Source organism: Skermanella rosea (assembly GCF_016806835.2).
In the GTDB taxonomy this organism is placed as follows: Bacteria; Pseudomonadota; Alphaproteobacteria; order Azospirillales; family Azospirillaceae; genus Skermanella; species Skermanella rosea.
Window position 1 is genome coordinate 3,333,580 of sequence record NZ_CP086111.1, and the last position, 112,638, is coordinate 3,446,217.

Annotated in this window: 108 protein-coding genes and 2 pseudogenes (2 of these 110 cut by a window edge); 44 read left to right on the forward strand and 66 right to left on the reverse strand. The window is 67.7% G+C overall.

Annotation, left to right across the window (positions count from 1 at the left end; genetic code table 11):
- The 3 genes from lysA to JL101_RS15470 form a co-directional block, all read left to right on the forward strand.
- Positions 1–108 carry the 3' portion of a diaminopimelate decarboxylase gene (lysA, locus tag JL101_RS15460; protein WP_203100535.1) on the forward strand. The gene continues 1,161 nt to the left of window position 1, outside the view, so the window shows 108 of its 1,269 coding nt (coding positions 1,162–1,269); the start codon falls outside the window, past its left edge; the stop codon is at positions 106–108.
- A gap of 41 nt (positions 109–149) precedes the next feature.
- On the forward strand, positions 150–2,789 hold the full coding sequence (locus tag JL101_RS15465) for a TIGR02302 family protein (protein WP_203100537.1): 2,640 nt from the start codon (positions 150–152) through the stop codon (positions 2,787–2,789).
- A 63-nt stretch (positions 2,790–2,852) separates the two neighbouring features.
- Entirely contained in the window at positions 2,853–3,104 is a 252-nt protein-coding gene (locus JL101_RS15470) for a hypothetical protein (protein ID WP_203100538.1), read from the forward strand.
- A 6-nt stretch (positions 3,105–3,110) separates the two neighbouring features.
- On the opposite strand, the gene JL101_RS15475 is transcribed toward JL101_RS15470, so the two are convergent.
- Both JL101_RS15475 and JL101_RS15480 read right to left on the reverse strand, forming a co-directional pair.
- Positions 3,111–3,512, reverse strand: coding sequence for a response regulator (locus JL101_RS15475; RefSeq protein ID WP_203100540.1), 402 nt, complete (start codon positions 3,510–3,512; stop codon positions 3,111–3,113).
- Positions 3,513–3,621: 109 nt separating this feature from the next.
- A complete protein-coding gene (locus JL101_RS15480) occupies positions 3,622–4,296 on the reverse strand; it encodes an MJ0042-type zinc finger domain-containing protein (protein ID WP_203100542.1) in 675 nt (224 codons plus the stop codon).
- A gap of 189 nt (positions 4,297–4,485) precedes the next feature.
- On the opposite strand from JL101_RS15480, the gene ftsE reads away from it, so the two are divergent.
- From ftsE to JL101_RS15510, 6 genes are all read left to right on the forward strand, one after another.
- Positions 4,486–5,148: a cell division ATP-binding protein FtsE gene (gene ftsE, locus JL101_RS15485; RefSeq protein ID WP_246148206.1), complete on the forward strand. Its 663-nt coding sequence runs from the start codon at positions 4,486–4,488 to the stop codon at positions 5,146–5,148.
- Positions 5,148–6,029: a cell division protein FtsX gene (locus tag JL101_RS15490; RefSeq protein ID WP_203100544.1), complete on the forward strand. Its 882-nt coding sequence runs from the start codon at positions 5,148–5,150 to the stop codon at positions 6,027–6,029. The genes ftsE and JL101_RS15490 overlap by 1 nt, the downstream gene beginning before the upstream one ends.
- Positions 6,026–6,628, forward strand: a complete 603-nt coding sequence (locus tag JL101_RS15495) for a YdcF family protein (RefSeq protein WP_228434856.1) — start codon at positions 6,026–6,028, stop codon at positions 6,626–6,628. The genes JL101_RS15490 and JL101_RS15495 overlap by 4 nt, the downstream gene beginning before the upstream one ends.
- Before the next feature lie 30 nt (positions 6,629–6,658).
- Positions 6,659–7,564 (forward strand): TrmH family RNA methyltransferase, encoded by a 906-nt coding sequence (locus tag JL101_RS15500; protein ID WP_203100546.1) that lies wholly within the window; start codon positions 6,659–6,661, stop codon positions 7,562–7,564.
- Between the two features lie 36 nt (positions 7,565–7,600).
- Positions 7,601–8,419, forward strand: a complete 819-nt coding sequence (locus JL101_RS15505; RefSeq protein ID WP_323374664.1) for a lysophospholipid acyltransferase family protein — start codon at positions 7,601–7,603, stop codon at positions 8,417–8,419.
- A 253-nt stretch (positions 8,420–8,672) separates the two neighbouring features.
- A complete protein-coding gene (locus JL101_RS15510; protein WP_203100548.1) occupies positions 8,673–10,976 on the forward strand; it encodes an adenosylcobalamin-dependent ribonucleoside-diphosphate reductase in 2,304 nt (767 codons plus the stop codon).
- Between the two features lie 360 nt (positions 10,977–11,336).
- Here the strand turns inward: JL101_RS15510 and JL101_RS15515 are convergent, their stop codons facing one another.
- From JL101_RS15515 to JL101_RS15535, 5 genes are all read right to left on the reverse strand, one after another.
- Positions 11,337–12,215, reverse strand: a complete 879-nt coding sequence (locus JL101_RS15515; RefSeq protein ID WP_203100550.1) for a glycine betaine ABC transporter substrate-binding protein — start codon at positions 12,213–12,215, stop codon at positions 11,337–11,339.
- A gap of 228 nt (positions 12,216–12,443) precedes the next feature.
- Positions 12,444–13,265: a hypothetical protein gene (locus tag JL101_RS15520; protein WP_203100552.1), complete on the reverse strand. Its 822-nt coding sequence runs from the start codon at positions 13,263–13,265 to the stop codon at positions 12,444–12,446.
- Between the two features lie 11 nt (positions 13,266–13,276).
- On the reverse strand, positions 13,277–13,843 hold the full coding sequence (locus tag JL101_RS15525) for a putative glycolipid-binding domain-containing protein (protein WP_203100554.1): 567 nt from the start codon (positions 13,841–13,843) through the stop codon (positions 13,277–13,279).
- Positions 13,840–15,978, reverse strand: a complete 2,139-nt coding sequence (locus tag JL101_RS15530; protein ID WP_203100556.1) for a mechanosensitive ion channel family protein — start codon at positions 15,976–15,978, stop codon at positions 13,840–13,842. The genes JL101_RS15525 and JL101_RS15530 overlap by 4 nt, the downstream gene beginning before the upstream one ends.
- A gap of 4 nt (positions 15,979–15,982) precedes the next feature.
- Positions 15,983–16,324 (reverse strand): RT0821/Lpp0805 family surface protein, encoded by a 342-nt coding sequence (locus tag JL101_RS15535; RefSeq protein WP_203100558.1) that lies wholly within the window; start codon positions 16,322–16,324, stop codon positions 15,983–15,985.
- Positions 16,325–16,579: 255 nt separating this feature from the next.
- Here JL101_RS15535 and JL101_RS15540 point away from each other — a divergent pair, with 255 nt between their 5' ends.
- Positions 16,580–17,527, forward strand: a complete 948-nt coding sequence (locus JL101_RS15540) for a hypothetical protein (protein ID WP_203100560.1) — start codon at positions 16,580–16,582, stop codon at positions 17,525–17,527.
- A 190-nt stretch (positions 17,528–17,717) separates the two neighbouring features.
- Positions 17,718–18,455, forward strand: coding sequence for an aquaporin Z (aqpZ, locus tag JL101_RS15545; RefSeq protein ID WP_203100562.1), 738 nt, complete (start codon positions 17,718–17,720; stop codon positions 18,453–18,455).
- Between the two features lie 58 nt (positions 18,456–18,513).
- On the opposite strand, the gene sugE is transcribed toward aqpZ, so the two are convergent.
- Entirely contained in the window at positions 18,514–18,834 is a 321-nt protein-coding gene (sugE, locus tag JL101_RS15550) for a quaternary ammonium compound efflux SMR transporter SugE (protein WP_203100565.1), read from the reverse strand.
- A gap of 122 nt (positions 18,835–18,956) precedes the next feature.
- Positions 18,957–19,655, reverse strand: a complete 699-nt coding sequence (locus JL101_RS15555) for a gamma-glutamylcyclotransferase (RefSeq protein WP_228434858.1) — start codon at positions 19,653–19,655, stop codon at positions 18,957–18,959.
- 120 nt (positions 19,656–19,775) lie between these two features.
- On the opposite strand from JL101_RS15555, the gene JL101_RS15560 reads away from it, so the two are divergent.
- Positions 19,776–20,807: a DUF2125 domain-containing protein gene (locus tag JL101_RS15560; protein WP_203100567.1), complete on the forward strand. Its 1,032-nt coding sequence runs from the start codon at positions 19,776–19,778 to the stop codon at positions 20,805–20,807.
- Between the two features lie 3 nt (positions 20,808–20,810).
- On the opposite strand, the gene JL101_RS15565 is transcribed toward JL101_RS15560, so the two are convergent.
- The 3 genes from JL101_RS15565 to JL101_RS15575 form a co-directional block, all read right to left on the reverse strand.
- Positions 20,811–21,731: a prephenate/arogenate dehydrogenase family protein gene (locus JL101_RS15565; RefSeq protein WP_203100569.1), complete on the reverse strand. Its 921-nt coding sequence runs from the start codon at positions 21,729–21,731 to the stop codon at positions 20,811–20,813.
- Positions 21,728–22,834, reverse strand: coding sequence for a histidinol-phosphate transaminase (gene hisC, locus JL101_RS15570; RefSeq protein ID WP_203100571.1), 1,107 nt, complete (start codon positions 22,832–22,834; stop codon positions 21,728–21,730). The genes JL101_RS15565 and hisC overlap by 4 nt, the downstream gene beginning before the upstream one ends.
- A 68-nt stretch (positions 22,835–22,902) precedes the next feature.
- On the reverse strand, positions 22,903–23,700 hold the full coding sequence (locus JL101_RS15575; RefSeq protein ID WP_407697323.1) for a chorismate mutase: 798 nt from the start codon (positions 23,698–23,700) through the stop codon (positions 22,903–22,905).
- Between the two features lie 258 nt (positions 23,701–23,958).
- Here JL101_RS15575 and metX point away from each other — a divergent pair, with 258 nt between their 5' ends.
- Together metX and metW are read left to right on the forward strand one after the other, a co-directional pair.
- A complete protein-coding gene (gene metX, locus JL101_RS15580) occupies positions 23,959–25,179 on the forward strand; it encodes a homoserine O-acetyltransferase MetX (protein WP_203100575.1) in 1,221 nt (406 codons plus the stop codon).
- Positions 25,176–25,835, forward strand: a complete 660-nt coding sequence (gene metW, locus JL101_RS15585; protein WP_203100577.1) for a methionine biosynthesis protein MetW — start codon at positions 25,176–25,178, stop codon at positions 25,833–25,835. The genes metX and metW overlap by 4 nt, the downstream gene beginning before the upstream one ends.
- 18 nt (positions 25,836–25,853) lie before the next feature.
- On the opposite strand, the gene JL101_RS15590 is transcribed toward metW, so the two are convergent.
- Entirely contained in the window at positions 25,854–26,267 is a 414-nt protein-coding gene (locus JL101_RS15590) for a DUF3574 domain-containing protein (protein WP_203100579.1), read from the reverse strand.
- Positions 26,268–26,353: 86 nt separating this feature from the next.
- Between JL101_RS15590 and JL101_RS15595 the strand changes: the two genes are divergently transcribed.
- Complete coding sequence (locus JL101_RS15595; RefSeq protein ID WP_203100581.1) at positions 26,354–26,716, forward strand: hypothetical protein; 363 nt, start codon at positions 26,354–26,356, stop codon at positions 26,714–26,716.
- A 6-nt stretch (positions 26,717–26,722) separates the two neighbouring features.
- On the opposite strand, the gene JL101_RS15600 is transcribed toward JL101_RS15595, so the two are convergent.
- Complete coding sequence (locus JL101_RS15600; RefSeq protein WP_203100583.1) at positions 26,723–27,229, reverse strand: DUF1499 domain-containing protein; 507 nt, start codon at positions 27,227–27,229, stop codon at positions 26,723–26,725.
- A gap of 160 nt (positions 27,230–27,389) precedes the next feature.
- Between JL101_RS15600 and trmFO the strand changes: the two genes are divergently transcribed.
- Positions 27,390–28,769, forward strand: a complete 1,380-nt coding sequence (trmFO, locus tag JL101_RS15605) for a methylenetetrahydrofolate--tRNA-(uracil(54)-C(5))-methyltransferase (FADH(2)-oxidizing) TrmFO (RefSeq protein WP_203100585.1) — start codon at positions 27,390–27,392, stop codon at positions 28,767–28,769.
- A 46-nt stretch (positions 28,770–28,815) separates the two neighbouring features.
- On the opposite strand, the gene JL101_RS15610 is transcribed toward trmFO, so the two are convergent.
- A complete protein-coding gene (locus tag JL101_RS15610) occupies positions 28,816–29,667 on the reverse strand; it encodes a phytoene/squalene synthase family protein (RefSeq protein WP_203100587.1) in 852 nt (283 codons plus the stop codon).
- A gap of 141 nt (positions 29,668–29,808) precedes the next feature.
- On the opposite strand from JL101_RS15610, the gene hpnC reads away from it, so the two are divergent.
- From hpnC to JL101_RS15630, 4 genes are all read left to right on the forward strand, one after another.
- Positions 29,809–30,681 (forward strand): squalene synthase HpnC, encoded by an 873-nt coding sequence (hpnC, locus tag JL101_RS15615; protein WP_203100590.1) that lies wholly within the window; start codon positions 29,809–29,811, stop codon positions 30,679–30,681.
- Positions 30,678–31,541 carry a presqualene diphosphate synthase HpnD gene (gene hpnD, locus JL101_RS15620; RefSeq protein WP_203100592.1) on the forward strand — a complete coding sequence of 288 codons (864 nt, stop codon included), beginning with the start codon at positions 30,678–30,680 and terminating at the stop codon, positions 31,539–31,541. Before hpnC ends, hpnD begins: the two co-directional genes overlap by 4 nt.
- A 7-nt stretch (positions 31,542–31,548) precedes the next feature.
- Positions 31,549–32,889 carry a hydroxysqualene dehydroxylase HpnE gene (gene hpnE, locus JL101_RS15625; RefSeq protein ID WP_203100595.1) on the forward strand — a complete coding sequence of 447 codons (1,341 nt, stop codon included), beginning with the start codon at positions 31,549–31,551 and terminating at the stop codon, positions 32,887–32,889.
- Positions 32,890–32,958: 69 nt separating this feature from the next.
- Positions 32,959–33,558 carry a superoxide dismutase gene (locus JL101_RS15630; protein ID WP_203100597.1) on the forward strand — a complete coding sequence of 200 codons (600 nt, stop codon included), beginning with the start codon at positions 32,959–32,961 and terminating at the stop codon, positions 33,556–33,558.
- 54 nt (positions 33,559–33,612) lie between these two features.
- On the opposite strand, the gene JL101_RS15635 is transcribed toward JL101_RS15630, so the two are convergent.
- Genes JL101_RS15635 through yajC form a run of 4 tightly spaced genes read right to left on the reverse strand, consistent with a single transcriptional unit; the run spans position 33,613 to position 37,032 of the window.
- Complete coding sequence (locus tag JL101_RS15635; protein WP_203100599.1) at positions 33,613–33,987, reverse strand: Mth938-like domain-containing protein; 375 nt, start codon at positions 33,985–33,987, stop codon at positions 33,613–33,615.
- 31 nt (positions 33,988–34,018) lie between these two features.
- A complete protein-coding gene (secF, locus tag JL101_RS15640; RefSeq protein ID WP_203100601.1) occupies positions 34,019–34,963 on the reverse strand; it encodes a protein translocase subunit SecF in 945 nt (314 codons plus the stop codon).
- Positions 34,964–34,975: 12 nt separating this feature from the next.
- Positions 34,976–36,550 carry a protein translocase subunit SecD gene (secD, locus tag JL101_RS15645; RefSeq protein WP_203100603.1) on the reverse strand — a complete coding sequence of 525 codons (1,575 nt, stop codon included), beginning with the start codon at positions 36,548–36,550 and terminating at the stop codon, positions 34,976–34,978.
- 29 nt (positions 36,551–36,579) lie between these two features.
- Positions 36,580–37,032 carry a preprotein translocase subunit YajC gene (yajC, locus tag JL101_RS15650; RefSeq protein WP_203100605.1) on the reverse strand — a complete coding sequence of 151 codons (453 nt, stop codon included), beginning with the start codon at positions 37,030–37,032 and terminating at the stop codon, positions 36,580–36,582.
- Positions 37,033–37,259: 227 nt separating this feature from the next.
- On the opposite strand from yajC, the gene JL101_RS15655 reads away from it, so the two are divergent.
- Complete coding sequence (locus JL101_RS15655; RefSeq protein WP_203100607.1) at positions 37,260–38,135, forward strand: ATP-binding protein; 876 nt, start codon at positions 37,260–37,262, stop codon at positions 38,133–38,135.
- Here JL101_RS15655 and JL101_RS15660 read toward each other — a convergent pair.
- The 8 genes from JL101_RS15660 to JL101_RS15695 form a co-directional block, all read right to left on the reverse strand.
- Positions 38,092–39,435, reverse strand: coding sequence for a peptidoglycan DD-metalloendopeptidase family protein (locus JL101_RS15660; RefSeq protein WP_203100609.1), 1,344 nt, complete (start codon positions 39,433–39,435; stop codon positions 38,092–38,094). The genes JL101_RS15655 and JL101_RS15660 overlap by 44 nt on opposite strands.
- Before the next feature lie 5 nt (positions 39,436–39,440).
- Positions 39,441–40,106 carry a protein-L-isoaspartate(D-aspartate) O-methyltransferase gene (locus JL101_RS15665; RefSeq protein ID WP_203100612.1) on the reverse strand — a complete coding sequence of 222 codons (666 nt, stop codon included), beginning with the start codon at positions 40,104–40,106 and terminating at the stop codon, positions 39,441–39,443.
- Positions 40,103–40,885 carry a 5'/3'-nucleotidase SurE gene (surE, locus tag JL101_RS15670; RefSeq protein ID WP_203100614.1) on the reverse strand — a complete coding sequence of 261 codons (783 nt, stop codon included), beginning with the start codon at positions 40,883–40,885 and terminating at the stop codon, positions 40,103–40,105. The genes JL101_RS15665 and surE overlap by 4 nt, the downstream gene beginning before the upstream one ends.
- Entirely contained in the window at positions 40,878–42,152 is a 1,275-nt protein-coding gene (gene serS, locus JL101_RS15675) for a serine--tRNA ligase (protein ID WP_203100615.1), read from the reverse strand. The genes surE and serS overlap by 8 nt, the downstream gene beginning before the upstream one ends.
- 134 nt (positions 42,153–42,286) lie before the next feature.
- On the reverse strand, positions 42,287–43,087 hold the full coding sequence (tatC, locus tag JL101_RS15680) for a twin-arginine translocase subunit TatC (protein WP_203100616.1): 801 nt from the start codon (positions 43,085–43,087) through the stop codon (positions 42,287–42,289).
- Complete coding sequence (gene tatB, locus JL101_RS15685) at positions 43,084–43,611, reverse strand: Sec-independent protein translocase protein TatB (RefSeq protein WP_203100617.1); 528 nt, start codon at positions 43,609–43,611, stop codon at positions 43,084–43,086. Before tatB ends, tatC begins: the two co-directional genes overlap by 4 nt.
- Before the next feature lie 101 nt (positions 43,612–43,712).
- Complete coding sequence (gene tatA, locus JL101_RS15690) at positions 43,713–44,024, reverse strand: twin-arginine translocase TatA/TatE family subunit (RefSeq protein WP_203100618.1); 312 nt, start codon at positions 44,022–44,024, stop codon at positions 43,713–43,715.
- A gap of 113 nt (positions 44,025–44,137) precedes the next feature.
- On the reverse strand, positions 44,138–45,421 hold the full coding sequence (locus JL101_RS15695; protein ID WP_203100619.1) for an ABC transporter ATP-binding protein: 1,284 nt from the start codon (positions 45,419–45,421) through the stop codon (positions 44,138–44,140).
- 160 nt (positions 45,422–45,581) lie between these two features.
- On the opposite strand from JL101_RS15695, the pseudogene JL101_RS15700 reads away from it, so the two are divergent.
- Positions 45,582–45,875: pseudogene (locus JL101_RS15700) on the forward strand (transposase); the annotation flags it as partial.
- 59 nt (positions 45,876–45,934) lie between these two features.
- On the opposite strand, the gene JL101_RS15705 reads toward JL101_RS15700, so the two are convergent.
- From JL101_RS15705 to JL101_RS15730, 6 genes and pseudogenes are all read right to left on the reverse strand, one after another.
- A complete protein-coding gene (locus tag JL101_RS15705; protein ID WP_203100622.1) occupies positions 45,935–46,288 on the reverse strand; it encodes a response regulator transcription factor in 354 nt (117 codons plus the stop codon).
- 4 nt (positions 46,289–46,292) lie between these two features.
- Positions 46,293–47,684: an ATPase domain-containing protein gene (locus tag JL101_RS15710; RefSeq protein WP_228435494.1), complete on the reverse strand. Its 1,392-nt coding sequence runs from the start codon at positions 47,682–47,684 to the stop codon at positions 46,293–46,295.
- Between the two features lie 16 nt (positions 47,685–47,700).
- Positions 47,701–48,814, reverse strand: a pseudogene (locus JL101_RS36900) (ISAs1 family transposase).
- 524 nt (positions 48,815–49,338) lie between these two features.
- Positions 49,339–49,707 (reverse strand): hypothetical protein, encoded by a 369-nt coding sequence (locus tag JL101_RS15720; protein WP_203097264.1) that lies wholly within the window; start codon positions 49,705–49,707, stop codon positions 49,339–49,341.
- 440 nt (positions 49,708–50,147) lie between these two features.
- A complete protein-coding gene (locus JL101_RS15725) occupies positions 50,148–51,419 on the reverse strand; it encodes a glycosyltransferase family protein (RefSeq protein WP_203097265.1) in 1,272 nt (423 codons plus the stop codon).
- Between the two features lie 47 nt (positions 51,420–51,466).
- Positions 51,467–52,192, reverse strand: coding sequence for a DUF1194 domain-containing protein (locus JL101_RS15730; protein ID WP_203097266.1), 726 nt, complete (start codon positions 52,190–52,192; stop codon positions 51,467–51,469).
- A 93-nt stretch (positions 52,193–52,285) separates the two neighbouring features.
- Between JL101_RS15730 and ptsP the strand changes: the two genes are divergently transcribed.
- Genes ptsP through JL101_RS15750 form a run of 4 tightly spaced genes read left to right on the forward strand, consistent with a single transcriptional unit; the run spans position 52,286 to position 58,475 of the window.
- Positions 52,286–54,805, forward strand: a complete 2,520-nt coding sequence (ptsP, locus tag JL101_RS15735) for a phosphoenolpyruvate--protein phosphotransferase (protein ID WP_203097267.1) — start codon at positions 52,286–52,288, stop codon at positions 54,803–54,805.
- A gap of 3 nt (positions 54,806–54,808) precedes the next feature.
- Entirely contained in the window at positions 54,809–55,825 is a 1,017-nt protein-coding gene (gene pfkB, locus JL101_RS15740; protein ID WP_203097268.1) for a 1-phosphofructokinase, read from the forward strand.
- Between the two features lie 33 nt (positions 55,826–55,858).
- A complete protein-coding gene (locus tag JL101_RS15745; RefSeq protein WP_203097269.1) occupies positions 55,859–57,754 on the forward strand; it encodes a PTS fructose-like transporter subunit IIB in 1,896 nt (631 codons plus the stop codon).
- Between the two features lie 4 nt (positions 57,755–57,758).
- Positions 57,759–58,475: a YoaK family protein gene (locus JL101_RS15750; RefSeq protein WP_203097270.1), complete on the forward strand. Its 717-nt coding sequence runs from the start codon at positions 57,759–57,761 to the stop codon at positions 58,473–58,475.
- Between the two features lie 48 nt (positions 58,476–58,523).
- Here the strand turns inward: JL101_RS15750 and JL101_RS15755 are convergent, their stop codons facing one another.
- Positions 58,524–58,754 (reverse strand): hypothetical protein, encoded by a 231-nt coding sequence (locus JL101_RS15755; protein ID WP_203097271.1) that lies wholly within the window; start codon positions 58,752–58,754, stop codon positions 58,524–58,526.
- Between the two features lie 176 nt (positions 58,755–58,930).
- Here JL101_RS15755 and JL101_RS15760 point away from each other — a divergent pair, with 176 nt between their 5' ends.
- Positions 58,931–59,938 carry a glycosyl transferase family protein gene (locus JL101_RS15760; protein WP_203097272.1) on the forward strand — a complete coding sequence of 336 codons (1,008 nt, stop codon included), beginning with the start codon at positions 58,931–58,933 and terminating at the stop codon, positions 59,936–59,938.
- 57 nt (positions 59,939–59,995) lie between these two features.
- Here JL101_RS15760 and JL101_RS15765 read toward each other — a convergent pair whose 3' ends face one another.
- Both JL101_RS15765 and JL101_RS15770 read right to left on the reverse strand, forming a co-directional pair.
- Entirely contained in the window at positions 59,996–61,849 is a 1,854-nt protein-coding gene (locus tag JL101_RS15765; protein ID WP_407697324.1) for an NYN domain-containing protein, read from the reverse strand.
- Between the two features lie 395 nt (positions 61,850–62,244).
- Entirely contained in the window at positions 62,245–62,667 is a 423-nt protein-coding gene (locus JL101_RS15770; protein WP_203097274.1) for a PAS domain-containing protein, read from the reverse strand.
- A gap of 436 nt (positions 62,668–63,103) precedes the next feature.
- Between JL101_RS15770 and JL101_RS15775 the strand changes: the two genes are divergently transcribed.
- Positions 63,104–63,295, forward strand: a complete 192-nt coding sequence (locus tag JL101_RS15775; RefSeq protein ID WP_203097275.1) for a hypothetical protein — start codon at positions 63,104–63,106, stop codon at positions 63,293–63,295.
- 20 nt (positions 63,296–63,315) lie between these two features.
- Here JL101_RS15775 and JL101_RS15780 read toward each other — a convergent pair whose 3' ends face one another.
- The 3 genes from JL101_RS15780 to JL101_RS15790 form a co-directional block, all read right to left on the reverse strand.
- The gene (locus JL101_RS15780) at positions 63,316–64,017 is read right to left on the reverse strand and encodes a hypothetical protein (RefSeq protein WP_203097276.1); all 702 of its coding nucleotides are present in this window, start codon (positions 64,015–64,017) and stop codon (positions 63,316–63,318) included.
- Between the two features lie 201 nt (positions 64,018–64,218).
- Positions 64,219–65,172, reverse strand: a complete 954-nt coding sequence (locus JL101_RS15785; RefSeq protein ID WP_203097277.1) for an aldo/keto reductase — start codon at positions 65,170–65,172, stop codon at positions 64,219–64,221.
- A gap of 115 nt (positions 65,173–65,287) precedes the next feature.
- Complete coding sequence (locus JL101_RS15790) at positions 65,288–66,742, reverse strand: acetamidase/formamidase family protein (RefSeq protein WP_203097278.1); 1,455 nt, start codon at positions 66,740–66,742, stop codon at positions 65,288–65,290.
- A gap of 231 nt (positions 66,743–66,973) precedes the next feature.
- On the opposite strand from JL101_RS15790, the gene JL101_RS15795 reads away from it, so the two are divergent.
- From JL101_RS15795 to JL101_RS15805, 3 genes are all read left to right on the forward strand, one after another.
- The gene (locus tag JL101_RS15795; protein WP_203097279.1) at positions 66,974–68,011 is read left to right on the forward strand and encodes a serine hydrolase domain-containing protein; all 1,038 of its coding nucleotides are present in this window, start codon (positions 66,974–66,976) and stop codon (positions 68,009–68,011) included.
- Between the two features lie 258 nt (positions 68,012–68,269).
- The gene (locus JL101_RS15800) at positions 68,270–69,079 is read left to right on the forward strand and encodes a DUF2189 domain-containing protein (protein WP_203097280.1); all 810 of its coding nucleotides are present in this window, start codon (positions 68,270–68,272) and stop codon (positions 69,077–69,079) included.
- A gap of 95 nt (positions 69,080–69,174) precedes the next feature.
- Positions 69,175–70,515, forward strand: coding sequence for a PQQ-dependent sugar dehydrogenase (locus tag JL101_RS15805; RefSeq protein WP_203097281.1), 1,341 nt, complete (start codon positions 69,175–69,177; stop codon positions 70,513–70,515).
- A gap of 6 nt (positions 70,516–70,521) precedes the next feature.
- Here JL101_RS15805 and JL101_RS15810 read toward each other — a convergent pair whose 3' ends face one another.
- From JL101_RS15810 to JL101_RS15855, 10 genes are all read right to left on the reverse strand, one after another.
- A complete protein-coding gene (locus JL101_RS15810) occupies positions 70,522–70,941 on the reverse strand; it encodes a hypothetical protein (protein WP_203097282.1) in 420 nt (139 codons plus the stop codon).
- A 54-nt stretch (positions 70,942–70,995) separates the two neighbouring features.
- Positions 70,996–71,712 carry an ABC transporter ATP-binding protein gene (locus JL101_RS15815; RefSeq protein WP_203097283.1) on the reverse strand — a complete coding sequence of 239 codons (717 nt, stop codon included), beginning with the start codon at positions 71,710–71,712 and terminating at the stop codon, positions 70,996–70,998.
- Positions 71,709–72,503: an ABC transporter ATP-binding protein gene (locus JL101_RS15820; protein ID WP_203097284.1), complete on the reverse strand. Its 795-nt coding sequence runs from the start codon at positions 72,501–72,503 to the stop codon at positions 71,709–71,711. The genes JL101_RS15815 and JL101_RS15820 overlap by 4 nt, the downstream gene beginning before the upstream one ends.
- Positions 72,500–73,342: a branched-chain amino acid ABC transporter permease gene (locus tag JL101_RS15825; RefSeq protein ID WP_203097285.1), complete on the reverse strand. Its 843-nt coding sequence runs from the start codon at positions 73,340–73,342 to the stop codon at positions 72,500–72,502. The genes JL101_RS15820 and JL101_RS15825 overlap by 4 nt, the downstream gene beginning before the upstream one ends.
- Positions 73,343–73,347: 5 nt before the next feature.
- Entirely contained in the window at positions 73,348–74,229 is an 882-nt protein-coding gene (locus tag JL101_RS15830) for a branched-chain amino acid ABC transporter permease (RefSeq protein ID WP_201079586.1), read from the reverse strand.
- Positions 74,230–74,324: 95 nt separating this feature from the next.
- Entirely contained in the window at positions 74,325–75,452 is a 1,128-nt protein-coding gene (locus JL101_RS15835; protein WP_203097286.1) for an ABC transporter substrate-binding protein, read from the reverse strand.
- A 101-nt stretch (positions 75,453–75,553) separates the two neighbouring features.
- Positions 75,554–77,560, reverse strand: a complete 2,007-nt coding sequence (locus tag JL101_RS15840; RefSeq protein ID WP_203097287.1) for an acetyl/propionyl/methylcrotonyl-CoA carboxylase subunit alpha — start codon at positions 77,558–77,560, stop codon at positions 75,554–75,556.
- A 5-nt stretch (positions 77,561–77,565) separates the two neighbouring features.
- On the reverse strand, positions 77,566–78,357 hold the full coding sequence (locus tag JL101_RS15845; protein WP_203097288.1) for an enoyl-CoA hydratase/isomerase family protein: 792 nt from the start codon (positions 78,355–78,357) through the stop codon (positions 77,566–77,568).
- A gap of 38 nt (positions 78,358–78,395) precedes the next feature.
- Positions 78,396–80,003, reverse strand: coding sequence for a carboxyl transferase domain-containing protein (locus JL101_RS15850; RefSeq protein ID WP_203097289.1), 1,608 nt, complete (start codon positions 80,001–80,003; stop codon positions 78,396–78,398).
- 8 nt (positions 80,004–80,011) lie between these two features.
- On the reverse strand, positions 80,012–81,184 hold the full coding sequence (locus JL101_RS15855; RefSeq protein ID WP_203097290.1) for an isovaleryl-CoA dehydrogenase: 1,173 nt from the start codon (positions 81,182–81,184) through the stop codon (positions 80,012–80,014).
- Positions 81,185–81,369: 185 nt separating this feature from the next.
- Here JL101_RS15855 and JL101_RS15860 point away from each other — a divergent pair, with 185 nt between their 5' ends.
- Positions 81,370–82,026, forward strand: a complete 657-nt coding sequence (locus JL101_RS15860; protein WP_203097291.1) for a TetR/AcrR family transcriptional regulator — start codon at positions 81,370–81,372, stop codon at positions 82,024–82,026.
- On the opposite strand, the gene JL101_RS15865 is transcribed toward JL101_RS15860, so the two are convergent.
- The 4 genes from JL101_RS15865 to JL101_RS15880 form a co-directional block, all read right to left on the reverse strand.
- The gene (locus tag JL101_RS15865) at positions 81,971–83,599 is read right to left on the reverse strand and encodes an acyl-CoA synthetase (protein WP_203097292.1); all 1,629 of its coding nucleotides are present in this window, start codon (positions 83,597–83,599) and stop codon (positions 81,971–81,973) included. The genes JL101_RS15860 and JL101_RS15865 overlap by 56 nt on opposite strands.
- A gap of 10 nt (positions 83,600–83,609) precedes the next feature.
- Positions 83,610–84,458 (reverse strand): 3-deoxy-8-phosphooctulonate synthase, encoded by an 849-nt coding sequence (kdsA, locus tag JL101_RS15870; RefSeq protein ID WP_158046042.1) that lies wholly within the window; start codon positions 84,456–84,458, stop codon positions 83,610–83,612.
- 82 nt (positions 84,459–84,540) lie between these two features.
- Positions 84,541–85,695, reverse strand: coding sequence for a hypothetical protein (locus JL101_RS15875; RefSeq protein WP_203097293.1), 1,155 nt, complete (start codon positions 85,693–85,695; stop codon positions 84,541–84,543).
- A gap of 4 nt (positions 85,696–85,699) precedes the next feature.
- Positions 85,700–87,109 carry a hypothetical protein gene (locus JL101_RS15880; protein WP_203097294.1) on the reverse strand — a complete coding sequence of 470 codons (1,410 nt, stop codon included), beginning with the start codon at positions 87,107–87,109 and terminating at the stop codon, positions 85,700–85,702.
- Between the two features lie 267 nt (positions 87,110–87,376).
- Here JL101_RS15880 and JL101_RS15885 point away from each other — a divergent pair, with 267 nt between their 5' ends.
- Both JL101_RS15885 and JL101_RS15890 read left to right on the forward strand, forming a co-directional pair.
- Entirely contained in the window at positions 87,377–88,501 is a 1,125-nt protein-coding gene (locus JL101_RS15885) for a hypothetical protein (RefSeq protein WP_203097295.1), read from the forward strand.
- Positions 88,502–88,524: 23 nt separating this feature from the next.
- Positions 88,525–88,902: a hypothetical protein gene (locus JL101_RS15890; protein WP_203097296.1), complete on the forward strand. Its 378-nt coding sequence runs from the start codon at positions 88,525–88,527 to the stop codon at positions 88,900–88,902.
- Here JL101_RS15890 and JL101_RS15895 read toward each other — a convergent pair.
- From JL101_RS15895 to JL101_RS15930, 8 genes are all read right to left on the reverse strand, one after another.
- Complete coding sequence (locus JL101_RS15895; protein WP_203097297.1) at positions 88,899–89,264, reverse strand: hypothetical protein; 366 nt, start codon at positions 89,262–89,264, stop codon at positions 88,899–88,901. The genes JL101_RS15890 and JL101_RS15895 overlap by 4 nt on opposite strands.
- 216 nt (positions 89,265–89,480) lie before the next feature.
- The gene (locus tag JL101_RS15900; RefSeq protein WP_228434862.1) at positions 89,481–90,470 is read right to left on the reverse strand and encodes an HD domain-containing phosphohydrolase; all 990 of its coding nucleotides are present in this window, start codon (positions 90,468–90,470) and stop codon (positions 89,481–89,483) included.
- 26 nt (positions 90,471–90,496) lie between these two features.
- Positions 90,497–92,716, reverse strand: coding sequence for an ATP-binding protein (locus JL101_RS15905; protein WP_203097298.1), 2,220 nt, complete (start codon positions 92,714–92,716; stop codon positions 90,497–90,499).
- Between the two features lie 73 nt (positions 92,717–92,789).
- A complete protein-coding gene (locus JL101_RS15910; protein ID WP_203097299.1) occupies positions 92,790–93,314 on the reverse strand; it encodes a molybdopterin-dependent oxidoreductase in 525 nt (174 codons plus the stop codon).
- 547 nt (positions 93,315–93,861) lie between these two features.
- Positions 93,862–94,911, reverse strand: coding sequence for a formate dehydrogenase subunit gamma (locus JL101_RS15915; protein WP_203097300.1), 1,050 nt, complete (start codon positions 94,909–94,911; stop codon positions 93,862–93,864).
- A gap of 19 nt (positions 94,912–94,930) precedes the next feature.
- On the reverse strand, positions 94,931–95,530 hold the full coding sequence (gene fdh3B, locus JL101_RS15920; protein ID WP_203097301.1) for a formate dehydrogenase FDH3 subunit beta: 600 nt from the start codon (positions 95,528–95,530) through the stop codon (positions 94,931–94,933).
- 25 nt (positions 95,531–95,555) lie between these two features.
- The gene (locus JL101_RS15925; RefSeq protein ID WP_203097302.1) at positions 95,556–98,447 is read right to left on the reverse strand and encodes a molybdopterin-dependent oxidoreductase; all 2,892 of its coding nucleotides are present in this window, start codon (positions 98,445–98,447) and stop codon (positions 95,556–95,558) included.
- A 25-nt stretch (positions 98,448–98,472) separates the two neighbouring features.
- Positions 98,473–98,628 carry a hypothetical protein gene (locus JL101_RS15930; RefSeq protein ID WP_407697325.1) on the reverse strand — a complete coding sequence of 52 codons (156 nt, stop codon included), beginning with the start codon at positions 98,626–98,628 and terminating at the stop codon, positions 98,473–98,475.
- Between the two features lie 291 nt (positions 98,629–98,919).
- Here JL101_RS15930 and JL101_RS15935 point away from each other — a divergent pair, with 291 nt between their 5' ends.
- Positions 98,920–99,276 carry a hypothetical protein gene (locus tag JL101_RS15935; protein ID WP_203097304.1) on the forward strand — a complete coding sequence of 119 codons (357 nt, stop codon included), beginning with the start codon at positions 98,920–98,922 and terminating at the stop codon, positions 99,274–99,276.
- A gap of 119 nt (positions 99,277–99,395) precedes the next feature.
- Here JL101_RS15935 and JL101_RS15940 read toward each other — a convergent pair whose 3' ends face one another.
- Positions 99,396–99,800 carry a tellurite resistance TerB family protein gene (locus tag JL101_RS15940; RefSeq protein ID WP_203097305.1) on the reverse strand — a complete coding sequence of 135 codons (405 nt, stop codon included), beginning with the start codon at positions 99,798–99,800 and terminating at the stop codon, positions 99,396–99,398.
- A 135-nt stretch (positions 99,801–99,935) separates the two neighbouring features.
- On the opposite strand from JL101_RS15940, the gene JL101_RS15945 reads away from it, so the two are divergent.
- Positions 99,936–100,406, forward strand: a complete 471-nt coding sequence (locus JL101_RS15945) for a response regulator (RefSeq protein ID WP_203097306.1) — start codon at positions 99,936–99,938, stop codon at positions 100,404–100,406.
- Positions 100,339–102,009 (forward strand): sensor histidine kinase, encoded by a 1,671-nt coding sequence (locus JL101_RS15950; RefSeq protein WP_203097307.1) that lies wholly within the window; start codon positions 100,339–100,341, stop codon positions 102,007–102,009. The genes JL101_RS15945 and JL101_RS15950 overlap by 68 nt, the downstream gene beginning before the upstream one ends.
- On the opposite strand, the gene JL101_RS15955 is transcribed toward JL101_RS15950, so the two are convergent.
- Positions 101,986–104,790 (reverse strand): ATP-dependent DNA helicase, encoded by a 2,805-nt coding sequence (locus JL101_RS15955; RefSeq protein ID WP_203097308.1) that lies wholly within the window; start codon positions 104,788–104,790, stop codon positions 101,986–101,988. The two genes, JL101_RS15950 and JL101_RS15955, sit on opposite strands and share 24 nt — an antisense overlap.
- A gap of 111 nt (positions 104,791–104,901) precedes the next feature.
- Between JL101_RS15955 and mtgA the strand changes: the two genes are divergently transcribed.
- The 3 genes from mtgA (at position 104,902) to JL101_RS15970 (ending at position 106,344) form a co-directional block, all read left to right on the forward strand.
- Positions 104,902–105,612, forward strand: coding sequence for a monofunctional biosynthetic peptidoglycan transglycosylase (gene mtgA / locus JL101_RS15960; RefSeq protein WP_203097309.1), 711 nt, complete (start codon positions 104,902–104,904; stop codon positions 105,610–105,612).
- 74 nt (positions 105,613–105,686) lie between these two features.
- On the forward strand, positions 105,687–105,956 hold the full coding sequence (locus tag JL101_RS15965; protein ID WP_201079525.1) for an ATP-grasp domain-containing protein: 270 nt from the start codon (positions 105,687–105,689) through the stop codon (positions 105,954–105,956).
- A 112-nt stretch (positions 105,957–106,068) separates the two neighbouring features.
- On the forward strand, positions 106,069–106,344 hold the full coding sequence (locus JL101_RS15970) for a hypothetical protein (RefSeq protein ID WP_203097310.1): 276 nt from the start codon (positions 106,069–106,071) through the stop codon (positions 106,342–106,344).
- A 13-nt stretch (positions 106,345–106,357) separates the two neighbouring features.
- Here JL101_RS15970 and JL101_RS15975 read toward each other — a convergent pair whose 3' ends face one another.
- The 3 genes from JL101_RS15975 to JL101_RS15985 form a co-directional block, all read right to left on the reverse strand.
- Positions 106,358–107,785 carry a cytochrome P450 gene (locus JL101_RS15975; protein ID WP_203097311.1) on the reverse strand — a complete coding sequence of 476 codons (1,428 nt, stop codon included), beginning with the start codon at positions 107,783–107,785 and terminating at the stop codon, positions 106,358–106,360.
- A gap of 119 nt (positions 107,786–107,904) precedes the next feature.
- On the reverse strand, positions 107,905–108,339 hold the full coding sequence (locus tag JL101_RS15980; RefSeq protein WP_203097312.1) for a hypothetical protein: 435 nt from the start codon (positions 108,337–108,339) through the stop codon (positions 107,905–107,907).
- 72 nt (positions 108,340–108,411) lie between these two features.
- A complete protein-coding gene (locus tag JL101_RS15985) occupies positions 108,412–109,032 on the reverse strand; it encodes a TetR/AcrR family transcriptional regulator (protein ID WP_203097313.1) in 621 nt (206 codons plus the stop codon).
- 85 nt (positions 109,033–109,117) lie between these two features.
- Between JL101_RS15985 and JL101_RS15990 the strand changes: the two genes are divergently transcribed.
- The 4 genes from JL101_RS15990 to JL101_RS16005 form a co-directional block, all read left to right on the forward strand.
- A complete protein-coding gene (locus tag JL101_RS15990) occupies positions 109,118–110,410 on the forward strand; it encodes an MFS transporter (protein WP_203097314.1) in 1,293 nt (430 codons plus the stop codon).
- A gap of 54 nt (positions 110,411–110,464) precedes the next feature.
- Positions 110,465–110,938: a MaoC family dehydratase gene (locus JL101_RS15995; protein WP_203097315.1), complete on the forward strand. Its 474-nt coding sequence runs from the start codon at positions 110,465–110,467 to the stop codon at positions 110,936–110,938.
- A 55-nt stretch (positions 110,939–110,993) separates the two neighbouring features.
- Positions 110,994–111,866, forward strand: coding sequence for an SMP-30/gluconolactonase/LRE family protein (locus JL101_RS16000; RefSeq protein ID WP_203097316.1), 873 nt, complete (start codon positions 110,994–110,996; stop codon positions 111,864–111,866).
- A 310-nt stretch (positions 111,867–112,176) separates the two neighbouring features.
- Positions 112,177–112,638, forward strand: partial view of a fatty acid desaturase gene (locus tag JL101_RS16005; protein WP_203097317.1) — the 5' end (the start) only. 615 nt of this gene lie beyond the right edge of the window; 462 of the gene's 1,077 nt are visible here — the first part of the coding sequence; the start codon lies at positions 112,177–112,179; its stop codon lies beyond the right edge, outside the window.

The window sequence follows — 112,638 nt, forward strand, 5'->3', positions numbered from 1 at the left end:
ATCCCCGAGGTGCTGGTCTCGGGGGCCGACCATGCGGTGGTCCGCCGGCGGCCGACCGTCGAGGAGATGCTGGCAGCGGAACGGGTGCCGGCATGGCTTGACCCCTGACGGGGTGCCGGCGGACAGGGTTTCTTTGGGGGGGAAGCGGTATGAACGGGACCGACGATCGCACGCAGAGCCCCACCCGGCGCAAGGGCGCCGCCGGCGAACCGACGATCCGGCTGGCCCTGGCGCGCGGAGCGCTGGCCTGGGAGCAGCTCTGGCCGGCCCTGTGGCCGGCGGCGGGGGTCGCGGGACTGTTCATCGCCGTCGCCCTGTTCAACGTGCTGCCAGGGCTGGGCGGCTGGCTGCACGCGCTGGTGCTGCTGCTGTTCACCGCGGCCTTCGCCGCCGCCCTCTATGTCGGGGCGAGGCGGATCAGGCTGCCGGACGACACCGCCGCACTGCGGCGGCTGGAGCGGGACAGCGGGCTGACGCACCGGCCGCTGGCCGCCGTCCGGGACAACCTCGCCAGCGGCTCGGACCCGGCGAGTGCCGAGCTGTGGCGGCTCTACCAGGAGCGTGCCCGCCAGCGCATGAAGTCGTTGCGGGTAAAACTGCCCCACCCCAACCTCGCCGCCCGCGATCCTTGGGCGTTCCGGGCCGCCGTCGGCCTGATCCTGTTCGTCGCGGCGTTCGGGACCTGGGGCGACTGGCGGCCGCGCCTCGCCGCGGCGCTGGCGCCGCATCTTGATGGCTCGGCGGGTGACGCCCGGGCGATGCTGGACGTCTGGGTGACCCCACCCGACTATACCGGCCTGCCGCCGATTTTCCTGCGGTCCGCCCAGCCCGCCCCGGCGGCGCAGCAGGCTTCCGGCGATGCCGCCGAGCCAGCCGGGCCGGTACCGGTGCCGACCGGCAGCGTCGTCCTGGCCCGGGTGACCGGCGGATCCGGCGTCCCGGCGCTCAACGCCAACGGGACCAGCACGGCCTTCGAGCAGATCGACCAGTCCAGCTATCAGGCCAGCCAGCCGATCACCGCCGGCGGCACGATCGAGGTCCAGCAGGACGGCGGGTCGCTGGGATCGTGGCCAATCACCGTCGTTCCCGACACCGCCCCGATCGTGGCGCTGCCCGCGCCGCCGGCCGCAGGCGAGCGCGGCGCGATGCGAGTGGAATACGAGGCGCGCGACGACTACGGCATCGCCGCCGTCCAGGGCACCATCCGGCTGAGCGGCGACGGCGCCGAGCCGGGGCTGGACCGGACGCCGATCGAGTTGCAGCTTCCGCTGCCCGGCGTGCGGCCCAAGGTGGCCCGCAGCGCCAGCTTCCATGACCTGACGCCGCACCCCTGGGCCGGCCTGCCGGTGACCCTGCGCGTTTCCGCCACCGACGGGGCCGGCCAGACCGGCATGACCGAGGATGTGGCCCTGGTGCTGCCGGAGCGGGAGTTCCTCAACCCCGTCGCCCGGGCGATCATCGAGGAGCGCAAGAAGCTGACCCTGCGGCCGGAATCCAGCCGCGAGGAGGTGGCGCGCGGTCTCGGCATCATTTCGGCACGTCCGTTCCAGTTCCGCGACGACGTGGTCGTATTCCTGTCGCTCCGGTCGGCCGTGGCGCGCCTGTACCTGGACGAGTCCGCCGACGCGATCCCCGCCATCCAGAAGCTGCTGTGGGACACCGCCCTGCGAGTCGAGGACGGCACGCTGTCGATCGCCGAGCGCAACCTGCGCGACGCCGAGCAGCGCCTGATGGACGCCTTGGACCGGGATGCCCCCGACGCGGAGTTGCAGAGGCTGATGGACGAGCTTCAGCAGGCGCTGAACGAGTTCCTGGACGCCATGGAGGAGCAGATGCGCCAGGCGATGGAGCGCGGCGAGCAGCTGCCCCAGATTCCGCCGGAAATGCAGGGCCAGACCATGGACCGCCAGGATCTCCAGCAGATGCTGGACCAGATGCGCCAGATGGCCGAGACCGGCTCCCGCGAGGCGGCGCGCGAGATGCTGTCCCAGCTCCAGCAGATGCTCGAGAACCTGCGCAACGGCAACATGGCCCAGATGCAGCAGAACCAGCAGAACCAGGCCGGGCAGATGATGCAGCAGCTTCAGGATCTGGCCCAGCGCCAGCGCGAGCTGCTGGACCAAAGCTTCCGCGAATCCCAGCAGGGGCAGGAGGGCCAGGAAGGACAACAGGGACAGCAAGGCCAACAGGGGCAGCAGGGCCAGATGCCGAGCCGGCAGCAGCGCCCCGGCCAGCGCGGCCAGCAGGGGCAACAGGGCCAGCAGGGACAACAAGGGCAGCAGGGTCAGCAGGGCCAGGGCTCCGCGAGCGCCGCCGAGCAGGAGGCGCTGCGGCGCGAGCTGGGCGAGTTGATGCGGCAGCTGGGCGAGATGGGGGGCGAGATCCCGCGCCCCCTGGGACGCGCGGAGCGGGCGATGCGGGAGGCTGGCCAGGCGCTGGAGCAGGGCATGCCCGGGGCCGCCGTCCCGCCGCAGACCCAGGCGCTGGACGAGCTTCAGCAGGGCTTGCAGTCCATGGCCGAACAGATGGCCCAGCAGATGATGATGGGCCAGCAGCCGGGCCAGATGCCCGGCCAGCAGCAGATGCAGCAGTCGAACCGCGGCCGGGACCCGCTCGGTCGCCCCCTGCCCGGCTTCGGCCGCGCGGACACCAACGACGTGCGGATCCCCGAGCAGTCGGATTTGCAGCGCGCCCGGGAGATCCTGGACGAACTCCGCCGCCGCGCCGGCGAATTCAACCGCCCGCAGCTGGAGCTGGACTATATCGACCGCCTGCTTCGCCGATTCTGAGGGGACGAGACGGCATCGGGACTGTTGGACTCCTATCATCCCGCTACCAGGAGACCCCATGCCATGGCCGAGCAGCAGTCCGACAAGGAGCTGGAAAACTATATCCGCGAGAAGCAGGAGGAAGGCCGGCGGATCAACGAAGGCAGGGCCCATCCGGTGGAGAACCCCGATCCGCCGTCGTTCCAGGGCCAGCAGGCGGCACGGGCCGGCCTGCGGCGCGGCGATCGGGACGTCCCTTCGGATGCCGAGGGGCAGGACCGCGCCGGCCGGATCGAGCAGACCATCACCTCCGACGGTTACACCCAGACCCAATAGGGTCCGCTATGGGCCGTCCTGCCCCGCGATCCCCAGCGCCGCCCGGGCGGCGGCGCAGATTTCCTGAAGGCTGAAGGGTTTGGGGATCACGGCGTGGATCAGGGCCTCCAGGTTGCGGGCGCGGGTGTGCTCCGCCGGGTAGCCCGTGATCAGCAGGATCCTGGTCCCCGGACGGTGCTTGGCGGCGCTGAGCGCGAGCGCGATACCGTCCACGACCGGCATGACGATGTCGGCGACCAGCAGGTCGTAAGGCTCGGTGTAGAGCGCCTGGAGGGCCTGTTGGCCGTCCTCCACGTCAGTCACCGCGAAGCCGGCATGCCTGAGCGCGCGGGCGACGAAGCTGCGTACCCCGGGGTCGTCCTCGGCGAGGAGAACCCGGTGCGCGGGAATTCCCGGAACTTCACTCATCGGCTGCTGAACCCGCGGCTGTCCTGATCGATACCGCTGCCAGTTAGCCATCGGAACGGGCGTCGGTCCAGGACGCCGGCGAAGGACCTGGGTCCGCGCCCGGAGTAGTTCAGCCGCCGGTTCCCTGCTGGAAGGTGATGGCGATTTCGGCGATCACGCCGGGGGGTTCGCGCATCTCGCTCTGGAACGTCGCGATCTCGCCGGGGAGAAGCGTCTCGTGCGAGGCGGTGAAGCTCCAGTCGCCCACGGGGGTCTTGTCCGGCCCCAGGGTCACCGCGCGAAGCGGCGGCACCGCACGTTCCCGGTCCGAGACGTTGGTGATCTGCCCTTCGATCACGAGGATCGTGATGCCGTCCTCGACCCGCTTCTCGGACCGGACGTTCTGGAGCTGCAACCCGGCGCCCAGCGCCTCGACCGGCAGGCCGATGGTCTCGAACAGCCGAGCCGAGGGAGGCCAGATCTCGGCGATCTCCTGCCGCATGAACACTCCGCCGGCCAGCAGAAGCACGACCGCCGCCACGGCGGAGACGACCAGCGGGGCTTTCGACTTGGGCTTCGGCGGCACAGGCTTGCGGATCGCCGGCAGGTTGGATCCGGGCGGGATCGGCTTGACCTCGATCTCCTCCGGCGGGGGCGCCAGATCGACGGGCTTGGGCATGTCCACCGGCGGGCGCTGCATCCAGCTGTGGCCGCACTTGGCGCAACGCACCATGCGCCCGTCCCTGCCCAGCGTGGCGGGGTCGACCAGATAGCGGGTAGAACAGGCCGGGCAGGTGAGAATCATAAAAGCTATGAAGAAATCGTGGAATCGCAGGATGTCTTATAGAAACTAAGGAGGTATTAAGCAAGTCGGGGGCTTGCTTCATATGCCGAAGCGCCGCTGGTATAGACGCCTTCGGGCGCGCCGTGCGATGCTGCCCGCCGTCCAGGGTTGCGAAGGTGAAAGGATTTGATTCGTTTTGAGAATGTCGGCATGCGCTACGGCAATGGGCCGGAAGTGCTGCGGGACGTCAGTTTCACGTTGGAACCCGGGACGTTCCATTTCCTGACCGGCGCCAGCGGCGCCGGCAAGTCCTCGCTGCTGCGCCTGATGTACCTGGCGCACCGGCCGTCGCGCGGCCTGATCACCATGTTCGGCCACGACATCGCGTCGCTGAAGCGGGGAGAGCTGCCGCCGCTGCGCCGCCGCATCGGCGTGGTCTTCCAGAACTTCCGCCTGCTCGACCATCTCTCGGCGCTGGACAACGTGGCATTGCCGCTGCGGGTCGCCGGGGCGCGTGAGTCGCAGGTGCGGGAGCATGTGGCGGAGCTTCTGAGCTGGGTCGGCCTGGGCGACCATCTGAACGACAAGCCGGCCACGCTGTCGGGCGGCCAGCAGCAGCGAGTCGCCATCGCGCGGGCGGTCATCACGCGGCCCAGCCTCCTGCTCGCGGACGAGCCGACCGGCAACGTGGACGACAGGATCGGCATGCGCCTGCTCCACCTGTTCGAGGAACTGAACAAGCTCGGCACGACCATCGTGATCGCGACCCATAACGAAATGATGATAGAACGGTTCGGCTACGCCCGCATGGTGCTCGACAAGGGCATGCTCCAGCATCTGCCGCGGGGCGGCGGCGCAACCCGGATCGCCTGATGTTCCGCACCCACTACGATCTGCCGCTTCAACGCGACGTGACGGGACGGTTCCTGCCCTGGATCATCGCCCTGATGGTCTACTTGGCGATCCTCGCGATGGCCGGGTCCATGGTGCTGTCCGACATGGCGCAGCGCTGGGACCGCGGCCTTGCCGGAACCCTGACCGTTCAGGTGCCGCCGCTGCCCGAGGGAACGCCGACGCTGGACCAGCGCGTCCAATCCGCGCTGGGCGTGCTTCGCGCCACGCCGGGGATCGCCAGGGCCGATGCCCTGCCCCGCCAGGATCTCCAGGGACTGCTGGAGCCGTGGCTGGGCACCGGCGCGCTGAACGCCGACCTGCCCGTGCCGGCCATGATCGACGTGGCCCTGGCCGGCGGCAGGATCGACATGAACGGCCTTGCCCAGCGGCTCCGGGCGGCGGTGCCGGGATCCCAGCTGGACGACCACGCGGCGTGGCTGAAGGACCTGCTCGCGATCGCCCGGGCGGTCGAGGCGGTGGCCCTGGGGATACTCGCGCTGGTCGGCGGCGCCGCGGTCGCGACGGTGATCTTCGTCTCCCGCGCCGGCCTCGCGATCCACGGGCAGGTGGTCGAGCTGCTGCATGTCATGGGAGCGCCCGACCGCTATGTCGCCCGGCAGTTCCAGAGCCATGTGCTGGGGCTCGCGATCCGCGGCGGGGTCATCGGGACGGTGCTGGCGGCGGCGACCCTGATCGCCCTGAAGCGGGCCGGAGGGGAGTATGCGGCCGGCCTGATGCCCGACATGGCGCTGAACCAGCTTCAGTTGGTGTCCCTGGCCGCCGTCCCGGCGATCGCGGCCGTCCTGGCCGCGGTGACCGCCCGGATCACCGTCATGCGCGCCCTGGCGCGGATGCCGTGATCCTGGCGCAGCGCGTCGCGCGCGTGCTGCTGCCGCCGGCCGTGTTGCTGGGTCTGGCCCTTGTCTGCTGGCTCGGCGGGCTGGTCTGGTTCGCCCAGACCATCCCGCGGGAGGACGGCTGGGCGGACCGCGCGACCGACGCCATCGTCGTCCTGACCGGCGGCAGCGAGCGGATCAGCACAGGGGTCCAACTCCTCTCCCGCGGCCTGGGGCGGACCCTGTTCGTGTCCGGCGTCCACCAGGGCGTCGACCTGCGGGACATGCTGAAGGCATCCAAGCTGGAGCCGAGCACCCTGGAATGCTGCATCGTGCTGGGCTACGAAGCCGGCGATACCGTCGGCAACGCCGCGGAGACGGCGGCCTGGATGCGGAGCCGGCATTACGAATCGCTGCGCCTCGTGACGTCGAACTACCATATGCGGCGCAGCCTGCTGGAGTTCGGCATGGCGATGCCCCGGGTGGACGTGGTACCGCATCCCGTCGCTCCCGACGCGGTCAAGCTGGCGGACTGGTGGCGCTGGCCGGGAACGCTGGCGCTGATCGTCAACGAATACAACAAGTACCTGTTCGCCCTGGCGCGCTACACGCTGTCGTCCTGATGCCGAGTCCCGGCAGGAATGATCGGAACCATGCCCAAACCACCCCGCCCCCGTCCCCAGCCCGGCAAGGGCGTCCCCCGGTTCAAGGCGGCGGGCCGCCGCCCTCCCGGCAGGCCCGCTCCCGAGCTGACGGACCGCCCGGAACGGCCCGAACCGCCGCAGGAGAAGCTGCTTCGGATCACCGGCCTTCCGGCGGTTTCCGCGCTGTTCCAGCGCAACGGCCGGCTGGTCGAGCGCCTGTTCTTCGACGAGCGGAACGCCGGGGCGGTCGCCGCCTTCTGCCGCGACCTCGCGAAGGCGCGCAAACCCTACCGGCAAGTCGATACCGACGAGCTGGCGCGGGTCGCGGGAACCGTCCTGCACGGCGGCGTCGTGGCGGTGACCCGGCCCCGGCCCGTGCCTGCGTTCGATCCGGCCGAAGCCTCCCGCTGGGCCGCGGAGGGCAAGCCGCTGCTGCTGCTGGACGGCATCGGCAACCCGCACAACCTGGGCGCCATCGTGCGGACGGCGGCCTTCTTCGGGCTGGAACGGATCGTCATATCCGACCATCCCGCGCAGGCCGGCCCATCGGAAGCGAGCTATCGGGTCGCCGAGGGCGGCATGGAGCATGTCAGGCTCTACCGCGCGACCGGATTCGCGCGGGTGCTGAGGCAGCTGGCGTCCAGCTACCGGGTGCTGGGAACCGCGCTGGGACGCGGGGAGCCGCTGGACCAGCCCGCCGACCGCCGGCCCACGGCCATCGTGCTCGGCAACGAGGAGGACGGACTGGGGCGAGAAACCCTGGACGCCTGCGAGGGAGTCGTGACCCTGGCGGGATCGGGCCGGGTCCAGTCGCTCAACGTCGCGGCCACCGCGGCGATCCTGATCCACGAACTGACCAGGGCGCGACCCTCCGGCCGCCAAGCCGGACTGGCGTCCGGCGCCCGGGCGCGCTAGAAGGGACGCCACGCCGGGCGACCGGCGCATCCGACCGTGCGAGATACCTCCATCCAGAAGGCCTTGTCCAAGACGCCCATGACCGTCACCCGTTCGCTCCTGTTCAATATCGCGTTCTTCACCTGGACGACGGTGTGCTGCTTCGGCCTGCTGTGGATGCTGCTGCTTCCGCGCCGGCAGATGGTGCATGTGGTGGAGTGGTATCTGCGTACCGTCTATTTCCTGGAACGCGCGATCCTGGGGCTCGATTACGAGGTGCGCGGTCTGGAGAACGTCCCGCGGAACGGTTCCTACATTCTGGCGGCCAAGCACCAGTCCGCCTGGGAGACGATGAAGCTCCACCTGCTGATCGACGACCCGGCGATCATCCTGAAGCGCGAGCTGCTGTTCCTTCCGATCTGGGGCTGGTACGCCGCAAAGGCTCGGATGATCGCGGTCGACCGGAGTGCGCGCGGCAGGGCCATCGGGTCGATGATCGAGGGCGCTGCCCGGGTTAAGTCCGAAGGGCGGCCGATCGTCATTTTTCCCCAGGGAACCCGGACGGCCGTCGGACGTTACCTGCCCTACCGGGTCGGAGTCGCGGTGCTCTACAAGGAACTGGACCTGCCCATCGTGCCCATGGCGTTGAATTCCGGCGTCTATTGGGGCCGACGCAGTTTCCGGAAGCGGAGCGGCCGGGTCCTGGTGGAGTTCCTTCCGCCGATCGAGCCGGGACTGGGACGGGACGCGGCGCTGGCGGAACTGGAAACCAGGCTGGAGGCGGCGACCGATCGGCTGGTGGTGGAAGCGGGCGGCCCGCCTACGGAGAAGCCGGCCAAGCAGGTGCCCCAAGGAGCGCCGGCAGCAGTGCCCTGACTTTTTTCACCCTGTGGAAAACTCTGTGGATGTGCGCGTTGGCGTTGCACCGCGAAGAGGCTCGCTTGCAATACCGGCCGATTGTCCGGATTACGGCGAATATAAGAACATAACAGGAACAAGGCCGGCTTGACCAGGGCGGGCAAAGACACCAATTCTCCGGATAAGCCTCAAGAGATCCACGAAAATCCTTGTTGAACAATAAGTTTGACGTTTTCATCGCGGCCAGGAGCGGTGGCGGACGGAGACCAGCATGACATCGGTGGCAGCCATATCCCAGCAAATCTGGGATATGAAATACCGGCTGAAACTGCTTGACGGGCAGCCTGTGGACAAAACGGTCAGCGACACTTGGACGCGCGTGGCCAAAGCCCTGGCCGAGCCTGAAAAAGACCCCGCCGCGTGGGTCACCCGATTCGCCGAGGCGCTGGCCGACTACCAGTTCCTCCCCGCCGGTAGGATCCTCGCGGGTGCCGGCACCGGACGCAACGTCACCCTGTTCAACTGCTTCGTCATGGGCCGGATCCCGGACGACATGGGCGGCATCTTCGCCCACCTGCGGGAAGCGGCCCTGACCATGCAACAGGGCGGCGGCATCGGATACGACTTCTCCACGCTCCGCCCCAAGGGTGCCGCGGTGCTGGGCGTGGGGGCCGACGCCTCCGGCCCGCTGTCCTTCATGGACGTGTGGGACGCCATGTGCCGCACGATCATGAGCGCCGGACACCGGCGCGGCGCCATGATGGCGACCCTGCGATGCGACCACCCGGATATCGAAGCCTTCGTCGAGGCGAAGCGCGAAGCCGGGCGCCTGCGGATGTTCAACCTGTCGGTCCTGGTGACCGACGCCTTCATGACGGCGGTCCGTCAGGACGACGCGTGGCCGCTCACCTTCAACGGTACCGTCTTCAAGACCCTGCAGGCTCGCGACCTGTGGGACCGCATCATGCGGGCGACCTACGCCTATGCCGAACCGGGCGTCATCTTCATCGACCGGATCAACCAGCACAATAATCTGTGGTACGTTGAGGATATCTCTGCAACCAACCCATGCGGGGAGCAGCCATTGCCCCCCTACGGCGCCTGCCTGCTGGGGTCGATAAACCTCGCGGCGCTGGTGCGGAAGCCGTTCACCGAACAGGCGCATCTGGATATGGACCGTCTGGCGGAATTGGTGCCCTTGGCCGTCCGCATGATGGACAATGTGGTCGATGTCTCCCGCTTCCCGCTGCCCGAGCAGCTGGCGGAGGCGAAGGCGAAGCGGCGGATCGGGCTGGGCGTCACGGGATTGGCCGATGCCCTGATCCTGTGCCGGGCGCGCTACGGCAGCGAGCAGGCGGTCGCCCTGACGGAGCAGTGGCTGGCGGCCCTGCGCCGGCACGCCTATCTGGCCTCGACCCGGCTTGCCGCCGAGAAGGGCAGCTTTCCGCTGTTCGACGCGGAGAAGTTCCTGGCGGGCGCCAACGCGCTGACGCTCGACGCGGACGTACGCGACGCCATCGCGGCGTACGGCCTGCGCAACGCGCTGCTGACCTCGATCGCGCCGACCGGCACGATCTCGCTGTTCGCCGACAACATCTCGTCCGGGATCGAGCCCGTATTCGCCTACAGCTACGACCGGAACGTGCTGATGCCCGACGGCTCGCGCCGTCAGGAGGAAGTCTCCGACCATGCCTACCGGCTGTTCCGCCAGACTTTCGGGGAGCAGGTTCCCCTGCCCGACTACTTCGTCGACGTGGAAGCGCTCAGCCCGGCCGACCATGTGGTGATGCAGGCGGTCGCCCAGAAATACATCGACAGCAGCATTTCCAAGACGATCAACTGCCCCGAGGACCTGTCGTTCGAGTCGTTCAAGGACGTCTATGTCCACGCCTTCGAACTTGGCTGCAAGGGCTGCACGACATACCGCCCCAACGAGGTGACCGGTTCGGTGCTGTCGGTGAAGAAGGCGGAGGAGAAAGCCAAGGCTCCGCCTGCTCCGCCCCCCACCCCGGCTCCGGTGCAGGATGCGGGCGCCGTGGTCTACATGACCCAGCCGCTCGACCGGCCGGACGTGCTTCCCGGGCAGACCTACAAGGTCCGCTGGCCGGAGAGCGACCATGCCCTCTACATCACCCTGAACGACATCATCCAGGATGGGCGCCGGAGGCCGTTCGAGGTCTTCATAAACTCCAAGAACATGGAGCACTATGCCTGGACCGTGGCGCTGACGCGCATGATCAGCGCGGTGTTCCGGCGCGGCGGCGACATCGCCTTCGTGGTGGAGGAGCTGAAAGCGGTGTTCGACCCGCGGGGCGGCCAATGGATGAACGGCCGCTACGTTCCCTCGCTGCTGGCTGCCATCGGCGAAGTGATCGAGCGGCACATGATCGGGATCGGCTTCCTGCCCGAACACGGCGAGACCGATGGAGACGCCGGATCGGCGGAACCGGCGCGCCGGGCGGTCGGGGCGCCGGGCGGACGCCTGCGCCAGTGCCCGCAATGCGGCCAGCCCGGACTGATCCGCCAGGAAGGCTGCGACCAATGCCCGAACTGCGGCTACTCGAAATGCTCTTGAGGGAGCCCTGATCGAGCTGCCCTCCCACCAGTTCCTCGACCCGGAAGCCCTGCGCGGATCCTTTCCGCCGGCGGGATCGGACGCATCGCCGCATCGACCGCGGGTTCAGGGAAGAAAGGCGCGGAGAAGCGCTTGCGGCCGTCGCCCAGCATGCGATGGCCAGCACGCGATGGTCGGTCGCGACGAAGCGCCCGCCGGTCCAGTGCCGGGGAGCCCCGCCGAAGTTCAGCACGAACGAGTTCGCCAGCGGGCGTCTCCGTTCCTCCGGCAGGCCGAAGAAGCGGAACAGTCGGGCGAGGCGTCGATCACCGGGATTTCACCGAATGCATGCAGCACCTCCGCCTCCCCGATCCAGGGGGGTTATTCCCGCGCCGACTCCTGCGGCTCCAGCCAGCCGTCCACCAGGGCCCGGTTCTCGGCGATCCACGCCCTGGCTCCCTCTTCGGGCGAGTTGGCCTCGTTGACTTCCGCCATCAGGGAGCCCAGGCTGTCGTCGTCCATGCTCCAGGCGTTCAGCCAGCCGAGGACCTCCGGGTAGTCCTCGGCGAATCCCTTCCGCGACATGAAATGGATGTCGTCGGTCGCGCCGTAGGCGTTCCGGGGGTCCTGAAGGTACTTGAGGTCGTATTTGGCGAAGACCCAGTGGGGGCTCCACAGCGTCACGACCACCGGATTCTCCTGGCGGTATGCCCGGTCCAGCGCGCTGATCATGGCCACCTCGGACGAGGTCACCAGGTTGTAGTCCAGCCCATAGGTCTTGATCGCCTGCTCCGTCATGGCCATCAGGGAGGAGCCGGCCTCGATGCCGACGATCCCGTCGGAAGAGCGGCCGTTGCCGAAGGTGGCGGCCCGGTCCTTGAGATCCTCTATGCTGCCGATTTCCATGTAGGCCGGCACGGCAAGGCCCAAGCGCGCGCCGTGATACCAGGACTCGTGCAGATCGATCCTGTCCTTGAACCGGTCGTAATAGGCGGCGTCGGTCGTCGGCATCCAGATCTCGAGCGCCACGTCGATCGCGTCGGTGGAAAGCCCGGTGTAGAGGATCGCCTTCTCCACCGTCTTCAGCTCGACCTCGTAGCCCTTCTCCCCCAGCACCTGCTGCCACATGTGGCTGACGGCAATCGCCTCCGCCCAATTGTTGAGACCGATCCGGATGGGTTCCTTCGCGAATGCGCCCGCCGCACCCAAAAAGGTGACGAGAAAGGCTCCCAGGATCGGGAAAAGTTGGAGGCGCTTCATAATGCTGTTCCTTTCGCGTGATGACTCCCGTGCCGCCCCTGTGTATTTCGGAATCTCTCCCGTTGTTCCCGCCCTGTCTTTATCGAAATCGATTTTCCTTTAGTTTCCCACGCCCGGCGGTCGATACAAGGCTATCGGCCCGTCAAGCCGGCGCCGCGGGCCGGCACGAGAACGGACCGGTCCATACGCCGGAACCGCAATGGATCATGCCGGCCGGACCCGGCGGGATCAGCGCTCGAAGGATCGCCAGGCCTGTTCCGCGATCGCTTCGGCGACCCTCGCCTGGTCATCGAGCAGCGGCATCTCTCCCGGTGAACTGTCGAAGCCTTCGGCCCAGACATAGCGTGCCGTCCGCGTCTCCATCATGCGGGCGTTGACGCGGACTCGGCCGTCCACGACGCGGACGCTGCCCTCCAGGATGAAGTCGGGCGACGGCGCGGCAGGGACATGCCGGGCGTCCACCACCAGCAGATGGGGGTTTCCCGTCAGGGTCCGCTTCAGTTCGTCCTGCAGGCCCGACGCCATGTCGGCCCCCAACTCGTCCAGCGGAACGAAGGCGTTGACCTGGACGGTCCGCACGGGGCTGCCGTCACCCCCGGTGTCGCCGCCGAGCAGGGCCAGCAGGCTCATGGCGAGGATCGTGCCGCCAAGCGCCACCCGCCGCCTGCCGGAAGCTTGCGGCGGCCCCCGCTCCGCCGCGGGCGGGGCGGCGCGGACGAAGACGGGGACGTAGGATCCTTTCGGCAGCTCGATCCTGACGGCGCAGGCGCTGCCGTCGGTGAGGTAATAGTGCTCCAGCCGCCGGCGCAGTTGCCCGGCTTCGATGCGGACGACGGGATCGGCCTGGGGATCGAAACTCTCGTCCCGCCCCAGCACGGACACGGCGATCGCATAGGCCTTGATGCGGTCGGTGCGGCCGGCCAGCGTTTCCTCCACCACGTAGCGCAGGAAGTTCCTGCACCGGGTCGCCCGCCGGAATGCCTCGGTGGCGCAGATGGCGTCGAGGTGGTCGAGGATCTCCCTGTCGGTGGGCTTCCCCGTCGACGCCACGGCCCCCTCCGTTATGCGATGCGCCGGAACAGATCCGGGTAGTCGACGACGAGGCCGTCGCGGTCCACCTCGATATCGCGCGCGAAGTCGCCGTCCAGGGATTCGTAGCGGTACAGCCGGCCAGGCTCCAGGCAGGTGTAGCGCTGGCGGCTGGCGGTCACGGACATGTCGGGAGGCGACACATAGGCGGCCAGGATGTCGGCGCTTTCGCCGGCGCGCAGCCCGAGCCGGCGGATCGGCAGCGTGTTGGTGAAGGGCGTGACGGCGAGATCCACATCGATCGCCCCCTGGAGAAGGCCGAGCGGCGTGCCGGTGGCCATCGTCCAGGTCCCTGCCCCGTCACCCGCTATGTGCAGCGACCGGGCGGAGCCGATCAACCGCACCTCCAGCGTCCTGACTCGCCACGCGGCATCGCAGGAGATGCGGTAGGTGAGCGCGAACCGTTCCCCAAGGTCCGAAGCGGCGATGACCGACGCCTCCGCGACGATGCCTTGCGGCGCTTCCTGGACCACCAGATGCTCCAGCCCGGTCCCTGCCCAATCCCGCCAACGCGCGACGACGGTCCGCCCGTTGCTCATGCCTGCTCCTTCATGTGCTTCGCGCCCTCGAACGAGTCCCGGACCGCCTCGACCGCGGCGAACCCGACGGCGCGGCTGGCGGCGTTCGGATCGTCGACGCGGACGACAACGCCCCGGCCGACAAGGTCGATGCCGTTCTCGTTGAAGGCCTTGATGATCCTCTGATAGGCCTCGCGTCGGATGGTGAACTGCTCTCCGGGCTTGGCGATGTATTTGACGCCGATGATCACGGCGTCATCCTCGACCCGGCGGACGCCCTGGGATTTCAGCGGCTCGATGAAGCTGGGCCCCATCTCCGGGTCTTCGGACAGTTCGGCGCCGATCCGCTTGACCAGCTTCTTGACCAGACCCAGGTCGGTTTCGGGCGGCACGCGGAACTCCAGCCGCATCAGCGCCCAGTCCCGGGTGTAGTTGGTCAGGGCCTTGATCTGGCCGAACGGCAGCGTGTGGACCGCGCCCCGATGATGGCGCAGCTTGAGGGAGCGGAGGGAGATGTTCTCCACGGTGCCCCGGAGCTGGCCGACCTCGACATAGTCGCCGATATGAAAGGCGTCCTCCAGCAGGAAGAAGATGCCGGACAGGATGTCGGCGATGGTCGACTGCGCGCCCAACCCGATCGCGATGCCGACCACCCCGGCGCCCGCCAGCAGCGGCCCGATGGCGATCCCCAGGGAGGACAGCACGATCATCACGACGACGGCCACCAGCGCGACCTGGAGGAACTTGCGGACCAGCGGCAGCAGGGTCGCCATCCGCTGGGCGGTCCGGCGGTCGCGTTCGTTCTGGGACGCGATAAGGCGGTCGAAGCTTCGGATCAGCAACGCCCAGCCGACATAGCCGAGCAGCAGCACCACGCCGGCGTCGAAAAGCAGCCGCAACGCTATACCCAGCGGGCCGGTCTGCCGTTCCGCGTCGAACCCCCAGATGAAGGCCGTCGCGACCACCGACAGCACCAGCAGGGCAGCCCAGACGGCGCGCATCAGCCGCACCGTGATCGCGGACGCGTGGCCGTCGCCGGCTTCCTCCGCGGCGTGGAAACGGGCGATCGGGCGGTGGAGCAGAAGGGCGACCACCGGAACCGCGACCGCCAGGGCGAAGCTGGCGAGCAGGCGGAAGCCCGTCCCGGGCTCCAGCCGCAGCGCCGCCGCCGCGAGCGTCAGCCAGAGGCCGGCAAGATAGACGGTCGCCAGCACCAGACCGGTGCCGATGCCGCGGCTGGCCGAAAGGTCGAGATCCAGGAAACCGCCGATCATCGCGGCGATGTCCCGACGCCGGCTCCAGAGCTGGACCGCCAGGTACAGGAACGGCAGGGTGCTGACCGGCAGCACAAGGGCGATCAGCGGGTCATAGGCCATGCCCAGGGCGTTCAGCAGGTCGAACAGGCCGAGCAGCGCGGCACTGAGGACGGCGACCCACACGCCGGACCGGTAGATCGCCGTCGCGGCCCTCTCCCCCACCGGCAGGAGCCTCCGGTCCGCCTGTCCGGGCGCGCAGAGGGCCCGGAAGATCAGGTCGGCGACCAGCACCGTCAGGGCAGCCTGGAGCGCCGCGAGGAAAATCGCGGGTGCCGCGGGATGCGTCGGGCGCAGGATCGCATAGGCCAGCAGAAGGCCGGTGACGAACCCTGCGATCCGCAGCAGGTCGCGAGCCGCGCTCCGCACCACGCTGTCCGGAGCCGCGGGAAGCAGCCGGGCCAGCGCGGCCCAGACGACGGTGCCGGCCGCGAACAGGAACGCCAGCGACGCCGCCAGGCGCCACGGCCGGATTGCGGCGTCGCGCCCGTTCGGCCGTTCGAAGGCATCGACCAGGGCCGCCGGTATCCGGGGGTAGGACCTGACCACGGCGTCCAGGCGCTCCGCATGGAACGCCAGGGGATTGGCGGGCCGGGCGGCCGCACTGCGGCTTCGGGTCTCGCTCAGCAGCCTGTCGCGCAGGGCGGCCCGGACCTGTTCGCCATCCATGACGGCAAGCAGGGCGTCCGCCTGCTCCGGCGTCAGCCCGTCGGGAAAAGCCTGCATCACCGCGTCGATGCCGGCACCGGATGCCGGCGCGGCCGGCTGGGCGGATGCGACGCCGGGACCGGACCCGGCACCCAGCAGGAGCACCAGGAGGATCAGCCGGACGAACACCGTCATGATGTCAACGCGGGGCGAATTTCCAGGTCCCGTCCGCGATGCGGCAGACCGGCAGCACGTACACCACGCTCCGCTTGCCGAGGTCGCTGTTGAGCCGGGCGTCGCGGCAGGGCATCCCGCCCCGCTCGTAGCTCCGGATCATGGTGATGGTCCCGCCATGCCCGGTCTGCGGGTTGGACCAGGGCCTGGACTCGCCATCGGGGGCGTTGCGCAGCATGTCGGCCCCGACGCTCATGATGATCTTGGTATCGTCGCCCTGGTAATGCGCCTCGCCCAGGCGGCTGCCGAACAGCAGTTGGGCTTCCACCGCCTGGAACGGAAGAAGCATCGCCGCAGCCAGCGCCATCAAACCCGCTCTTCTCAAGGCCGTTCCTCCCTGAAAACGCCATTCTGGCCGAAGACGGAAAGCAATGCGCCGCAGGGGCCCAATGACAGATCCATATCCAGCCTATGCCTATAAGGATCCGCGTAGGTCGTTCATTTCAAGCCCAAGTTACCGCCCAAAAGCATTACAACCCTTGTGAACAGCGGACCGAAAGGAACGGAAGACTAAGGTTTGTCGAACCAAGGCAAAAGCCGTCCAGCAGGTGGGGAGACGATCATGGGCTCTCGCCAGAACCGGCACCTCCAGTTACCGGAAGAAGTTGCCGTACTTTCTCCTCCCCTGTGCCCTTCGCAGGTCCGACAGCAGCTGGAACGCATCTGCGCCTCGGAAGAGTTTCAGCGCTCCCTGAGGAGCCGGCGCTTCCTGACCTACATCGTCGAGGAGACGATTGCCGGCCGCGGGTCACGCATCAAGGCGTATTGCGTGGCGACCTCGGCCCTCGACCGGGACGAGACCTTCGATCCCCAGGCCGATCCGCTGGTACGGATCGAGGCGGGCCAACTCCGCCGCCGGCTGGAACGATACTATCTCACCCAGGGAGCCGAAGACCCGGTGCTGATAGATCTGCCCAAAGGCGGCTACATTCCGGTATTCAACCCCAGGCCGGCACTCAACCCCAGCTCCGTGTTCAACCCCGGGACTCCCAGGGTGCCGGGTGCTTCCCGAGCCACGGAGCACCTCCCGGCCGGCGTTTCGGGAACCCTTGCGCTGGCGGCGCTCTCCGCCGTCGGACTTCTCGGCGCGGCATACGTCGTCCATGATCCGGGCATGGTCGCTTCCGCCATGGGCGTCCCGGCGATCCGGGGAATCCAGGTTCTGCCCTTCACGCCGGCCGAGGATCCCCGAAGCGCCGAGGTAGCCGCCGGAATGGCTGACGAGATCACCCAGGAGCTCACCCGTCGCCGCGATCTTGCCGTGCTCGGTCCCCGGGGACCCGGCACGGGCAAGCCGTCCCGTCCCGATGCGATCCTGACCGGCACGGTGCGGACCGGCTCGGGCGTGGTGCGCGTGACCGCCAGCCTGGTGAGCGCCAGGAACGGCACATACATCTGGACGAAGGCGTACGACAGGCCTTCGGCAGGGCCCGTACTGGCCTTACAGAGCGCTGTCGCCGCGGAAATCGGCGCCGGGCTCGATGTGCGGGCGCAAGGGCAGCGAGATTGATCGCCTGCGGAATCCTTCAATCGGGCCAAAGGATTGAACGGGTAAACTACGGTAAGTTACGTTCCCGCGGTGCTCTCCGCCTCTAGTGTCGCGCGACAAGAACAAGCGCTGGTCAGCCGCGCTCAACGAACGGCCCGGCGGACGACCCGCTGGACGACCAGCCCGCCCCGGCCCGGTTCAGGAGGGATCAATGTCGCAGTTTCGGCGGACTTCCGCAGAGTTTCTCGGTACATTCTGGTTGGTTTTCGGCGGATGCGGGAGCGCCGTGCTGGCCGCCGCGTTTCCCGAGGTGGGCATCGGTCTGCTCGGCGTCTCGCTGGCGTTCGGCCTGACCGTCCTGACGATGGCCTACTCGATCGGCCATATCAGCGGGTGCCATCTCAACCCCGCGGTGACCGTCGGCCTGTGGGCCGCCAGACGGTTCCCGGCCAAGGACATCCTGCCCTACATCGTCGCCCAGATCGCCGGCGCGATCGTCGCGGCGATCGCCCTGTACGTGATAGCCAGCGGCAAGGCCGACTTCAATCTGGCGGTGAACGGCCTGGCCGCGAACGGCTTCGGCGCGGCTTCCCCAGGCGGCTATACCCTGGCATCGGGAATGCTGATCGAGATCATCCTGACCTTCGGCTTCCTGGTCGTGATCCTCGGTTCCACCGACACCCGGGCTCCGGCCGGCTTCGCGCCGCTCGCGATCGGATTGGCACTGACCCTGATACACCTGATCAGCATCCCGGTCACCAACACCAGCGTCAACCCGGCGCGGAGCACCGGCCCGGCACTGATCATGGGAGGCGTGGCCCTGCAGCAGCTCTGGCTCTTCTGGGTGGCACCGCTGATCGGCGGCGTCCTGGGCGGCATCGCCTACCGCATGCTGTCGGCCGAGGAGACGGCCGCGAAGCCTGCCATCACCGGCGAGCCGGCGCGCTGAGGCACGGGCGGCAAGCCCGAAGGGGGCGGAGACGTTCCGCCCCCTTCCAGCAGCGCGGTCAAGGACTGGAAACCAGCTTCAGGCCGACGATGCCGGTGACGATCAGGGTGACGCAGCCCAGCCGCAAGGCGCTAGCCGGTTCTCCATGGATCACGATGCCGGCGATCACGGTTCCCACGGTACCGATGCCGGTCCAGATCGCGTAGGCCGTCCCGAGGGGAAGGGTACGCAGCGCGAGACCGAGCAGGCCGAGGCTGACCACCATGCTGCCCGCCGTCAGCAGCGACGGGACGAGACGGGTGAAGCCGGCCGTCTGCTTCAGGCCGAGGGCCCAACCGATTTCGAAGATGCCGGCGAGAAGCAACATAACCCAAGCCATCACAGACCTCCCGAGTCCGTGGCTGGGTCGTCCCGGCCTTGATCAATGGAAACCGCGGGGTCGTCCCCGCGACCGGACATTTGGTCATCCGGGACGGAGGATCAAGCCCCGGCAGCCCAAGGTCATGGCTGCTCCGCTCCCCTTTGCATCAGCTGCCGCACGTCGACCAGGAGCCGTTCCAGCCCCCGATCCGCCACGCCCAGCTCGCGCAGGTGGCCCACTGTGTTCGCCAGGTAGTCCAGGTTCGGGCCGCGCTCGCCGATCCCTTGCCGGATATGCCGAACCACGTCGGACACGCACATGTCGCCGCAGTATTGCCGGTGGCTCCGGTCGGCGACGAAAGTGCAGGCGGTGACGTTGCCGCCCCTGGTCCGGACCCGGAGCAGCTTGGGGTGATAGACCCCGCTGACCATTTCCCGATCCCACAGATAGTCCAGCGTCCTGTCCACATGGGCCGCCTCGACCCTGAAGACCATGCCGCGGCAGGAGCCGCCGCGATCCAGTCCCAGCACGAGGCCGGGCCGGTCGGGCGTGCCGCGGTAACGGTGGGAATAGACGCAGAACCGGCGGTGATACCCCCGCAGCAGCGCCAGCCGGCGCTCCGCGAAGGGAAATTCCGGGTTCCACATCAGCGAGCCGTAGCCGAACACCCACAGGTCGGTATCGGGCGGAACCTTGATCTTGGGAAACGTCCTGGCCGTCGAGGGAGCGAAGACCATGAGCGGTTCGCCGGTGCAGGCGGCGGGCTCCGGCAGGGCGGGATCCTGGGTCTCGGAGGCGTCCTCCGCGACCGTATCGCGGAATGAATCTTCGGCAGACATGATCGTCAGATAGTGTCTCCTCGGCGTCTATGCCACGATATCACACATCAAGGCGCCCCTCGACCTCCAACGGCACAACCCGCTATAAGGCAGTCGCACAACCGCTCAAGGCCTCTCCTCATGCGCGCCAAGCCGTTCGTTTCGCTGATCGTCCTGTTCGGCATCGCCGCCGCCGGCTATACGGCCTGGTGGTTCTATCTCGCCGGGCGGGTGCGCGACGGCATCACCGACTGGATCGCCCAGCAACGCGCGGAGGCGGCGCTGATCGAGTACGGGGACCTGGAGATCTCGGGCTTTCCCCTGTCCCTCACGGCGAGCGCCGCCGACGTCTCGATCCAGCGCGCGGATGGCCTCCGATGGCGCGGACCGGCGGTCATCGCCAGCGCCCGCCCCTGGTATCCGCTCGACATCGGCGTCAACCTGCCGGGCAGCCACCAGGCCGGCCTGGTCCAAGCGGGCGGCGAGCCGGCGCTGGGCATCGACGCTCCCGCCGGGGCGAAAGGAAACGTCCGACTGGATCTGTCCGGCGCGATCCGCCGGATGACGGTCGACCTCGGGCGGTCGACGGTGACGCTGCCCGACGGTCAGCAGGCGAGCCTCGGCCGCGCGGAGGTGACCGCGGCGCTCCCGGAAACGCCGCCTGCCGACCACACCGCGACGGCGCTGTCGATCGACGCCCGCCTGAGCGGGGTCCGGCCGCCGCCCTCGGTCAAGGCCCCGCTGAAGGGAGACATCGAGACGGTGGCGGTGACCGCCCGGATCAAGGGAGCCTTGCCCGACCGCCTCGGCCGGCCCGCCATCGCCGCCTGGAGCGAGAGCGGCGGCACGATCGACATCGATTCGCTGACGCTGAATTGGGGACCGCTCCGCATAGCCGGCCAGGGAACGCTGGCGTTCGACCGCGACCTCCAGCCGATCGGGGCGATCAGCGCGGCGGTTGAGGGCGTGAACCCGACCATGGACAGCCTCGCCACCGCCGGGATCGTCCGGCCGGGCGACGCCGCCATGGCGAAGATGGCCCTTACCCTGCTCTCCCGCCGGACGACGGCCGACAACCAGCCGATCGTCGAGGCCTCGCTGACGGCCCAGGATGGCTGGCTCTATTTCGGCCCGATCCGCCTGCTGAGGATCCCCCGCGTCGCGTGGGAGTGAGACTCAGGCCTGCTTGGCGTCGATGACGCCGCGGCGGATCGCGCGGGTGCGGGTGAACAGCTCTTCCAGCTTGTCGCCCTCGCCCCAGCGGATCGCCCGCTGAAGTGCGGTCAGATCCTCGTTGAAGCGCTGGATGATCTCCAGCACCGCTTCACGGTTGTTGAGGAAGACGTCCCGCCACATCACCGGATCGCTGGCGGCGATTCGGGTGAAGTCGCGGAAGCCGCCGGCCGAGAACTTGATCACCTCGGACTTGGTGTCCTCCTCCAGATCGGTCGCGGTGCCGACGATGGTGTAGGCGATCAGGTGCGGCAGGTGGGACGTGATGGCCAGCACCTTGTCGTGGTGGGAGGCCTCCATGAACTCCAGGTTGGAGCCGAAGCGGCGCCACATCTCGGCGACCCTGGCTACCGCCTGCTCGTTCGCCCCGGGCGGCGGCGTCAGGATGCACCAGCGGTTCTCGAACAGCTCCGCGAAGCCCGCTTCCGGCCCGGAATGCTCGGTGCCCGCGACGGGATGGCCGGGAACGAGGTGGACGCCTTCCGGCAGGTGCGGCGCCACGTCGCGGATCACCGCCTGCTTGACCGACCCGACGTCCGTGACGATCGCTCCGGGACGGCAATGCGGGCCGATGACCGGTGCTATATGGGCATAGGCGCCGACGGGCGCGCACAGCACCACGAGATCCGCGTCCTTCACGGCCTCGGCGGCGTCGGTCGTGGCAAAGGAAACCAGCCCCAACTCCAACGCCTTGTCGCAGGTCGCCTGGCTGCGGGCGCTGCAGACGATCTCGCGCGCCATGCCGTGCCGGGCCAGCGCCCGAGCCATGGACGAGCCGATCAGGCCGATGCCGATGAAGGCGACCCGGTCGAACAGCGGCGCGCCGGTCCCGGCCCGTGCTTCGGCGATGTCGGTCGCGGTCATGCTTCCCCCTTCAGGAACGCGGCGACGGCATCGACCACGGCGCGCATCTCCTCCTCGGTGCCGATCGACATGCGCAGGCAGTGCGGCAGGCCGTAGCCCCCCATCTGGCGCACCAGGATGCCGCGCGCCTTCAGGAACTGCCGGGCAGCCTCCGCCGCCTGGTTTCCGTCAGACGACCGGTTGGCGAAGGAGACCAGGACGAAGTTCGCGATGCTGGGATGGACCTCCAGCCCCAGTTCGGTCAGCCGGGCGCTCAGCCAATCCCGCCAGATCTCGTTATGGCGGCGGGACTCCTCGATGAAGGCCGTGTCCTCGACCGCGGCGACGCCGGCGATCTGGGCGGCGAAGTTGACGTTGAACGGCCCGCGCACCCGGTTCAGCACATCGGCGATGGCCGGCGGGCAGTAAGCCCAGCCCAGGCGCAGGCCGCCCAGCGCGTAGATCTTGGAGAAGGTCCGGGTCATCACGACATTGCCGAACTCCTCCACCAGCTCCGATCCCGCGGTGTAGTCGGGACGGTCGACATACTCCGCATAGGCCGCGTCGATCACCAGCACCACGTGCCCGGGCAGCCCCGCGTGCAGTCGGCGCATCTCGTCCGCGGTCAGGAAGCTGCCTGTCGGGTTGTTCGGGTTGGCGATGAACAGGATCTTGGTGCGCTCGGTCACGTGGGCCAGCAGCGCGTCCACGTCGGCCTTCAGCCCTTTCTCGGGAGCGGCCACCGGCGTGGCGCCGACCGATCTGGCGGAGATCGGGTACATCAGGAAGCCGTGCGCGCTGTACAGCACCTCGTCGCCCGGACCGGCATAGGCGCGGGTCAGCAGCCCCAGCAGCTCGTCCGAGCCGGTGCCGCAGACGATCCGGGATGCGTCCAGCCCGTAAAGGCTAGCCAACCCGTCGCGCAGCGCCGTCGATCCGCCGTCGGGATATCGGTGAAGTTCCGCCGCCGCCTGCCGGTACGCCTCCATAGCGCGCGGGCTGGGGCCCAGCGCGCCTTCGTTGGAAGCCAGGCGGATCAGCCGGTCGACACCGGGAGCATGGGCCTCGCCGCCGACATAGGGGGAAATGTCGAGGATTCCGGGACGGGGAGCCGGAGCAGACATGGCAGAGCTACTTTCCTGATGAAATCAGACAGGGGACCGAAGTTCGACGAATCCAAGCTTATCGGGGATCAGAGCTTCTTGGGATCGGAGGAGCTTCCGAGCGGCACCGCGTACCCGCCGATCGGCGTGGTCCGCAGCAGGATATCGCCCATGTTGGCCGCGAAGGCGGCCAGCCGCTTGTCCTGCAGGTCGACATAGTCGGCGACCTCGACCAGATGGAGCGGGCCGCCGCCGGTTTCCCGGCCGGTCCAGCTCCGGAAGCTGACGGTGGTCAGGCCGGCGGCTTCCAGCGCCTCCTTCAGGCGGCCGCGGCTGCGATCCTCGGTCAGCTCGATGCCCAGCAGGGTGCGGTCGTCGCCGGTGCGCTCGTGCTGGATCAACGCGATGGCGAGCGCGTCCCGGTCGTCGCCGCGCGCGTTGCCGCGGCCGCAGAACGGCAGGCTGGCGACGACACGCGGCGTCTTGGGGTCCTGGTTCATCAGGTACCGCCACCAGGGGTCGTGGTCGTCCTCCTCCGGCATGGGCACGACGCCGACCGTCGCCGTGCCGTCGGCCACGGCGCGGATCGCGGCGGCCGGCGTGTTGACCGCCGTCATCGGGATCGAGCTGCCGTAGTGGTCGCGGGAGATGTCCCAGAAGCCGCGCCTGTCCTCCGGCGCGTAGACCGCGATGGCGAAGGGGCCCTGGATACGGGAGAAGGTCGCGATCATCTCCCGCCATAGCCGGGCCAGGACCTGCATCGGGAAGGGGCCGGTATGGCGCGCGGCGAGTCGGCGCAGGATCGTCGCTTCGCGCCCAGGTCGGACGATCTGGTTGTCGGGCCGCTTGGCGATCCCGACCAGCTCCACCACCTGGGCACGCCGCATGATCAGATCATGGATCTTGTCATCGATTTCATCGATTTCGCGACGCAGTTCATCAAGCGATGGCGTTGGTGAGGACATGGACTTCAGATCTTGCCGGTCAGGGAGTGGACGGAGCGGTCAACGCAGCCGGATAGTAGTAGTCTCGGACCTTGGTAAAATCAAAGAAAACGTTGACACCCCCATGGCTTGCTCCCTAGCTATGCGGCTTCCTGGTTAGCAGCTTTGCCCCCACCTTTTCGAAGCAGGTTCGCCCGACCGATGAACGCGTCCATTCCGTTTCGCCAGCCGCCGGACGTCGCCGAGGCTGCCGGTTCCGTTTCGGAGGGGACGAACCGGCGGGTGGTGCTGGGGACCGACCGGCCCATGCGGCTGGACTGCGGCGTGGAGCTGGCGAACTTCACCGTCGCCTACAGCACCTTCGGCACGCTGAACGCCGACCGGTCCAACGCCGTGATGGTCTGCCATGCGCTGACCGGCGACCATTTCGTGACCGACTACCATCCCGTCTCGGGCAAGCCCGGGTGGTGGAGCATGCTGGTCGGCCCGGGGCGGCCGATCGACACGGACCGCTATTTCGTCATCTGCTCCAACGTGATCGGCGGCTGCATGGGCAGCATCGGCCCGGCCGAGACCGATCCCGCGACCGGCAAGCCCTATGGCCTGGGGTTCCCTGTCATCACGATCGCCGACATGGTGCGGGCGCAGAAGCTGCTGGTCGACCATCTCGGCATAGAGAAGCTGTTCTGCGTGGTCGGCGGGTCCATGGGCGGCATGCAGGTGCTGCAGTGGGCGGTCAGCTACCCGGAGCATGTCTTCGCGGCGCTGCCGATCGCGACCGCCGCCCGCCACTCCGCCCAGAACATCGCCTTCCACGAGGTCGGGCGGCAGGCGATCATGGCCGATCCGGACTGGTGCGGCGGCGACTACCTGAACCAGGGGGTGCGGCCCCACCGCGGGCTGGCCGTGGCGCGCATGGCCGCGCACATCACCTATCTGTCCGAGGCGGCGCTCCACCGCAAGTTCGGCCGCAACCTGCAGAACCGGCAGGCGGTGACCTATGGCTTCGACGCCGACTTCCAGGTCGAGAGCTACCTGAGGCACCAGGGCATCACCTTCGTCGACCGGTTCGACGCCAATTCGTACCTGTATATCACCCGGGCGATGGATTACTTCGACCTGGCGGCGGAGCATGGCGGCGTCCTCGCCAACGCGTTCCGGGTCAAGGACGGCCCCACGCCGGTCCGGTTCTGCCTGACCTCGTTCTCCAGCGACTGGCTGTTCCCGACCACCGAGTCCCGGGCCGTCGTCCACGCGCTGAACGCGGTGGCGGCCAACGTCAGCTTCGTCGAGGTGGCGACCGACAAGGGCCACGACGCCTTCCTGCTGGACGAGCCGGAATTCCATCAGGTGGTGCGGGGCTTCCTGGACGGCTGCGCCGAGCACCGGGGCCTGACCCGGCGGCGGGCGGCCACGGCATGAGCCCGCTCGACGACGCCTCCTCCCGGAATCGGCGTTCCGGCACGATCCGTCTCGACCTCAAGCTGATCGCCGACATGGTCGAGCCGGGCAGCCGGGTGCTGGACATCGGCTGCGGCGACGGCGCGCTGCTCGATTTCCTGGTCCACGAGAAGGGCGTCGACGGCCGGGGGATCGAACTGAGCATGGACGGGGTGCATACCTGCGTCAGCCACGGCCTGTCGGTGATCCAGGGCGATGCCGAGACCGACCTGAAGGACTATCCGAGCGGCGCCTTCGACTATGTGATCCTCAGCCAGACGCTCCAGGCGATGCGGGCGCCCCGCACCGTGCTGGAGGAACTGGTTCGGATCGGCGACCGGGCCATCGTGTCGTTCCCGAATTTCGGCTACTGGCGGATCCGCATGGCGCTGCTGTGGCTCGGCCGCATGCCGGTGACGGAGCGGTTGGGCTATGAATGGTACGAGACGCCGAACATCCATTTCTGCACGATCAAGGACTTCACCAGCCTGTGCGACCGGCTGGACATCACGATCGATCGCAGCGTGATCCTCGGCCGCGACAACCGCCCTACCCGCTTGGCATCGGCCGATGGCATCGCCAACTTCTTCGGCGAGCAGGGCGTCTTCATGCTGCGCCGGAACGGCAAGCAGGGTTGAGGCGGGCGGACGCCCCGGTCAGAAGCTGACGCAGGCCGGGCGAGTCATGGTCAGCACGGCCTGCTGGTCGAAGCGCCGCTTGTAGGCGTCCGCGATCTCCGCGACGCGGGGACGGTCCCGCGCCGCGTCGGACAGGACGATCACCAGAACCTTGCTCGGCTCCCGCACGATGGTGCCGTTGCCGGTGTCGCGCCACTGACCGCCGGCATCCAGGACCGTCAGTCCGTCGGGGAAGCGCGGCGTCACTTCCTCGTCCAGAAAGCGGCTCCAGTCGGCATCGGTCACGCCCAGGCTGTCACCGATGTTGCGCCCGAACACGACTTCCGCCACGAGGCCGGGATTCGCGCCTGGACCGCAGCCCGCCGCCATCGGGCCGGCACAGCCGCCGAGAAGGGTGCCCGCCAGCGCCAACGATATCACCCGGTTCCGCATCGCCTTCTCCTCCGCCACGGGACACCCAGGGAATGTACGCGGACATCGGCTGTTGTTCATATGGAAACCGCCGGAGGAACCCCCTTATGCGCATGCGCTTCTTTGCCGCCGCCCTGTCCCTGGTCTTCGCATCCTCGGCCGCCCTGGCCCAGACGACGACTCAGGCTCCCGCCAATCCGAGCAACGATGCGGCCGACCGGCCGCTGATGACCGCTCCCCAGCCGGGCGACCAGACGACGACGGAAAGGGTCGCCCCGACTCCGGGTATCTCCGGCGAGGCTCCGAGCCGGGAACTCACCGGCCAAGGCAATACCGGCGTGCCGGGCGGCACCCCGCAGGCGGAGGATGCGCCTGCCGAGATGACCGGACCGGGCGAAGCCCAGAGCGAAAGCGCCAACCCTCCCCCGGCCGCGGGCACGCCGCCGGCCACCCAGCCGCCGCAGCGTTGATCCGGTTCAGGCGCCGATGCGCCGCTTCAGGTCGGCGAGCCACGCCTCCACCCGCCGGCGGTTGACCCCCATGTCCGAGTAGCCGAACCGCGACCGGCTGTAGACCGCGACCGTCGATCCGCCCTCGCCCGCCGGCAGGATGGCCACGTCGACGTAGTCGGGGAAGCGCAGCAGGGCGCTGCGCTGCACCAGCAGCATCCGCATTCCGTCGGACGACCGTTCCAGCAGGGTCGTGCGCGGCGCCTCCTCGACCACGGCGATCATGGCGTCGCGCAGCCGTTCCGGCGGGACCGGGAACACGGGGCTCCCGGCGTCCGGCTCCGCCCTCGGCGTCGTTCCCGGAGGCGCCACCAGGTACTGGTTCGGGGTGGAGGCGCGTTCCAGGGCCGCGAAATCCGCCGGCGCGCGGTCGGCCGGCGCCCCGTCGGCCCAGGGTCCGAGCTGCCAGCCGTACCAGCCGATGGCCGCGAGGAGGATCACGGCCAGCAACGCTCTGGCCACGGACTTCAGCATGTCGGCTCCTGTCGTGAGAAAGGCGCGCCCCAGGCCCGGAACCGCCGTCCGACCGGTGTAGCTTCATGGGAGGCACCGGGCAAGGCCGATCCGGACCCTTGCCAATCCGCATCGGATGCGCCATCTGCGCAGTCTGATCCATGAAGGCAAGTCCGTACAGATGAGCATATCGCAGCAGCACCTCCCCCGCCCCGTCCATGTCATCGGCGGCGGTCTCGCCGGCAGCGAGGCCGCGTGGCAGATCGCCTCGGCCGGCGTACCGGTCGTGCTGCACGAGATGCGACCCGTGCGCAAGACCGAGGCCCACCAGACCGATGGGCTGGCGGAGATGGTGTGCTCCAACTCGTTCCGGTCCGACGATGCCGAGTACAACGCGGTCGGCCTCCTTCACGAGGAGATGCGCCGCTGCGGATCGCTGATCCTGCGTTGCGCCGACGCCCACAAGGTGCCCGCCGGCGGCGCGCTGGCGGTGGACCGCGACCGCTTCTCGGCCGCCGTGTCCGAGGCGCTGGCGAGCCACCCGCTCGTCGCCATCGCCCGCGAGGAAGTCGCAGGCCTGCCGCCGGCCGACTGGGACAGCGTGATCGTCGCGACCGGCCCCCTGACCTCCCCGGCGCTGGCGGAGGCGGTCCGGGAATTGACCGGCGAAGAGAGCTTGGCCTTCTTCGACGCGATAGCGCCGATCGTCTACAAGGAGAGCATCGACCTGTCGAAGGCATGGTTCCAGTCGCGCTACGACAAGCCTGGTCCCGGCGGCACCGGCCAGGATTACATCAACTGCGCGATGGACCGGGAGCAGTACGAGGCCTTCATCCAGGCCCTGCTCGACGCGCCCAAGACCGACTTCAAGGAGTGGGAGAAGAACACCCCCTACTTCGAGGGCTGCCTGCCGATCGAGGTGATGGCGTCGCGCGGCGTCGACACCCTGCGCTACGGCCCGATGAAGCCGGTCGGGCTGACCAACCCGCATGCGCCCCCCGAGGCCGGCCGCCGCTCCCACGCGATCGTCCAGCTTCGCCAGGACAATGCGCTGGGCACCCTGTACAATCTGGTCGGTTTCCAGACCAAGATGAAGTATGCCGACCAGGTCCGGGTGTTCCGGATGATTCCGGGGCTGGAGAATGCGGAGTTCGCGCGGCTGGGCGGCCTGCACCGCAACACCTTCCTGAACAGCCCGAAGCTGCTCGACCGCGGGTTGCGCCTGAAGGCGATGCCGAGACTGCGCTTCGCCGGGCAGGTGACCGGCGTCGAAGGCTATGTGGAATCGGCAGCGATCGGCCTGCTGACCGGACGCTTCGCCGGCGCCGAGCGGCTGGGCCGCACCTGCGCCGCCCCGCCGGCCACGACGGCGCTCGGCGCGCTGCTGAACCACATCACCGGCGGCGCCGAGACGGAGACCTTCCAGCCCATGAACGTCAATTTCGGCCTGTTTCCCGACCTGGAAGGCAAGATCAAGGGCCGGGACCGCAAGCTTGCCTATACCAGGCGGGCGCTGGGCGACCTGGACGGCTGGCTGGGAACGAAGCAGGCCGCGGAGTAGCGTCGGCGCGGATCGCCGTCTCCTGCCGACCGAGAGCCCCGGGCCGTCAATACCGGCCCGTCATGGCCCGCCACGCCAGCCGGGCTTGCCGGAACGGGTTGGGCATCTGGACACGGGGAGCGAACACGTCGTTCCCCGCCTTCGCGATGACCCCCAGGTAGATGTCCGCCAGCGTCGCGGTCAGCAGAGCCGGATAGCCTGCGCGCGGCACCTGCCCGCGCAGCGCCCGCGCTTCCTCCAGATGGGTACGCGCCATGCCGGACACCTCGGCCACGACACCCTTCAATCCCTCCGGCGGCTTCAGGTCGAACAGGCTGCGCTCCGACACGCCGTGACGCTCCAGCACGTCCCTGGGCAGGTACAGCCGGTGGCCCCGCGCGTGGAAGGGCACGGCGCGCAGCAGGCCGGTGAGCGCCCAGGCGATGCCGACATGGCGGGCCGCGGCGTCGGCCGACGCGCCGCGGACCCCCAGGATCTCCAGCGCCAGTTTGGCCAGCGGCGCCGACGTGACTTCCGCATAGCTGGCCAGGCACGTCCTGTCGGCCGGCGGCTCGTCGGTCAGGTCCGCTTCGCGGCCGTCGATCAGCGTCTCGAAATGGGCGCGGGTCAGGTCGAACCGGCGGATCGCCTCGGCCAGGGGCATCAGCACCTCGTGGCGGCGGCCGGCACCGGCATAGACCTCCCCGATGCTGTCATGCCACCATTGCAGCCGGATCTGGCCGAGGACGGGTTCGGTCACCACCTCCCTGGTCTTGGCGATCTCCAGGTTGAAGGCGTAGAGGGCGAACAGCGCCTCGCGCCGGTCGGGCGGGGCGAACAGGCAGGTCAGAAACCGGTCGTTGTCATACTTCCGGACTTCCTGCCCGCAATAGGAAAGGGCCGCGTCGGAGTTAGCCATGAAATTTCGAGGGAAGCCGCATCGTGACGAAGGAAACCAGTGCCAACATGCTCTATAGTGGGCCTCTGGCGCCATGACATATTGGCCTCGCGCGGCTGATCGGCCAGACCCTTAGCCCGACCTCGCTCAACGCGGACACCCATGGCCGAGTTCAACATCGCACCGCCCGCCACAGGAAGCACCGAGCCGTCAGCGAAAAAGGACGCGAGCGGCGAGAATTTCCCGGTAGCTTCGCGGCTGCTGCCGAAACGCCTGCGCCCGCACGTGATGGCCTTCTATCACTTCGTGCGGCTCGCCGACGACATCGCCGACGATCCCGACCTGGAACCGGAACTGAAGCTGAGCCACCTGGACGCGCTGGAGCGCGCCCTGGTCAAGGGCGAGGCCCACAGCGCCTATCTCCAGCCGGCGCTGGACCTGCACGCCAGCCTGAAGCTGACCCGGATCCCCGATACCCATGCGAGGCAGGTGCTCCAGGCCTTCCGGCGCGATTCCAAGAACACGCCGTGCCGGACCTGGAGCGACCTGATGCTCTACTGCCGCTACTCGGCGGCGCCGGTGGGCCGTTACCTGCTGGACCTGCATGGCGAGGGGGCGAAGGCGGTCGGGCCGTCGGACGCCCTGTGCGCGGCTCTCCAGATCCTCAACCACCTTCAGGACTGCCGCGAGGACTGGGTCCAGCTGGGGCGCTGCTATATTCCGCGGATTTGGTTCGAGCAGTCGAAGGTCAGCCCGGAACGGCTGGTCGAGCGCAGCTCGAACGACCAGCTCCGCGCGATCCTGGACCGCACCCTGGACGAGGTGGACAAGCTGCTGGAACGCGCGGCGCCGCTTCCGGGCGTGGTCGTCCATCGCGGGCTGCGCCTGGAAAGCGCTGTCATCCTCAGCTTGGCGCGGGCGTTGTCGCGCCAGCTCCGCCGGCAGGACCCGCTGGCCCGCCGGGTCAAGCTGACCACGCCGGGACGGGTCGTGGCGACTTTCCAGGGCATCGTGGCAGGGCTTAGCTCCCGATGACCGTGCAGACGGCCGATTCCGCCGCCCCGGGAGAGATCGCGGGGAAGTCCGGCACGACCTTCTTCTGGCCCATGCTGCTGCTGCCCCGGCCCAAGCGGGCAGCCATGTTCGCGATCTATGCCTTCTGCCGGCAGGTCGACGACATCGTCGACGAGCCGGGACCGCTGGAGGAGAAGCGCGCGGCGCTGGCGGCCTGGCGCGAGCAGGTCCGTTCGCTCTACCTGGGCGGCGCTCCGGTCGGTCCGGTGGCCACCGGGCTCGCCGATGCCATCGTGCGCTACCATCTGCCCCGTGGGGAGCTGGAAGCGGTGATCGACGGCATGGCGATGGACCTGGGCACACCCCTGCGGGCGCCCCCGCTCGATACGTTGCGCGTCTATTGCCGGCGGGTCGCAGGGGCGGTCGGATTGCTGGCGATACGGGTGTTCGACCGCGCCGACGCCGAGACCGAGGCTTTCGCCCTGGCCGTCGGCGACGCGCTCCAGATGACCAACATCCTGCGCGACCTGGAGGAGGACGCCGCGATCGGCCGCCTGTACCTGCCGCGGGAGCTTCTGGTCCGTGCCGGCATCTCCGCGAACGATCCGACGGAGGTGCTGCGTCACCCCAACCTCGGCAAGGCCTGTGACGACCTGGCGGACATGGCCGAGACGCGCTTCGCCGAAGCCGACCGCCTGATGGCGGGCTGGCCGAGGCGCCGCCTGTGGGCCGCCCGCGCCATGATGATGCTCTACCGCCGCATGCTGGACCGGCTGCGGGCACGGGGCTGGCGCGACATCGGCCGGCGTCCGCGCCTGCACCGGGCGGAGAAGGCATGGGTGACGCTGCGCTGCCTTGCCGGACGGCCGCCGCGGAGCTGATGACGCCATGACTACCGTCCACGTCGTCGGCGCCGGCATGGCCGGCCTTGCCGCCGCCGTCTCCTTGGTTGGCGACCGGGGCGGCAACGGGCGCCGGGTTATCCTGTACGAGGCGGCCGGACAGGCCGGGGGTCGCTGCCGGTCCCTGCACGACCCCGTGCTGGATCGGACGATCGACAACGGCAATCACCTGCTGCTGGGCGGAAACCGGGCGGTATTCGCGCTGCTCGACCGGATCGGCGCCCGCGACCGGCTGGTCGCCGCCGCGGATCCGGCGGAGTTCCCGTTCCTCGATCTCGGCACGGGAGACAGATGGGCCCTGCGGCCCAACGGCGGCCCCCTTCCCTGGTGGATGCTGGTACCGGGCCGCCGGGTTCCCGGTACGCGGCTGCGCGACTATCTGGCGCTGCTGAAGCTGCTGCGCGCGGGCCGGGACGCGACGGTGGCTGACTGCCTGGATCCGGGATCGGTGCTCTACCGGCGCCTGTGGGAACCGCTGGCGGTCGCCGCGCTGAACATCGCGCCGGAGCGGGGATCGGCACGCCTGATGGGCGCCGTCGTGGCCGAGACCTTCCTGCGCGGCGGGGCCGCCTGCCGGCCGTTCATCGCCGCGCGCGGCCTGTCCGACACCTTCGTCGATCCGGCGCTGGCCTACCTTGAGGCGCGGGGTGGCGACCTGAGGCTGAAGGCCCGGCTGCGGCGGCTCGTGACGGAGGACGGACGGGTCACGGCCCTGGAGTTCGCCGGCGAGACGGTGGAGCTGCGGCCCGGGGATGCCGTGGTGCTCGCCCTGCCGCCGGCCGGCGCCGCCGAGCTGCTGCCCGGATTGGCCGTGCCGGAGGCGCACACGGCCATCCTGAACGCCCATTACCGCCTGGACCGCCCCGCGGTCCTGCCGGGCGGCCGGATCTTCCTCGGCCTGATCGGCGGAACGGCGGAGTGGCTGTTCGCCCGCGACGACGTCGTATCGGTCACGGTCAGCGCCGCCGACCGGCTGATCGACCGCCCGGCGGACGATCTGGCAGCGTTGCTGTGGCGGGACGTGGCATCCGCCTGCGGCTTCGGTCCGGCAATGCCGCCCGCCCGGATCATCAAGGAGAAGCGGGCCACTTTCCGCCAGACCCCGGCCGACTCGGAACGCCGCCCGGGTCCCCTGACAGACCTGTCGAACCTGTCGCTGGCCGGGGACTGGACCGCGACGGGTCTTCCGGCGACCATAGAAGGGGCGATACGGTCAGGAAACAAGGCCGCCGCGGCGGTGTTAGACTCTGGATCGGTCGAAAGGCCGGCGCGGACCGCGATGCAGGCTTCACAACGGCGCCCGCTCGACATATCTCAACGGGCGTAGCCTCAAGCAAATTTGCCCCGGCGACCCTTCGCCGCGGCATGTGTCCCGAAAAAACGAAATGAGGAACCGATGGCCTTTGAACTTCCCCCGCTGCCGTACGCGTACGATGCGCTGGATCCCTACATGTCGGCGCAGACGCTGCAGTTCCACCACGACAAGCATCATCAGGCCTACGTCACCACCCTCAACAACCTGATCAAGGACACCCCCCTGGCGGACAAGTCGCTTGAGGAGATCTGCAAGGCGTCCTACGGCGACCCGTCCAAGCAGACCATCTTCAACAATGCCGGCCAGCACTGGAACCACACGCTGTTCTGGCAGATGATGAAGAAGGGTGGCGGCGGCGCCATCCCGGGCGAGCTGGAAGCCAAGATCAAAGAAGATCTGGGCGGCATCGACCAGTTCAAGGAAGCCTTCACCCAGGCCGGCATGACACAGTTCGGCAGCGGCTGGGCATGGCTGGTGGTCGACGGCGGGAAGCTGAAGGTCACCAAGACCCCGAACGGCGAGAACCCCCTGGTCCACGGCCAGACCGCCCTGCTCGGCTGCGACGTGTGGGAGCACTCCTACTACCTGGATTACCAGAACCGGCGCGCCGATTACCTCAAGGCGTACCTGGACAACATGGTGAACTGGGAATTCGTCGCCGAACTGTACAGCAAGGCCTGACCGGCCCTGCGGACGGAAGAAAGGGGCCCGGGCGGGCCCCTTTTTTCATGCCCGTCAGACCGGCAGGAGGGCCGCGGCGACGCGGCGTTCCTCGGACAGGAGCACGTTGTAGGTGCGGCACGCAGCCCCCGTCTCCATCACGTCCACGACGATGCCGGCCTCGCGCAGTTCGCGTCGCAGCTTCGACGGCAGCAGGCCCATCTTGGGGCCGGAACCGAGCAGAAGGATCTCGACCGCCGGCTGCGCGCCGCGGATCACGCTGAAGCTTTCCACCGACAGCTCCGCGAAGCTGCCGGCTTCCCATTGCTGCGTATGGTCGGGAAACACCAGCACCGGACCCTCGTAGAGGGTTCCGCTGACCCGGAAGATGCCTGGGCCATAGGCGTCGATGACCTGACGGTCTGCTGGAATCAGCGGCGTCACATCCATGATCGTCTCTCCAGGTTCCGTTCGCCCGTACTCAGGCGCTGCCCGCGGCGGCGGCCTGGTCCTTCCTGCCCGCACCGCCGGACCGGCCGCGGCGGATGTTGAGGTACAGCAGCAGCGGAACGGCGACGCAAACCGACGAGTACGTCCCGATGCCGATGCCCCAGATCAGGGCGACGCTGAAGCCGCGGATCACCTCGCCGCCGAACAGCACCAGGGCCAGCACTGCAAGCAGGGTGGTCCCGCTGGTGATCAGCGTGCGCGCAAGCGTCTGGTTGATCGCCGTGTTCAGCAGCGTGGGAAGGTCCGTGGACTTGTGCCGGCGCAGATCCTCCCGGACCCGGTCGAACACGACGACCGTGTCGTTGATGGAATAGCCCGCGACCGTCAGCACCGCGGCGACCGTGCTGAGGCTGAACTCCATCTGGGTCAGCGCGAACAGGCCGACGGTGGCGATCACGTCATGGGTGAGCGCCGCGACCGCTGCCACGCCGAACTGCCATTCGAATCGGAACGACACATAGGCGAGGATGCCGCCGATCGCCAGGACCACCGCCAGGATGCCGGCCCGGATCAGTTCGTCGCCGACCTGCGGTCCGACGAACTCGGTCCTGCGGTACTCGACGCCCGGCCCGAGGGCACCGCGCACCTGCTCGATCGCCGCCATCTGGGCGGCCTCTCCGCCTTCCTGATGGGGAATGCGGATCATGACGTCCCGCGGGCCGCCGAACTCCTGCAGGGTCGCCTGCCCGACGCCGAGGCCCGACAGGGAGTTCCGCATGGAAGCGATATCGGCCGGCCCCTCCGTCCGGACCTCCATCAGGATGCCGCCGCGGAAGTCGATGCCGAAATTGAGCCCCTGGACGGCGATGACGATGATCGAGCCCAGGACCAGCAGCCCGGAGAAGGCGAAGGCGATCATCCGGCGGCCAATGAAATCGATCTGCGTGTTGTCGGGAATGAAACGTATCGGGCGCATCGGTACTCCGCCTCAAATCGGGATGGCGCGCGGCCGGGTGCGGCGGAGCCAGGTGACCACCATCAGGCGGGTGACCATGACCGCGGTGAACATGGAGGTCAGGATGCCGATCGCGAGGGTGACCGCGAACCCCTTGACCGGGCCGGAGCCCAGGCTGAACAGCAGCAGCGCCGCGATCAGGGTCGTCAGGTTGCTGTCGATGATCGTGGTCAGCGCGCGGCTGTAGCCGGCGTCGATCGCCGCGACCGGGCTTCGCCCGTTCAGCATCTCCTCCCGGATCCGCTCGAAGATCAGCACGTTGGCGTCCACCGCCATGCCGATCGTCAGCACGATGCCGGCGATCCCGGGAAGCGTCAGGGTCGCCTGGAGGATCGACAGGGCCGCGAAGATCAGGGCGATGTTGAACATCAGGGCCACGTTGGCCATCAGGCCGAACAAGCCGTAGGACGCGCCCATGAAGACCACGACCAGGACGAGGCCGAGCAGGCTCGCGATCTTGCCCGCCTCGATGCTGTCGGCGCCGAGGCCAGGACCGACGGTCCGTTCCTCCAGGATGGTGAGCGGCGCGGGCAGCGCGCCGGCGCGCAGCAGCAGCGCCAGGTCCTGGGCCGCCTGGACCGTGAAGTTGCCGGAGATGACGCCGCTGCCGCCCAGGATCGGTTCCCGGATGACCGGCGCGCTGATCACCTTCTCGTCCAGCACGATCGCGAAGGGACGGCCGACATTGTCGCGGGTCGCATCGCCGAACCGACGGGCGCCGACCGAATCGAATTTGAAGCTGACGACCGGTTCGCCGTTCTGGAACGACGGCTGGGCGTCCACCAGCGTGTCGCCGCCGACGATGACCCGGCGGTTGACGACGTAGGTCTGGCCCGGCACCTCGGCCGACGGCAGAAGCTCGGTCCCCGCCGGGAGGCGGCGGGCGGCTGCGTCGGCCGCGCTGACCGACTGGTCGACGAAACGGAAGTTGAGCTTGGCGGTCTGGCCGATCAGCCGCTTGACCCGTTCGGGGTCCTGCAGGCCGGGAAGCTGCACCAGGATGCGGTCCTCGCCCTGGCGCTGGATGGTCGGCTCGCGGGTGCCGGTCTCGTCGATGCGGCGGCGGATGATCTCGATCGACTGGTCGACCGCCGACCGCTTACGCGCCTCAACCGCGGCCTCGGTCAGGCGCGCGCTGATCCTGCCGCCTTCGCCGGCCTCCACCGCGAGGTCGCTGTCGAGCCCCCGGGCCAGCTGATAGGCCCGTTCCCGATCCGCCGGGTCGCGCACGGCGAAGGTCACGGCGCCGTCCTGGACGCCCAGGTCGGTGTAGCCGATGCGGGCCTCCCGCAGGGCGGTGCGGGCACTGTCCACCAAGCCGTTCAGGCGTTCGGTGATGACGGTGTCCACCTCTACCTCGAGCAGCAGGTGGGAGCCGCCCTGGAGGTCGAGGCCCAGGTTGATCGTCCGGGTGGGCAGCCAGCTCGGCAGGCCCTGGCCCATTTCCTCCACGGTCGATCGTGCGAGCAGGTTTGGAGCTGCGTAGATCACCCCCAGAACACAGACAAGGATGACCAGGACGATCTTCCACTTGGCGAAATGAACCATGGCTTGCCGATACCTGCCTCTTCGTCTGGTTACTTGCGGCCGAACATCTTGCCGATGCCGCGGCTCGGTCCGGTGGCGTTGTCCTGCACCGGCTCGACGGTCGTCTCGACCGCCTCGGCATCCTTGCCGTCGGCCGTCGCGCCCGCGGCTGTCCGGCCGCCCTTGGCGGGCTCGGTCTTCGCCAGCACCATGTTGATCGTGGAGCGAAGCACACGGACGCGGACGCCCTCGGCGATCTCGACCACCAGCTCGTCGTCGGTGCCGACCTTCGTGATGGTGCCGACGATGCCGCCGCCGGTGACGACCCGGTCGCCTCGGCGCAACGCCTCGAGCATGGACTTATGCTCTTTCAGCTTCTTTTGCTGCGGACGAATCAGCAGGAAATAGAAGACGACGAAGATCAGGATCAGCGGCAGAAACGACATCAGGCCAGCCGCTCCCGCCCCATCCGCGGCCTGTGCATAGGCCGTTGATACGAACATCCGGTGCTCCTCTCGTTATATTCTTGGCGGACCGCGGGACTATAACGGCCCGCGCCCGGGTTGCAATCGAAACCGGCCAAGACTGACGCGCCGCCCGGAAGTCCTTCCGGAATGGCCGACCTGTCTTGTGCTGCGCCCGAGCTATGCTAGGGTTTGCCGCCCATGCGGCCCGGTCGGGCCGACCGGGCTCCACATTCCTACCGCATATGTAGTCAGGTTCCCGGTCAGTGCAAACAGCTTCAGACAAAGACGATACATCCCTGCCCGTCCTGCTCGCCCGAATCGCGGACGCGCTCGAGCGTCTCGCCCCGCCGCCGGCCCCGTCGCCGGACCTGTCCGGGGCCGACGCCTTCACTTGGCATGCCGAGGGCCGGCGCCTCGTCCCGGTGCCCCAGGTCAACCGGGTGGAGCTGCCGCTCCTCCAGGGGGTCATGCGCCAGCGCGATACCCTGCTGGAGAACACCCGCCGCTTCGCCGACGGGCTGCCGGCCAACAACGCGCTGCTGTGGGGCGCGCGGGGCATGGGCAAGAGCTCCCTGGTGAAGGCCGTCCACGCGACGGTATCCGAGGAAATGCCGGGCGTGCTCGCCCTGGTGGAGATCCACCGGGAGGACATCCCCTCCCTGCCGGAGCTGCTGAACCTGCTGCGCGCCTCGAAGCGCCGCTTCGTGCTGTTCTGCGACGACCTGTCGTTCGACCATGACGACGCCGCGTACAAGTCGCTGAAGGCGGTGCTGGACGGCGGCATCGAGGGGCGCCCGGCCAACGTCGTGTTCTACGCCACGTCGAACCGGCGCCACCTGATGTCGCGCGACATGATCGAGAATGAGCGATCGACCGCGATCAACCCCCACGAATCGGTCGAGGAGAAGGTATCGCTGTCGGATCGTTTCGGCCTGTGGCTTGGCTTCCACAACTGCGACCAGCAAACCTTCTTCGCGATGGTCGAAGGCTACGCCGATCGTTTCGGGCTCGACATGGCCCGGGACCAGCTTCGGGCGGAGGCGATCGAGTGGTCGATGACCCGCGGCAGCCGGTCGGGCCGCGTCGCCTGGCAGTTCATCCAGGACCTGGCCGGCCGTCTGGGGCAACGTCTCGACTGACGCGCCGCTCGCCGGAGAGGTGGTCGCGAGGGTCCATCGCCCGGTTGGACTTGCGCAGTTCGAAATGGAGCTGCGGGGAGGAGACGTTGCCGGTGCTGCCGACGGTGCCGATCTTCTGCCCGCGCTTCACCGTGGCGCCGCGATCCACCAGCATCTCGTCCAGGTGGGCGTAGGCGCTCATCCAGCCGTCGGCGTGCCGGATCAGCAGCAGGTTGCCGAAGCCGCGCAGCTCGTTGCCGGCATAGGCCACGACGCCGTTCTCCGCCGCCACGACGGCCGTCCCCTTCGGCGCGCTGATGTTCAGCCCGTCATTGTGAAGGCCGCCCGGCTTGGGTCCGAACTCCGACAGGATGGTGCCCCTGACCGGCCACTGGAACCGGCCGGAACTGCGCGGTTCCGGCGTTTCGATGGCGGGCGGCTTGGCCGCCACGGCAGGGGGAGGAGCGGCCGCGGGCGGTGCCGGGACGGCTGCGGGCGGCGTGGGCGCCGGAGCGGGCGCGGTGGCCTGGGGCGGCTTCACCGGAATCCGGGGCACCGGCCGGGCTGCCGCCGGCGCGGGCGGAGGCTCCACGGCGGCGACCTGACCGTTCGGCTGCGGTGCCGGTACCGGAACCGGGTGGACCGGAGCGGGCGTCGCCATGACCGGCGGCGCGGGGATCGGCTCCGGAGCGGGCGTCGGCAGGGGACCGGACTGCACCGCACCGTACCCCGGACGCGGCGAGTAGGGCGGATACTGCGTCTGAGGCACGGGTTGCGGCACCGGCTGGGCCGGCGGAGGCGGCAGCGCCTGCGCCGAGACGGTCGGGCGCGGCGCCGCTTCCGGCACCCGGCCGGACCCCAGGGCATTTCGCTGGCCCACATCCGCGGCCGGAGCCTGGGCGACCATCGTGTCCGGGCCGCCCGGCAACTGGAGCTGCTGGCCCACCTTGATCGCGAACGGTTCCTTCAAGCCGTTCGTCCGCGCCAGTTCGGACATGCCGACCCGATGCATGCGCGAGATGCTGGAGATCGTGTCGCCGCGCTGCACGGTGTAGAACCGGGCCGTGGGCAGTCGGAGGCGCTGGCCGACGGCAAGGCCGTAGGGGGGCTTGAGGCCGTTCAGCTCGATCACCTCGCGCATGGGTACATTGTACCGGCGCGCGATCTCATAGACATTGTCGCCCCGCGCCACCGTGATCATTCCCGGGGCCGAGGGTGCCGGCTGCTCCCGGTAGATCGACACCGGCGCCGGCGCGTCGGCGCGCGTACACCCCGCGATGGCGAGAGCGGCGAAGAGGGCCAGTCGCTTCCGCGGTTCCATGGCGGTCACGACGTGCGGACGCGGGCGACCGGAACCGGGACCGGTTCGGGAAGCAGGGGCACGAACCGTACGGGCCACAATTCCTCCCTGTGCAGGCCGGTCTCGGTGCGGCGAATCCGATAGACCCGCTGGTCCCGCCGGTCGTTCCCCAGCGGGACGACCATGACGCCGCCGACCGCGAGCTGGTCGGTCAGGTCCTGCGGTATCGCGCCGTCGGCCGCGGCGGTCACCAGGATGCGGTCGAACGGCGCCTGCTCGGGCCACCCCTTGGTGCCGTCGCCCGCGCGGGTGGTGATGTTGTGCAGCCCCAGTTGATGGAACCGGGCCTCGGCGTCGCGCAGGAGCGGACGGTGCCGCTCGATCGTGTAGACCCGCCGGGTAAGCCGCGACAGGACGGCGGCCTGATAGCCGGAGCCGGTGCCGATCTCCAGCACCTTCAGCCGGTTATGCAGCTCCAGCGCCTGGGTCATCATGGCGACCACCAGCGGCTGGCTGATCGTCTGGCCGGACCCGATCGGCAGGGCCATGTCCTCGTACGCCTGATCCAGGAAGGACGGCGGGACGAACGCTTCGCGCGGCAAGCGCTCGATCACGGCCAGCACCGCCGTGTCGGTCACGCCCGACCGGCGAAGCTGCATGATCAGGCGGATCTTGCGCGCATCGATGCTCAAGCGAACACCGTCCTCAGCGTATCGAGGGTGGGGGTATGGGTCAGGTCGAGGAACAGGGGCGTGATCGCGATGCCCTTGTCCATCACCACCCCGATGTCGGTGTCCGGCAACGTGTCGGCGTCCCCCCGAAGGGTTCCGATCCAGAAATAGGCCCGTCCGCGAGGATCGACCCGTTCCGTCAGGTCGTCGCCGACCTTGCGCTGGCCGTGGCGGACCACATGGATTCCCTGCGCCTCGCCGGGCTCGACGCTGGGGAAGTTGACGTTCATCAGCACGTTGCGCGGCCATGCGACCGACACCGCCTTCCGCACCACCTCCGGCCCCCAGTGAAGGGCGGTCTGCCACAGCGCCGGCTGGGCCGGATCGAGATGCTGGCTCATGGCGATGGCCGGAACGCCCAGCAGGGTCGCCTCCATCGCGGCGGCGATCGTGCCGGAATAGGTCACGTCCTCGCCCAGGTTGCTGCCGTGGTTGACGCCGGACAGGACCAAGTCGGGCTTGCGGTCCTTGAGGATGTGGTTGATCGCCAGCAGGACGCAATCGGTCGGCGTGCCGTCCACCGCGAACCGCCGCTCCGCCATCTGCCGCATGCGCAGGGGCCGGTGCAGGGTAAGCGAGTGGCTGGCGCCGGACTGCTCGGTCTCGGGCGCCACCACCCAGACGTCGTCGGACAGGGACCGGGCGATCTTCTCAAGCACTTCCAGGCCGGGAGCATGGATGCCGTCGTCGTTGGACAGCAGGATCCGGGCCTTCGAAACGTCCAGGGGAGCCTTAAGCATCCGCCGCAATCCTATCGAGTCCACCCATGTAGGGCCGCAAGGCTTCCGGCACGATTATGGACCCATCTGGTTGCTGAAAGTTTTCCATGACGGCGATCAGGCAACGGCCGACCGCGACGCCGGAGCCGTTGAGCGTATGGACGAACTGGGTGTTCTTGTCGCCCCGCGGCCGGCAACGCGCCTTCATGCGGCGAGCCTGGAAATCCCCGCAGGTCGAGCAACTCGAGATTTCCCGGTAGGCGTTCTGTCCCGGCAGCCAGACCTCGATGTCGTAGGTCCTGGCCGCGGAGAAGCCCATGTCGCCGGTGCACAGCGCGATCGTGCGGTATGGCAGTTCCAGCCGCTGCAGGACGGTCTCGGCGCATTGGGTCATGCGCTCGTGCTCGGCATTCGACTGGTCCGGGCCGGTCACGCTGACCATCTCGACCTTCCAGAACTGATGCTGGCGGATCATGCCGCGGGTGTCCTTGCCGGCGGCCCCGGCTTCGGACCTGAAGCAGGGCGTCAGGGCGGCCATGCGGAGCGGCAGGTCCTCCAGGTCGAGGATCCGGTCGGCGACCAAGTTGGTCAGCGGCACCTCGGCGGTCGGGATCAGCCAGTGGCCGGTCGTGGTGCGGAACAGGTCCTCGGCGAACTTGGGAAGCTGGCCCGTGCCGAAGGCGGCCTCGTCGCGCACCATCAGGGGCGGCATGACCTCGGTATAGCCATGCTCGTTGACGTGGAGATCGAGCATGAACTGGCCGATCGCCCGCTCCAGGCGGGCGAGCTTGCCGCGCAGGACGGTGAACCGCGCACCCGACAGCTTGGCCCCGGCGGCGAAGTCCATCATCCCCAGCTTCTCGCCAAGCTCGAAATGCTCCAGCGCAGTGTTCAAGCGGGGTGGCTCGCCGACCCGGCGCAGTTCCACGTTGCCGCTTTCGTCCGGACCATCGGGAACGTCGTCGGCCGGTATGTTGGGCAGGCTGGCGAGCAGGGTTTCGAGGGCGGCGCCGGTTTCCCGCTCATCCTCCTCAGTCTGCTGGATGCCTTCCTTCAGGCCGGCTACCTCGGCCATCAGGTCCTGGGCACCGCGTCCTTCGCGCTTGGCCTTGCCGATCTCCTTGGAGGCCTCGTTCCGGCGAGCCTGCATCTCCTGCAGCGCGGTCTGGGCGGCGCGGCGGCGGGCGTCGAGGTCGAGGATTTCACCCGACATGGCCGACAGCCCGCGTCTCGCCAGACCACGGTCGAAAGCTTCGGGATTGTCGCGAATCAGGCGTAAGTCGTGCATGAGGCCACTGGATCGAAGACGTTACGGGAAGTTGTTTATAAAGCTCCTCATGTCCCCGGTCCAGCCGTGCGGACCAGAGCGCGGCGGGCTGTGTTCATTCCGCCGCACCCTGTGGCCCTTTTCACCCAGGCCCCTCACTCAGCCGCTTCGGCTTCCTCGTCCCGCTTGGCCCGCTGCTTTTCCATCACCCGCGCGATCTGCACCGAAATCTCGTACAGCGCATAGAGCGGGACGGCGAGGCCGAGCTGGCTGATCACGTCGGGGGGCGTCATGATAGCGGCGGCGATCAGGATGACGACGATGGCGTATTTCCGCTTGGACGCCAGCGCCTCCGAGGAGACGATGCCGGCCCGGGCCAGCAGGGTCAGCAGCACCGGAAGCTGGAAGGCGATGCCGAAGGCGAAGATCAGCGTCATCACCAGCGACAGGTACTCGCCGACGCGCGCCTCGAACTGGATCGGCAGCCCCTCGGGGCCGGGCGCCAGCTGCTCGAAGCTCAGGAAGAAGCTCCAGGCCAGCGGGAAGATCGCGTAATAGACGAGCGCGCCGCCCAGGAAGAACATGATCGGCGTGGCCACCAGGAACGGCAGGAAGGCGTTGCGCTCGTGCTTGTAGAGGCCGGGGGCGACGAACATCCAGAGCTGGCTGGCGATGATCGGGAACGCCAGGAACATGGCGGCCCAGAAGGCGACCTTGACGTAGGTGAAAAACGCCTCCGTCAGGCCGGTATAGATCATGCGGCGGCCTTCGTGGCCGAGCAGGTCGGCCAGCGGACGGACCAGGAAGGCGTAGATGTCTGCGCTGAAATAGTAACAGATCAGGAAGGCGGCGAAGACCGCCGCTATGGAGTACATCAGCCGGTTGCGCAGCTCGATCAGGTGATCGAGCAGCGGCATCTTGCTGTCGTCGAGGCCGTCTTCACTCACGGTGGTCATGCCCGCTTGTCAGAGGTATCGGCCGGCACCGCGGCCGGCTCGGGGGTCTTCTGTTCGGCCGGCACGGCTGGAAGCTGAGGCTCGGCGGCCGCCGCGGGGATCTGGGCGGGCGGGCGCCTGGCCTCCGGAGCCGTCGCACCCCCGTCCGTATCCCGGTGGGCCGCCCTGTCCGCTTCGGCTTCCGGGTCGGAGTCATCCTCCGCGCGCGGACGGGCCGTGACCGCCGGGCTTGACGTGACGTTGGGATCGAACGCGTTGCGCAGGGAGCCGGAGGGGTCGATGGTATTCTCCACCTCCTTCGCCAAGTTCAGGTTGCGCAGTTCGGTCGCCTGCCGGCGCACGTCCTCCAGATCGGCCTCGCGGATCATTTCGTCCACGCTGTTCTGGAAGTCGCGGGTCAGCATGCGCGCCTTGCGCACCCAGATGCCGACGGTCTTCAGGACCTTGGGCAAGTCCTTGGGTCCAATGACGAGCAGCGCCACCACCATGATGACGAGCAGTTCGGACCAGCCAATATCAAGCATTACGGATCGTCCAGGGACGGCGGAAGGGGCCCGCTACCAAAGGCGGGACGGCGGGCGACATGGAACTGCCAAGCGCTTTGCGGAGGCTCTGCCGGGACCGCTCAGGTCTTGGCCGTCTCGTCCTTCCTGACCGTGGTGGTGTGGTCCACCGTCGGCGTGCCGGCCGGCGGAACGTGAGCCATCGGCTGGGCCGGCGCGGTGTGGACGGGCTGCTGGACCGGCTGGGTCGTGGCGTGGCTGTCGATCACCCTGGGCTGTTCGGCGACGCCGTCATCGTCGTCCTCCTTCAGGCCGGACTTGAAGTTCTTGACGCCCTTGGCGACGTCGCCCATCACCTTCGGCAGCTTGCCGGCTCCGAAAATGATCAGGACGATCACGAGGATCAGGACCACCTGCCAAATACCGATACTCATTGAGAAATCTCCAAAGTCCGCTCGTGGGTGCGCGCTGCGGCGCGATATTGGCAGAAAGCCAAACCGACCGCAACGATCCGGGGGATCAAAGCGCCCCGGGATATCACAACTATTTATGTCGGATCTTTGGCGGGAAATACAAAGGCTTGCCGGAGGTCCAGCATGATTGCCACGTGCGAATCCTCGGGCGGAAGGAACTGGCCGGGCATCCGGGAATGCAGATGGCGCCCGTCGCCTCCGTCCGGCACGTCGAGATGGATCAGACTTGTCCGGCCGAGCAGCCGGGCCGCCATCACGCGGCCCAGGTTGGGAACGCGCCCGCCGTTGGCGGCATCCGGAGCGGCAAGCTGAAGCGCCTCGGGACGGATGAGCACTTCGGCCGCGGCTCCCTCGGCAAGGTCGCAGGGCACCCGGCCGACAGGAGTGTCGACCGCGCCGCCGCGCACCCGGCCGGCGATCCGGTTGACCTCCCCGAAGAACTGCGCGGCGAAGGCATCGGCCGGGCGGGTATAGAGATCGACCGGACTGCCGAGCTGGATCAGCTTGCCGTCGCGCATCAGGGCGATCCGGTCAGCCAGGAACATCGCCTCCTCCGGATCGTGGGTGACCAGCATGGTGGCCGCCCCGGTCTTCTTAAGGACGTGCAGCGTCTCGTCGCGCACCTGCTCGCGCAGGCGGGCGTCCAGGCCGGAGAACGGCTCGTCCAGCAGAAGCACCGCCGGATTGGGCGCCAGCGCGCGGGCCAGCGCCACGCGCTGCTGCTGCCCGCCGGACAAGGCATGGGGGAAGTGGTCCGCATGGGAAGCCATCCCGACCTGCTCCAGCGTCTCCATCGCGCGGCGGCGCCGGCTTTCGACCGGGATGCCTGACAGTCCGAATCGGACGTTGTCGATCACCGACAAGTGCGGGAACAGGGCATAGTCCTGAAACACCAGCCCCACGCCGCGCCGCTCCGGCGGAACGCAGCCGCCGCTGTCGGCGACCACCTTGCCGTTGATCCTCACCGTGCCGTGCTGGAGCGCCTCCAGCCCCGCCGCGACCCGCAGGAGCGTTGACTTTCCGCAGCCGCTGGGACCGACCAGGCACATGATCTCGCCGCGCGCGATGCCGAGGCTGACGTCATCCACGGCCACCATTCCGCCGTAGCGGTGCCGCACATGGTCGAGGCCGAGCGCCTCCTGCGCCGATACGGCGTGCTTGGGCGCCGGACCGGCTACGTCGTGCGACGACGCCGGATCCCTGTTAGCACCCCCAGAAGCGGGTGATGCGGCCCCTGATCCCGCCGGCGACTTTCCGACCCAGGTCGCCGAACGGCCGCGCAGAGCGGCCCGCAGCGCCGAACGCAGGCTCGAAGGGCGGGAAGCCACGGTACGGTCGTCGAAATAGGAATGATCCATCGGTCCCGGTCGCTGCTTTTGGGGCGGGCGCAAGGGGCTATTAAGGCACGCCCGCACAGGATTGCAATTGGTTCTTAAAACCAGTCGCAGGGCGGAGGCCGTTTGTCGCAGGTCGCCACGGATAGCAGGAACAGTTGGCCAGTTTCCTCACGATCCGATGGCTGGCCGAAAGCCGGTTTTGCCGAGTCACATAGCCGGACGGCGCAAGCCGGGCTCCAGGTGCCGGCGCGCGCTGCGTCGGCGAGGTATCATTCCTCGCCTCACCCGGCGCGGCATCGAGAACGGCGCTCATCTCGGCCGTCATCGCTGGGAAGTCGAGCGAACCCTCGCATGGTTCGCCCAGTTCCGAAGGATCTGCGTCCGATACGAGCGACGCCTGGATATCTTCACCGCCTTCCAACATCTGCCTGCCGCAATCATAACCTTCCGGTTCTTCGAACGATGGTTTTGCTAGTCGGTCTTGAGAGCGGGAGATCTCGATGCGCCCCCAGGACCCACCCTTGCGAGAACTCCTCAGCCCAGCAGCCGGGCAATGATTTCCAGGATCTGGGCCACGTAGTAAGGCTTCGTGATATGCGCGTCGTGGCCGCCCGAGTAGGAGGGGGGTAGCTGCGTCTCTGGAACGGAGGTTGCCAGAACGATGGGCATACGCGAGCCTCGGGCGCGCAACTCGACAATCATGTCGAGCCCGTTCATGCGGGGCATCATGTAGTCCGTGATGATCAGGTCCGGGGGCGAGGCCAAGGCCATCTCCAACCCTCTGGCCCCATCAGAGGCCACCTCGACCAGATATCCCTCATCCTTGAGGAGCATGCCTGTCGACATAGAGATTAGAACCTCGTCCTCGACGAGCAGAACGCGGGCCATCCGGTCAGGACCCCTTCTTACCAGTCCGTCGTGTCACCCCCTTCTGCGTGCTTTCGTCTGTCATGCGGTCGGGGAGAGCGCCTTTGGGGCGTAGCCTGTCGAGATCGGCCTCGCCAAACCGGATGCCGGTATCGCCGATGAAAAACTCCTCGGAGATTGGGTCGAAGTCGCTGTCCCGGACCTTCAGGATCGACAAGTTGCGCCGCAGGATGCCGTCTCGCAGCGCGTAATGGACGAGCACAACATTGTCGGAGATGGCCGATATGTCGTTGTCGGTGGGCAGCCGCTCGGGCAGAAACAGCTCCTTGCTCTCCAGAGTCCAAATGACGGCCGCTCCCCTGGAGCGGAGATGGTGGTTGAGAGCGTTGACGAAGAGCGACAATCGCTGCTTGTGGAGCAGCGAGTCCTTGAAGGCTGTCAGCCCGTCGACGAAGACACGTCTGGCCTTGGTCGTCTCGACCAACTCGATGAGTTCATGGCCGAGTTCATCGATCAGGTTCTCAGCTGGGCTTCTCCAGCGAACCGTGAGCGCCCCGGACTGCACAAGACTCGCCAGATCGATGCCGATAGACTGGGCCTTCAGCATCAGTCGCTTGGGTCTCTCGTAGAACCCGTAGAGCACGCCCGGCTCGTCAACCGTGCATTGTGAGAGAAAATGCAGTCCCAGCGTCGTCTTCCCGGTCCCTGTGGGTCCGAAGAGCAGGGTGGCCGAGGTGGCCGGGTAGCCACCATGCAGCATCGTGTCGAGGTCCTGCAGGCCGGAACTGGTCCGATTGGTCTCCTCATTTTCATCACCAAAGCACAACTGCGTCGCTTCCAAGCGGGGGAAAACCCTGATGCCATGGGTCGTGATGCGAAAAAGATGCTCGCCCCGCAGGAAGCTGCCACCACGCTGCTTATGCACCGTGAGGGAGCGAACGGATCTGAGGCCGTCGCTGATGTCACGAAGCTCAATCCAACCATCCACCATGGTAAACTCCGGCGAGGATGGCAGTCGTTGCTGATTGGTGAGGATCAAGAGGGTTATGCCGAGCAGGGCGGCTTGCCCTTGAAGCTCATGGACGAAGGTGCGGAACTCGTGTTCGTTGCCAGCCACGTCGTGGATGACGAAGAGACCATCCAGGATGACGAGCGACGCCTTGCTGCGCCGGGCCTCCTGCGACAGCAAGCGGATCACGCCGCGCATGCCTTCCTTGTCGACCGTCGAATATGCCGAGAGGTAAGTCAGCACCCTTGGGATCCTGTCCTCCGAATAGAACCCCATCTGCTGCATGTAGCGGATCATCCGGTCGTGGGGCTCTGCAAGCAGGCTCATGTAGAGGGCTGTCTCGCCCTGATCCGTGTGGTTGAAGCAGATCTGATTGGACAGGATAGTCTTGCCCGTCCCCGGACGCAGGGCTGTTCAGTTCTCGCTATGAGAGGCGATATGCGAGCGCATTGTCGAAGTTGAGCGCGTTGACGTAGAGTTCGCGGGCGATGTTCTGGACGCCGTTGGCCCGCAGGATGTTGATCGCGAAGCTGCGGAACCGGGCGACGTGGGTGGGCTTGACGCGGGTTCGGCTGGCGTCCTCGCCGAACGTGACGTCGCGGACCCAATGGCTCCGGTTTTCAATCGCCCAGTGCCCCCGGACCGCCCGTCCGAACGCCTCGGCGCCGAGCGCGACCTGGCAGGCGTAGAACGAGACGTCCTCGGTGGCGTGCCACAGGCCTGACCTGGTGTCCTTGTGCCAGGTCAGGCGGGCGACGCGGGCGGCGCAGACGATTAGGCCGTCCCATTCGGCGTCGAGTTTGCCCCGGACATCGAAGGTCTCGACCGTGCGGGTCTCGTGGCGGCCGTGGCCCTTGGGATCAACGCTCCTGTGGCTTTCGGCCGGGGGCTGGGTGGCGGCGATGGCCTCGAGCGTGGCCAGCAGGGTCGGCTGGTTGGCCTTGACCTGGGCGAGCAACGCGTTGCCGGTGTCGCGGGCCGCCTCAAAGGTTTTTTTGACAGTGCAGCGCGTCGGCGGTGAACAGCACGCCGCTCAGGCCGAGCTCCGCGATCAGGCGCTGGGCCGCCGGGATCTCGTTGCTCTTGTCGTCGATCTCGCTGTGCGCCAGCAGGATCGCCGCCTCCGAGGCGAACGCGCTGAGCGCCTGGGCCGCCTTGCGGTCGTTGAGGTGGTCGAAGCTGCCCTTGAGCGTCTTGCCGTCGAGCGCGATCGCCGGCATCCCGCCCTCGGGGCGCGCCAGCAGGCTGGCGGCGTGCCGGCGGAACGCCCGCTCCAGGGCGTCGGCGTCGAGGTCCTGGAGCACGGTGCGCAGGGTGTTGACCGATGGCGCCCGCCTCAGGGCGACGCCGAACAGCTCGTTGAGCAACTCCCGGCGCTGCTCCAGGAAGACGATGATGCGGCGGTACGAGGTCGCGCCGGACAGCAGCGCCAGCACGGTGAACAGCAGCAGCGGCGCCAGCGGGTAGCGCTTGCCCGCCGCGCGCCGCGGATCGGGAACCTCGCCCAGGGCCGCGAGAAGCCGGCCGAACGGTACCATGGCAACCCCCAAGTCCAGGAATTGCCGAGCAAGGATTCACACATTCGCGCGAGATGGTAGACTCTTTCTACGCTGCTTCACACCCCGCCAGGACTCGCTGCGCGCGAGTCAGGCGCGCAACGGGGAGAACTGAACAGCCCTGTCCCCGGACGGCCTTGGACGATATAGGCTGCACCCCTGAGCAGGCCGCCATTCAGGACAATGTCCAGTCCTTCGATCCCGGTTGGTATCCGCTCCATGGCAAAACTCATCAGCGTCGTCCCTGAACTTGCATGCCGCGCCAGCAGGTTTGAGGCGACAGGCTTCTCCTCCGGTGAGCCCATCAAGCCTGCGCTCCCAGCAATTAGTCTGCAGCTATTAGCATCTCTGCTCGCTGTTTGTAAGGCGCGTCCGAGCAAGGCTGTAGAACATGTTGGTTGTGTTCCCAGAGGATCATGTATGTCTTCAGGGGCTGCTAATCACCCACACCGTCAAGAGCGAGGGTTGGCGTCGAGAACGATGTCGGTCAGGCGCGCCATACACGTTCAGGGTGGCGTAGATGAGCTCGACCTCCGCGGTCTCGACCCGCCCGGCGGCGTCCCGGACGGCGATGCGGTGCCGTCGTCCGCGAGCCGGTCGACACACGTCCAGACCAGATAGTGGGTCCCGAGATCCCGCGCGAGGCAGAAGAACTCGTAAATGTCGTTCTTGCGATCGCCGATGTGGACGCAGCGAGCCGGATCACCGGACAGTTCCGCGGTCCGCCGCATGGTGTCCAGCCAGCGGACGCTTTCCTTCCCGTCGATGCACGCGAAGGGAATGCTCTCCCCCCATGGCTTCCGCCATCCGCCCCAGCAGCCCGTGCAGCCGACGCTCCAGGCACCGGTCAGCCAGGTGGCAGCCGGCGAGTTCATCGTCGACCCAGTTCCTTGAAGCATCGGTCATCGGTACCTCCCGGACCTCTCCCGATGCCAAAGCCCGCTGCTTGAAGTGGCCGAGACCGGGTGCCGCCCAACCCGCCCGGCCCTGATGAAGATGTGGGTTATTGGCAGCTTCAGGGGATGCCTACTGACCACCCACAGATTGTTCGAAACAAGAGGTGTTGCCATGCCGCCTGAATCGGTAGAGGGTGACTTGGATTCCGGGTTTTGTTAGGCGTCCTTTATGCGGCACGGCAGGCATCGGATCGCAGGGACGGTCCACTCTAAGCAGTGGCGCCCCAGGAGCAGCAGGATCTCCAACATCCAGGAAGCCCATATGGCGAAGGTCTGGGAAATCGTCGCTTCGCTCGTACGCCACCGCGAAGAGGCGCGATCCGATGGCCGGAACGCTGCCTGGCCGCATTTCTGAACGCTTAGCGCGGTACCGGGCGGGATGTCCCCGCGCCGCCTGAGTTCGGGACGGATGCGAGCGCGAACCCGCCGACAGCCAGCAGCATCGGCAGGATGGAGAAGATGAAACGCCCCTCCTCACCCCTTTCGCCGACCGATACCAGGATCACGACGAGTAACGTCGAGGCGGCCAGCCACCAGCGTTGGTCGAGCCAGGGCCAGCACCCACGGCGGATCAGCACGGCGGCCCCGATCGCGGCATAGCCGGCCAGGGTCAGGAGCAATACCGTCACGACGGCCCGGTAGGCCAAGATCCCGATGCCCTGAGGATCCCGGTCGTACATCCGCGTCGGCGCGCTGGCGAAAACCGCGAGGCGGTCCAGGATATGGCCCGCCGCCCGGACCGGTTCTCCAAGAATCCTCGCGACGATCAGCGACTTGAGCGCCTCGCTCTCCCTGTACACCTCGGAGGTGTTCAGGTCGGCCCACAGTTCGTCGGCACCTTCCCGGACGCGCGGCAGTTCCTCCAGGCGGCGGGCGGCCCGTATGTCGGGGTCGAAATCCTCCCAGGCGCGCTGGAGATTGAAACCGGAGACGTTGGTCCAGGTGATCTGATGGTCATGGGCCAACCAGACATGCAGGTGCCACCCGCCCGAGAGGATCGCGACGGGAATGAAGAAGGCCGCCAGCGCCCCTGCCCTTCCCGGTGCCGTCCTGGCGATTCGATGGGTCTCCACTGCCAGGAACAGCGGCAGCAGGAAGATCATGAAAGGCCGAGTCAGTTCCAGCAGCGAGAGGCACAGCCCGGCAGCCGCCAGCCTGCCCGGCCGGCGATCCCGCAGCCAAGCCCGGACCAGCAGGAAATAGCCGAGCGTCAGCAGGGCGAAGAGGGGGTCGTAGTTCGCCGGGTTGCCGGCATGGACCGCCACTCCCCGGTGCGCCAGGAACAGCCCGAGAATCAGCACCGCGGCCCGCAGCCGGAGCCGTTCCGGCTGGATCAGCACGGCCAGCGCGAAGGCCGATGCCACGGTCAGCGGGTACAATATCTTCGAGAACAGGGTCAGGTCGCGGAAATTGATCCACCACAGCAGTTCCAGCGTCGAGAGCACGGGCGGGATCCCGGTGCGCAGCCCCGCCAGGTAATCCCGGACGTCGGCCGCGGTCCGGAATGTCTCCAGGTCCAGGGTCCGCATCCAGGTGACCGCGGAGGTGGCCGTGTAGCCCCAGACCGGCACGAGGAAGACGGCGCAGATCAGCAGCAACCGCGCGACGTTCCCGCACCTATCGATACCCATTCCGACGATCCGCGCCCAAGCCCCTGTCAGGATCTCCGAACACCGGGTCAGGGCACGGGTTCCGGCAGGGCCGCGATCTCCCTCAGCAGCTTCGCGATGATGGCGTCGGCGAAACTCGAAGGGTCCCTGGCGACGACGACGAACGAGCCGGGCCCGCCGATCACGTTCTCCTGGAAATAGACATCCAGGTGGCGGCGCCGGTCGCGGTCCTCGGCCCAGGGCAGCAGGCCGGCGCGCAGGATCGGCAGCCCGTTGATTATGATGCCGGCCCTGACGGCATCGTCGCGGGCCAGCGTGACCGGACGGCCGACATTGTTCTCCCCGTCGCCCGATATGTCGATGACCTGCCGCGTTCCTTCGAACCCGTTCGACGCGAACAGAAGGGCGCAGTGGTCGATCAGGGCGCTGATCGAGGTGCGGGACTCCGTCACCGTCGGCCCCCCCGCCAACTCCCGGCTGAACGCCTTGGCGCTCGCCGGACCGTCGATCACCCGCCAGTCGGCCACGGTCCGCTGCAACTTGTCGTCGGCCCATTCCACGTAGGTGACGGCGATGCGGCCCAGCGCGCCGCCCTGGATCGCCTCCACCACCCGCCTGTCGGTGATGGCGCGGGCATAGCCGTTCCTCTGGAGGTGGGCATCCTCCTCGTTGACCGAGCCGGAGACATCCACGGCGAGCACCAGTTCCAGGTCCACCGGAATCTCCGCCCGGGCCGCCATGCCGGATACCGCCAGCAGCCCGATGAAACCGCTCAGAAGAGCAAGCACCTTCATCCTGTTTCCCCCCAATGCCAACCCAGCGATTGCAACGCTTTCTCCGGCATCGGGTTAGTTAGTTTGAGTCTGATGCCCGAAAAGGAAAGCCGAATGGTCAGCTTGGGACCTGAAAATGTGCGGATAGGCGCCCATGCCGTGGACAAGGCGGACGCCATACGCCAGGCGGGCGCCATCCTGGTCGACGGCGGCTACATCCAGCCCGGCTACGTCGACAGCATGATGCGCCGCGAGACGGTCACCGCAACTTATCTGGGCAACGGGATCGCCATCCCCCACGGCTTGCCGCAGGACCGCGAGTTGATCCGGCACACGGGCCTGTCGGTCCTCCAGCTGCCCTACGGCGTCGAGTGGAATCCCGGCGAGGTCGTGTATCTGGTAGTCGGGATCGCGGCCCGCTCCGACGAACATATCGGCGTTCTGCAGAAGCTGACCGACGTGCTGGAGGACGAGGCGACCGTGATGCGGCTCGCCGGCACCCAGGACGTCAACGAGATCGCGGCGGCGCTCGACCCCGCCCGGTCGGCCGAAGCGCCCGCGGCGCCCGTCCCTTCCCCACCGATCCTGGGCGGCGGACATCGGGTGGACGTCGAAGTCACCGGCGGCACGGGCCTTCACGCCCGGCCGGCCTCGGTCTTCGTGTCGCTGGCCAAGCAGTTCAATTCCGACATCCGGGTCAGCCACGCGGGCAAGACCGCCAACGGCAAGAGCATGGTGTCCATGCTCCGGCTCGGCGTCGAACGCGGCGGCATCATCAGCATCACCGCCGACGGCCCGGATGCGGCCAAGGCCCTCCAGACCCTGCAGGAGGCCGTGGAGACGGGCCTGGGCGAGGAGGACGAGGCGGCCCACGCGGCACCGGAGCCGGCAGTGCAGATCGGCCGCCCCGAGACTTTTCCGGCCGAGGCGTCCCCGGACGAGCCGGGACTGATCCGCGGCGTGGCGGCGGCGCCCGGGATCGCGATCGCACCGCTCCACCAGCTGCGCAAGCAGGCGGAAGAGGTCCTGGAGCAACACGCCGTAGACCCGGCCGCCGAGCATTCGGACTTCGACCATGCGGTGGACCGGGCCGGCGCCGAACTGGAAGAGCTTCACCGCACCGTCGGACGCCGGGCCGGCGAGATGGAAGCCCGGATCTTCGTCGCCCACCGCGAGTTCCTGGAGGACCCCGACCTGGTCGATGCGGTACACCACCGCATCGACCAGGGGGAGAGCGCGGCCTTCGCCTGGCGGGAGACGATCGAGGAGCGGGCGAACGAATTGGCCGCCCTCAGCGACCCGCTGCTGGCCGGCCGCGCCAACGACCTGCGCGACGTCGGCGCCCGGGTGATGCGCCTTCTGGTCCGGCGCAACGAGGCCGAGGCGACCACCCTGCCCGACCACGAGATAATCCTGGTCGCCGAGGATCTGACGCCGTCCGATACGGCGTCCCTCGACCCCGGCCTGGTCAAGGGCATCCTGACCGCGTTGGGCGGTCCCAACTCCCACACCGCGATCCTGGCGCGCTCGCTGGACATCCCGGCGGTGGTCGGAGCCGGACCGCAGGTGCTGGACCTGGCGAGCGGCGTGACCGCGGTGCTGGACGGCACGCGCGGCACCGTCCTGCCCGATCCCGACGCGGATCGGCTGGAAAAGGCCCGGCAGGCGCAGCGCGGCGCAGGACAGCGCCGCGCCGTGGTGCTGGAGGCGGCCTATCGCCCGGCGATCACGGTGGACGGCCACCGGGTCGAGATCGCCGCCAATATCGGCGCGGTGCCCGAGGCGGAGCGGGCCGTCGCGGCCGGCGGCGAGGCGGTCGGGCTGCTGCGCACCGAGTTCCTGTTCCAGGACCGCACCGATCCGCCCAGCGAGGAGGAGCAGTACGAGGCGTACCGCGCGATGGCCGAATCCCTCGGCGGGCTGCCCTTGATCGTCCGAACGCTGGATGCGGGCGGCGACAAGCCCCTGCCCTATATCTCCATGGCGCACGAGGACAACCCGTTCCTCGGCCAGCGCGGCATCAGGCTGTCCTTTTCCATGCCCGACCTGTTCCGCAGCCAGCTCCGCGCGATCCTCCGGGCCGCCTCCCACGGGGAGATCAAGATCATGTTTCCCATGATCACCTCGGTGCATGAGTTCCGGCGCGGCCGCGCCCTGGTCGAGGAGATCCGCCGCGAGGTGGACGGACCGAACGTCGATGTGGGCATCATGGTGGAGGTGCCGTCGTCGGCCGTCATGGCCGACCTGCTGGCACGCGAGGTCGACTTCTTTTCCATCGGGACCAACGACCTGACCCAGTACACCCTGGCGATGGACCGCGGCCACCCGGCGCTGGCCCGCGAGGCCGACGGACTTCACCCCGCCGTGCTGCGGATGGTGGACCAGACCGTGCGCGCCGCCCACGGCGAGGGGAAATGGGTCGGCGTCTGCGGCAACCTGGCGGCCGATCCCGCCGCCGCCCCGATCCTGATCGGCCTTGACGTGGACGAACTCAGCGTCGGCGTGCCCAATATCCCGGCCCTAAAGGCGCAGATCCGCGAGATGGCCTATGAGGACGCCAAGGAGTTGGCGCGCCGCGCGCTGGCCTGCAGCGCCGCCGCGGAAGTCCGGGCCCTGACCGGCGAGGCGGCCTGAGACATGGACAACCGCCAGACCATGGATACGGAAACCGCGGCGGATACCCGGGCGACCGATGCGGCGGATGCCGATATGACGGTGCGCGTCGCGACCGTCACCCTCAACCCGGCGATCGACCAGACCATCTCGATCCCCAACTTCACCGCCGGTCAGGTCAACCGCGTCGAGTGGGAACAGGCCGATCCCGGCGGCAAGGGCGTCAACGTGGCGGCCTTCCTCGCCGACTTCGGTTGCGCGGTCAGCGTCACCGGGTTCCTCGGCACCGACAACATCGAGATCTTCCGGAACTTCTTCGCCGAGAAGGGGATCGCCGACCGCTTCGTGACCGTGCCCGGCCGTACCCGCGCCAACGTGAAGATCCTGGACACGCCGAACAAGCGCATCACCGACATCAACCTGCCCGGCCTGCCCTTCTCGGCCGAGAACCTGACCTGGCTTCGGGGCGCCATAGACGCGCTGTCGATCGACCACGACTGGTTCGTGCTGTCGGGCAGCACGCCGTCGGGCACGCCCGAGACGGTCTATGCCGACATGGTCGCCGACCTGCGCGGGCGCGGCAAGAAGGTCGTCCTGGATGCCAGCGGCCCGGCCTTCGCGCAGGGCGTCGCGGCGCTGCCCTACGCGATCAAGCCGAACCTGGAGGAGTTGGAGGAGCTGGTCGGCCGCAGGCTGCCCGACGAGACGGCGATCCTGGCCGCGATCCAGGAATTGATCGACCGCGGCATCGGCTGCGTCGTCGTCTCCCTGGGGGCCGACGGCGCGATCTTCGCCGAAGGAACGGCCCGCCTCGCGGTCAGGCCGCCGGCGGTCATCGTGCGCAGCACCGTGGGAGCTGGGGACGCCATGGTCGCCGGATTCATCCTGGGCAAGCTCCGCGGCCTGGACCTGGAAGACTGCGCCAAGCAGGCGACCGCCTTCTCGCTCGGCACGTTGACGACCGTCGGACCGCACCTGCCGCCGCCGGAAACGATCGAGAAATCCATGGGCGAGATCGAGGTCCGGGTCATCGCCCCGTAGTCGCATTCCCGCTGCCGCCTGGAGAAGAGAAACATGAAGAAAGTCGTCGCCGTGACGGGTTCCAGGGCCTCCGCCGCCCACACCGCGATGGCGGCCGAAGCGCTGGAAGCCACGGCCGACATGCTGGGATACGACATCCGCGTCGAGCGCCTCGGCCCGGACGGGACCAGCGACCGGTTGTCCGACATCGAGATCCGCAATGCCGACGTGGTGATCCTGGCGACCGACCAGCCCGACGACCAGGGCCGGTTCGAAGGCAAGACCGTCCGCCGCGCCACGCCCAGCGAAGCGATCCGCCACACCGCGCGCCTGCTGCGGGAGGCCATCGGGGACCGGGATCTGCCGCCTGTCGCCGAGTTGGCATCTCCGGGAACCGTGCCGCTGGAGCCGCCACCCGCCGCCCGGCCTGCGCCGCCTCCCGACCCGGCGCCGCAGCCCTCCCGGGCCGCCACGCCGCCGCCCGCTCCGCCCGCCGCCACGCAAACGCCGAAGCGGATCGTGGCGATCACGTCCTGCCCCACCGGCATCGCCCACACCTTCATGGCGGCGGAAGCGCTCAACAAGGCCGCCCGCGCCCTGGGCCACCAGATCAAGGTCGAGACGCAAGGGTCTGTCGGCGCCGGCAATCCCCTGACACCCGAGGAGATCGAGGCCGCCGACGTGGTGATCATCGCGGCCGACACGAACGTGGCGCTGGACCGGTTCGCCCACAAGCGGGTCTATTCCACATCCACCGGCAGGGCGCTGAAGGGCGGGAAGGAAGTCATCACGACCGCCTTCGAGAAGGCCGAGATGCCGGGCGACGGGAGCGGAAACGCCCCGGCCGGCACCCAGCCCGCGATCGGCAGGAACCTCGCCGGCGAGGTCGAGCGGCTGAAGGCCGAGCGGTCGGCGCAGCGGACCGGCCCGTACAAGCACCTGATGACGGGGGTGTCCTACACCATCCCGGTGGTCGTCGCGGGCGGTCTCGCCATCGCGCTGTCCTTCATGTTCGGCATCGACGCGGCGAACCAGGAAGGCTCGCTCGCCGCGGCGCTGATGCAGATCGGCGGGCAGGCCGCCTTCGCCCTGATGGTGCCGGTCCTGTCCGGATACATCGCCTTCTCCATCGCCGACCGCCCGGGCCTCGCCCCCGGCCTGATCGGCGGCATGCTCGCCAGCCAGATCGGCGCCGGGTTCCTGGGCGGGCTGGCCTCCGGTTTCCTGGCGGGGTACATCGCGTATTATCTCAGAAGCTGGATCAGGCTGCCCCAGAACCTGGAGGGGCTGAAGCCGGTGCTGATCATACCGCTGCTCGCCAGCGTCGCGGTCGGCCTGCTGATGATCTACGTGGTCGGAACGCCGATCGCGGCGATCCTGTCCGGCCTGACCGCATGGCTAAGCGGCATGACCTCGGCCAACGCGGTGTTCCTGGGCCTTCTGCTGGGCGGCATGATGGCGGTCGACATGGGCGGTCCGGTCAACAAGTCGGCCTACACCTTCGCGGTCGGGCTGCTGGCCTCGCAGACCTACCTGCCGATGGCGGCCGTCATGGCGGCCGGCATGACCCCGCCGCTGGGATTGGCGCTCGCCACCATGCTCGCGAAGAACCGCTTCACCCCCGACGAGCGGGACGCCGGCAAGGCGGCCGCCGTGCTGGGCATCTCGTTCATCACCGAAGGCGCGATCCCGTTCGCCGCGAAGGACCCCCTGCGGGTGATCCCGCCGGCGATCGTCGGCTCCGCCCTGACCGGCGCCCTGTCAATGCTGTTCGGCTGCATGCTGCGGGCGCCCCACGGCGGGATCTTCGTGCTGGGCATCCCCAACGCGGTCACCAATGTCGGTTTCTACGCGCTGGCGATCGTGATCGGGACCGTGGTGACCGCCGGCTTGGTGATCGTCTTCAAGAAGCCGGGAACCGAAGCGACGCTGGGCGCCGAGGCGGCTTAGCCCCTTGACGCCGCCATCCGTCGGCGACTCCCCGGAATTCGGCCGGCTGGCCGTGATCCTGGCCTGGATTTCGGGATTCGTCGACGCCGTGGGATACATGCTGCTCGACCACATCTTCACCGCCAACATGACAGGCAACACGGTGCTGCTCGGCATCGACCTGGCGGAGGGAGACTGGAGCGAGGCCGCCCGCCACGCCGCCCCGCTGCCGCTTTTCGTGCTTGGCGCGTTCGCCGGGGCGACGTTGGTCGGCGGTCTGCTGAGGACGAGGTACGCCCGTGCGATCATCTTCGCCGTCGAGGGCGTCCTTATCGGCACTTTCTGGCTGGCCGGCTGGTGGTTCGCCGACGGCGCGACGGAAGGCTGGCGCTATTTCCTGATGGTCGGACTGCTGACGGTGGGAATGGGGATGCACAGCGTCGTCCTGCCCCGGGTGGCGGGAAAGGTGGTGCGGACCACCTTCGTGACCGGAACGCTGACGAGCCTGGCCGAAGAGGCGGCCACCGGCCTTGCCGGCCGACCGCGGGCCGTAGACGCGATCCAGTACCGGATCGTCCTCGCCGCCACTTGGACCGCCTATCTTCTCGGCGCGCTGGCCGGCGGCATCGCCGTGAGGGGCACCGGCTTCACCGCCGCGGCATTTCCGTTGACCCTCCTTGCCGCCCTTTCCCTGTTCGACGCGGGCGCGTCCCACGCGGACGGCAGGGCGGCAAGGGAGTGAAGGTCGGGCCTTGGCGGCGCGCCATGGTTCACTGCTTCACAGCCGCCATCAGGCTTTTCCGGGACCGGCCGAGCTGGGAACGTCGGTAGCCGGAGGGGTCAGGTCGGGATCGTCGCGACTGGCATCGTCGCTGTCGGGTGCGATGTCGGCGATGGCGTCATGGTCCAGCCGTTTCGCCTCCTCCACCAGTTCGATCCCTTCGCCTTTCTTGCCGGCTTTCGCCTTCTGCATGCCCTCGATAGCCATCTCGCGGGCTTGGTCCTGGTTGTCCTCGGCCATTGGGGCGTCTCCTTCACGAGGTCGGTCCGGAATCCGGATAAGACATCTGGAACGGAGTTGCGGCCGTGCTCGTTCCCACCATTTGCGACGTGATGCCGGCCATCGAACAAGATGCTGCACCGCACCAGCACGTCCGCTAGAATATCGTTGATGAAAATCGGGGAAAGTCACCGAGTATGCAGGAGCATCCGTTCGCCGAATATACGAGGGCTTTGGGAAAGGGACCGAAGCTGTTCCGCGACCTGGAGGAGCACGAGGCCGAAGCGGCCATGGCGATGGTCCTGCGCGGCGAGGTCGATCCTATCCAGCTCGGCGCCTTCCTTCTGCTGCTGAGGCGCAAGGGAGAGACGGGAGCCGAGCTTGCCGGATTCGTCAGGGCGGCGAAGTCGGTGCTCGCCCGGCCCGACGACCCGATCGTTCCCGACCTGGACTGGCCCTCCTACGCCGACCGGCACCGGCAGCAGCCCTGGTTCGTCCTGTCGGCGCTGCTGCTGGCGGCAGAGGGCATCAAGGTGCTGATGCACGGCATCGACGGCGGGGCGGAAGGGTACGCCCCGACCCCCGCCGCGCTCGCCCGGCTGGGCATCCATCCCTGTGGATCCCTGACCCAAGCGGCGGCCGAACTGCGGAACAGCAATTTCGCCTATATCAGGCTGCAGGATTTCTGCCCCGACCTGGAACGGCTGTTCCAACTCCGTCCGTTGCTGGGCGTGCGGACCGCGGTCAACACCTTCGCCCGCGACATCAACCCGCTGGACGCCCCTGCCCAGATCCAGAGCGTGTTCCATCCGCCCTACCGCCCGCTGCACCAGGAAATCGCGATCCGTCTGGGCCAGCCCCGCGCCGCCATTTTCAAGGGTATCGGCGGCGAGGCGCAACGCTCCCCCTTGAAGGAGTGCGTGGTCGCGACCGTCGAGGACGGCCAGGCGGCGGAGGAACTCTGGGCGCCCCGGCTCGCGGAACGGATGGAAACGACTTATCAATGGCGTGCCGAGGACCTGGATCCGCGCCACCCCGCCCTGCTGTGGGCAGGGGAGTTGGACAACCCGGTCGCCGAGCAGGCGGTCATCGCGACCGCAGCCGTGGGCCTGAGGGCCGTTGGCCGAGCCGCATCGATCGAGGAGGCCGAGGCGATGGCCGAGCGGCTGTGGCGGTCGCGCTCTCCGGGCCGGTTCCACACCTGACGCGCCCGGGAAGCATGGGAAACAGCCATCCGGTGCGGAACCGGTGGCGGGCCGCTGTCAAGCCGTCAGCAGCGGACCCGACTTCTCCTCCGTCGGCTCGGGATCGGGGGCCACGACGGGCGCCGCGGCTTCTCCACCCTTAAGGACGAAGCGCCAGGGCTGGCCGGGAGGTTGGGTGACCATCATCTCGGGGTGAAGATCGATGATCCTCTCGACCAGGATCCGGAGGTTGCCGCAGCCGAACCATGAGCGGTCGCCCCAGGTATTGACCTGCCTGACGATGCTGACCAGGTCGAGACCCGTCAGGGTCCCCTTCCCCGTCACCTCCTCGAGCACCCGGTCCGCGACCTCCCGGATCAGCGTCGGAAATTCGACGCCGGCGGGGGACGATGCCGAAGCCGAGCCACCCGCGCCCCGTCTCCCCGGCTGCAGGTCGCCCCAGGTCGCTCCGGTCAGCCATATCGCGAAGAGGGCGTGGTCGCGGTCGCTCAGCGTCAGCTGCGCGTTGGCACAGGTCTCGATGGCGTTTCGCATGAAGAAACGGGCGATCGCGCCCGGGTCCGCCTCGTCCTCGGTGAAGTTGAAGTCCGACATGGCCAAGCCGGTGACCACGTAGGAGATCGCCGCCTTGTCCACATCGACGCCGCCCTCCGCGCAGATCGCGGAAACCTGCCCTTCGAGGGCCAGCTGATCCTGGTAGGGCTCCCGTTCCAAGGCCTCCCCGATGGCGCGGAACAGCTTGGCGTAAGTGGCTGCCGGCAGGGGTGGCATGTCGGTGATCGAGGCGATGCGCCCGATGAAGTCCTGGAGTTCCTCGGCCTCCGTCTCGGTCGGCTGAACGGCGGCGTCGGGTCCCGCCGGCGGCTTGTGCCGCGAGCGATCGAACGCGAAGCCGGTGCCGGTGGTATCGATGCCGATATCCGGACCGCCGTTGGCGAGAATCAGCGCCTTCAGGGTGCCATGCCCCGCCCATTGGCGCTGCTCCTTGACCCAGTGACCCATGGTGCGGGTGACTGTCTGCCCCAGGGCGGCAAGGGCTACGGGCTTGTCCGACGCGCAAAGCTCGGCGCGCACGGCCGCCATGATGCGGCTCTTCAAGGCCGCGTCGTCCAATGCCGTCAAGTCCGATCCGGCGACGGGCGGCCCGGCGCCCTTCCATTCCACCCGCCAGTCCGCTTCGCCGATCGCCCTCAGTTCTAGGCCGGGCAGCAGGCTGCAGAGTTGTTCGACCAGGGAGCGCAAGTTGCCGAAGCCAAACCAGGAGCTGTTGGTGAACTGGGGAAACCTGCGCAACACCTCGTGCACGTCCCGACTGGCGACCGGTCCGCCGGAGCGCGCCTGATCGGCCAGCGCCCCGGCGACGCTGGGCAGGAGGGCAGCATAGCCGTCGCCGCGTCCGCCGGAGGTCGGGACCGGCGCCGCCGGGGACCCGAAGGCGGAACGCGCCTCTATTCCCAGGGCCTCCTCGACGAAGACGTTCTGGTCGATCACGGAATCGCAAGCCGCCCGGTACGCCGCGGCGGAAAACCGGCTGCTCCAGATGGCGGTGCGTCGGTCGTTGGCGCGCAGCCTCAGCAGGACCGGAGTGAAGTCGGCATCCGCGGACAGGATGATGAACTCGTCGATTCGGGTCGTGTGGGTCAGGGTGTCCAGGATATCCATCACCATCACGATGTCGGCACTGTTCTTGCCGCGCGACGTGACGGGCGGGCAGTCGATGACCGAGAACGCATTCCGACTGAAATAGGCCCGGTAGTTGCCGAATCCGGTGGCGGTCGGATTCAGGTAGCAGCGGCGGATAAGGATCGCGCGACGGGCCGCTTGAGGATTTCCCTCGTAAGCACCGCTTTCGAGCCACCTGAGCCAGCGAAGCGGATCGGTCGCGAAACGCTCGGCTGACTGCGGATTCACGTTCAAGAGGTTAATGTAGACGTTATCGAAATCGACGAAAACAGCTGTCTTTATACGACCGGAATCCTGCAACGCGCCTGCTCCCCGCTTTGCCGCCGCCCTTGTTTAGCGATGGCCTCGGCCTTCCCGGTCCCTGATGGGAATCGGCCAATCCGCATTTTCAACGGATTTAGTTTAATAATCAGTAATCGAGGTGGCTGCGGCTAAGGCTGCGGCGAAAACAACGACCGCGGGCGCGCTCACAGGATGATCGTCGCCCGGAGGGCAAGGAATATTATGGTTAACGTTTAATCAACCAATCCAGGGCCATAGTGTGCGGGCGCCATACTCGGTGCGGTTCTTCCTTGTAGACTTGGGCCCCGCGCGTCGTCCGCAGCGGGGCTCTTTTTTGGTCGTCACGCGATCCCGTTCCAGGATCGCTCGCGAGGGGGGACCTGCCAGATATCCAGGAAGCTCCAGACCATGTTCACCGTCTCGCCGTCGTCCGACAGCGGGAACAGGCTGTCCGTCAACCGGACGACGAGTTTGCTCTGCCCGACATAGGGGCGGTCGGTGAGCAGTGGCCGGCCTGTGGTTGCGACATACTCGTAATCCGCCCACCCCTTGTTACCGGGAATCAGGAACGGCAACTCGGAGAAGCGCATCCCCCGGAGATTCCTGGAGGTGATCTTGTCGATCGCCGTGCCCAGCAGCCTGAAGCGGAAATCCAGGGGATTGCGCAGCACCTCGACCAGCGCCGTGGACGACAGGAGGCGTGGAATCTCCACCGGATCGATGTCGGCCCGTGACGGCATGCGGCGGTCGCCGCGTTTGGCCATCCAGTAGGTCCAGGCTTCCGCTACGAGAGGCGACGAAACCGACGGAAAACCCTCGAGACTGCTCCTGGCGTACTCTGCCCAGACACCGATCAAACGTCACCTCAGCTTCACGCGTATCGGATCAGCTTATCGCCACGCTTCCGAACACGCATTGGTCAGGCATTTTCCATTGAAACGTTATAAATAAATATAATCACGGTACAAAATCTTACCCAGTCCAAACACGATATTGACGAGTCAAGATTGTGCAATGCTCTTCCTTCGGTACTATGACCGTAATCACAGCCATGGCTCCTGTCCGATGAGATGATTCGGTCCATTGTCTCGACTCGCCACGAATCCGAATTTCGATTGTTGAGTCAAGACCGGATCAAGCGGGAGACGATATATGTGCGTTCAAACGACTGAAACGGCAGGGCTTCGGACGATCAGGACATTGGCTGTCGTACTGGCGTGCTCCTTCGGCTACGCGGCGGGTGCCGTGGAGCAGGCGGCGGTCGGCGATCCCTGGCCGGCCGCGGTCCGCGCCGACACTGCCGAAAAACCGGCCCCGCGCGAGGCATACATACCGGCCGCCGCCACCCGTTCCCAGCCCAGCCCGCCGAAGCGGGTCGAAAAGCTCCTCTGAGCCCCGGGCCGCCGGTCCGGTCAACTCAGATCGTACCATACTCCATGCTCCCGGCATATCGTACCGACCCCACCGCGCGAGACGGCGCCGTGGGAATATTCACGGATCACGGTACGGCATGTGACCGCGGGGCTCCGCCCATTCTCGCCCTTCGATGTTTCGGCAGCCCCGATCGAGACGACGCCGCTGGCACCCGTCGCCGGGTTGCTCCATGCCAGCTTCGATCCGGCGGGTTCCTCCACCAGCTTCAGCAGTGCCGCAGCCTCGCGGGGACGATCCTCGTCGGGCACCAGGGCGGTCTCGGCACGGGTCGCTTCGCTCGCGGCATAGGCGGCGTCGACCTCGATCTGCGCCGCCTGCGCCGCCATCAGCTTGTCGTGCGCGGAAATCGCGCCGTCGGCCATCGACGGCAAGCCGGTGACCATCATCGCGCCGCCGGTCGCCATCGCGACCATCATCCGCCGCGCCACGGCCGGACCATGCTCCGCGGCGATCTCGGTCAGGGCTTCGCGCACGAGATCCGGCGGCCGAGGTCCCGTCACGATGCCGGACGCCAGCGTGGACAGCGGAACGCCGACGGTGTCGAGCGGCCTCTCGTCGGTTGCCATGGCTTCCGCATACCGCGCGGCGGCATCGTCGAACAGCGCGTTGATCCCCGTACGCTCCGCCACCCGGTCGAACACGCCCGTCCTCTGGACGGCGGAGTAGGCCTGATCGGTCATCTGTTCGACCGCACAGCCGGACATCAGGAGAGCGCCCGCGAGCGCCGCCCCGGCCAGCGGCCGGAGCGGGGACTTGGATGGGGTACGCCTGGAAATCGAAAACTTTGAACCGGTACCGGTTTTCACGGTCGCATCCTGTCGCAGTCACCTGTCGGAAGGGCCGTGAGGTGTCTCACATAACTGGTTAACGTATGGTTCCGCTCACCCTCCACTCGCCTTGTCTAAGCGATCGATCGATGCACGATCAAGGGTGAGCCGTGCCGCCGCGGTCAGGTCCTTCAATTGTTCCAGGCTGGTCGCGCTGACGATCGGCGCCGTCAGCCCGGGGCGGGCGATCAGCCATGCCAGCGCGACCTGGGACGGATTGGCATCGTGCCGCGCCGCGACCTCGTCCAGTGCCGCCAGGATCGCCCGGCCGCGGTCGTTCAGGTACTTGCTAACGACGCCCTCGCCGCGCGGGCTCTTGCCGGCATCCTCGGGCGAGCGGTACTTGCCGGACAGGAAGCCGCTGGCCAGCGAATAATAGGAGATCACGCCGAGCTGGTTCTCGCGGCAGATGCCCTCCAGTTCGGCCTCGTATCCGGCACGGTCGAACAGGTTGTATTCCGGTTGAAGCGATTCATAGCGGGCGAGGCCCGGCTTGCCGCCGACCTCGAGCGCCTCGCGGAGGCGCGCCGGGCTGAGGTTGGAGGCACCGACCGCCCTGACCTTGCCCTGGTCGATCAGGTCCTGGTACACCGCCAGCGTGTCCTCGAACGGTGTATCCGGATCGTCCCAGTGGGACTGGTACAGGTCGATATAGTCGGTCCGGAGACGGCGCAGGGAGTCCTCGACGGCGGTCCGGATGTAGGCCGGTGCCAAGCCCTTCTTCCCCGGTCCCATCTCCGAACCGACCTTGGTCGCGATCACCAGCCTGTCGCGGTCGGCCCGGCCCTTGAGCCAGTTCCCGATGATGGTTTCCGACTCGCCGCCCTTGTTGCCGGGAACCCAGGTCGAATAGGAATCCGCAGTGTCGATGAAATTGAAGCCCTGCTCGACGAAGGCGTCGAGCAGCCGGTGGGAGGTCGGCTCGTCGATCGTCCAGCCGAACACGTTGCCGCCGAAGCAGAGCGGGACGACCGTCAGGCCGGACCGGCCGAGTTGCCGCTTTTCCATGTCATCAGTCCCAGGTATCGGTGAGGGATAGCGAAGCGCCGGCGGCGCTTCGCCGTTTCATCCAGCGAACACCGAGCCGGTGGAGACGTTCCGTTCCCGGAAGGTCCCTGTCGGATCAGACATCGGCCGCGGAGAAGATCGACTTCTTGATGATCGCATGGACGCCCCAGTTGCCGTCCACCACCTGGGTGATGCCGAAATCGACGCCCAGCGACATCAATGAAATGGCTTCGTCCTCGGTCAGCCCCTTCGCGTTCATCAGGAACCGGCGCATCTTCCGGAAGGCGTCCCGGAGGGCGAGATCCACGGACGACTTCTCGTAGATCGCCGACTGGGCGCTGGATCCCAGCTGCTCCAGGTAGTTCGGATAGCTGAACCCGTGCATCACCCAATCCTCCGCCGTTTCCAGCATCGGATAGTCCAGCCCTTCCAGGGCGGTGCCGGCCAGATCGGCGGCCTTGTGCAGGATGAACTGGAATGTTCCGGTGAAGGAACATTCGATCGCCGTACCGCACAGTTCCGAATCGCCCTGGGAGGCGTGCGGGTCCCCGGCAGAGAACAGGGCGCCCGGCACGGCGACCGGGTAATACATGGTCGCCCCTTTGCCAAGCCGCCAATTGTCCATGTTGCCGCCGAAATAGGCGGGAGGAACGGAATCGACGAGCTCCGCCTCCCGGGGGGCGACACCGAGGACCCCGAAATGCGGGCGTACCGGGATGCGGATGCCTTTCAGCACGTCGAAGTTCTTCTGGATCGTCGAGTGATCGACGGGAACGCCGGGATAATCGATCTTGCCATGGACGACCCCGAACGGGTCCGTCTGCGGCGTCCAGCGGTAATTATAGACGGCCTTGGCCCAGTTCCTCTCCCCCCGCGCGTCGATCTCGTAGATCGTTATGACCTCGCGCTCCTTGGGCTCGGTCAGCAGGTCCTTGTAGTGATAGCCCCACCACGCGGCGGCATTGACCCCGAAGGTCTTGCCGGCGAATTCCGGGTTCGCGCTGGGCCGCGGCTTCATGTCCACGATGCGGACCTCCAGCACGTCGCCGGGCTCGGCGCCCCGGATCGCCACCGGGCCGGTGCAGATGTGAACGCCGAACCCCTCGCCGGCCCCACGGCCGTGGATCGAGGCATCCATCGGGCCGGCGCCCCGGCGATCGACGTTCTTCTTCTCCCGTGTCCAGTGGAAGACGCTTTCGGCACCGGGATCGCCCGTCACCATCCGCTCGGCATCGTCGTTGGCATGGTGGGTCAGCGTCTCTATCGTGACGAAATCGCCAGGCGAAATTTCGACGCGCGGCTTCAGGCTCTTGCTGAAGTAACCCCAGTGCACCGTGTCGGCCGTGGCCGGCAGGTAGTGGTGGCTGATCCGCTCCGGCTGCCGCACCTGCGCCGCCGCCGCCATCGCGGGGGTGACGAGCGACAGTCCGCCGGCTCCCAGAACGCCGGCGCCGCCTGCGGCGGCAAAGGCGCTCTTCAGGAAAGTCCGGCGCTCATGATCCATCGTATTCAGGAAAGCCCGGCGATGCTCCTCGAAATCCGGGCAGTTGCGGTCGTCACCTTGGCACATTTTCTTGCTTCTCCGCTCTGGTCCAGGCCCACCATGCGCAGGGGCCTGCTGTGCGCCCGCGCGCATAATACCGTATGCAAGCGTCGGGCCTGTATGCGGGGACGGCAGAGATCCTTCGGCGATATGACAGGTCGTGCCTATGGAAGCGGCATAGGGACCCTTGCCGGTGCAGCCCATTGCCGTGTTCGCGACCATGGTTGACGCGAAAGGGCGGCGGGCCAATTAAGCTTCATGCTGTCGTTCCTTCATCCTGTCCGGGCGTTCCTCGTTCCGGCGCTTCTGATACTCGGCCTCTTCGCGGTCGTTTCCCCTGCATCCGGCCAACCGGCCCGGCCGATTGACCGGGCGGTGCTGGACGGGGCGCTCGCACAGGCCGCCGACCTGCCGGCCCTCCGCTCGCTGATCGTCGCCCGGGACGGCGTCCCGGTCGTGGAGCATGTCTTCGACGGACCAAGCCTGGACCGTCCGGTGAACGTGAAGTCGCTGTCGAAGACCGTGATCGCGGCGCTGACCGGCATCGCCATCGACCGGGGCGTCTTCGAGGGAGTCGATCAGCCGATCGTCGAGATCCTGGGAAGCCGGGTGCCCGCCGGTGCCGATCCGCGGCTGGAACGGGTGACCATCGATCACCTGCTGGCGATGCGCTCCGGGCTGGAGCGGACATCAGGCCCCTTCTATGGCCGATGGGTGACCAGCCGCGATTGGGTGAGCTTCGCCCTGGCGCGCCCCTTCGTCGACGAGCCGGGCGCCGGCATGCTCTATTCGACAGGAAATTCGCACATCCTGTCCGCCGCCCTGACCCGAGCGGCGGGGCGCAGCACCCTGGCCCTGGCACGCGACTGGCTCGGCGAGCCGCTGGGCATCGACGTGCCGGCATGGCAGCGCGATCCGCAGGGCATCTATTTCGGCGGCAACAACATGCTTCTGTCGCCCCGCGCCCTGCTTCGCTTCGGTGAGCTTTACCGCAATGGCGGCGTGGCGGACGGCCGCCGCATCCTGTCGGAAGGTTGGATCCGCGCCTCCTGGACCCCGCAGGCTCGATCAGTGCATACCGGGGACAGCTACGGCTATGGTTGGTTCATTCGGGAGATGCAGGGGCATACCGTCTATTACGCCTGGGGCTATGGCGGGCAGATGCTGTATGTCGTGCCTGACCTGGGACTCACCGTAGTCATGACTTCCGACCCGGACTCGCCCTCGGGGCGGACCGGCTATGTCCGGGACCTGCATGCGGTGATGGCGGACGGAATTATTCCGGCTGCGAAATAGCCTAGGCACCATGGCTGTCCAAACGTTCGGATACCCCCTGCCCCGGTTTTTCCCGACCGGCACCGCCCACTGGCCCCGGTTGTACTGGTCTGTCGCCTCAACAATGATAGATTCGGTTATCAGGGATACGGTCGGCGGCACCCGGCCAGGGTGACCGCACGGTCCGGCCCACAGGTCGACGGCCGATGAATCGTGCCACCTGCGTAATGACCGCAGCATGACCGCTTCTGACGGCCGCTCTCACAGGGAGGCAGGAAGATGGCGAACAGAACGGCGACGAACGGATCTTCGATCCGGGAAGTGGCTTACGGCGAAGCCTATCCCGGCGTGCGCAAGATCGATTTGAACGATATCAGGGACGCTTTGTCGAAGGGTGTCGACGATTTCCTCGCGACGCCCACGCAGTTGCTTTTCCTCGGCATCATCTATCCGCTGGTCGGACTGGTCGCCGCCCGCTGGGCCTATGGCGCCGACCTCCGCCCGCTGCTCTACCCGATGATCGCGGGACTGACGCTGATGGGGCCGGTCGCCGCCATCGGCATCTACGAACTCAGCCGGCGCCGCGAACAGGGCAAGCCCGTCTCCTGGCTGAATGCCTTCGACGTGTTGAAATCCCCGGCGATCGGCTCGATCATGGTGCTGGCCGTCGGACTGGCGGCGCTGTTCGTCGCGTGGCTGGCCGCCGCCTCCGCGATCTACGAGGCGACACTGGGCGCGTCCATGGCGGCACCGGAGGGCGGGTTCCTGTACCGCGTCTTCAACACGGCCGAGGGATGGCAGATGATCCTCCTCGGCAACCTGGTGGGGTTCCTGTTCGCCGTGGTGGTGCTGGCGACCTCCGTGGTGTCCTTCCCGCTGCTGTTGGACCGCGACGTCGGGCCGGCCGCCGCGGTCAAGACCTCGCTCCGGGCGGTCATGGCCAACCCCGTCCCGATGGCGGCCTGGGGCCTCGTGGTCGCCGTGTCCATCGCGGTCGGATCCGTGCCCTTCTTCGTCGGCCTGGCGGTCGTGATGCCGATCCTGGGTCATGCCACCTGGCACCTCTACCGCAAGGTCATCGTGAACTGATCAACTCAGTGTGATTGGAAAAGCGCCGGGCGGAACAGCTTTACGGGTTACGTGTTGTTCCTGAAGACACCTATAGATTTCAGGAACATCGCGAAATGCGCACGCTCCCCACTGCCTCGTTCCTTCTCGCCGCGGCAGGGCTGACCCTGGCCGGCTGCGGCGAGAACGCGTCGCTTCCTGTTTCGGCCGGCACGGGGCCGAACCCGGAACTGCCGGCTCCCAACGAGGAGTCGCCGATCCCCACGGTCCACATCGCCCCGGCGAAGGGCTGGCCGGAGGGCGCCAAGCCGACGGCGGCCCAGGGCCTCGGCGTGACCGAGTTCGCCGCCGGCCTGGATCATCCCCGCTGGCTCCACGTGCTACCCAACGGCGACGTCCTGGTGGCCGAGTCCAACGCCCCGCCCAAGGACGAGAACGGCGGGATCAAGGGCTGGGTCATGAACCTGGTGATGAGCAGGGCCGGTGCCGGCGTGCCCAGCGCCAACCGGATCAGCCTGCTGCGCGACGGCGACGGCGACGGCATCGCCGAGACCAAGACCGCGTTCCTCGAAAATCTGTTCTCGCCGTTCGGCATGTTCCTGGTCGGCAACGACCTGTACGTGGCGAACGCCGACGCGATCGTGCGCTTCCCGTACGAGGAAGGCCAGACGAAGATCACGGCGCCGGGGACCAAGGTGGTCGACTTGCCGGCCGGCATCAATCATCACTGGACCAAGAACGTCATCGCCAGCCCGGACGGCAAGCTGCTGTACGCGACCGTCGGCTCCAACAGCAATGTCGGCGAGAACGGCATGGAGATCGAGGAAGGCCGCGCCGCGATCTGGGAGATCAACCCGCAGACCGGCGAACATCGAATCTTCGCTTCCGGCCTGCGCAATCCGAACGGGATGGACTGGGAACCGACCACCGGCATGCTGTGGACCGCGGTCAACGAGCGCGACGAGATCGGCGGCGACCTGGTGCCCGACTACATGACGTCGGTCCAGGACGGCGGCTTCTACGGCTGGCCCTACAGCTACTATGGCCAGAACGTGGATGTCCGGGTCGAGCCCCAGCGGCCCGACCTGGTCGAGAAGGCGATCGTCCCGGACTACGCGCTCGGGCCCCATACGGCATCCCTGGGACTCGCCTTTTCCGACGAGAACACTCTGACCGACCAATTCTCCAACGGCGTCTTCATTGGACAGCACGGATCGTGGAACCGGAAGCCGCGCAGCGGCTATAAGGTCATCTTCGTCCCCTTCGCCGACGGCAAGCCGTCGGGCGATCCGGTCGACGTGCTGACCGGCTTCGTCAACGATCAGGGCGACGCGCTGGGCCGGCCGGTAGACGTGGCGCCCGACGGCAAGGGCGGGCTGCTGGTGACCGACGACGTGGGCAATCGGGTCTGGCGCGTCAGCGCCGACACGACCGTGGGCCAGGCGGCCCAGCGGTAAGCTTGCTCAGGGCACGATACCGGCCATTCGGGCCAGGGTCAGGCGCCAGCCCCGCAAGCTCCTGACCCGCTGGCCGATCTCCGCGGCGCTGCGCAGTTCCTGGCTCTCCAGGCGGCTGCGCAGCTTCGCCATCTGGTGCTGGTCCCGCTGCCGGGCCATGTCGTCGTCGGACAGCGCCTCTCCTCGACTGGGCGGCGGGGCGGAAGCGTCGAAGCTGCCGCCGGCTCGGCGCAATGCGGCGGCCGGGTCGGCGCCGTCCCGCATCATTTCCGCCGCCTTCTCGATGAAGGGCCTGGCCGCTTCAGGCACGCGGACGGTGACGCTGGTCAGCCCGTCGGCATCTGCGGGCCGCTGAACCGGCGCCGGTGTCCGTGTCGCCCGGGTTTTCTGTCGCGCCGCACCGCGGTTGCTGTTTCGTGCCATCATTCACCGATCGCTGGACATCCCGCCGAGATACCGCGGGAATATCAGATTAAGTCGTCAATGGCCACCCAGATAGGCCGCGGCAACCTGCGGGTTTTCGGCGATCTCCGGCCCCGGACCCTGCAGCGTTATCGTGCCGCTCTCCAGCACATAGGCATAGTCGGCGATCTCCAGGGCGGCTTGGGCGTTCTGCTCGACCAGCAGGATGGTCGTTCCTTCGCGTTTGAGGTCGGCGATGATCCGGAAGATCTCCTCAACGAACAAGGGGGCCAGCCCCATGCTCGGCTCGTCCAGCAGCAGCAGGCGGGGTGCGCCCATCAGCGCGCGGCCCATGGCGAGCATCTGCTGCTCGCCGCCCGACAGCAGGCCGGCTTGCTGGGCCAGCCGCTCGCGCAGGCGGGGAAAGCGCTCCAGCACGCGGTCGCGGCGCTTGGCGTACTCGGACGCACCGGGCGCCTGGAGCCCGCCGAGTTGGAGATTCTCGTCCACGGTCATCTCGGCGAAGACCTGCCGACCCTCCGGGACTTGCCGGATGCCCAGCCGGGCGATGCGGTGAGCGGCACTGCCGGTGATGTCGGCGCCGTCGAAGCGGACGGTACCGGCCGTCGGCTTCAGCAGGCCGGCCAAGCCGCGCATGGTGGTGGTCTTGCCGGCCCCGTTGGCGCCGATCAGGCAGACCACGCCGCCGACCGGGACAGACAGGTCGATCCCCTTGACCGCCGTGGTCCTGCCATAGCCCAGGTGAAGGCCGGATACTTCGAGAAGAGTGCTCATGCGCCGTGCGCCTTCGCCAGACGTTCGGCAACCTTGGTGCCGAGATAGGCCTCGATCACGGCCGGATCGTCGCGCACCTCGCGGGCGGTGCCCTCGGCGATCTTGCGGCCGAAGTTCAGCACGGTGATGCGGTCGCACAGGTCCATGACGAAGCCCATGTTGTGCTCGACCAGCAGCAGCGTGATGTCGCGCCGGGCCACTTGACGGAGCAGCGCCGCGAGGTCGCGGGTCTCGGTCGGGTTCATGCCGGCGGCGGGTTCGTCCAGCAGCAGCAGGCGCGGATTGCCGGCCAGGGCGCGGGCGATCTCCAGCCGGCGCTGGTCGCCATAGGACAGGTCGCCGGACCGCAGCCCCGCCTTGTCGGCGAGACGCACGAACTCCAGCAATTCCATCGCCTTCGCCTTGGCCGCCCGTTCTTCCCGCCGGAACGCGGGCAGGCGCAGCAGCGCCGCGAGGCCGGAGGAGTCCAGGCGCGTGTGCATCCCGGTCATGACGTTCTCGACCACCGTCATGTCGGAGAACATGCGGATATTCTGGAACGTCCGGGCGACGCCCATCCGCGTCCGCTCGTACGGCGCCGCCCCGGTGATGTCGTGCCCGTCGAGCGTCAGGGTGCCCGAGGTCGGCGGCAGCAGACCCGAGACCAGGTTGAAGAACGTCGTCTTGCCGGCCCCGTTGGGGCCGATGATGCCGTGGACGGAACCCGCCGCCACATCGACGTCGACCTCGTTGACGGCCAGCAGCCCGGTGAACTGCTTGGAGATCTGCCGGGCGGAAAGCAGGATGGTCATGGCGCCCGCCTCAGCCTGAAGGGAATGACGCCGCGCGGCAGGAACAGCACCGCGACGACGATGATCAGCCCGTTGATCACCAGTCGGAAGTCCTGGAGCGGACGCAGCACCTCGGGCAGCGCCGTCAGGATCATGGCGCCGATCACCGGGGCGATCGGGGTGCCGATGCCACCCAGCAGCGCGAAGCTGAGGATCGTAACGGCCATCTCGAAACCGAATTCATTGGGGCCGATGAAGCTGTTGCTGTGCGCCGTCAGGCATCCGGCCAACCCCGCCAGCATGGAGGAGACGATCAGCGCCCCCAGCTTGTAGCGCGGCAGGTTGACGCCCATGACGCCGGCCACCGCCTCGTCCTCGCGCATCGCCTCCATGGCGCGGCCGATCTTCGACCGCCCGACCATCCAGAAGCCGACGACGCCGAGCAGGAGCAGCAGGTAGATCAGCCACAGGTCCGCCTTGCGCGGGATGCCGGACAGACCCAGCGCGCCGCCGGTCAGCCCTTCGGCATTGATGTAGAGGACGCGCAGAACCTCGCCCAGCGCGATGGTGGAGATCGCGAGATAGACGCCGCTGAGCCGCAGCGTCGGGCCGCCGATCACCAGCGCTACCAGGGCCGGCGCGAGCGCCGACAGCGGCAGGACCAGCCAGAACGGCAGCCCCAGCTTCAGCGTCAGCAGCGCTCCGGTATAGGCGCCGATCCCCATGAAGGCGGCCTGCCCCAGGGAGAGCTGCCCCACGGCCATCACGCAATACATCGACAGGGCCAGCAGCCCGTGGACCCCGAGGGCGTGGATCAGCGTCTCGTAGGTGAACAGGAAATCGTCGAGCCAGATGGGCATTGGTGTCAGGCCCTCTTCGCCTGGGCGCGGCCGAACAGGCCGACCGGGCGGAACCACAGGGTCAGCACCAGGATGGTGAAGGCGACCGCCTCCCTGGCATTGGACGAGATGTAGCCGGCGGTCAGCACTTCCAGCAGGCCCAGCAGCACGCCGGCGATCAACGCGCCGCGGATGTCGCCCAGGCCGCCGATGATGATGACGGCGAAGCCCCGGAGCATCATGTGCTCGCCCATGAAAGGCTGGATCGCGTTGAAGTTCAGGCCGATCAGGACGCCCGCCGCCCCGCCCAGCATGCCGGACAGGAAGGAGACGGCGGCGACGGTCAGGCCGACATTGATGCCCATCAGGCGGGCGGCATCCTCGTTCTCCGCCAGGGCGCGGATCATCAGGCCAAGCTTGGTGCGCTGGAGCAGCACGAACAGCAGGGCCACCAGCACCAGCGTGGTGCCGATGATCAGGATCTGCACCGTGGAGATCCGGACATCACCGAATTCCAGGGCGGAGTTGTCGACGAAGCCGAAGGGGAAGCGCTGGATGTCGGTGCCGATGAAGACCGCCATCAGCGAGTAGAGCGCCAGCACCGCGCCCAGCGTCACCATCAGCGACGCCAACTCACCGGCCTTGGCCCGGCGCAGCCGCGTCAGCAGGAGCCAGTCCGCGACGACGGCCACCAGCCCGGCCGCAACCGCGCCAAGCGGCAGCGCCACCCAGATGTTGGCGCCAAGCTCGCGCGCGGCGGTCAGGGCCACGAAGGCGCCGACCGAGAAATAGAAGCCATAGGTCAGGTTGATGACCCGGAGCACGCCGAAGATCAGCGTGAACCCCAGCGCGAAAAGCGCGTAGGTCGATCCCAGCACCAGGCCGTTGACCAATTGTTGGGACAGCATGGAAGGTAGGCGCCATATACAAGTCGAGAAACGTCCCGCAAAGCGGAAGCCCGCCGTGAGGGCGGGCCTCCCTTAGCACGGTGCGCAGGCTGGAACTACTCCAGTATTTCGAACCGGCCGTTTTTCATGGACAGCACGACGACGCCTTCGTTCGAGGCCGGGTCGCGGCCCTCGGTGAAGGTGAACGGCCCCATGACGCCGTTGAAGTCGGTCTTGTAGAGCGCCTGGCGGATCTTATCGCTCTCGGCCGCACCCGCCCGGTCGATCGCCTGGGCCACGATGTACATCGTGTCATAGGCCTGGGCCGCGAACTGGTCCGGGTCCTTGCCATTCCGCTTCTTGTAATCGGCCACGAACCTCTGGTTCGCCTCGTCCTTCTTGGCGATGAACCAGGGGCTGCCGACCAGCAGGCCATCGGCCGCGGCACCGGCGATTTCCCCCAGCTTCGGCGAGTTGGCGCCGTTGCCGCCGATGAAGCGGACGCTGCTGGGAATGCCGAGCTGGCGCGCCTGGAGGACAACTCCGGAGATCGGCTCGACCAGCGCCGAGATCGTGATGGCGTCGACGCCGAGGCCCTTGATCTTGGTCAGCTGGGCCGAGAAGTCGGTGTCCTTGCTGCCGAAGGTCTCGATCGTCGCGATCTCCAGCCCCAACTCCTCCGCCGCGGCTTTCATGCTGTCGAAGCCCGACTTGCTGAAGGCGTCGTCGTTCGCGTACATCATCGCGATTTTCTTGATGCCGAACTTCTCCTGCGCCGTCTTCAGCGTGACCGGGACGACGTCGGATTCCGGCAGCGACGTGCGGAAGATGAACGGGCCGATCTCGGTGATGCCCTTGGCCGTGGTCGAGGTGCCGACCGTGACCACCTCGCGGCCGTTGGTGACCGGGCCGACGGCGAACATCTCGTTGGACAGCGTCGGGCCGATCACGACCGGCACCTTGTCGCGGCCGACCAGCTTGCGCGCGGCGTTCACCGCCTGGTCCTTGTTGCCGGCCGAGTCCTCGACGATGAGCGCCAGCTTCTTGCCGCCGAGCACGCCGCCCTTGGCGTTGATCTCGTCCATCGCCAGTTCGAGCCCGCCCTTGATGGCGGTGCCGTAGGCGGCACTCGGCCCGGACAGGATCTCGATGGCGCCGATGGTCACCGTCTCCTGCGCCATGACAGGCGTCGCCAGGAGCGAACCGAGCGCGATCGCCCCTACCGTCGCAAGCATCCTGGACATGTTATTTCTCCCTGAGTTTTCCCGCTGGGCCGGAACTTGTCCGGCCTGCTTCTAAAATGCAAGCTCCGACCTGCGGACCTGCAGTTCCTGGGCCGGCGGATTCACGGCGTCGAGGTCTCCGCGAAGCCGATCAGCTCGGCGCCGTCCTCGACTTGGTCGCCGACGGCGTAGCGGACCTTCTCGACGGTGCCGTCAGCGGGCGCCTTGATGGTGTGCTCCATCTTCATCGCCTCCATCACCACCAGCGGCTGGCCCTTGGTGACCACGGCTCCAGGTTCGGTCAGCACGGCGATGATCTTGCCTGGCATAGGGGCGATCAGGCGGCTGCCCGGCGCTTCCGCGGCGTCGGCCCCGGCCAGCGGCTCGATCAGGGTCAGGCGGTGGCTACCATGCTCGCGGAAGACGGCGATATCGGCGCCCCGGCGGACGACGGTGCCCTCCAGCCGCCGGCCGCCCAGGTCGGCGGACAGCGTGCCGTCGCGGGCGAGCCGGCCCGACGCCTCGACGGTGCCGCCGGGAAGATCGAGCCGGTAGCTGCCGCGGCGGTAGATCAGATGGACCGGCCGGTCCGTCCCTCCGTCGCGGAACGTCAGCGTGTCGTGGGCGTCATCGTTCAGCCGCCAGCCGTCGCTGCCCGCCCACGGGCTGTACGGGTCGGCCGATGCCGCCGCCACGGCCCGCGCCTTGGCCGAGCGGTCCAGCAGCACCGCGAGCGACGCCAGCGCCAGCACCTCGTCGTCGGCCGGGGCGGGTTCGGGCAGCAGGTCGTCCTGGTACCGCTCGATGAACTTGGTGTCGAGATCGGCCGCGAGGAACGCCGGATGGGAGGCGATGGCCAGCAGGAAGTCGGTGTTCGCCGCCAGTCCGACCACCTGGGTCGCGGCCAGGGCGCCGCGCAGCTTGCGCACCGCGGCCGCCCGGTCCTCCCCTTTGACGATCAGCTTGGCGATCATCGGGTCGTAATGGATCGAGATGGTGTCGCCCGCGCGCACCCCGGTATCGGTCCGAATGCCGAAATCGAGCGGCGGAAAGACCAGATGGTCCAGGCGGCCGGTCTGCGGCAGGAAGCCCTTCTGCGGGTCCTCGGCATAGAGCCGGACCTCGATCGCGTGGCCGTGGATGTGCAACTGGTCCTGGGTCCGCGGCAGCGGCTGGCCGGAAGCGACGCGGAGTTGCCATTCCACCAGGTCCTGGCCGGTGATGTACTCCGTCACCGGATGCTCGACCTGAAGGCGGGTGTTCATCTCCATGAAGAAGAAAGAACCGTCCTCGTCCAGCAGGAACTCCACCGTTCCCGCCCCGACATACCCGATCGCCCGGGCGGCGGCCACGGCGGCCTCGCCCATGCGGCGGCGGGTGTCCGGGTCCAGGTTGGGGGCCGGCGCCTCCTCCACCACTTTCTGGTGGCGGCGCTGGATCGAGCAGTCGCGCTCGAACAGGTAGACGCAGCCGCCGTGGGTGTCGGCGAAGACCTGGATCTCCACGTGGCGCGGCCGGGTGACGTAACGCTCGATCAGCACGCGGTCGTCGCCGAAGGCGTTGATCGCCTCCCGCTTGGCGCCGTTCAGCTGGTCGTCGAACTCCTCCGGTCCGGCGACCACCCGCATGCCCTTGCCGCCGCCGCCGGCCGACGCCTTGATCAGCACCGGGTAGCCGATGCGGCTGGCTTCGGCGCGCAGCAGGTCCGGGTCCTGGTCCTCCCCATGATAGCCCGGCACCAGCGGAACGCCGGCCTTCTCCATCAGCGCCTTCGCCTCGGACTTGCCGCCCATGGCGCGGATCGCCGACGCCGGCGGGCCGATGAAGACGACGCCGGCCCGTTCGCAGGCTTCGGCGAAGCCGGCATTCTCCGACAGGAAGCCGTAGCCGGGATGGATCGCCTCGGCGCCGGAACGCTTCGCCACTTCCAGGATGGCGTCGCCGCGCAGATAGCTCTCGCGGGCCGGCGCCGGACCGATGTGCCAGGCCTCGTCGGCCATTTCCACATGCAGGGCGCCGGCATCCGCGTCGGAATAGACCGCGACGGTGCGGATGCCGAGCTGCTTGGCGGTACGGATGACCCGGCAGGCGATCTCGCCGCGGTTGGCGATCAGGATCTTGGAAAACATGGTGTCTACCTCGCCGTCCAGGCCGGCTTGCGCTTTTCGAGGAACGCCGCCAGACCCTCGCGCCCTTCGGACGAGGCGCGGATGGTGGCGATGCGTTCGGCGGTGTCACGGATCACGGCGGCGTTCACGGGCCGGTGCGCGACGGCGAAAATCAGGTCCTTGGCCGCCTTCTGCGCGGCGGGTCCGCCATCGGCCAAACGCGCCAGGACGCTGTCCAGCGTCTCGTCCAGCTTGTCCGCCGGGACCACCTGATGGACCAGCCCGATGCGCAGCGCCTCGTCGGCGGCGAACCGCTCCGCCGTCAGGAAATAGCGCCGCGACGCCCGCTCGCCGATCGCCGCCACCACATAGGGTGATATGACGGCCGGGATCAGGCCCAGCTTGACTTCCGACAGGCTGAAGGAGGCCCCTTCGGCCGCGATCGCGATGTCGCAGCAGGCGACCAGCCCGACCCCGCCGCCGAAAGCGGCGCCCTGCACCACCGCGACGGTGGGCCGGGGCAGGAAGTTGAGGGTCCGCATCAGCTCGGCCAGACCCTCGGCGTCGCGCAGGTTCTCGTCAGGGCCGTAGCCGGCCATCCGCTGCATCCAGCCGAGGTCGGCCCCGGCCGAGAAGCTTTTCCCCGCGGCCCGAAGCACGACCGCACGCACCCGGTCGTCCTCGCCCAGGCGCCGCAGGGTCGCGGTCATCTCGGCGATGACCTGATCGTTGAAGGCGTTGTGGACCTCCGCCCGGTTCATGGTGACGGTGGCGATCCCGTCGTCCCGGATGTCGGTCAGGATGCTGGTGCTGTCCATCGGCGTTTCCTCCCTGCCTTTTGCCCTGCCCTTTCCCATCACATTCGGAACACGCCGAACTTCGGCGGCGGGATCGGGGCGTTGAGGGCGGCGGAGATGCCGAGGCCGAGGGTCATTCGGGTATCGGCCGGGTCGATGATGCCGTCGTCCCACAGCCGGGCGCTGGCGTAATAGGGATGGCCCTGGTGCTCGTACTGCTCGCGGATCGGCGCCTTGAACGCCTCCTCCTCGTCGGCGCTCCAGCTCTTGCCCTGGGATTCCATGCCGTCGCGCCGGACCTGGGCCAGCACGCCGGCGGCCTGCTCCCCGCCCATCACCGAGATGCGGGAGTTGGGCCACATCCAGAGGAAGCGGGGACCGAACGCCCGGCCGCACATGCCGTAATTGCCGGCGCCGAAGCTGCCGCCGATCACGACCGTGAACTTGGGCACCTGAGCGCAGGCGACCGCCGTGACCAGCTTGGCGCCGTCCTTGGCGATGCCGCCGGATTCGTACTTCTTGCCGACCATGAAGCCGGTGATGTTCTGGAGGAACACCAGCGGGATGCCGCGTTGGCAGCATAGCTCGATGAAATGGGCGCCCTTCAGCGCCGACTCCGAGAACAGGATGCCGTTGTTGGCGATGATGCCGACGGGGTAGCCGAAGATGTGGGCGAAGCCGCAGACCAGCGTGGTGCCGTAGAGTTGCTTGAACTCGTCGAACTCGGAACCGTCCACGATCCGGGCGATCACCTCGCGCACGTCGAAGGGCTTCCGCGTGTCGCTCGGGATGATGCCGTACATCTCTTCGGCGGCGTAGAGCGGCTCGGCCGGGGCGCGCAGTTCCACCTGGGGCCGCTTCGGCCGGTTCAGGTTGCCGACGATCCGCCGCGCGATGCTCAGCGCGTGGGCATCGTTCAGCGCGTAGTGGTCGGTCACGCCGGAGGTCCGGCTATGGACGTCGGCTCCGCCCAGATCCTCCGCCGAGACGACCTCGCCGGTCGCGGCCTTCACCAGCGGCGGGCCGCCGAGGAAGATGGTGCCCTGTTTCCGCACGATGATCGACTCGTCGCTCATGGCCGGGACATAGGCGCCGCCCGCCGTGCAGCTTCCCATCACCACCGCGATCTGCGGGATGCCCTGGGCCGACATGGTGGCCTGGTTGTAGAAAATGCGGCCGAAATGGTCCCGGTCGGGGAACACCTCATCCTGGTTCGGCAGGTTGGCGCCGCCGCTGTCCACCAGATAGATGCAGGGAAGGTTGTTCTCCCGGGCGATCTCCTGGGCGCGCAGGTGCTTCTTGACGGTCAGCGGGAAATAGGTCCCGCCCTTGACCGTCGCGTCGTTGGCGATCACCACGCATTCCCGCCCCGACACCCTGCCGATGCCGGTCAGGATGCCGGCGGCGTGGATCGGCTCATCGTAGACCCCGTGGGCCGCCAGCTGGGAGAATTCCAGGTACGGCGTGCCGGGATCGAGCAGCGTACGGACGCGGTCGCGCGGCAGCAGTTTGCCGCGGGAAAGATGGCGGTCGCGGGCTTTGGCCCCTCCCCCCTGCTTGACCTCGTGGACCTTGTCGCGCAAGTCGGCGACCAGCCCGCGCATCGCCTCGGCGTTGTCGGCGAAGGCGGAGTCGCGGGTGTCGATGGCGGATTTCAGGATTGTCATGGCGGGTCTCAGGCCGTCTCTTTGAACAGCTCGCGGCCGATCAGCATGCGCCGGATCTCGCTGGTGCCGGCGCCGATCTCGTACAGCTTGGCGTCGCGCAGCAGGCGGCCGGTCGGGTATTCGTTGATGTAGCCGTTGCCGCCCAGCAGCTGGATGGCATCCAGCGCCACCTGGGTCGCCGCCTCGGCCGCGTACAGGATGGCTCCGGCCGCGTCCTTGCGGGTCGTCTTGCCGGCATCACAGGCGCGGGCCACGGCATAGACATAGGCGCGGCAGGCGTTCAGCCGGGTATAAATGTCGGCAAGCTTGCCCTGGACCAGCTGGAACTCGCCGATCGGGGTGTCGAACTGCTTGCGCTCGTGGACGTACGGAACGACCACGTCGAGGGCCGCCTGCATGATGCCGACCGGGCCGGCGGCCAGGACGGCGCGCTCGTAGTCGAGGCCGGACATCAGGACGTTGACGCCCTTGCCCACGGGGCCGAGCACGTTCTCCTCCGGCACCTCGCAGTCCTCGAACACCAGTTCGGAGGTGGGGGAGCCCCGCATGCCCAGCTTGTCCAGCTTCTGCGCCGGGCGGAAGCCCTTGAAGCCCTTCTCGATCAGGAACGCGGTGATGCCGCGCGGGCCGGCGGACGGATCGGTCTTGGCGTAGACCACCAGCGTCTCGGCATAGTGGCCGTTGGTGATCCACATCTTGGAGCCGTTCAGCACGTAGCGGTCGCCGCGCTGGTCGGCGCGCAGCCGCATCGAGACCACGTCGGAGCCGGCGCCCGGCTCGGACATGGCGAGCGCCCCGACATGCTCGCCGGACAGCAGCTTGGGCAGGTAGCGGTTCTTCTGTTCCGGCGTGCCCCAGCGGTTGATCTGGTTGACGCACAGGTTGGAGTGAGCGCCGTAGCTGAGCCCGACCGAGGCCGAGGCGCGGCTGATCTCCTCCATCGCGACGACGTGGGCGAGATAGCCCATGTCCACCCCGCCGAACTCCTCCGACACCGTGATGCCGTGCAGGCCCAGCTCGCCCATGGCCGGCCACAGATCGATCGGAAAGTCGTCCTTGGCGTCGATCTCCGCCGCGCGCGGGGCGATCTTCTCCTGCGCGAAGGTGCGCACGGTGTCGCGCAGCATCTCCAGGTCCGAACCGAGGCCGAAATCGAGTTCGCTGTGGGTGGGTATCGCCATTGTGTCCGCTCCTCCCGCTGGGCATCGCCCGGGCAGCGCCGCCGGGCTCGTTTAAATACGAACATACGTTTTTATTTCTCTTCGCGCAACGTCGTATCGGCCGCATAATAGGGCATGACGCCCAGGATTGCCCCGGCTTTCGAATTTGCTATGAACCGGGCAGCATAGAGCTGAGGAACGCCATCATGGCACGCACCGCGGGATCCAACGGAACCAGGACTCTGGAAGCGATCCGAAAGGCCGGGCTGCGCCTGATCTACCGGCAGGGTTACGAGGCGATGAGCCTGCGCCAGCTGGCCTCGGAGGTCGGCCTCCAGGTCGGGTCCCTCTACAACCATATCTCGACGAAGCAGGATCTGCTGTTCGACCTGATCCGGGTTCACATGGAGGAACTGATCGCCCGGCTAGACCGGGCGCTGGAGGGCATCGACGCCCCGGCCGACCGGCTGGATGCCTTCATCCGGTTCCATGTCGAGTACCACATCGCCCGCAAGCGGGAGGTCTTCATCAGCTATTCCGAGCTGCGCAGCCTGGAGCCGAAGAACTACGACGTGATCGTGGACCTGCGCGGCCGCTACGAGCGCCGGCTGATCGATATCCTGGACGAGGGCGCGGCGCGCGGCGACTTCACCACCGCCGACACCACCGTCGCCGCCTTCGGCATCCTCGCCATGCTGACCGGGGTCTGCACCTGGTTCAAGCCGGGCGGGCGGCTGAGCAAGGACGAGGTGATCGGGGTCTATTCCGGCATGATCCGGGACGGGCTCGTCCGCCCCGGCGCCGGCTTCAATCCCGACCGCCCGCTTCCCCGGCCGCCTGCTGGCGCAGCACGCGGCGCATGACCTTGCCGGTCACCGTCATCGGCAGTTCGGGGACGAAAGCGACCTCCCGCGGGTACTCGTGGGCGGCAAGCCTGGTCTTGACGAACTCCTGGATGTCACGGGCGAGATCGTCCGACGCTTCGCGCCCCGGGCGCAGCACGACGTAGGCCTTCACCCGCTCGGTCCGGATCGGGTCGGGCACGCCGATCGCGGCGGCCAGGGCCACAGCCGGGTGGCCGAGCAGGCATTCCTCGACCTCGCCCGGCCCGATCCGGTACCCGGCGCTGGTGATCACGTCGTCGTCGCGCCCGACATACCAGAAGAAGCCCTCCTCGTCGCGGCGGCCCAGGTCGCCGGTGACCAGCCAGTCGCCGACGAACTTGTCGGCGGTGGCCTCCGGCTTGTTCCAGTAGCCCAGGAACATCACCGGGTCCGGGCGGCGGATCGCGATCGAGCCGACCTCACCGTCCGGCAGTTCGTTGCCCTGCGGGTCGATCACGGCGACCCGGTGGCCGGGGACCGCCCGGCCCATGGACCCCGTCCTGAACCCGAGCGGAGCCGCGTTGCCGACCACGACGTTGCACTCGGTCTGGCCATAGAACTCGTTGATCGTGACGCCGAACACCGTACGTCCCCAGTCCAGCAGTTCGCCTCCCAACGTTTCGCCGCCGCTGGCGACGGTGCGGAGCGACAGCCCCTCCCCCGTCACGCCGGCCTGCCGCATCAGCTTGATCGCGGTCGGCGGCAGGAAGACGTTGCGGACTCCGTGCCGCTTCATCAGGTCGATCGCCTGCTGCGGATCGAACTTGCGGAACCGGTGGGTCAGCACGGGAACGCCATGGTGCAGCGACGGCATCAGCACGTCGAACAGCCCGCCGATCCAGGCCCAGTCGGCCGGCGTCCAGAACAGGTCGCCGGGTTGCGGAAAGAACTCGTGCGGCAGTTCCACGCCCGGCAGGTGGCCGAGCAGCACCCGGTGTCCGTGCAGCGCGCCCTTCGGGCTGCCGGTGGTGCCGGAGGTGTAGATGATCACGGCGGGATCGTCCGGTCCGGTATCGACCGGCGTGAAGCTGTCCGACGCGCGGGAGAGCGCCTCGTGGAAGCCGAGCGTGCCTTCCGGCGCCCCGTCGATGCACAGCACCAGCGTCAGGCCGGGCAGCCGGTCGCGCAGAGGGGCCAGCTTGGCATAGCCTGCCATGTCGGTTACCAGCACGCGGGCGCCGCTGTCGGAAAGACGGTATTCCAGGGCCTCCTCGCCGAACAGGGCGAACAGCGGGATGGTGATCAACCCGGCCTTGAAGCCCGCGATGTGGGCGATGGCGGTTTCCGGCGACTGAGGCAACAGTACGGCCAGCCGGTCGCCCCGAACCGCCCCGTGCGCGGCCAGCACGTTGGCGAGACGGTTCGACTGGTGGTACAGGTCGCGGAAGGTGTGGCGCCGGACGGTGCCGTCCTCCTCCTCCACGATCAGGGCGACGCGGGCCGGATCATCGGCATGGCGGTCGCAGACATCGACGCCGATATTGTAGCGCTCCGGCACCGTCCAGGCGAACGACCGATACAGCTCGGCGTAGTCGTCGTGGCGCGTCAGCATGGGTTTTCCCCTACCGCATCAGCCGCCCGACCGGCCGGCTCTTGGCGATGCGGTCGAACTCGACCATGTCGCCCAGCACTTCCGCCATGCGGGACAGCGGCACCATGTTGGGGCCATCGCTCGGCGCATTGTCCGGGTCCTGGTGGGTCTCCATGAACACGGCGGCGACGCCGATCGCGACGGCGGCGCGCGCCAGGACGGGCACGAATTCCCGCTGGCCGCCGGAGGTGCCGCCCTGCCCGCCCGGCTGCTGGACGGAGTGGGTCGCGTCGAACACCACGGGATAGCCGGTCTCGGCCATGATCGGCAGCGACCGCATGTCGGACACCAGCGTGTTGTAGCCGAAGCTGACGCCGCGCTCGCACAGCAGGATGTTCTCGTTGCCGGTGCTGGCGATCTTCGCCGCGACGTTCTTCATATCCCAGGGAGCCAGGAACTGGCCCTTCTTGACGTTGATCGCCCGGCCCGTGGCACCGGCGGCCAGCAGCAGGTCGGTCTGGCGGCACAGGAAGGCGGGGATCTGGAGGATGTCCACGGCCTCCGCCACCGCCGCGCACTGGTCGGGCGCGTGGATGTCGGTCAGCACGGGGATGCCGTGGGTCTCGCGCACCTCGGCGAGGATCGGCAGGCTCTTCTCCAGGCCGAGGCCGCGGGCGGTGTTGACCGAGGTCCGGTTGGCCTTGTCGAACGACGACTTGTAGATCAGCCCCAGGCCGAGCTTGCGGGTGATCTCCAGCAGCGCCTGGGAGGTCTCCAGCGCGTGGGCCCGGCTCTCCAGCTGGCAGGGGCCGGCGATCAGCACGAACGGCTTGTCGTTGGCGAAGGTGAGGGATCCCACCTGTACGGACTTGTTCATCATCGGTGTTCCCGGCGTTGCCCGGTCAGGGCGTGAGATCAGGTCGTCTGGCCCCAACCATACTCCACCGTAAACCGCGATCCAGTCAAAGTGCTGCCGTGCGCGCCTTGATCGTTTCTATCCGGCCGACGATCTCATAGTCGATCTCGCCGGTCCGCCAGTCCTGGAGTTGCTGGACGATCCGGTGGCGGATGCCGGCCAGGTTGTCCATCGTGACCCGGACCGTGTTCTCGCACTCGCTTTTCGGGACCAGCGGGATGACGCGCATGATCTCCGCGATGCGGCGATGGTCGATGTTCTGCCGGTCGGCCATGGCGGCCTGCCAGAGTTCGCAGACGTCGAGCCAGCCGTCGAGCAGCCAGGCCAGCCGGTCGATGCTCTGGCGCAGGCGGAGGATGTTTGCGTCCCAGCCGGCGAAAAAGGCCGGCAGGTTCTGAAGCTCGCGGTCGATCTCGGCGATCATCCGCTCGGCCATGCGGGCGGTGACGCCGGCGGTCTCGCCGGCCAGATGCCCGGTCGCGCCGATATTGGCGGCCGAGATCGAGTTGCGCAGGTCGCCGACCCGGCGCAGGATCCGGCGCAGGTAACCGGAATCCTCGTCGCCGGCGAAGCCCAGCGGTCCGACCGCGTCGCTCAGTTCGAGGATGCGCGCCCGGCACTGCCCCGGAGGCTGGCCCACCAGGCGCGCGAAGGCGTCGGCGACCTGGATGATCAGCGTCTCCCCGACCCGGCCGCGGACGCGCTGCATCAGGTCGTCGGTCGTCCTGTCGAGCACGCCGGTCAACCGGACGACCCGGCGCAGCATGGCCTCCTGATTGATCTTCTCTTCCCGGGCGATACGGGCCATGGCGGCCCCGGCAGCCTCCGCCGCCTCCACCCCGGCCAGCCCGGTCTTGGCGACCCGATGGGCCGCGAGCCGCATGCGCATCGGCGTGATCGCGTCGGCCAAGCTGATCTCCGCCTGGAGCGCCCGATCGTGCAGGGTCAGCCGCATCACGGAGGACAATCCGTCCCAGGGAAAGACATAAATCGAGCGGCATCCGGAGAAGCCCGTCACCAACACCTCCAGATGGTTGGTCCTGGTGTCGCGCCGGACCCGGGAGAACGCCAGCTCCGGCGTGGTGAAGGGAACGGTGGTGCCGCGCTCGTCGAAAGTCGACGGCGCGTAGTCGTAGGCGAGGCGGAGCGCCTGGGCATCGCCGGCGGACGGGGATCGGCCCGCTTCCGTCCCCCTGGCCATGGCTCTATTCATGGTTGGCATTCATGGCATGGATGATCTTCAGCAGGAATTGCGCTGGATCGGCGCTCGCGGCGAAACCGAGCCGGACGGCGCAGTCCTCCAGCATCCCCAGCACGGTTTCCTCGCTGCTGATCGGCTCGAGCGAGCGGGCGACCTGGACCGCGACGGATAGCGCGTTCTGCTTCTCGCGATTCCCGGCGGCGGCCCGGTCCGAGGCGATCCGCTCCAGACGCCCGGCCACCCCCGAGATGGTATCGGCCGTCAGGGCCTTCAGTTCGGCGGGAACCTCGAACTGCTGCTTCACCGCGTTGTTGACCTTCGCGACCGCCAGCACGGCCCGTGTCAGGGCGGCGATCTCCTCGGCGCTCGGCAGGCCGCCGCCCGGGGAAGAAACGAAGGAGCCGACGTTTTCCTCCGCGGCCTTGGTGAACCGGTCGCTCAGGAAATCGTGGATTCGCTCTTCGACCTTGTCGATCCGCTGGCCGACCTGCCGGGTCAGGTGCGGCGCAGCGACACGCAGCACGCCGAGGCTCTCGATCGCCGCCCTGACCTTTTCAGCCGCGTCGTCGAGGTCGCCTGCCGTTTCCAGCGGCATGGCGAATCCCGCCTTGAGGGTCTCGCCCTCCTTCGTGACCAGCGCCTCGCACAGGTCGGAGGCGACCGAGGGTCCGCCGCGGCTGCCGTTGCTCTCGGCCAGGGCCTCGATCAGCGGAGCGGTGTGGTCCGCCAAGTCCGGATCCATCAGGAGCACCATGAAGAACAGCTTGAACCAGCGCTGGTCGCCTTTCCGGGAGGCAGCCTCGCGGCCGAGCGAGATCACCGATTGGACATACTGGTCGCCGATCCCGATCAGCTGTTCGGACGCGATGATCTGGCGCCGGGCGGTCATGATGGCATCGCGCATCTGGTAGAGCGCATGCACTTCCTGGATGACGTCGGGCAGGTCGGGATGCCGCTGCGCCAGGGCCTTGGGAAAGGAACGGTCCGCCGCCAGCCTGGAATGGATCCCCTCCACCGCGCGGGCGAAGGATGCGAAGAGCTGCCGGTGGACGGACAACGGGCACGGCTCGTCCATCAGGTACTCGCCGGAAGCATCCACCTGCCGCGCCGCCTCGGCGTCGTCCAGGTGCTCGAGCACCAGCGCCCACAAGGGGGAGACGCTGCTGCGCGGGATGCTGCCCAGGGGCCGCGGACGGGCCGGTTCGTTGCACAGCAGGCTTTCGAAGGGCAGGCAGAAGAGCCGCTCCGCGGTGAGCCTGCGCAGCGGACGGATCTTCTTCAGCCGATGGCGAAGCTGGTCCTTGAACATTCCGCGCAACGCGTCGTCGGGCATCTTGTCGGCCAGGGCATACACCATCCTGACCTTGTCCTCCGACAACTCGTCGAGCGCCTTTCTTTCCGGCAACTGAAGCATGTCTCTGTCCTTCGGCCACTCCAGGCATGATAGCCGGCACACGTAAAAATTTACATACTATCGATAGGAATAGTTCTCGGGACTGGAACGGCATTGGTGGATTAACTGGATTTTTAACCAACGAGTGCTCTTCTGGAACACTATTACGATTACCCATATCTGCTTATACCTCTTTATATAGTTGGATATCTCCCAAGAATGTCTAAAATGGTAGATATCGAAGAATGGGCGGCGATCTTGCCGGACGGTTGCATTTTGAGGGTTGGAATGACTGGTACCTCGGCCATCAGCCAAGTCGCGGATGTCGTCCAGGACATGGTGCCGTCCACGTTCGAGGAGCGTGGCACCACGATCCCCTTCACGACGCCCGAACTGGCCTATTCCCGCCTGCGCCGCGGCGCCCGCGGGAGCCTGGAAGTGCTGGTGAACGGCTTCTCCGGTGGGCGCTGCACCTATGTCTTCCCCTGGGCGAGCATCCCGCAGGTCGTTCGGCTCACCCTGCACGACAAGGCGCTTCATGCCGAAATCTCCTATTCCGACGCCACCACTCCGGACAAGATCCGGCTGGCAGCCTATCGGGTGGCGCGGACAGGGCTGGGCGGCCCGGAACTGATCGACATGGCCTCCCGATCGATCGAGCAGGAGGTGACCGAGAAGCTGGCCAGCAGTTTCTTCCTGATGCTGAAGGTGATCGAGGCGACCGGAGTCAACACCGACCGGGCGACGCTGGCCCTGATCAACATCAACTCGCCCGAAGGCAAGGCCATGGTCCGCCAGGCGTTCCGCCGGCTGGGCGACGGCATCGGCACCACCCCCGAGGTCTGCCACCAGCGCATCACCGAGCTGGGCGACGTGATCCAGCCCATCGGGTTCGAGATCGAAGGGCAGCGCGGACGGCTGCGCCAGCTTCTGCACCGCCTGAACCAGTTCCGCGACGAGGTCGTCCGGGGCGAGTCGGGCGGCACCGCCCGGACGCTGGCCGACGTGGCGCAGCTTACCTTGAGGATCGGCAACGGGATCATCGCCGACATCGACCGCGACATCGCAGGCATCGTCCGCTACGTGACCGACTGGGACAGCCGCCTGCCCGCGACCCGCCAGAGCATGGAGCGGCTGTCCTGGCTGCTGGACGGCTGGACCTATGTCTGCGATCTCTGGGAGGACACCAATTCCGACCGGTCGGTTCCCAAGCGCCAGCGCATCAACGAGATCATGCGGATCATTCCGGTGGTCCCCAGGAGCGAGGCCAACTCCGGAGTCCGGACGGAAACGGGCGATCCCCAGCGCCGGCAGACCCGCATCGTCCAGCAGAACGAGGACTGGCGGACCGGACAGATCGACCATGAGATGGCGGCCAGGCTGGGCAGGCTCAATGCCCGCACTCCGTCCTGAACCGGCCGGCGGGGGGCAGCGGCATGGCTGACGCGAACGCCAGGGCGGGTACCGAAGGCGGCGAGTTCTACCGGGTCGTCGACAACACGGGCGAACTGATGGGCGAGTTCCCCTCGTCCAGGATCGCCCGGGAGTTCGCCCGCCGCATGATCGAGGCGGGCAAGGCCAGCACCCTGGTCGTGGAATGGTCCAACAACGGCCGGCGCGGGGAACTCTCGATCACCCGCAGGATGGTCAACGCGGCCGAGAAGCGCGCGGCCGAGGCGAAGCGCCGGGCGCACCTGGAGGCGCGCCGCAGGGCCAACCTGATCAGCGGCCTCGCCGCGGCGGTCGTGGCCTTCCTGGCGCTGATCCAGATCGCCGCGACCTACGTGGAGGCCAGGGGAAACCTCTGGCCCTAGCTCCCGGCCGAGCGGTTCATGCCGATCTCCAGGATCGCGAACTCGGCTGCCAGCCGGTCGCGGGCCCGTTCCATCGCGTCGATGTCCTCCAACAGCAGGGCGTCCTGGCAATCGGCGCAGAACTGCCTGACCACGAGAGCCTCCTCCAGGGCGTCCCCAAGGTCGTCCGAGAAGCTGGCGAGCTCAGCCACCATACGTCCGGCAACCTCGCCGATCATCTCGGCCTGTGTCTCGAGGTCGCGGAACAGTTCGGCCGCGGTCACCGCATAGGGAACCTCCCGGGAAGCGGCGGCGCGGCTGCGGGCGGCGCGGACTTCGGCGAGATCGACGATGCCGGTACCCTGGGATGGATTGGGATTCATTTGTATACCTCGCGAGTGATCTATAAGGGCTCAACTCATGAGGAGACAATTTGCACAGCAAATGCCAAGTATTTATCCGACTTTCAGCCTACGCCGAAACAGCCATAGGGCCTATTTTTCATCGGATTTGCTGCGAAACCATCGGCTGCGATGTGCAATTCGCGAATCCGCATTGTCAGGCATTGCAATATGCGGCTTGCTGGATGGGACGACAGCTCAGTCCGTGAACTCCGCCCGGATCTTCAGCACGGCGGGCAGGTTGGCGAAGAAGGCATCAATGCAGACCGGATCGAAATGCGTCCCGGCATTGTCCCGAAGGAACGCCAGCGCCTCCTCCAGGGACCATGCCGCCTTGTACGGACGCCGGGTGGTCAGCGCGTCGAAAACGTCGGCGATGGCGATGATGCGGCCTGCCAGCGGGATCTCCTCCCCCTTGAGGCCCTCGGGATACCCGGTGCCGTCGTATTTCTCGTGATGGGTCAGCGCGATCGATGCCGCGAGGCGGATCAGGGGAGAGGAGCTGTCGTCCAGGATACGGTAGCCGTGGACAGTGTGCAGCTTCATGATCTCGTATTCTTCCGGCGTGTAACGGCCCGGCTTGAACAGGATCTCGTCGGCAACCGCCACCTTGCCGACATCGTGCATGGGAGCGGCCATCTGGATACGCTCCTGCATCGCGTCGGACATCCCGACGCCCGCCGCGATGACCCGGGCGTAGCGTGCCATCCGGTCCAGGTGGGCACCGGTCTCGCTGTCCCGGGATTCGATGGAGCGCGACAGCCGCATGATCAGTTCGTTCGCCGCCTGCTCCCGCAGCCGACGATGGCTGGCCCGGAGTTCCAGCAGGTTGCGGCACCGCGCGGTGAACTCGATGCGATCGATCGGCTTGCTCAGGAAGTCGGTGACCCCTCGGACCAGCGCTTCGCGCCGGAATTCCTTGGCCCCCTGCCCGGTCACCATGATGACCGGAACCTCGGCCGTGTTCCCGATGCCCCGAAGGCGGTGCAGGAATTCGAGACCGTCCATCTTCGGCATCATGAAGTCCGTGACGACCAGGTCGACATCGTGCCCGTCACACCAGTCCAGGGCTTCGGACGCGCAGCCCACGCCATGGACGGAAGCGCCGGCGATCGCCTGGGCGTAGCGGCTCATCAGCATCAGGTTCGCCGGATTGTCGTCGACGATCAGCAGGTCCATGGTGGTCATTGCATCCTCCCGATCCAGGTTCCGGTTCACGCCGCGAGTTTACGCGACAGCAGGGCGCGGCGGGCGTCGGCCAGGTCCGCTTCGAGCCGATCCACCATCCGGCCGAGGGCTGGCTGCGCCCCGGCTATCCCGTCGCCGCGTCCCGCGACCGCGGTGCGCAGCCTTTCGCTGGCCGCCACCAGCGCCGGCAGCCCGAGCGTTCCCGCGGCGCCCGACAGGCTGTGCAGTTCAACTTCCACCGCCCCGAAGTCCCCGGCCGCCAGACGGTCGCGGACCCTGCCGATGCGGCCCCCGGAGTCCTTCAGGAACGTCTCGAACAGCTTGCCGGCATCCGGTCCCATGGTCTCCAGCAGATCCTCCAGCGCGTTCGGGTCGACGATGGGCGCGGCGAATCCCGCGTTCTCCGGCGGGACCCTGTCGCGGCCCCAGGTCCGCACGACCTCGTCGAGCCGGGCCCGGCTGATCGGCTTGGGCATGTAGTCGCTCATGCCGGCATCGATGCAGCGGGCCTCGTCGCCGCGCATGGCATGGGCCGTCAGCGCGATGATCGGGATCGTGGACGCATCACCGCCGAGCGCGCGGATGCAGCGGGTCGCGTCGAAGCCGTCCATCTCCGGCATCTCGATATCCATGAGCACCAGGTCGTAGCCGCCCCGTTCGACGCGGTCGACCGCCTCGATGCCGTTGCCGACCACGTCGACCACATGCCCGCGCCGCTTCAGCATGCCTGCGGCCACCTGCTGGTTCACCGGATTGTCGTCCGCCACCAGGATCCGCAACGGCCGGCCGTCGCCCGCCTGGGAAAGCTGTGCAGGCAACCGGCCCGACACGTGCGCCGCCGACGCGGCAAGCCCGGCGCCCGGCGGTTCCGGCTTGGCCGGTACGGCCTCGACCGATCCTAGCGCCGGCCTCAGCGGCAAGGTGAACCAGAAGGTGCTTCCGCTGCCCTGGACGCTCTCGACGCCGATGCGCCCGCCCATCATCTCCACGAGGCGCCGGCTGATGGCGAGGCCGAGGCCGGTGCCGCCGGACTTTCCGCGCTCCTGCCCGTCGACCTGATTGAACATCTGGAACAGTCCGGCCCGTCCCTGCTCGGATATCCCGATGCCGCTGTCCCGGACGGACAATTTCAACTCCCCCGGAGCCCCTACCTCGACCAGGACGCCGACGCTACCCTGGGGCGTGAATTTCACCGCGTTTCCAACCAGGTTCATGAGGACTTGGCGGACCCGGCCGGCGTCGCCCCGGAGCGCCACGCGCGCCGCGGGATCGATCACCGCCTCCATCGCGATGCCCTTCTCGGCGGCACCGGGAGTCAGCAGATCGACCACGCCCCGGACCAGCGGCTCGAGCTCAAAGTCGGCATCGTCGAGTTCGAGACGCCCGGCCTCCATCTTGGAGAAGTCCAGGATGTCGTTGAGCACCGTCAGCAGGGCCTCCGCCGAGGTCAGGATCACCTGGGCCTGACGCCGCTGCTCGGGACCGAGGGGAGTCTCCAGCAGCAGGTCGGCCATGCCGATGACGCCGTTCATCGGCGTGCGGATCTCGTGGCTCATCGTCGCCAGGAAGACGGATTTGGCGCGGTTCGCGGCCTCCGCGGCGGACAGGGCCTGCTCGAGGTCGGCGGCCAGCGCCGTCTGCCGGACGCGGGCGCGGTGGAGGTCCCGAAGCTGCCGGAACAGCAGGAACACAAGCCCCGCCATGCTGGCCGCCAGCGCCGCGACGCAGATCGCGAGCAGGGTCGAAAGACGGTGGGTGCGCTCGCGAAAATCCACCATGTCCGCCGAGCGGCGGGCGTTCATCCTGACCAGCTGCTGTTCCGTCAATTGCCGCAACCGGCGGACCGCCTCGCGGAACGGCTCCACCGCGGTCAGTTCGACATAGGGCGACAGCGACTCGATCTCGGTGACGATCCGCTCCGCAAGGTCGCGGTCGGCCGGATTGATCGCGATGATGCCGGCCAGCTGGCCGCCGCGGAGCAGGTTGGTCCGGCTGAACAGGATGTCGTACCGGAGAGACACTTCGCCCGCATGTTCCGGCGACGGACTGGCGACATAAGTCGCGAGCGCCGACTCCAGCTTCACCGTCTCGCGGTCCAACTGATAGACCGCCCAGACCGCGTCCTCGCGCACGCTGTTCTCGACTTCCGCCTGGCGATCGATCAGGAGGGCCAGCAGCACGACGCAGGAGCCGAACAGCAAGCCGCTGAGCGCGAGCAGCAGCCGCGCGCGCAGGGACTGGATCACGATCGGCCACCTCCTGATTGACGGCATGGACGGAAGAACCATTGCACTGCGGCCACGGTGCGAATGCACCGGCTCACTGGACCTCAATGCTCTTTACCTGCCAGACCGAGCGACCGAAATAAACTTCGTTGTAGAGATCCGGATTGGTGTCGAAGGGGTAGATCACGAAAATCGGTCCCTGATGGCGTACCGGCAGATAGACGTCGTTCTTCTTCAGCGCGAGTATGACATCGAACTTCATGAAATCGTCGAACGGGACTTCGGCGGAATAATCGTTCAGCGCCGTGATCCGAAGCTTGGAGCCTTTCGCTCCGACCGCCTGCAGAACGGCCCGGGCGAGCGGCCCCTCGAACGCGTTCACACCTTCCGCCCAGGGGGTCGTCACCTTAGCCACCCGGCCGGGCAAGGCTTCCAGCATCGCGACGTCGAACTGCGCCCCGGCGGCGCCGTTGGTCTGAGAGATCTTGCCGCTGACGGTCAGCACGACCGGCCCGCTCGGCGCCGCGAGCGTTGCGGCGGCGGCCGAATGGAATGCTGACATCCAGATCATCAGCGCGAAGGCGACCAGGATACGGATGGGGCGATGCGACGCGAACATGGGGACACCTCTGACGGGTACGGCGAAGAGATACCTCTTAGGATATTTTCGTACCAGCTGGCAATTTGGCATAAATCCCGAGGGCTTCGACATGGGTGGCGGAACGACTGATCCTCCACCCCTCCCCCGCTTGGCCGCAAATGTCAGCATCCGTCATCATCGATCCCGCCGGCATGGAGCGGGACCGGCAGAGAGATGGCCGGTAGGCGCTTAATCGGCGAAAGGCGGAGCTGACGCGACGGGGCGTTTCACGCAAGTGGAATGCGGAAGATAGTAGGAATATTATCTTCTTCCTCGGGAACCCGCAACCTGTTTGAGCGGAGCAGATTCCGGGCCTTCCGCATGCCGTCGGCGTCGGCCCGGCGGGCCGAGGCCGACCTACCGCCTTATGCGGTCAAACCGAGCTGAAGTGAAAGTCGATGGTGGGGATGGATCCCGGCATCAGGATGAACAAGTTCCAAAAACGAAGGTGCGGCCGTCATCGGGGATGACGGCCGCACCTTCAGAAGGAACCGTAGACCCGTTCCTGGCCTACAGGCATCCTGTCTCACTCCGCTGGCAAGCCGGGGGAGTGAGGGTCGCGGTGCGTGGGCACCTTGCTGGGGCCGTCGCGGGTGTCGGTCGAGATGCCCTGGGTCTTCAGCCAGCCGGCATGGTGCTCGCGGGCCCAGTTGAGGTCCACCTCGCCGTTGCCCATGGCGTCGAAGGCGCCCTCCATCCCGATCGTGCCGATATAGATGTGGCCGAAGATGACGGCCACCAGCACCGCCGTGCCCAGCGTATGGACGACGTGGGCGATCTGCATGCCGTTGACGCCCGTCAGATAGAACGGGAACATCAGCATGTAGCCGCTGAGCGCCATGGCGAGGCCGCCCAGGACGATCGTCCAGAAGATCATCTTCTGGCCGGCGTTGAAGCGGCCGGCCTCGGGATGCATCCCGTTGTTCAGGAAGCCGCCGCCCTGCTTGATCCAGGTCAGGTCGGCCTTTTCCGGGATGTTGTCCTTGATCCACAGCACCAGCATCATCAGGATGCCGAGCACGAAGGGGAAGCTCAGGAAGTTGTGGGCGTACTTCCCGAAGGTGGCCATGGCCGTGAAGGCCTCGTGCCCGAACAGCGGGATCATCACCGGCTTGCCGAAGATCAGCATCAACCCGGTCAGCGCCAGGACGATGAAGCTGGTGGCCGTCAGCCAATGGGCGAAACGGTCGATCGGCATGAACCGGGTGATCGTCCGCCCCGCCCGGCCGGCGGCGATCCGGATCTTGCCGCGGAACAGATAGAACACCGCCAACCCCAGCAGCATCCCGCCCATGACGACCAGGGAGATGATGCGGCCGTAGTAGTTGCGGAACTCCCGCCAGTCGCGTCCCTGGGGCTGGACCAGGGTCGCCAGCTTGCCGTCGGGAATGCTGACATAGCCCTGGATCTTGCCCTGAAGGTTCTGGAAAAGCTCGACCTCCTCCTTCTGGGAGGGCGGGTTCGGCGCAGGGACCTTGTCCAGCTGGGCCTGCGCCGCCGGAGCCGCGGCCATCAGGAAGACGGCGAGGAGAAGTCCGGGGACCACCCGGGTGATCAGTCTGAGGATCGTCGGCATCACGCGTTCTCCCTTGCCATCAGACGCCGCCGTCCGTCTGGCCGTAGGCGGTGGTCCAGCCCCAGGCGCCCGCGCCGTAACCCCGGCGGACCACCCGTTCCTTGTAGATGTCGGCGATGATGTCGCCGTCGCCCGCCATCAGGGCGCGGGTCGAGCACATCTCGGCGCACAGCGGCAGCTTGCCCTCGGCCAGCCGGTTCGTGCCGTAGCCGTGATACTCGACCAGCGTCATGTCCTCTTCCGGACCGCCGGCGCAGAAGGTGCACTTGTCCATCTTGCCGCGTCCGCCGAAGTTGGTCGTCTGCGGATACTGCGGCGCCCCGAAGGGGCAGGCGTAGAAGCAGTAGCCGCAGCCGATGCACAGCTCCTTGGAATGCAGGACCACGTTCTCGGCGGTGAAGTAGAAGCAGTCCACCGGGCACACCGCCGCGCAGGGCGCGTCGGTGCAGTGCATGCAGGCCATCGAGATGGACCGCTCGCCCGGCTGGCCGTCGTTCAGCGTGATGACCCGGCGGCGGTTGATGCCCCACGGAACGTCGTGCTCGTTCTTGCAGGCGGTGACGCAGGCGTTGCACTCGATGCAACGGTCGCTGTCACAGAGGAATTTCATTCTTGCCATGGTCGGTACTCTCGCCCTCCCCCGCTCAAGCCGGCTCGATGCGGCACAGGGTCACTTTGGTTTCCTGCATGAACGTCACAGGGTCGTAGCCATAGGTCATCACCGCGTTGACCGGGGCTCCCAGCACGATCGGGTCGGTGCCCGGCGGATACTTCTCCCGCTGGTCCACGCCTTCCCAGAAGCCCGAGAAGTGGAACGGCATGAAGGCGACGCCCTGCCCCACCCGGTCGGTGACGAAGGCCATGACCCGGGCCTTGCTGTTGTATTCCGGGCCATAGACCCAGACGTCGGACCGGTGCCGGATGCCCAGCCGCTCGGCGTCCCTGGTGTTCACCTCGACGAACATCGTCTGCTGAAGTTCGGCCAGCCACGGGTTGGACCGGGTCTCCTCGCCGCCGCCCTCGTACTCGACCAGGCGGCCGGACGTCAGGATGATCGGGAACTCCTTGGAGACGTCCCGCGCCTGGACGGATTTGGCGAGATGCGTCATGCGGAAGTCCCGACGGTCGTCGATCGCTGGATACTCGTCCACGAGGTCGCGGCGGGGGGTATAGAGGGGCTCGCGGTGGATCGGCACGGGATCCGGCAGGTTCCAGGCCACGGCGCGCGCCTTGGCGTTGCCGTGGGGCACGCAACCATGCTTCATGGCGACCCGGATGATGCCCATGGACAGGTCGGTCATCCAGCTGACCTGATCGATGTTGTCGCCGCCGATGGCGTTGATCACCGCCAGTTCGTCGGGCGTCAGGTCGACGTCCCAGCCCAGCTTCTTCAGCACCGCCATGGTGAATTCGGGATAGCCGTCGGTGATCTCCGAACCCTTGGAGTAGGAGCCGTCGGCCAGCAAGCTGACGCCGTTGCGCTCGATCCCGAAACGGGCCCGGAAGGTGGAGCCGCCTTCCATGACGTGCTTGGAGGTATCGTAGAGGACGGCGGAACCGGGGTGCTTCATCTCCGGCGTGCCCCAGCACGGCCAGGGCAGACCGTAATACTCGCCCTCGCACGGCCCCTTGGTCGCCCGCATGCTGATCTTGTCGAAGTCGGCCTGATACTCCATGTGCATCTTCAGTCGCTCCGGCGACTGGCCGGTATAGCCGGTCGCCAGGGCGCCGCGGTTGATCTCCCGCAGGATGTCCTCGGCCCGGGGCTTGGTGCCGTCCACCGTGATGTGCTTGAAGAGCTGGTCCGCGAAGCCGAGCTTGCGGGCCAGGAGATACATGGTCTCGTAGTCGTCCTTGGATTCGAAGATCGGGTCGACGACGGCATCCGACCATTGGAGCGACCGGTTCGAGGCGGCGCGGCAGCCCGCCAGCTCGAACTGGGTGCAGGCCGGAAGGATATAGGTGCCGTTCTTGCGGTCGCTGATGGAGGCGAAGGTCGTCGGGTGCGGATCAACCACCACCATCAGCTCAAGCGCCTCCAGGCCGCGGCGCATCTCGGGCATCCGGGTGACCGTGTTGCCGCCATGGCCGAAGGTGATGAAAGCCTTGATGTTGTTGGGCTGGTCCAGCTCACCCGGCTTCGCAAGCACGGCGTCGAACCAGCGGGTGCTCGGGATGCCCTTGGTCTCCATCAGCTCCTTGGACGCGAAGCGGCCCTTCAGCCACTCGTAATCGATGTCCCAGACGCGCGCCCAGTGCCGCCAGGCGCCCTCGGCCAGCCCGTAGTAGGACGGCAGCGAAGTGACGTCGAGGCCCATGTCGGTGGCGCCCTGGACGTTGCTGTGACCGCGATAGATGTTGGCGCCACCGCCCTCGACGCCGATGTTGCCGAGCGCCAGCTGGAAGATGCTGAACGCGCGGACATTGGCGGTGCCGACCGTCTTCTGGGTAGCACCCATGCACCAGATCAGGGTCGACGGCCTGTTCTTCGCCATGATCTCGGCGACCTTGCGGAGCTGGTCGCCCGGCACGCCGGTCACCCGCTCGACCTCCTCCGGGTGCCACTTCTTCACCTCGGCCCGGATCTCGTCCATGCCGTAGACGCGCTGGCGGATGTATTCCTTGTCTTCCCAGCCGTTCTCGAAGATGTGCCAGAGCATGCCCCAGATCACCGGGATGTCGGTTCCGGGCCGGATGCGGATAAAGTCGGTCGCGTGGGCCGCGGTCCGGGTGAACCGGGGATCGATGACGATGAAGGGTGCCCGGTTGTGCTCCTTGGCGCGAAGCATGTGCTGCATCGACACCGGGTGCGCCTCGGCCGGATTGCCGCCGATGATCATCAGCGCCTTGGCGTTCTGGATATCGTTGTAGCTGTTGGTCATGGCGCCGTAGCCCCACGTGTTCGCGACGCCCGCGACAGTGGTGCTGTGACAGATGCGCGCCTGGTGGTCCACCGTGTTGGTGCCCCAGAGAGCCGCGAACTTGCGGTAGAGATAGGCGCCCTCGTTGGAGAACTTGGCGGAGCCCAGCCAGAACACGCTGTCGGGACCCGACTTCTCGCGGATCTCCAGCAGCTTGTCGCCGATCTCGTCGATCGCCTGATCCCAGGAGATGCGCTGCCACTCGCCGTTGACCAGCTTGACCGGATACTTGTTGCGGCGTTCGCCCTTGGTCAGCTCACGGACCGATGCGCCCTTGGCGCAGTGCGTGCCCTGGCTGATCGGGCTGTCCCAGCCCGGCTCCTGGCCGACCCAGACACCGTTCTGCACCTCGGCGATGACCGTGCAGCCGACCGAACAGTGGGTGCAGATGCTCTTGCGCCGGGTGACTTCCAGGTCCGGATCGACCGGCCCGGCTTCCGCCTTGCGGACGGTCGCGAGCGGCAGCGCCCCCAGCGCCGCCATCCCGCCGGCGGCCAGCCCCGAATTCCGCAGGAAGGTACGACGGTCCAGTGAACCGCCGGCGTTCGCCGCCGCGGCCAGGGTTGAAGCGAGCGGCGAGCGTTGGGCGGTTCCCGAGCGTCTCTTGACCAGCATTGACGTCTTTCCTCCTGGATCCGCCCTAGAGGCGGTTCAGCGCATAGAACTGCTTCACATGGGCGGTTTCCTGGTAGCGCGGCTTGACGCGCTCCTCGGGAGACTCCTCGGCCGCCACGCCCGTCGCGGCCAGGGGAACCGCCGCCGCGGCCGCCGTGCCGGCGAGGCCGATCGTTTTCAAGAAATCCCGACGCTCGACCGGTGAACCGCCGATCCCGCTCTTCCGCTCAACCCCGATTTTTTTATCCGATGACATTGTCCGGTCGTCCTCATCCTTCCTGCCGCTCCCGATACCCGGCCCGGGAGACGGTCTGGCGCCTACGTGCTGGACAACACGCAGGCACGCAAAAAGTCCCAGTCTCGAAAGCACTAGAAACCAACTGGCAGCATGGCTGTTGAGCGCTTAGCGCAGACTCCGTCCGGCCCCGGCCGCGATGGGGCGGATAAAATAGGAAGGATCAACATTTTGCACGTGAAGCCGATCATCCTGGGGGCGGCCCTGCTGGCCGTGGCCGCCGTCTCGGCCGGGGCCCAGGGAATCAAGAAGGAAACGTTGACCGAGGATCCGAACGTCACGCGCAGCCTGGAGCCCGGCTCGACGCCCCAGGGCACACGGTCGCCGGACCCTACCGAGAAGCGGAACGAGGACAATGGCGAGATCCAAGGGGCCATGGACCGGCTGAGGGCGAATCCGACCGACGTCCAGGGCAACCAGGTGCAGCGGGAAACCCGCGACAGCGGCCAGCCGCAGTCCGAGGAATCGGAGCAGGACAAGGAGGATCGTGCCGGCGTGCCGGATGCGAACCAGCCGGAGGAACAGCCCAAGTAAAGTGGGCTTCGCCGATGGAGGGCGGCGCGACCGCAAGTCGCGTGGAAAGGCTTTCCGGGAAAGGCCGAAGGACGGGCAGGCCCGGAGCCTGCCCGTCCTTCGGCCTTTCCGGTCCCGGGCTACAGCACCATATGGCGGGCGCGGGCGCCGCGTTCGATCGCGGCGGCGTTGAGCCGGTCGATCTCCAGGCTGTCGCGCAGCAGTTCCAGCAGGCGCAGTTCCTCCTGCGTCGTATAGCCGTCGGCGGCGGCCACGTCGCAGGCGACGGCGTAGGCGGTTTCCCTCAGCTTCAGGGGGAGCCCCTGCTTGATCTCGCCCAGCGCCGCATCCAACCCGTCGCGCTGGCCGAGCAGTTCGGTACAGTCGGCGGCGATCTCCGCCAGGCGGCCGGTGTCGAAGTCGCGGAAGACCGGCAGGTACCGGACCGTCTCGCTGATGGTGTTCAGTTCCGCATCCGTCATGTCCGCATCGGAAGCTGACACCATGACCATGGTGTAGATCAGCGCGGTATGGTGGTCGATCATGATGAGCCTTCTCGCGATTGTCCTGCGCACATGTGCCCGCGCGCCCGACGAACTTCAAGGGTGGCGCATGACCTCATGCATAGCCGTTTTTGCCGGGCGGAGGCTGCCTCGACACGGCAACGGCTTCACCTTATCTTGCTGCATACCGAGAGACGGCGGTTCCGTCCGATGGGGAATGTTTTGATGACGGCTTTGCCGAACGCCGTGCCGGACAGGAAATCCGCGGAAGACGAGCTGCCTGTCCGTCATTCCGCGCAAGTGATGATCGTGGAGGACGAGCCGCTTGTGGCGCTGGAACTCCGGATCCTGGTCGAGGACATGGGGCACCGCGTGTGCGCGGTGGTGGACACCGAAGCCGATGCGGTGCGCCAGGCCGACGCGACGGCACCCGACCTGGTGATCGCCGACATCCAACTCCGGCAAGGCAACGGGGTCAATGCCATGGAGCGGATCGCCGAACGCCGCGACGTTCCGGTGATCTTCGTGTCCGGCAATCATGCCTTCACCCCCAACCCGCAGATTCGGACTGCCCGCTTCATTGCAAAACCCTTCCGCGTCGAGAGCCTCAGGCAAGCAGTCGCCGACCTTTGCCGCGGCGTGGCCTGAAACCGCGCGTCGCTGGCGGCTGATTCGTCCGGGCAGCACGGCGAGCACCATCCATCTCAGCATCTTCGCCCTGCTGGTGATCGTCACGGCCGCTTCGTGGCTGATCTACGACGCGCGGCGCAATCTGGTGCTCGAGGCCGAGCGGACGGCGGGCACCGCGGCCTTCTTCCTGGCCGACCATGCCACGCGGCTGTTCGAGGCATCCGACCTGGCGCTGCTGGAGGCGACCAACGCCGCCGAGGCGATGGACTGGGACCGTGTCGCCGGGGACGAGGAGCTGTGGGAGCGGCTGCGGGCCCTCAGCGACCGCTTCCCCTACATCGACCATATCTGGCTGAACGACAGCAGCGGCCAGCTGCGCATGAGCACGGTGGCCCTGCCGACGCCACCCAGTTCGGCGGGCGATCGCGACTTCTTCCGGGCGCACCAGGAACCCGGCAGCGGGCTGTTCGTGGGCGAACTGATCATCGGCCGGGTCACCGGGGAACCGACCTTCATGCTGAGCCGCCGGCTTTCGGCGGAGGACGGGACCCTCCGCGGCGTGGTCTCCCTGACCATCGATCTGACCTATTTCTCGACCTTCTACGGGTCCCTCGACCTCAGGCTGGAGCCGGTGATCAGCCTGGTGCGGGCGCTGGACGGATCGATCCTGACCCGAGTCCCGCTGGGCGAGCCGCAGCCACTGCCCACCCTGCCGATTCCGGCCGACGCCGGATCGGGGTCGAGCGGCCCGTCCTACCTCACCGACTGGCATACCCCCGTCCACGCCTTCCACAAGGCCGAGCGCCTGCCGCTCCATGTCAGCGTGGCGGTGCCGAACCGGAACATCACCCTGGAATGGGCGTCCCGGATCTGGGTCTACTGGGTGGTCGCCGGGGTCGCGGGAATGGCCTTGTGGCCGCTATCGGTCATGGCGGTGCGCCAGGCCCAGGCTGACCGGATCGCCAAGGAAACCCTGGAGCAGCGGGTGGAGGAACGGACCCGCCAGCTCACCGCGGCCAACGCGCAGCTGGAGACCCTGTTCCAGGAGGTCCATCACCGGGTCAAGAACAACCTCCAGGTCATCACCTCCCTGCTCCGGCTCCAGGCGGCGCGGTCCAGCGACGCGGAGACCCGGTCGTCGCTCCAGAAGAGCGTGGACCGCGTCCATGCCATGAGCCTGGTCCACCACCTGCTCTACAGTTCCAAGGAGCTGACCGACGTCGATTTCGCGACATACCTGGGCGAACTGGCGGCGAACCTGCAGAGCGCCTACGGGACCGAGAACCAGGTCCGCCTGGAGATCGATGTCGGCCGTTCCTGGTTCCCGCTGAACCGGGCGATCCCCTTGTGCCTGATCGTCAACGAGATGATGTCGAACGCGTTCAAGCATGCTTTCCCGCACGGCCGCGCCGGGACCCTGCGCATCCGGCTGCGCGAGGAGGAGGGTGCCTTCGAGCTGCTGATCGAGGACGACGGCGTCGGCCTGCCCGACGGCTTCGATCCGGCGGGTGGCAAGGGCCTGGGAATGCAGATCATCCGATCCCTGGCCGCCCAACTGGAGGGGGCCGTGACGTTCGGACCGTCCGAGGGCGGCGGCTCAGCCTTCCGGCTCACCTTCTGAGGGCGCCGGCGCAAGGAACTCGCGCGTCGCCCGGACCGCCTCGGCGAGGCCGACCCGGCGCAACTCGACGCCCTCCGGGAACGCCCCGGCCAGCCTGGACGGCATCATCGGGTCGAGCAGGACGAAGACCCCGGTGTCGTCGGCCCGGCGGACCAGCCGGCCGAACGCCTGCTTCAGCCGCAGGCGGGTGATCATGTCGTCGTAGCGCTTGGCGCCGAACGCCTCGCGGCGGGCCCGGTGGAGGATATCGGGGCGCGGCCAGGGCACCCGGTCGAACACGATCAGGCGGAGCGAGCGACCGGGGACGTCCACCCCGTCGCGCACCGCGTCGGTGCCCAGCAGGCAGGCCTGTTCCTCTCCCCGGAAGATGTCGATCAGGGTGGAGACGTCGAGCCCGTCCACATGCTGGCCGTAGAGCGGCAGGCCGGCCAGCTCCAGCGGTTCGGCGATGCGCTGGTACACGGCGCGCAACCGGCTGATCGCGGTGAACAGCCCGAGCGCCCCGCCGCCGGCCGCGAGGAACAGTTCGCGGTAGGCGGCGGCCACCTGGACAAGATCGTCCTTGCGGACATCGTTGACCACCATCACCCGGGTTCGCGCCGGGTAATCGAACGGCGAGGGCACGCTTGCCCGCAACGCCGGCCAAGCCATGTGGACGGCGCCGGTGCGGACGGAGGCCGCCAGCCAGTCCTGCTCCACGTCCCCCGTGCCGTCGGTCAGGGTGGCCGAGGTCACCACCATGCCATGGGCCTGGGCGCCCACGGTGGCGACGAACGGAATCGTGGGATCGACGTAATGCCGGTACATGCCGACATCCAGGTCGCGGCCGTCCTGCCGCTCGATCCCGAACCAGTCGACGAAGCCGGTCGGGGTCGGCTTGCCGATGCTGCGGAGCATGTCGCGCCAGCCCTTGAGGGTGACGCTGCCGCGCCGCTGGAGGCTGCGGCAGACGGCCTCGATCCGCCGGCGGGTGTCGCTGTCCAGCTCGGCCGCCTCGGTGTCGAGCCGGGCCGCCAGGCGCTTGCCCAATTCCTCCAGCGGCTCCTGGAGGCGGCCGAGGGCCTTCTCGAGCTCGACGGCGGATTCCGTCAGGCCGTCCACCGGGTCGGCGGTCTCGGTCTCCAGGCTGTAGAAGCTGTCGCGGCCATGGGCGCGGGCATGGACCTGCCGCCGGACCATCAGCAGGAACGCCTCGGCGGCGCCGGTCCCCATCCCATCGGTCAGGCGGTTCGACCAGCCCTCCCCGGGCAGCGCGCGGGCGGCCATGACCACGTCGTCGACCAGGGCGGCGCTGTCCTCGTCGGCGGCGACGAGATCCTCGACCCGCCGCTTGAGGCCGCGCGCCCGGCTGCTCCGCCCGCCCTCGGCACCCAGCAGCCAGCGGCGAAGCTCGGCGGTCTCCTGCGCGGTCAGGTGGCCGGCGAAGGCGCTGTCGGCGGCGTCGAAGACATGGTGCCCCTCGTCGAAGACGTAGCGGGTCGGGGCCGTCGTGTCCTCCCCTCCCAAGGCCGCCTGGATCATCACCAGCGCGTGGTTCGCGATCACGATGTCAGCCTTGCGGGCGCGGCGGATCGTGTTCTCGATGAAGCATTTGCGGTAGTGCTGGCAGGCCGAGTAGATGCATTCCCCGCGGCGGTCGGCCAGCGTCACGGTGCGGGCCCGGCCGACCAGGTCGGGCAGCCAGCCGGGGAAGTCGCCGCCCTGCATGTCGCCGTCCCGGGTGGCGGCGACCCAGCGGACCATCAGGCCCAGGGCCGTCGCGTAGGCGGGCAGCGACGGCAAGGTGGCGACCGCCTCCTCCAGGTTCAGCAGGCACAGGTAGTTCTCCCGGCCCTTGCGCAGCACGACCTTGCGCGCCTTGACTGCCGGGTCGCGGTGCAGCCGGTCCAGCTCCCCGTCGATCTGGTGCTGCAGGTTCCGGGTGTAGGTGGAGATCCAGACGGGGCCGCGGTTGATCTCCGCCCACAGGCTGGCGGGCGCCAGATAGCCCAGGGTCTTGCCGACGCCCGTGCCGGCTTCGGCCAGGACGAGGTTGGGCGTCCCGGGATAGTTGCGCGGGGTGAAGGCGGTGCTGACCGCGCTGGCGTAGTCGGACTGCTGCGGGCGCGGCTCGGCCGCCTTGCCGCGGATGCCGGCCTGGAGCAGGTCGGCGAGACGGCGGCGGGCGTCGTTGGCATGGACGGTGGCCTGGCCGGGCGGCGGTTCGGGAGCCCCCTCCTCCCATTCCGGCAGCCGCTTCCAGACCTGGAACGCGCCGAGGGCGCGGCGACCCGGCGGGCCGTTGGGAGCGCCCAGCGCCGACAGCACGAAAGGCGCCCAACCCCAGGCGTAGCCCTGCGCACCCGCTCCCATGTACCAGGCTATGGCGACCGGGTCGGACTTCTCCTCCCGGTCGGGATCGGTCAGGTCGGTCAGGAGCTGGCGGGTGGCGCGGATCAGGGTCAGGGCGTCATCCTCCGCGCCGTCGGGCCTGGGCAGGCCCAGCGCTTCGGCGAGGCCGCGCGGGGTCGGGACGACAAAGCGGGCGGGATGGACGAAGGCGAACAGTTCCAGCAGGTCGAGCGCCGCGAAGCGGTCGGCGTTCAGCCGGCGCCCCAGCGCGCGGGCGTGGCAGACCAGCAGCGTTTCCCGCTGGAGCCGGCGCCGCGCCTCGTCCAGGTCGATCGTATCGACCTCTCCGTCGGCGGTCAGCCAGACGGCCCGACGCGCCCCGGCGACCAGCGCGGGCACGTCGGGCAACAGCAGGCGCCGCGGCGGCGCGGGGGATTGAACGATGTCCATCACGGCCGCAGTATAGAAGCCTGGACGCCGCGGCGCGAGCGGAACAGGCCGAGGTTGCCTCCCCCTTCAGGGTGGTTATGATGGCCGCCCCGTCCCCAGGCCGCAGGTCCCATGTCCGTCCTCCAGCGAGTTTCCACCGCCCTGCCCCGGCGGCGCGTCCTTCCGGCCGTGCTGGCGATCGGGCTGGGCGTCGCCGCGGTCACGGTCGGCTGGGTCGTGCTGTACCGGGCGGTGCCGCCGCCCGGCACGCCGCTGATGCTGATCCGGGCGTTCGGCGGTGCCGGGATCGAGAAGGACTGGGTCGGCCTCGAAAGCCTGTCCGGCGCCCTGCCCCGGGCGGTGATCGCGTCCGAGGACAGCCTGTTCTGCAGCCATGCCGGCTTCGATTGGGACTCGCTGCGCCAGGCATGGCAGGGAAACCTGGCCGGCCGGTCGCTGAGGGGCGGCAGCACGATCACCATGCAGACCGCCAAGAACGCCTATCTCTGGCAGGACCGGACCTACCTGCGGAAAGGGCTGGAGGCCTGGTTCACGCTGTGGATCGAGCTGGTCTGGCCGAAGGCGCGGATCATGGAGGTCTACCTGAACATCATCGAGTGGGGCGACGGCATATACGGCGCAGAGGCGGCCGCCCGCGCCTATTTCGGCAAGCCGGCATCGGCCCTGACCCGTCGGGAGGCCGCGCTCATGGCGGCGGTGCTGCCCAATCCGCTGCGCTGGTCGCCCGCCAAGCCGACCCGCTACATCGCCGGCCGCGCCAACGTGATCCAGCAGCGCATGGCGATCGTGGAACGGGACGGGCTGGACGATTGCATCGGCTGACCGGCGGGACGAGGGAAACCCTTCCGCGTTCCTTCTGTTGAGATGGGAGATCCATCAACGAAAGGGACCGGACCATGTCGGAAACGACGACCGACCACGACAAGATCCGCAAATGGGCCGAGCAGCACGGCGGCAAGCCGGCGGTGGTGAAATCGACCCACGGCCAGGGCGGCGTCGGGATCATCCGGATCGAGTTCCCCGACGCTCCCAACTCGAAGAACGACAGCCTGGAGGAAATCTCCTGGGAAGAATTCTTCAAGCAGTTCGAGGACCACAAGCTGGCCATGGTGTTCGAGCAGAAGAGCAACTTCAACAAGATCATCAGCCGGGATTCGGCGAAGTAGCACCAGCGGCCCGGAAGCCGGCACCCTCCTCGGGATAACGTACCATCGGAAGCTTTCGGGACAGCGGGCATTCGAGACAAAATCGGTCCCCTGTCACCACCGGGTGGACCCTATGGAGCGTTCGGCTTCCGAGGACCTCATTCGCACCGTGGTCTGCGCCTATGCCCGTGCGAAGAGCATGCTGCCCCATCCCGACGCCGGGTATCGGGCCGCCATAGAGATACTCCTGAAACACAACCGAAGATTGACACCAGAGGAAGCCGCCGACCGTCTCATAGCGATGCTGTGCTATGCGGCGGAAGAGCGGCCCGAATGGCTCCAGGTCGAGCAACCGGTGGCCGGCGCCTTCCTAAGCCGGCCCCCGAGCGACCGGATCGCGGATCCATGACTTTCCGCGTCGCCTAACCGGTCCGCCGGACCAGATCGAACCGGGCCGCACGATCCGGCTGGGTCGTGATGACGGCGGTCGGCAGGACGGGAGGATGGTGGTCGGGCAATCCGATCCTGAAGGCCGTCGCCATGGCTGCGACGACCAGGACGGCCTCGGTCAGGGCGAACTGGGCGCCGATGCAGACGCGGGGGCCCACGCCGAACGGGAGATAGGCGAACCGGTCGGGCGGAGCGGCGTCGGGCAGGAAACGGGCGGGGTCGAAGACGTCCGGATCCCGCCACAGCTTCCGATGCCGATGGAGGATCCAGGGAGCCACCATGACAAGGTCCCGGGGGCGCACCGGCACGCCGCCCACGAGATCCTCGCCGATCGCCTCCCGGACGAGGACGAAGGCCGGGGGGTAGAGGCGGAGCGCTTCCTGGACGACGGCCCTGGTCAGGACGAGGCCGGGCAGCGCCAGGGCGGCCCCGTCGCGAGAAAGGTCGATGCCCGCCGCCTCGCGGGCGACGCCCTCCTGGATGTCCGGCGCCAGCGCCAGCAGGTACAGCGACCAGAAGATCGCGAGTGCCGTCGTCTCGTGGCCGGCGACGATCATCGTGGCGACCTGGTCGCGCAGTTCGTCGGCCGGGATTTCGGCGCCGGTCTCGGGATCGCGGGCGGCGCGCAGGAGATCGAACAGGTCGCGGGGCGTGTCGGCGGAGCGGGCGGCGCCCCGGAACCGCTCCGCCATGATGGTTTCGATCAGCCCCATCCATTCGGCCTGGAAGCGCCTCCGGGCGAGGTCGTGCAGATTGGGCACTGCGGCCGGAAGCAGGAAATCGAGCAGGTAGGGCCGTCCCAGCCGCTCCGCGTAATGCGCGATCAGCCGGCGCATCCCGGCACCGTGGGCCGACATCTCCACCGAGAACATCGACCGGCCGGCGATATCGAGCGCGAGGTGCTGGCAGAAGGAGACCAGTTCGACAGGGCCCTCCTCGGCGCGGGCCGCGATGCCGGCGACCGCCTCCCGGGTCGCGTCGGCGATGTGGCGGGCCAGCACCGGGATCGCGCGCGGCGTGAAGGCCGGCGCCAGGGTCTGCCGCTGGTGGCGCCAGAGCTTGCCCTCGGTGAGAAACAGGCCGTCCCCCATCAGCGGCCGGATGATGCGGATCGATGCCGGCGTCCGCCGGTAATTCGCATGGTTATCGACCAGCACATGGCGGATGCCGTCCGGGTCGTTCACGAGAACCCGGCCCCGCCAGAGGAAGGACGAGGGAACCACGTCCCGCTCGTAGGCCTGCCGGGACCAGGCGGTCAGCGCATTCGTACGGAAGGCCTTGAGCTGCCTGTACCAGGGCAACGGCGCAGCCGCCGGTTCCAGGCGGGGCGGAACCACTCCGGCCGGAGTTCGGTCGAGGGGGGTGGAAGCCTTGGGATCGGGTGAGATCGACGCTGTCATCGGTCGCGACCGCGTTCTGATGCCGGGGCCCTACGGTACCTCATTCACGGCGGCCGAGGTGATATCTTCGGTAAACCGCCCGGACGGCAGAGGGGCGGATCCCGCCTCGGGGGCTGGCGTCACTCGGAAACCGATGCCGGGATGCGGCAGCTGAATTCGCGGCCGTGCAGCGTGCGGTACAGGGCCCGCAGCTTCTGCCGGTCGGCGTCGCGCAGGCAGCCGCGCATCAGGTCGTCGTGGAGCTGGACGGCCTGGGTGCGGTTGAGGCCGTGTCCCTTGGACAGCAGGACGGCGAGGAGAAGGGAGGCGTCGGCGTCGGTCCGGGCCTGGCGCTGGTCCGCGGCGGCCATGGCGCGCCGCAGGTCGGCGATGGCGTCTTCCTTCCCGCTGATCCTGCCGGAGGGATCGGCGTTGCGGACCTGGAGCGGAGAAGGCCGGCCGCTGATGCCGAGGCGTTCCGCGGCGACCAGGGCGGTTTCATGCCGCGGCGCGCCGCCGGTGCGGCTCCGGCGGCGGGACAGCAGGTTGGACAGGTGGTCAAACAGGCCAGCCATCCAAACTCGTCACCCTCCCACCGACGCGGTTCGCGCACCCGAAGGAGTGCGTCGGAGGTAGTTACGCCATCTTCATTTATTTATAGTTAAGGGGCCGCAGGCGGCGTCCACCAGCGCCTCGGCCGCCGCCGCGGCGGCCTGGCCGACGCCGTCGGCGCCCAGCGTCTGGCCGCTGGTATAGGCCCCGTCCATCACGAGCAGGAGCTGGTCGGCCAGCAGGCCGGGGTCGGCGGCGCCGACGGCGCTCGCCAGGCCGCGCAGACGTTCCCTGAGTTCGCGCTTGTTCGCCCGGGCCACGGCGTGGCCGGGATGGTCCGGCTCGGGGAATTCGACCGCGGTGTTGATGAACGGGCAGCCGCGGTATCCCGGCGACGTCGTGCGCTTGCCGAGCGCCGTGAACAGCGCGCGGATCTGCGCCCTTGGATCGTCCGGATGACGCGCGGTCACGCGGTCCCACCAGTCCCAGTAAACGCGATCGAAATCCTCCAGGAAGGCCGCGACCAGCTCGTCCTTGCCGGAGAAGTTGCGGTAGAGGCTCATCTTCGCGACGCCGGAATGGGCGATCACGGCGTCCACGCCGACCGCCCGGATGCCGTCGCGGTAGAACAGTTCGGCCGCCGCCTTAAGGATGCGCGCCCGGGCCGACTTGCCCGATCCGTCCGGGGCCGGCTCGTCCTGGATGGGTTCCTGCATGGGTGCTCGTCCAATCAAATCCGTTGACAGATGATACAGGACGGTCTCTATCATCGCAACAGTTTCTCCCACCGGAGCCATCCCGATGTCCCTCCTGAGTTCCCGGCTGGCACGCGGACGCATCCACTACGGATGGTATGTCGCGGGCATCACCTTCGTAACGCTGCTGGTCGCGGCGGGCATCCGGTCGATGCCGAGCATCCTGATCGTCCCCGTCGAGCAGGAGTTCGGGTGGTCCAGGGCGACCATCTCGTTCGCGGTCGCGATCAACCTGGTCCTTTACGGCCTGATGGGACCGTTCGCGGCGGCCCTGATGGACCGGTTGGGCATCCGGACCACGATCGTCACCTCGCTCCTGCTGGTGGCTTCCGGAATCGCGCTGACCCCGCTGATGACCGCTCCTTGGCAGCTGGTGCTGCTGTGGGGCGTGGTGGTCGGAACGGGGACCGGCATGACGGCGCTGGTGCTCGGCGCCACGGTGGTGAACCGCTGGTTCGGCGAGCGGCGCGGGCTGGTCATGGGCCTGCTGACCGCCAGCACCGCGACCGGGCAACTGCTGTTCCTGCCGCTGCTGGCGATGATCGTGCAGGAAGTCGGCTGGCGCACGGCGGTGATCGGCGTCGGCGCGGTGGCGCTGGCCGTCATCCCGGCGGTCCTGCTGCTGATGCGGGAACGGCCGCGCGACGTCGGGCTGGCGCCCTTCGGCCGGACGGAGATGGAGGCGCCCCCTCCGCCCAGCATGGGCAACCCGTTCGGCCATGCGCTGGGCGCGCTGGCCGAGGGAGTGCGGTCCCGGGATTTCTGGCTGCTGTTCGGCACCTTCTTCATCTGCGGGCTGAGCACGAACGGCCTGATCGGCACCCACCTGATCGCCGCCTGCATCGACGCCGGCATCCCGGAGCTCCGGGCGGCGGGGCTGCTCGCGATGATGGGCATCTTCGACCTGGTCGGGACGACGCTGAGCGGCTGGCTGTCGGACCGCTACGACAACCGCTACCTGCTGGCCTGGTATTATGCGCTGCGCGGCCTGTCGCTGCTGTGGCTGCCCTTCGCCCTGGACCTGTCCTTCCTCGGCCTGTCGCTGTTCGCCGTCTTCTACGGCCTGGACTGGATCGCGACGGTTCCGCCGACGGTCCGCCTCGCCACCAACGCCTTCGGGCGGGACAAGGCGCCGATGATGTTCGGCTGGATCTTCACAGGGCACCAGATCGGTGCCGCGGTCGCCGCCTTCGGAGCCGGCGCCATGCGGACCGTGATGGACGGCTACCTGGAGGCTTTCCTGCTAGCCGGGCTCGCCTGCCTGCTGGCCGCCGGAATGTCGCTGATGATCGGCCGGGCGCCCGCGGCGCCGGCCCGGGTCGTCCAGGAGGCGGCCTGACGGCGACTGCCCCCCGATACAACGCAACCCCTGGGATGCAGAAGGAGCCTGACGATGCGCACGCTGGATGACCTGACGGTGGGTGACCGGTTCGCCGGCGGCCCGCTGGCCGTGACCGAAGCTGACATTCTCGAGTTCGCCGGCCGGTACGACCCGCAGCCTTTCCACCTCGACCCCGTCGCCGCCAGGGAAACCCTGTTCGGCGGCCTGGCGGCGAGCGGCTGGCACACGGCGGCACTCACCATGAGGATGATCATAGACGGCGAGGGGGAACTCGCGGGAGGTTTCGTCGGACTGGGCGTCGAGGAACTGGCGTGGCCGCAGCCGGTCCGTCCGGGCGATGTCCTGCGGATCGAGAGCGAAGTGCTGGGGATCACCCCCTCGGCCTCGCGGCCGGACCGCGGAACGGTACGGATGCGCACCCTGACCTATAACCACAAGGACGAGGTGGTCCAGCGATTCACGGCCGTCCTCCTGGTGCCGCGGCGCACCGGGTTGCCAGGAGAACGTCAGGTTGGTAATGGTTAATATATCGATATAAGGAATGGTCGGGTCTGGTGCCCGCCCCAGGGGGAGCTTGCGCATGGACATCGAACGGATCGTCGCGGAACCGGCAAAACTGGGCGAAGGCCCGATCTGGTCGGTCGCCGAGCAGAAGCTCTACTGGGTCGACATCGACGGACGCGCCCTGCACCGCTTCGATCCCTCTTCCGACCGAGACGAGAGCTGGCCGATGCCGGAGGAGATCGGCTGCATCGCGACCCGCCGGGATCACCGCATGCTGCTGGCACTGCGCAACGGGTTCGCCAACTTCGATCCCAGGACCGGGGACCTGGTCCGTCTGCTCGATCCGGAATCCGACAAGCCCGACAACCGCTTCAACGACGGCACGACCGACAGCAGGGGTCGCTTCTGGGCCGGCACCATGCGCATGGGAACCCCGGGCGAGCACCCGGAAGGCGCCTTCTACCGTCTCGATGCGGATCTCGGATGCCATAGGATGATCGACGGATTCTGGACGACGAACGGCCTCGCTTTCAGCCCGGACGGGCGGACACTGTACATGTCGGACAGCAACGCCAAGGTTCGAACCATCTGGGCCTTCGACTATGATCCGGACGCCGGCGTGCCCTCCAACCGCCGCGTCTTCGTCGATACCAGGGACATGGCGGGCCGGCCCGACGGCGGCGCCTGCGATGCCGACGGCTGCTACTGGATGGCCGGGATCGGCGGCGGCGAACTGGTCCGCTTCACGCCCGCGGGCGCGATCGACCGCACCATAAAGGTGCCCTGCCGCACGCCGACCAAGATCGCGTTCGGCGGGCGCGGACTGGACGTCATCTACGTGACGTCGCTCCAAAAGGCCGGTGAGGAGCCCGACCCGCTGGCCGGCTGCCTGTTCGCGATCACCGGAACCGGCGTCACCGGCGTGGAAGTTCCGCCGTTTGCCGGTTGAAAGTAATTTTCGGATAATTCGAAAATAGATTCAAAACAGGATCATTGCGACAATCGCCAGGAACTACACCCGCCTTAAACAGAACAGATCGGATACAATAACAACAAAAACTGAGTTTTTTATAAGGCTAATATAGCCTTTCAACCATTTCGTAGATTATCTGTAGCAATAGGACCCAACCCAAAGGAGATAAGGGATGTCCATTGCTACGTTCGAACGCAATATTTCCGTCAAAAATGATTCATCGGAAGGATTCGCCGATGCTCTTCCCGCCTCGGCGAACGACATACGGGCCGGAATGCACAGGCGGTTGCCGGCTTTCCTGCAGCCCTTCCTGACATGGCTGACCGCCCGTCCCGCGCCGGGCGAGGAGGCGCGGCCCAATACGGCCATGTTCCACGTGGTGACCGCCTTCGGCACCCTCGGTGCCGGCGTGGTGCTCAGCTTCCTGGCGCTGCACCTCTCCGGCTTCTGGCTGGCCGCCCTGCCCTTCCTCCTGATCCTGTCGGCATCCGGCATGGGCAAGCTGCAGGCCGTCGTCTTCCATCACTGCGCCCATGGCACGGTGTTCCGGAAAAGGGAAACGAACCGCCTGGTCGGGGAAACCATCTCGATCCTGCTGCTGATGAAGCATTTCGACGTGTACCAGCATGAGCACATGCTGCATCACAGCCCCAACAAGCTGCTGACCCACGAGGACGAGTTCACCCAGTTCGTCATGAACCTGGCCGGACTGCGGCCCGGCCTGCCGAAGCCGGTGCTGTGGCGCCGG

Coding starts and splice junctions, on each gene's coding strand:
- JL101_RS15810 (WP_203097282.1), bottom strand. CDS start 70,941: ATGATGGCACGAAACAGCAACCGCGGTGCGGCGCGACAGAAAACCCGG.
- JL101_RS16000 (WP_203097316.1), top strand. CDS start 110,994: ATGGACATCGAACGGATCGTCGCGGAACCGGCAAAACTGGGCGAAGGC.
- JL101_RS15770 (WP_203097274.1), bottom strand. CDS start 62,667: ATGGCCAAACGCGGCGACCGCCGCATGCCGTCACGGGCCGACATCGAT.
- JL101_RS15830 (WP_201079586.1), bottom strand. CDS start 74,229: ATGCTGTCCCAACAATTGGTCAACGGCCTGGTGCTGGGATCGACCTAC.
- JL101_RS15825 (WP_203097285.1), bottom strand. CDS start 73,342: ATGCCCATCTGGCTCGACGATTTCCTGTTCACCTACGAGACGCTGATC.
- metW (WP_203100577.1), top strand. CDS start 25,176: ATGAGCCCGCTCGACGACGCCTCCTCCCGGAATCGGCGTTCCGGCACG.
- JL101_RS15845 (WP_203097288.1), bottom strand. CDS start 78,357: ATGGACAGCACCAGCATCCTGACCGACATCCGGGACGACGGGATCGCC.
- JL101_RS15530 (WP_203100556.1), bottom strand. CDS start 15,978: ATGACGGTGTTCGTCCGGCTGATCCTCCTGGTGCTCCTGCTGGGTGCC.
- JL101_RS15595 (WP_203100581.1), top strand. CDS start 26,354: ATGCGCATGCGCTTCTTTGCCGCCGCCCTGTCCCTGGTCTTCGCATCC.
- JL101_RS15475 (WP_203100540.1), bottom strand. CDS start 3,512: ATGAGTGAAGTTCCGGGAATTCCCGCGCACCGGGTTCTCCTCGCCGAG.
- JL101_RS15695 (WP_203100619.1), bottom strand. CDS start 45,421: ATGGATCATTCCTATTTCGACGACCGTACCGTGGCTTCCCGCCCTTCG.
- JL101_RS15705 (WP_203100622.1), bottom strand. CDS start 46,288: ATGGCCCGCGTTCTGCTCGTCGAGGACGAGGTTCTAATCTCTATGTCG.
- hpnD (WP_203100592.1), top strand. CDS start 30,678: ATGACCGTGCAGACGGCCGATTCCGCCGCCCCGGGAGAGATCGCGGGG.
- JL101_RS15490 (WP_203100544.1), top strand. CDS start 5,148: ATGTTCCGCACCCACTACGATCTGCCGCTTCAACGCGACGTGACGGGA.
- aqpZ (WP_203100562.1), top strand. CDS start 17,718: ATGTCGCAGTTTCGGCGGACTTCCGCAGAGTTTCTCGGTACATTCTGG.
- JL101_RS15510 (WP_203100548.1), top strand. CDS start 8,673: ATGACATCGGTGGCAGCCATATCCCAGCAAATCTGGGATATGAAATAC.
- kdsA (WP_158046042.1), bottom strand. CDS start 84,458: ATGATGAACAAGTCCGTACAGGTGGGATCCCTCACCTTCGCCAACGAC.
- tatB (WP_203100617.1), bottom strand. CDS start 43,611: ATGCTTGATATTGGCTGGTCCGAACTGCTCGTCATCATGGTGGTGGCG.
- JL101_RS15800 (WP_203097280.1), top strand. CDS start 68,270: ATGGCGAACAGAACGGCGACGAACGGATCTTCGATCCGGGAAGTGGCT.
- JL101_RS15525 (WP_203100554.1), bottom strand. CDS start 13,843: ATGAGCAACGGGCGGACCGTCGTCGCGCGTTGGCGGGATTGGGCAGGG.
- JL101_RS15940 (WP_203097305.1), bottom strand. CDS start 99,800: ATGATCGACCACCATACCGCGCTGATCTACACCATGGTCATGGTGTCA.
- secF (WP_203100601.1), bottom strand. CDS start 34,963: ATGCGCCCGATACGTTTCATTCCCGACAACACGCAGATCGATTTCATT.
- JL101_RS15575 (WP_407697323.1), bottom strand. CDS start 23,700: ATGCGGCGTGCCCAGGTGGTGGAGCTGGTCGGGATCGCCAAGCGGCCC.
- JL101_RS15470 (WP_203100538.1), top strand. CDS start 2,853: ATGGCCGAGCAGCAGTCCGACAAGGAGCTGGAAAACTATATCCGCGAG.
- JL101_RS15610 (WP_203100587.1), bottom strand. CDS start 29,667: ATGGCTAACTCCGACGCGGCCCTTTCCTATTGCGGGCAGGAAGTCCGG.
- mtgA (WP_203097309.1), top strand. CDS start 104,902: ATGTCCGTCCTCCAGCGAGTTTCCACCGCCCTGCCCCGGCGGCGCGTC.
- surE (WP_203100614.1), bottom strand. CDS start 40,885: ATGCTTAAGGCTCCCCTGGACGTTTCGAAGGCCCGGATCCTGCTGTCC.
- JL101_RS15955 (WP_203097308.1), bottom strand. CDS start 104,790: ATGGACATCGTTCAATCCCCCGCGCCGCCGCGGCGCCTGCTGTTGCCC.
- JL101_RS15835 (WP_203097286.1), bottom strand. CDS start 75,452: ATGTCCAGGATGCTTGCGACGGTAGGGGCGATCGCGCTCGGTTCGCTC.
- JL101_RS15720 (WP_203097264.1), bottom strand. CDS start 49,707: ATGAACTCGCCGGCTGCCACCTGGCTGACCGGTGCCTGGAGCGTCGGC.
- JL101_RS15600 (WP_203100583.1), bottom strand. CDS start 27,229: ATGCTGAAGTCCGTGGCCAGAGCGTTGCTGGCCGTGATCCTCCTCGCG.
- JL101_RS15540 (WP_203100560.1), top strand. CDS start 16,580: ATGGGCTCTCGCCAGAACCGGCACCTCCAGTTACCGGAAGAAGTTGCC.
- trmFO (WP_203100585.1), top strand. CDS start 27,390: ATGAGCATATCGCAGCAGCACCTCCCCCGCCCCGTCCATGTCATCGGC.
- JL101_RS15895 (WP_203097297.1), bottom strand. CDS start 89,264: ATGAATCCCAATCCATCCCAGGGTACCGGCATCGTCGATCTCGCCGAA.
- JL101_RS15890 (WP_203097296.1), top strand. CDS start 88,525: ATGGCTGACGCGAACGCCAGGGCGGGTACCGAAGGCGGCGAGTTCTAC.
- ptsP (WP_203097267.1), top strand. CDS start 52,286: ATGGTCAGCTTGGGACCTGAAAATGTGCGGATAGGCGCCCATGCCGTG.
- JL101_RS15630 (WP_203100597.1), top strand. CDS start 32,959: ATGGCCTTTGAACTTCCCCCGCTGCCGTACGCGTACGATGCGCTGGAT.
- JL101_RS15500 (WP_203100546.1), top strand. CDS start 6,659: ATGCCCAAACCACCCCGCCCCCGTCCCCAGCCCGGCAAGGGCGTCCCC.
- JL101_RS15790 (WP_203097278.1), bottom strand. CDS start 66,742: ATGTGCCAAGGTGACGACCGCAACTGCCCGGATTTCGAGGAGCATCGC.
- ftsE (WP_246148206.1), top strand. CDS start 4,486: ATGCGCTACGGCAATGGGCCGGAAGTGCTGCGGGACGTCAGTTTCACG.
- JL101_RS15480 (WP_203100542.1), bottom strand. CDS start 4,296: ATGATTCTCACCTGCCCGGCCTGTTCTACCCGCTATCTGGTCGACCCC.
- hpnC (WP_203100590.1), top strand. CDS start 29,809: ATGGCCGAGTTCAACATCGCACCGCCCGCCACAGGAAGCACCGAGCCG.
- fdh3B (WP_203097301.1), bottom strand. CDS start 95,530: ATGGCAAGAATGAAATTCCTCTGTGACAGCGACCGTTGCATCGAGTGC.
- yajC (WP_203100605.1), bottom strand. CDS start 37,032: ATGTTCGTATCAACGGCCTATGCACAGGCCGCGGATGGGGCGGGAGCG.
- JL101_RS15980 (WP_203097312.1), bottom strand. CDS start 108,339: ATGGCTGGCCTGTTTGACCACCTGTCCAACCTGCTGTCCCGCCGCCGG.
- JL101_RS15805 (WP_203097281.1), top strand. CDS start 69,175: ATGCGCACGCTCCCCACTGCCTCGTTCCTTCTCGCCGCGGCAGGGCTG.
- JL101_RS15755 (WP_203097271.1), bottom strand. CDS start 58,754: ATGGCCGAGGACAACCAGGACCAAGCCCGCGAGATGGCTATCGAGGGC.
- JL101_RS15865 (WP_203097292.1), bottom strand. CDS start 83,599: ATGCTGACGCGCCACGACGACTACGCCGAGCTGTATCGGTCGTTCGCC.
- JL101_RS15900 (WP_228434862.1), bottom strand. CDS start 90,470: ATGACCACCATGGACCTGCTGATCGTCGACGACAATCCGGCGAACCTG.
- JL101_RS15560 (WP_203100567.1), top strand. CDS start 19,776: ATGCGCGCCAAGCCGTTCGTTTCGCTGATCGTCCTGTTCGGCATCGCC.
- JL101_RS15965 (WP_201079525.1), top strand. CDS start 105,687: ATGTCGGAAACGACGACCGACCACGACAAGATCCGCAAATGGGCCGAG.
- JL101_RS15990 (WP_203097314.1), top strand. CDS start 109,118: ATGTCCCTCCTGAGTTCCCGGCTGGCACGCGGACGCATCCACTACGGA.
- JL101_RS15635 (WP_203100599.1), bottom strand. CDS start 33,987: ATGGATGTGACGCCGCTGATTCCAGCAGACCGTCAGGTCATCGACGCC.
- tatC (WP_203100616.1), bottom strand. CDS start 43,087: ATGACCACCGTGAGTGAAGACGGCCTCGACGACAGCAAGATGCCGCTG.
- JL101_RS15875 (WP_203097293.1), bottom strand. CDS start 85,695: ATGGCCAGGGGGACGGAAGCGGGCCGATCCCCGTCCGCCGGCGATGCC.
- JL101_RS15970 (WP_203097310.1), top strand. CDS start 106,069: ATGGAGCGTTCGGCTTCCGAGGACCTCATTCGCACCGTGGTCTGCGCC.
- JL101_RS15815 (WP_203097283.1), bottom strand. CDS start 71,712: ATGAGCACTCTTCTCGAAGTATCCGGCCTTCACCTGGGCTATGGCAGG.
- hisC (WP_203100571.1), bottom strand. CDS start 22,834: ATGTCTGCTCCGGCTCCCCGTCCCGGAATCCTCGACATTTCCCCCTAT.
- metX (WP_203100575.1), top strand. CDS start 23,959: ATGAACGCGTCCATTCCGTTTCGCCAGCCGCCGGACGTCGCCGAGGCT.
- JL101_RS15915 (WP_203097300.1), bottom strand. CDS start 94,911: ATGCCGACGATCCTCAGACTGATCACCCGGGTGGTCCCCGGACTTCTC.
- JL101_RS15555 (WP_228434858.1), bottom strand. CDS start 19,655: ATGTCTGCCGAAGATTCATTCCGCGATACGGTCGCGGAGGACGCCTCC.
- secD (WP_203100603.1), bottom strand. CDS start 36,550: ATGGTTCATTTCGCCAAGTGGAAGATCGTCCTGGTCATCCTTGTCTGT.
- JL101_RS15850 (WP_203097289.1), bottom strand. CDS start 80,003: ATGACAATCCTGAAATCCGCCATCGACACCCGCGACTCCGCCTTCGCC.
- JL101_RS15795 (WP_203097279.1), top strand. CDS start 66,974: ATGCTGTCGTTCCTTCATCCTGTCCGGGCGTTCCTCGTTCCGGCGCTT.
- serS (WP_203100615.1), bottom strand. CDS start 42,152: ATGCACGACTTACGCCTGATTCGCGACAATCCCGAAGCTTTCGACCGT.
- JL101_RS15465 (WP_203100537.1), top strand. CDS start 150: ATGAACGGGACCGACGATCGCACGCAGAGCCCCACCCGGCGCAAGGGC.
- JL101_RS15880 (WP_203097294.1), bottom strand. CDS start 87,109: ATGCTTCAGTTGCCGGAAAGAAAGGCGCTCGACGAGTTGTCGGAGGAC.
- JL101_RS15565 (WP_203100569.1), bottom strand. CDS start 21,731: ATGACCGCGACCGACATCGCCGAAGCACGGGCCGGGACCGGCGCGCCG.
- JL101_RS15985 (WP_203097313.1), bottom strand. CDS start 109,032: ATGCAGGAACCCATCCAGGACGAGCCGGCCCCGGACGGATCGGGCAAG.
- JL101_RS15855 (WP_203097290.1), bottom strand. CDS start 81,184: ATGGCGATACCCACCCACAGCGAACTCGATTTCGGCCTCGGTTCGGAC.
- JL101_RS15535 (WP_203100558.1), bottom strand. CDS start 16,324: ATGGCGCTGGCTGCGGCGATGCTTCTTCCGTTCCAGGCGGTGGAAGCC.
- JL101_RS15995 (WP_203097315.1), top strand. CDS start 110,465: ATGCGCACGCTGGATGACCTGACGGTGGGTGACCGGTTCGCCGGCGGC.
- tatA (WP_203100618.1), bottom strand. CDS start 44,024: ATGAGTATCGGTATTTGGCAGGTGGTCCTGATCCTCGTGATCGTCCTG.
- JL101_RS15515 (WP_203100550.1), bottom strand. CDS start 12,215: ATGAAGCGCCTCCAACTTTTCCCGATCCTGGGAGCCTTTCTCGTCACC.
- JL101_RS15745 (WP_203097269.1), top strand. CDS start 55,859: ATGAAGAAAGTCGTCGCCGTGACGGGTTCCAGGGCCTCCGCCGCCCAC.
- JL101_RS15860 (WP_203097291.1), top strand. CDS start 81,370: ATGGCACGCACCGCGGGATCCAACGGAACCAGGACTCTGGAAGCGATC.
- JL101_RS15840 (WP_203097287.1), bottom strand. CDS start 77,560: ATGTTTTCCAAGATCCTGATCGCCAACCGCGGCGAGATCGCCTGCCGG.
- pfkB (WP_203097268.1), top strand. CDS start 54,809: ATGGACAACCGCCAGACCATGGATACGGAAACCGCGGCGGATACCCGG.
- JL101_RS15925 (WP_203097302.1), bottom strand. CDS start 98,447: ATGCTGGTCAAGAGACGCTCGGGAACCGCCCAACGCTCGCCGCTCGCT.
- sugE (WP_203100565.1), bottom strand. CDS start 18,834: ATGGCTTGGGTTATGTTGCTTCTCGCCGGCATCTTCGAAATCGGTTGG.
- JL101_RS15660 (WP_203100609.1), bottom strand. CDS start 39,435: ATGGAACCGCGGAAGCGACTGGCCCTCTTCGCCGCTCTCGCCATCGCG.
- JL101_RS15780 (WP_203097276.1), bottom strand. CDS start 64,017: ATGACCGATCAGGCCTACTCCGCCGTCCAGAGGACGGGCGTGTTCGAC.
- JL101_RS15590 (WP_203100579.1), bottom strand. CDS start 26,267: ATGCGGAACCGGGTGATATCGTTGGCGCTGGCGGGCACCCTTCTCGGC.
- hpnE (WP_203100595.1), top strand. CDS start 31,549: ATGACTACCGTCCACGTCGTCGGCGCCGGCATGGCCGGCCTTGCCGCC.
- JL101_RS15785 (WP_203097277.1), bottom strand. CDS start 65,172: ATGGAAAAGCGGCAACTCGGCCGGTCCGGCCTGACGGTCGTCCCGCTC.
- JL101_RS15885 (WP_203097295.1), top strand. CDS start 87,377: ATGACTGGTACCTCGGCCATCAGCCAAGTCGCGGATGTCGTCCAGGAC.
- JL101_RS15725 (WP_203097265.1), bottom strand. CDS start 51,419: ATGGGTATCGATAGGTGCGGGAACGTCGCGCGGTTGCTGCTGATCTGC.
- JL101_RS15820 (WP_203097284.1), bottom strand. CDS start 72,503: ATGACCATCCTGCTTTCCGCCCGGCAGATCTCCAAGCAGTTCACCGGG.
- JL101_RS15975 (WP_203097311.1), bottom strand. CDS start 107,785: ATGACAGCGTCGATCTCACCCGATCCCAAGGCTTCCACCCCCCTCGAC.
- JL101_RS15760 (WP_203097272.1), top strand. CDS start 58,931: ATGCAGGAGCATCCGTTCGCCGAATATACGAGGGCTTTGGGAAAGGGA.
- JL101_RS15730 (WP_203097266.1), bottom strand. CDS start 52,192: ATGAAGGTGCTTGCTCTTCTGAGCGGTTTCATCGGGCTGCTGGCGGTA.
- JL101_RS15910 (WP_203097299.1), bottom strand. CDS start 93,314: ATGTTCGCGTCGCATCGCCCCATCCGTATCCTGGTCGCCTTCGCGCTG.